We start from the raw sequence: 112,305 nt of genomic DNA on the forward strand, positions 1-112,305 counted from the left end.
CGCTGTTTATCAACGTGCTGTCGCTTTCCGGGATCGTCTTTTCCATGCAGGTCTATGACCGGGTGATCCCCGCCCAGTCCTACCCGACGCTGTACGTCCTGACCATCGGGGTGCTGATCGCCACCCTGTTTGGCTTCGTGCTGCGCGTGGCGCGCGGCCACATTATGGATCTGCTGGGCAAGCGCTCGGATATGCGCGTCTCGGATCGCGTCTTCGGCCACGCGCTGCGGCTGCGCAACAGCGCGATTCCCCGATCCACCGGGAGCTTTATCTCACAGCTGCGCGAGCTGGAGCAGATCCGCGAGATGGTCACCTCGTCCACCATCTCGACGATTGTCGACCTGCCCTTCTTTTTACTGTTCGTGGTGGTGCTGGCGATCATCGCCCCGCAGCTGGCGTGGATCGCTCCGGTCGCGGCGGTGATCATGGTCCTGCCCGGCCTGCTGCTGCAGAAGAAGCTGGCGGAGCTGGCAAAGCAGTCGGCCCATGAATCGACCCTGCGCAACGCGGTGCTGGTGGAGAGCGTGCAGGGGCTGGAGGACATCAAGCTGATGCAGGCGGAAAACCGCTTTTTGCAGCAGTGGAACAGCTATATCCAGATCACCGCCGAATCCGGCCTGCGCACCCGCGAGTTGACGCAGAACCTGATCAGCTGGGGGATGACCATCCAGAGCCTGGTTTACGCCGCCGTGATTGTGGTCGGCGCGCCGATGGTGATCGACGGTACCCTGACCACCGGCTCGGTGGTCGCTGCGTCGATGCTGGCCTCCCGCATGATCGCCCCGATGGCGACGCTGTGCGGCGTGCTGGCCCGCTGGCAGCAGGTTAAAGCGGCAAAAGAGGGGCTGGACAGCATCATGCAGCTTCCCACCGAAAACCAGCGCGAGGAGACGCCGATCCGCCAGGACGTGCTGCGCGGCCACTACCTCTTCGAGCAGGCCCAGTTCCGCTATCAGCCGGACGATCCGCGCATGGCGCTGCGCATTAACCGCCTCGAGATCGGGCCGGGTGAGAAAGTGGCGATCCTCGGGCGCAACGGCGCGGGCAAATCGACCCTGCTGCAGGCGATGGCGGGCGGGATGGATCTGGCGGCGGGCGAGCTGCGGCTCGACGGCTTCAGCCTGCCGCATCTCGACGTGGCGGACGTGCGGCGCAACGTCGGCTTTATGACCCAGAACGCGCGGCTGTTTTACGGCACCCTGCGCGAGAACATTACTCTCGGCATGCCGCGCGCCACCGACGAAGAGATCTTCGAGGCGCTGGAGCTGACCGGCGCGGCGGGCTTCGTGCAGAAGCTGCCCAAGGGGCTGGACTACCCGATCATGGAAAACGGCGTGGGGCTCTCCGGCGGGCAGCGCCAGTCGATTCTGCTGGCGCGGATGCTGCTGCGCGATCCGAATGTCGTGCTGATGGATGAACCCACCGCCTCGCTGGACGAGCACACCGAGCGGGAATTCATCCAGCGGCTGGGCGACTGGCTCGGGCACCGCACCCTGATCGTCGCCACCCATCGCGTACCGGTGCTGGAGCTGGTGGAGCGCGTCGTGGTGTTGAAAGAGGGCATGCTGGTGATGGATGCGCCAAAAGCCCAGGCGCTGAGCAACAGCCGTATGCAGCAGCAACAGCAACAGCAGCAACAGGCAGCAACCGGACGGGAGTGGAAAAATGAAAATCAGTCAGCGTGACGTGGCGGCAATGGACGACCTGGATAACGCCCTCGACTCCGAAAGCGGCTACACCGGCGCGCGTCGGATCGTGATCTTCTCGCTGCTGATGTTTGTGGTGCTGGGCGTCTGGGCGTGGTTTGGCGTGCTGGATGAGGTGTCAACCGGGTCGGGGAAAGTGATCCCCAGCTCGCGCGAGCAGGTCTTACAGTCGCTGGACGGGGGGATCCTCACCGAGCTGAACGTCCACGAGGGCGATCAGGTGCAGGCCGGACAGGTGCTGGCGCGGCTTGATCCGACCCGTTCCGAGTCAAACGTCGGCGAAAGCGCGGCGCGCTACCGCGCCTCGCTGGCCTCCAGCGCCCGCCTCTACGCCGAGGTAAACGATCTGCCGCTGAAATTCCCGCCGTCCCTGGCGAAATGGCCGGATCTGATTGCCGACGAAACCCGGCTGTACAACTCGCGCCGCGCGCAGCTGGAGGATACCCAGCGGGAGCTTCGCGCCGCGTTAGATCTGGCTAACAAAGAGCTGGCCATTACCCAGCGGCTGGTAAAGACAGGGGCCGCCAGCCACGTGGAGGTGCTGCGCCTGCAGCGGCAGAAAAGCGATCTGGAGCTGAAGCTCACCGACGTGCGTTCGCAGTATTACGTCCAGGCGCGCGAGGCGCTCTCCAAGGCCAACGCGGAGGTGGATATGGTGTCGGCGATCCTCAAGGGCCGCCAGGATTCCGTCATCCGCCTGACGGTTAAATCTCCGGTGCGCGGGATCGTCAAAAACATCAAGGTCACCACCATCGGCGGGGTAATCCCGCCCAACGGCGAGCTGATGGAGATTGTGCCAGTGGACGATCACCTGCTGATCGAAACCCGCCTCTCGCCGCGTGATATCGCTTTTATCCACCCGAACCAGGAGGCGCTGGTCAAAATCACCGCCTACGACTACGCCATTTACGGCGGGCTGCACGGGGTCGTGGAGACGATTTCGCCGGACACTATTCAGGACGAGGCCAAGCCGGAGGTGTTTTACTACCGGGTATTTATCCGCACCAGCCAGGATTACCTGGTCAATAAGGCGGGCAGGCATTTCTCGATTGTGCCGGGGATGATTGCGACGGTGGATATTAAAACCGGGGAGAAAACGGTGCTGGATTACATGATTAAACCGTTCAACCGGGCGAAAGAGGCGCTGAGGGAGCGGTAGTCAATCGCCGGGTGGCGGCTGCGCCTTACCCGGCCTACATGGTTTTCTCCCTCTCCCTGCGGGAGAGGGTTGGGGTGAGGGCATCAGACCGGAACCCGGGCGACATAGACTCCAACATAGCGCGCAAATTTCCCGATAAAGACGCCGGCAAACATGCCGCCGGAGACGATCGCCAGCGCGCTCATGGCGGGCTGCTGCATCGTCTGGGGAGAGACCGCGCTCATCACGCCCAGCACATACTTCACCCCGAACGCCAGCATCATAAACGGCAGCGCGGTGTAGTCGGCCTGGCGGTAAAGGCTGCGCGGCGCCTCTGCGCGGGTAATCACAGCCTGCTTAATCAGGACATACCCCAGCGCGGCACCGGCAAGGATCCCCGCCGTCCACAATGCAACAGTCCCGGGAGTCAGCGTGCGATAGACTATCAGATCGTAAATATCCCAGATAAGAAAGATGCCCGGAATAATGGCAAGCCGCTCCAGCGTCACGGTGGCGGGCCGTCGGGCTTTAAGGCCGCGGGAGATAAGGAAGATAAACAGCACCCACACCCAGACGGGCGTGCGCGTCACAACACCGATCAGAAATTCAAACATGGAGATCTCCATGGACGATTGCGGCCCGTGCCGCCCTGAACGCGTATTGCGCATAACGGCAAAACCACCGTTATGCGCAGGTCTTTTACAGCGATTTTTTCAGGCGTCGAACCGCTTCTATCAGCTGCTCATCCGTTGGGGTGACGAATGACATGCGCAGCGTTGTCTGGTCCGGCTCGTTACAGTAGAAAAATTCGCCCGGCACAAAGACCACGCCGTTACTTAAGGTTTTTTCCAGCCAGCGGGTAGTGTTCATGCCGTTGTTCATTTTCGCCCACAGGAACATGCCGCCCTTCGGCTTGTGGAACGACATCACGTCGCCCAGCTCGGCTTCCAGCTCCGTGGCGAACGTCCGGTATTTCTGGCGATAGGCCTCGCGGATCGTTTTAATCTGATCGGCCAGACGGCCGGTCTTCAGGTACTCGTATGTCATCAGCTGCGACAGCGTGCTGGTGTGCAGATCGGTGGTTTGCTTAAGGTTCACCACCGCGCGCTTCAGCCACTCCGGTACCACCACCCAGCCCACGCGGGTACCCGGCGCGAGGATTTTAGAGAAGGTGGAGGTATACACCACGTTCTCTTCGTTGCCGATATCTTTGGCATGGGCAATTAACGGGCGGAAGACGTCATCGGTATAGTTAATTTCGCTGTACGGATCGTCTTCGATAATCACGAAGTCATAGCGCTTCGAGAGTGCCACCAGCTGTTTACGGCGCGCCTCAGACAGCGTAACGCCACCTGGGTTACCAAAGGTTGGAACGATATAGACCGCTTTGATGGTTTTCTTTGCCACCAACGCCTCAAGTTCATCGACCTTCATGCCGTCACCGTCGGTGCCGACGGATTCAAAGTTGGCCTGCGCCAGGCCAAAGACCTGCAGTGCAGCAAGATAGGTTGGACGCTCAACGACAACCGTATCGCCCGGATTCATTAACGCGCGCGCCAGCACGTCCAGAGATTGTTGAGAGCCGGAGGTAATGACGACATCATCGGCCTTACAGGTGATGCCGCGCCCCTCGCAGATGCGTTTAATTTCCTCGCGCAGCCCCGGCACGCCTTCCGTCAGGCCATACTGGAATGCTTCCCCAAAATGCTGCGATAAGACGGCATCAGAGGCAATTTTCAGCCCTTCGCGATCGAACAGGTCCGGGTTTGGGATACCCCCACCCAGCGAAATCACGCCCGCCATTTTGCTATGTTTTAATAATTCACGGATGGCAGAGGATTGCAGGCCCTGCGCGCTGCGGGCGAGTTTGTTTGCAGACATTCTTTGATTACCTTCTTTTTTTATATTGTGCCCAATCTTAGCAGAATATGGGCAATAAATTCCGTCAGCTTAGGCAGCGGCCGCAAATCCTGACGCCACAGTAAATGCACCGGCCTCGGCGCGGGCGTGAACGGTTCCATTACCCGAACCAGCCTGCCGCTTGCCAGCTCTTCCGCCACCAGCACCTCCGGCTGCAGCAACAGCCCCGCCCCCGCGCGCGCCGCCATGCGTAAGCCATAGCCGTCATTGCATCGTAAAACGGCATCGCGCTTCCAGCGCACCTCCCCTTCCACGCCCGGCAGCCGCCACTCGTTGCGCGCGGTCCACACCGTGTGCGAAAGACAGAGGTGATCCACCAGATCGTCTGGCGTTTGCGGCGTGCCGTGTTGCGCTAAATAGTCCGGCGCGGCACAGATCACCATGTTGTAGGGGCACAGGTATTTCGCCACCAGATCGTCGTTGTGAATGTCGCCAATGCGAATGGCCAGATCGACGCCCTCTTCCACCAGATCGACCATCCGGTTAGTCAGATCCAGCTCGATGCGTACCTCCGGGTAGCGCTGCAAAAAGGTTGCCGTCAGCGGGGCGATCGCGCAGCCGCCAAACGACGTAGGCGCCGTGACGCGCAGGGTTCCTGCGGGGGTGGCACGCAGCCGTTCAACCGCGCTTTCGGCAATCGACACCTGCTCCAGAACCCGTCGGGCTTCTTCAAAATAGACGCGTCCGGCATCCGTCAGGCTCTGGCGGCGCGTGTTACGCTCCAGCAGTCGGGTGCCCAGCTGTGCTTCCAGCAGCGCAACGTATTTGCCCACCATCACCGCCGACATCTCCAGCCGTGCCGCCGCGCCGGTGAAGCTGCCGCTTTCCACCACGGCAATAAACGTCTCCATGCTGCGAAGCTTATCCATATTCCAAACCTCTGGTTAGCAATCTTCTAACTTTAGCCCAGTTTATCCGACTTTTAATTTATTAAAGAATGAAGGCTCACAACATAAGGAGTCGGCTATGAAAATCGTCATTATTGGTGCCAGCGGTACGGTCGGTCGTGCGGTAACGGATGAGCTGAGTCGTCGCCACGAGGTCATCCGCGTGGGCCGCACGCAGGGCGACGAGCAGGTGGATATCACCTCGCAGGCGAGCGTTCAGGCGCTGTTTGAGAAAATCGGCCCGGTGGATGCCATTGTGTCCGCCAGCGGCGGCCTCTACTTCGGCCCGCTCGCGACCATGAAGGACAGTGACTTCAACCAGGGCCTGCAGGATAAGCTGCTCGGGCAGGTGCGTCTGGCGCTGACCGGCCAGCACTACCTGAACGAAGGCGGCTCGATTACGTTGATAAGCGGGATCGTGGCGCACGAGCCGATTGCGCAGGGGGTAAATGCCACCACGGTGAATGCCGCGCTGGAAGGGTTTGTTCGCGCCGCAGCCTGCGAACTGACGCGCGGGATCCGCATCAACCTGATTAGCCCAACGGTGCTCACCGAATCGGTCGACACGTACGATGGCTTCTTCCCGGGCTTCGAAAGCGTGCCTGCCGCCACGGTGGCGCAAGCCTATCGTCGCAGCGTGGAAGGCGTGCAGACCGGGCGGGTGTACAAGGTCGGCTACTGAGCCTTGCGGGCGGCGATCAGCACCAGCATCGGGCGCTCCGCCTCTTCGGCCAGCGCGGGCCAGGCGTCAATCTGCGCCTGCGTTGGCCCCCATTCGTTGACGTTGCTTATCGTTAATCCGGCTTTAATCAGCGCGTTAAGCGTGGTGCCCAGCGTGCGGTGGTATTTGATCACCCCGTCCGCCAGCCAGTTGCTGACGCGCTGGCCTTCGTCCTGATAATGGTTCACGCCCCAGAACCGCTCGCCGTTATCGTCGGTCAGCCAGCCCTGACGCGAGGCGCAGGTGTAAATCGGGTGCTCCATGGAAAACACCAGCCTGCCGCCGGGCTTGAGCGCGCGCTGAACCCTGGCGAATAACGTGTCCAGTTCCGGAAGGTAGTGCAGCGCCAGCGAGCTGTAGACGAGGTCGAGGCTGCTTTCGTCGAGCTTGAGAGCGTCCAGATCGCTCCGCTGATAGTGAATCTGTGGATCCGCCGTAAGCTCCGCTGCGCGGGCGAGCATCTTTTCGGAGATATCAACGCCCGTGACCTCAGAGGCGCCCAGTTCGCGCGCGGCGCGGCAGAACCAGCCGTAGCCGCAGCCGAGATCGATAACCGCTTTGCCGGTTAAATCCGGCAGCATGGCCTTAAGCGCGGGCCACTCCGGCGCACCGTCCAGCCCCTGCACCGAGCGCGGAAGCTGGGCGTAGCCTTCGAAAAACGCCGGGTTGTCGTAGATGTTTTGTGCCATGGCAGATCCCTCTTTAATAATGTGACTGGCAGTATAAAACATTGCCGGGTGGCGCTGCGCTTACCCGGCCTACGATTTGAGGGTTTCAGTAGGCCGGGTAAGGCGAAGCCGCCACCCGGCTCGCTTTTAGCCCACCGTACCCCAGACCAGATTGCCCTTATGGAACGTCGCGGTGCGCGGGGAGATGCGCGCCACGGCCTCGGCGGAACAGGAGGCGTCCACCAGCACAAAGCTGGCGTCGTCCTGCGCTTTCGGCCACACGCGTTCGCCTTTGTCGTTCAGCGGCAGCACGTCGCCGGTCGCGATACCTAATGCGCGGGAGAGCGTCTGCTCGTTCGGGCGGATATAGAGCTGGGCGTAGAGATTCGCTTTTTCCAGCATGTCCCCCAGACCGTACGGCGACCAGTGGTCGATTACGCTGTCGGTGCCGGTCATCACAAACACGCCCTTGTCCCGCAGCTGCTTCAGCGGCATATGCAGGGTGCCAATCGGCACGGTGGAGGCGATAGTCACCTGCTGCGCCGCCATGCGGGTAGCAATCTCATCCACCTGCTGCTCGTTGAGTGTGGCCAGCGCGAAGGCGTGGCTGATGGTCAGCTTGCCCTTCAGTTGCGGGGTTTTCTCCACGGTTTCGACCATGTAGTTCACCGCCGCCACGCCCGCCGGGCTGGTTTCGTGCAGGTGAATGTCCACCCCTTTGTCGTAGTCCAGCGCAATCTGGAACATCAGATCGAGAGATTTCTCCATCGCCCCGTCGACGTTGGTCGGGTCCAGCCCGCCCACGTAGTGCGCCCCGGCCTGCATCGCTTCGCGCATCAGCTTTTCGGAATTCGACAGCAGCAGGCCGTGCTGCGGAAACGCCACGATCTCGCAGTCAAATCCGGGCTTGCGGCGCGCCAGCACCGCCTGCAGGTTTTCGAGATTCTTCAGGCCGGAGGTCGGCTCAATATTGCAGTGGCTGCGGGCGAGGGTGGAGCCTTTGGACTGGATCAGGTCGATCAGCTTTTCCGCACGCTCCTGGGTGTAGGGTTGGAGCTCAGGCAGCAGCTTCTGCTCAAGACGGATCATGTCCTGAATGGTGGTGCCCGCCGGGCGGTTGAGGGAACGCCACGGGCCGCCGTAGAAGGTTTTATCCAGGTGGATGTGCATGTCGCGCATTGCCGGGAGCATCAGCGTGTTGCCCGCGTCGTAGTGCGGCAGCGTGGCGTCGTCGTGGCGCTTGTTATCGCGCAGGGCGACGATCTTCCCGTCTTGAATCTCCAGCGTTTTCAGCTCGGTGCGGGTGCTCGTCGCCACGTTGCCGTCAAAATTAAACCCGGCTTCGAGCAGCACGTTGTCCAGATAGTAATGTTTCGCGGTGATGGTCATCGGTTTACCCGTCTCGCAGGTTGGTTTTGCGGAGTCGGCAGCATACGCGACGGAACCGGTCGCGCCAAACAGCGCGCAGGCGGTGACCATTTTGCCGCTCTGGCTGATAAATTCACGGCGGCTTTTATTTTCACTCATCTTATCTTCCTTCATTCACAATATGGGTACCGGTTTCTCCGCGCAGCGCGGCGGGCAGGCAGTCCGGCGAGGTGATGATCACGCGCTTGCCGCCGTGGTGTAAAAACGCCAGCGAGGCGACGATTTTGGGCAGCATGCTGCCCGCCGGGAAATGGCCCTCGTCTTTGTAACGCGTCATCTGCGCCACGCTCACCGTGTCCAGCGCCTGCTGGTTTGGCTTGCCGAAGTTGATGCACACCTTCTCCACGCCGGTGGTGATCACCAGCACGTCGGCGCGGATCTCGCGCGCCAGCAGCGCGGTGGAGAGATCTTTATCGATCACCGCGTCGACGCTCTGGTAATCGCCCTGCTCAGTGCGCACCACCGGAATCCCGCCGCCGCCCGCGCCAATCACCACAAAGCCTTTTTGCGTCAATGTCTTGATCGCATCGGCCTCGACAATGCGCAGCGGCTGCGGGGAGGCCACCACGCGACGATAGCCCCGGCCAGAATCCTCAACAAAGTGCCAGTCCGGGTGCGCGCGCTGCAGCTCGTCGCGCTGCGCCTCGCTGAAGAACGCGCCGATCGGCTTCGTCGGGTGCGTAAAGCCGGGATCGTTTTTATCCACCTCCACCTGCGTGACGACCGTGACCGCTTTTTGCTCCCCGCGTGCGGCCAGACGGTTGTTCAGCGCCTGCTGGATGAGGTAGCCGATGCCGCCCTGGGTGTCCGCCACGCAGTTTGCCAGCAGGGTCAGCGGGAGCCCTTCCCGCTCGTGGGCGATTTCGGCGCGGCGCAGATCCAGCCCCACCTGCGGACCGTTGCCGTGGGTGAGCACGATGTCATAGTCGGAGGCCAGCATTTCGAGCACCGACTCTGCCACCGCTTTAACCGCCTGCGCCTGATGTTCAATCGACTGGCTGGCGTTGTCTTTGATAATGCTGTTGCCGCCGATGGCAACGACCATAAGCTCTTTCATACGTGTTCCTTCGCAACAGTACCCGACGCAGCGCTCGTCACTTCCCGGCTGTCGAGAAAATGCTTCACCACAAACATGCCGCCCATCATCAGATACGCGGTGACGAACATCAGCGAACTGCCTTCGGCAAAGCCCACCACCGGCGCGTGGATCACCCCGAACAGCGCCAGCAGTGCCCCGCCCGCGGCAGCCACGGAGCCGCGCAGCGGTTTATTGATGATGGCGAAAATGGCGATACAGCCCCAGAGCATACTGGCGAGCGGTGCCCCGTTCCCCAGATGGACGAGTCCTTCGTAGTAGATCCCTTTGCTGTGCAGCACGTCGGTACCGATTTTGGCGGCATTGGTGCCCGCCGCCCCCATCACGCTGTTCATCATGGTCAGCGCCCAGTTGGCGATCCACGGGAACAGGCAGATGAAGATCACCGGCACTTCCACCTTCGGCGTTTCCCTCACCACCTGGTTGGCGGTGACCACGCCGATAAACACCAGAATCGGTACGATGGCGGTCATCGGGATGATGGCGAGCATAAAGGCTCCCAGCCCGAACAGCGGCACGATGAACATGGTCACGCCGGATGCCAGCGTGTAGCCAATGCTTGCCCCCATCGCTTTCCAGCCCGGGTGGCCGACGTAGACCGTCACCGGGAACGGGTTTCCCATCAGGCAGCCGAGCATCGACGCCAGACCGTTCGCCAGCATCACCTTGCGCGTCGGGTATTCATCCCCCGCCGCGTGGGCGCTTTCGATGTTCTCCAGGTCAAAGATGTAGTTCGCCAGACCCAGCGGCACGGCAGAGGCCAGATACGGCAGCGCGTGCGGCAAGCCCTGCAGGAAGCCCTCCACATGCACCTGCGGCGGGTTAAAGCCGAACGATGACATGGACGCTTTGATCGCTTCCGGGCTCTGCAGGCCGGAGATCCACGCCAGGACCGTACCGGCAATCAGCAACAGCAAACCGGTCGGGATTTTGGCGAAAATCGGCTTTTTACCGAACCAGTTGATGAAGATCAGCAGCAGGACGATGAACGACACGGTGGGCGCTTCGAACGCCTGCAGCATCGGGTTCATCGCCAGCAGCAGCAGGCCCAGGCCGGAGAGGCACGACAGCAGCACGGTGCGCGGGATCATCTTGCGGATGGTTTCACCGAGGAACGAACCGCCCGCCAGGATCATCGCCTCCACGAAGCACCACACCAGGCCAATCTGAATCGCGAACTCCGCATCGCCCGTTTGCTGATAGACCGGCATCAGCACCAGGAAGGTCACGGTAAAAATGGACGGCGCGCTGGGGCCGGACGGCAGCGCGGTGACGTCCGTGCGCCCGGTCTGGCGCGCCATCTGCATGCCGAACCACGCATAGCAAATACTCGCGGCCAATACCGCCAGCCCGAAGGCTGGCGCAATGCGTCCATAAACAATCTCCTTCGGGATGCCGACGACAAAAATGAGCAACCCCATCATGGTCAGCAGATTGGTCAGGTTGTTGGTCATCAACCCGAAATACGCCGCCCAGTCACCTCTTTTCCACTCCAGTTTCATGTTTTTCATGGATGCATGCCTTATAAAAAGTAGCGATCGCGGAAGGTCAACAGCGCCTTTTCAAAACAGCTAAACGGCGGGTGAACGATGCCCGCCCCTATCATGCCGATGCCCGCGTCTTTGTGGGCAATGGCGGTATTAATGACCGGCAGAATGCCGCTGCCCGCGACCTTCGTGATGTCGATGGCGGTCGGGATCCCCATAAAGGAGAGCAGCGGAATGGTGACGTTCGGGTTTTCGCCAAGAGTGATTTCGCGCATCTGACGGGAGAAATCGATGGCTTCCTCCACCGTGCCGCCCACCAGGGCGACAATCGCCGGTGCCGTCGCCATCGCAAAGCCGCCGATGCCGTAGGTTTCGGTGATCGCGCTGTCGCCGATGTCCAGCCCGGAATCCTCCGGCTTATAGCCCGCGAACATCGGGCCAATCACCTGCTGCGCCGGGCCGGTGAACCACTGCCCCGGCAGGCCGGAGACGCGCAGGCCGAACTCGTAGCCGTTGCGCGCCATGGTGGTAACGACGGTGCTGTATTCAATGCCGTGGGCAGCGTCCAGCGCGGCTTTACACATCGCCATCCACGTCGGGCCGGAGAAGTAGTCGCTGCTGGCGACAAACTCGAACACCTCGCGCTGCTGCTCAACCGGATAGCCCGCCTGGATCAGCCCCGGGTTCAGCGCCTGGATCAGCAGCGTGGTGCCCGCATTGTTGCGGTTGTGGCACTCGTCGCCCATGTGCAGCGCCTGGGCCAGCATCAGGCGCAGGTCGATTTCGCCGATAATGTTCATGGCGTCGCGCAGCATCGGGCCGAGCACGTCGCGCATCCAGTTCAGACGATCGATCACGCTCTGGTCGTTGGCCCCCATGCGCAGGATCTTCGCCATCTGCTCGCTGAGGTTGGTGAAGGCGCGGTTGCCGTAGGTTTTGTTCTCAACGATGTGCATAAACATCGACGCGGAGGTGACGCCCGCCATAGAGCCCACACAGTCGTGCTCGTGGCACGGCGAGAAGGTGATGTCGCCTGACGCCGCCAGCCTTGCGGCGTCCTCCAGATCCGTCGCCAGCCCTTCAAACACCAGCGCGCCGGTAACCGCGCCTTTCATCGCCCCGCACATGTTTTCCCATGTAACTGGCGGACCGGCGTGCAGAATGGTCGTGCGGGTCATGCCCGGCACCACGTTGATGGCCTGGTCATAGCCCACCAGCACCGGATGGGACTGAATAATGCGCTCAAGGGCGATTTGGTTGGCGGCGGCAATCTTCTCCGCCAGCGGTTTTTTCGCCAGCTGGTCGAGCGCTTCCACCACCTGCATATTGCCCTGCCCCGGCGGCGTCCAGTCGAGCGGGGTCACGGGTACGTGCTGCTTTTTAAGATCGTCGCTGAACATCGCGAGACCCACGTTAATGACGTTCAGCGGCTGGTTGAATAAGGTGGTCATTATGCGTTCTCCCCTTTGCAGACAAATTCGCGTGCCAGTAATCCGGTATTGGTGCTGCTGCTGGCCCAGATGACGCCTGCATCGGTCAGCATCTGGCACTGCTGCGCCAGCGACTGCGGATCCTGGTCGGTGCCGAGCACGTAGCCGAGGATCTCAAGCGGACGGTTATCGGCCTTCGCGATGACCTGCGCCTCTTTGATCGCCTCGATCATCACCCCTACCGGATCTTCGTGCGCGCCGAAGCCCAGCACGAAGTCCATCACGATGACGCCCACTTCCGGATCGCGCGCCTCCTGCAGCAGGCGGCTGATGCGGTTGGTCGGGTCGATCATCGGGTGCGGCTTGCCGTTGGTGAACTCATCGTCGCCAAAGTCGAGGAAGGTGTGGGCTTTACTGACGCTGACGTCCGGCAGGCGTTTAGCGGGATCCGGCTGGATATTGCTGTACACGTCGTCGAACTTCTCCAGCGCCGCAAACATCGCTTCGTCGCACAGGGTGCCGCCGCAGAACAGGCCGCGAATGTACTTCTGCTGCGGGGTCAGGCGGGCGCGCACCTCTTCGATCAATGGCCAGTTGAGCGGGTGCAGATCGAGGGACTCTTTTTTGATGCCGGTAAGCAGAACGGCCTTCAGCGCCGCCTCTTTGGTGCCGCGCGCAAACTGCAGGCCGTCCTCATCGGCGGGCGGCTCATTGCGCCCAAGGAAACAGACAATGACGGGCTTGCGGCAGGCGCGCGCGCGGGCCAGCACTTTTTCGGCAACTGCGTGCGCAGGCGGCTTGGAGATCAGCGCAATCACCTCTGTGCCCTCGTCGGCTTCCAGCATGTCGATGGCGTCGAGCATCATCAGGCCGCCGATCTTCTCGCTAAGATCGCGCCCGCCGGTGCCAATCAGCTGCGACACGCCACCGCCGAATTCATGGATGCGCACGCTTAGCTCCTGGCTGCCGGTGCCGGACGCGCCGACGATGCCAATCGGCCCGCGACGCACCGCGTTGGCGAAGCACAATCCCGCGCCGTTGATGATGGCGGTGCCGCAGTCCGGCCCCATCATCAGCAGCCCTTTCTGGTGCGCCAGCTGCTTCAGCGCCAGCTCGTCGTCGAGCGACACGTTATCGGAGAAGAGCATCACGCTGAGATCGTGTTCCAGCGCCTGGCGCGCTTCACGGGCAGCGAAAGTGCCGTTGACGGAAATCACCGCGAGGTTGCTCTCCGGGCGATGTTTTTTGGCGCTGGCAATCGTCGCGTAGCGCGCTTCATGGGTGCTGCTGCTCGCTTTATGGGTAAATAAAGCTTCTATTTCCGCCAGCGTTTCATCGTTCGCCGCGTCGCCTTTAATCACGATCATCAGGTCGCCATTTTTGGCTTCCGCTAATTCCGGCGTGAGCAGCCCGAGATTTTTCAGAACGCCTTTATTCATTTCCGTCGCCATTGCCACAAACGCCTGTTCGACGCCCGGCAATTTATTGGCTTTGGTGGAAACCGACATTAAGGAAACCGAATCGAAATACGTGTTCTTTTTTATGACGATTTTGGTTGGCATTGTTTTCTCCTGAATACGGATAAAAGGGGGCCGCCGTCGTGCAAAATGCACGTCGGTAAAAATGCTTTTTTAAATTAGCGGCCAGCCGGAACGGGCTGACCGGTCGTTTTACGCGCCCGCGGCCAGCAGCAGGTCGGCAATCTCAGTGAAGCCTTTCTCCCGCGCCAGTTCGAGCGGGGTTTTGCCGTATTTGTCGGTCATGTGCGGGTTCGCGCCGTGATCCAGCAGCAGCTTCACAATCTCTTGCTGTTTCGCACCGCCGTCGTTTAACACAATGGCTTCCAGCAGCGGCGTCCAGCCGACAAAGTTGGTGTGGTTAACGTTAATGTCGGTTTTTTCCAGCAGCTCGCGCACGATCTCCACGTGCCCTTTTTCACTGGCAGGGGTAATGCCCACGCCGCCGAAGCGGGTAAGGCGGTCGAGATCCGGATTCGCGGGTAATACCAGCCGCAGGAGGGTTAAATCGTTCGTCAGGCAGCTGATCAGGAAGGGGTTAAAACAGGTCTGGTCCTGTTTATCAATATCTGCCCCGGCGGCAATTAATAACGCCACGCAGGAATAGTGTTTTTTCAGGCTGGCAATCGTAACGGCGGTTCTTTTCTGGCGGTTAGTGGCGTTAATATCCACGCCTTTTTCCAGACAGGCTTTTAGCGCATCGCTATTTCCCTCTTCTGCCGCCAGCAGAAATTCCGTAACCAGTTCAGTTGCAGACATATTCAGACTCCCGATGTTTTATTGCTCTTGACCCGAGAATAGCAACAGCCTGGTCATAAAAGAATCCGCTTAAAAATGATTCATCGACAGTGAATTCATTGTTGAGATAAATTCAACGGTCGGGATAAAACGTGCGTCCGTGCAACCTTTTTCTTATGTTTAACCGCTTTTTAGCGCCTCAGGCTGCATTATTCTTATGGTTGAAAAAGCCTTGCATGACGGGGCCCTGCGTAAAGAGTCAGAACTGTGATCGGCTTCAAATGTGTTGTAAAGGCGTTGTTAAAATATGTTCAAAACTGATGACTGAGGAAGCTGTGATATGAATTCCATCTTTACCGAAGAGAACCTGCTGGCCTTCACCACCGCCGCCCGCTTTGGCAGCTTCAGCAAAGCCGCCGCCGAACTGGGCGTCACCACCTCCGCCATCAGCTACACCATTAAGCGCATGGAGACCGGGCTGGACGTGGTGCTGTTCGTGCGTAACACGCGCAGCATTGAGCTGACCGAGTCCGGCTTTTACTTTTACCGCAAAGCCACCGACCTGCTTAACGACTTTCACGCCATCAAGCGCGGGATTGATACCATCTCACAGGGCATCGAGGCGCGGGTGCGCATCTGTATCAACCAGCTGTTATATACGCCGCGCCATACCGCGCGGCTGCTGCAGGTGCTGAAAAAGCAGTTTCCTACCTGCCAGATCACCGTCACCACGGAGGTCTATAACGGCGTGTGGGATTCGATCATCAATAACCAGGCCAATATCGCCATTGGCGCGCCGGACACGCTGCTCGACGGCGGTGGGATTGACTACACCGAGATCGGCGCCATCCGCTGGGTGTTTGCCATTGCGCCGGCGCATCCGCTGGCGTTCGTTCCGGAACCGATAGCGGAGAGCCAGCTGCGCCTGTATCCCAACATCATGGTGGAAGATACCGCACACACCATTAACAAGAAGGTGGGCTGGCTGCTGCACGGTCAGGAAGCGATTCTGGTGCCGGACTTTAATACCAAATGCCAGTGTCAGATCCTGGGCGAAGGGATAGGTTTTTTACCGGAGTATATGGCGCGGGACGCGGTGGAAGACGGGCTGCTGGTGACGCGACGTATCAATAACCCGCGTCAGGATTCGCGCATGCTGCTCGCCACGCAGCATGCCGCGACAGGCCAGGTCACGCGCTGGATCAAACAGCAGTTTGGTCCAGCGGGGGTGCTGACCGATATCTATAGCGATTTACTGTGGCGCGCTTAGCTTTTGCTCTGTACCCAAAATGCGTGAATGAGGCCGGGGAAGTAGCCCAGCAGCGTCAGAAGAATGTTGATGATAAACGCCCAGCCAAGCCCTTTGCCCAACAGCACGCCCAGCGGCGGCAGCAGGATGGTAAAAACAATACGCCAAAAACCCATATTAACACTCCGTGCAAGCTAATCCATTGAAAATAATAGAGAGAACCCTTTCTAAGCATAGCCAGTTTACCTGTCTGCGCCAGTTCCCTGCTCCGCGTTTACCCTCTTTTACGCTTTTGACGCTGGCGTAATGCGCACAATTACTTTAGCATTGCCTTAATTAAGTAAATGCTAAATTACTATGACTGAACTCGAACAGCTTCAGGCCAGCGCAGAGCAGGCCGCAACGCTTTTAAAAGCGATGAGCAACCCGCGTCGGCTGCTGATCCTCTGCACGCTGTGCGGCGCCCCCGGCACCAGCGCGGGGGAGCTGGCCCGCGCGACGGGCCTGAGTCCTTCCGCCACGTCGCAGCATCTGGCGCGCATGCGTGAGGAAGGCCTGATCGCCAGCACCCGCGAGGCGCAGCGCATTCTCTATTTCATTAAAAACGACGCGGTGCATCAGCTTATCAGCACCCTGAAAACCCTTTATTGCCCGTAAGGAGCCGCCATGTCACTTCCCCTTCTTTCGCCGCGCGAGGCCAATGCCCGCATCGCCGATGGCGCAAAACTGATTGATATTCGTGATGCCGACGAGTACGCCCGCGAGCATATTCCCGCCGCGCGGTCCGTGCCGCTGGATACCTTACCCGGCGGACTTAAAACGCAGGCGGGTGAAACGGTGATTTTTCACTGCCAGTCTGGCGCCCGCACCTCAGGCAATGCCGATCGCCTTGCGCAGGCTGCCGCCCCCGCTCAGGCATTTGTGGTCGAAGGAGGCATTCAGGGCTGGAAGCAGGCGGGTCTGCAGACTGTCGAAGACAAAACCCAGCCGCTGCCGCTGATGCGTCAGGTGCAAATCGCTGCCGGGCTGCTCATTCTCTGCGGCGTAGTGCTGGGCTATAGCGTCTCAGATGGCTTTTTCCTGCTCAGCGGCTTCGTGGGGGCCGGGCTGCTGTTCGCCGGTGTGACCGGTTTTTGCGGCATGGCGCGGCTGCTGAAGGTGATGCCCTGGAACCGGCGTACCTCATAAGCAGTAATCGGTGAAATACGCTGTACCCGGTGTCATACGTGGGCTAAGGTGAAGATCGCTAAAACGATGAGGAGGTAATATGTTTTCTGTCGGTGATTATGTACAACCGCGTAAAGGCGGCCCGAAGCTGAAAGTGCTCGAAGTGAACGGTGAAAGCGTGGTGGCGGTACAGGCCAGCAATGAACAAGGCGAGAAATATACCCTGAAAGCCGCCGAGCTGGCGCCGTATACCGAAGACGGTGATTTCGGCGTCTGCTGAAAAGAGTGCCGGGCGGTATGTTCCGCCCGGTTCACGCATTAGATCAGAAAATCATCCAGTGATTTCCCCTCTGCCAGCGCGCTGGCAATAGGCTTCGGCGTACGGCCCTGGCCGGTCCACGTTTTCTCTTCACCGTTCTGGTCAATAAAGCGGTATTTCGCTTCACGCGGCTTACGCTTTTTCGTGGATTTACCCGTCTGCGCCAGTTCAGAGCCCAGCAGATCGGTCGGTGAAATACCATCGGCTTTCATCTGCTCCAGCAGGGCATTAATTTTCTCCTGCTGCTCGGCTCTCTGCTGCTCTAATTCCGCCAGCTCACTACGTTTCTCTTCAGCAACGACCCTGACTTTTTCCAGCATTTCCTCAAGAACGTCCAGGGATAATTCGCGTGCCATGGCGCGCAGAGTTCGGATATTATTAAGATTCTGTAACGTCAAAGACATATTATTTGAAAACCTTTTGTTTAGGGTAAATAGATAAATCACCGACAGAATAATTCATTTCCGCTGAAATATCTACCCGCAGGCTGGCCAGTCAATAGCGTAAATATGTTTACTGTCGCCGTTAATATTATCTTATAACGTCTGAGCGATACGCAGGGATTCAATCATCACTGCAATATAAAGGGTCAACCTTAATCAAAATTTCAGCATTCTTCGCTCCCCACAAAAGCACTGACTCACCTTTCAACATCAAGATAGTTAAGCCAATGATTTAAAACCAAAAATCATCGCACGAGACAGATTATAACGAAGCGAACAAAAAACCATCAATTTTAGAGAATTTTGTGGACAAAACGCGATTAAATAAAAATTAATCACTAGTTGTTAGTTCAAACGTAGAGATATACGCTATACACGTCAAACAAACCAACCTAAAGCACTAACCGCTTCGGGAAAATCGTTTCTTTTGTGTTCTTCTCAAGGAGTTCAGACATGTTCTCACCGCAATCACGCCTTCGCCATGCTGTGGCGGATACTTTCGCGATGGTTGTTTACTGTTCCGTTGTGAACATGTTGATCGAAATATTCCTCTCCGGAATGTCCTTCGAGCAGTCACTTTCTTCTCGTCTGGTGGCGATTCCGGTCAATATTATTATTGCCTGGCCTTACGGTTTATACCGCGATGCCGTCATGCGCTTCGCGCGGCGTGTCAGCCCCGCAGGCTGGGTGAAAAACCTGGCAGACGTTCTGGCCTATGTGACGTTCCAGTCGCCGGTTTACGTGGCCATTCTGTTGACGGTGGGCGCGGACTGGCACCAGATCGCGGCGGCGGTCAGTTCGAATATTGTGATTTCAATGCTGATGGGGGCGGTGTATGGCTATTTCCTCGACTACTGTCGCCGCCTGTTTAAGGTCAGCCAGTACAGCCAGGCTAAAGCGTGATGTGAAGCGACTGGCGCAGGCCAGTCGCAAATTTACTGTACGTCGCCAAACAGTCCCTTCAAAAACCGTTCCAGCGCCATACGCGAGCTGAAGCCATGCGGAATACCATAATGCTCATGCGTCTCTCCGCCTAAATAGAGCGGAAATTGCTGATAATGATCGCAGGTTTTAATATCCGAGGCAGGCTCAGCAAATGACAGACTTCTGTCTTTCAGCGTCGGGTGAATAATGAGAGCGGTACGTCCCATCCTGGCTTCACGATTAACATAAACATAATTCTCGCCACGGCGATATCCATACGCTTTTGGCGTCACCTCATCCATGGTGAATCCCTCTTTTTCAAGAACGCGTGCCACCTCGTCAGGTCGTAAATACATATCTTTTCCTCGTTATCTTTTCCTGCCCGGCAACCTTACAGTATTCAGCATTAGCAGGGCTTTCAGAATAGTCCATAAACTGGCGGATATCGCGTGATGCGCTTCAGATATTAAATTTCTGAACTAAACTGAACGGGAACACAAAATTACGGAGGATCGTATGTTTAACAGACCGAACCGAAACGATATTAACGACGACGCTCAGGATATTCGTAATGATGTCAGCCAATTAGCAGACACGCTGGAAGAGGTGCTGAAATCCTGGGGAAGTGACGCGAAGGACGAAGCGGATGCCGCAAAACGTAAGGCTCAGTCTCTGCTCCGTGAAACCCGCGCACGCCTAAATGGCCGCACGCGTACCACACAGGCTGCCTGCGATGCGGTCAGCTGCGCAACGACCTTCGTGCGCGAAAAACCGCTCTGCACGCTCGGCACGGTAGCGGCAGTCGGGATCTTCGTCGGCGCTCTGCTTAGCCTGCGTAAGTAAGCGCGAGCCATCAGCCCCGGTCGCCGCTGGCGCCGGGGCTTTTTAATGCCCGCAAGCCTGATAACCCGTACAACCCCCCCCTGCCCCGCTGTGCTCATCATCAGGGCATCATTAATCTAAATTTCCCATATCTTGTATGGTTGAAACTTAAGACAACTACATCTAGTATTCCTTTTAGCAAGATACACACAACCTGACGCGATGATTCGCGCCGCTCTCTCATTTTAAATGGAAATACGAATCATGAGCATTATTATTTACACTCGTAACGATTGTGTTCAGTGCCACGCGACCAAACGGGCGATGGAAAGCCGCGGCGTGGCGTTTGAGATGGTGAATATTGACCAGCAGCCCGAGGCCGCCGATACCCTTCGCGCGCAGGGTTTCCGTCAGCTTCCGGTGGTGGTGGCCGGGGAGACCAGCTGGTCTGGCTTCCGCCCGGACATGATCAACCGCATCGCCGCGCAGGCCGCACGGGCATGAGTGGGCTGGTCTTCTTCTCCAGCAGCTCGGAAAACACGCTCCGTTTTATTGAGCGCGTCGGGCTGCCTGCGGTGCGCATTCCCCTTAACGAGCGGGAGCGCATCCGGGTAGAAGAACCGTACATTCTGGTGGTGCCCAGCTACGGCGGCGGCGGTACGGCGGGCGCAGTGCCTCGCCAGGTGATCCGCTTTCTGAACGATCCGCATAACCGCGGGCTAATCCGAGGCGTGATCGCGGCGGGCAATCGCAATTTCGGCGATGCCTTTGGCCGCGCCGGAGATGTCATCTCTCAAAAATGCGGCGTGCCGTATCTCTATCGCTTTGAGCTGATGGGGACGCAGCAGGACGTCGAAAACGTGCGTAAAGGAGTGAACGAATTTTGGCAACGACAACCGCAGAACGGGTAATACAGGCGACGCCGGATTACCACGCATTAAACGCGATGCTTAACCTCTATGACCGGGAGGGACGCATTCAGTTTGATAAAGACCGTGAGGCGGTGGACGCCTTTTTTGCCGCCCACGTGCGGCCCAACAGCGTGACCTTCGCGAGCCAGGATGAACGTCTCGACCACCTGGTTAACGAAGGTTACTACGACGCCCGCATCCTCACCCGCTACGCACGCGCCTTCGTCGTGAAGCTGTTTGAACGCGCCCACGCCAGCGGCTTTCGTTTCCAGACGTTCCTTGGCGCGTGGAAGTTCTACACCAGCTACACCCTGAAGACCTTCGACGGTAAGCGCTACTTAGAAAGCTTTGAAGATCGCGTGGTGATGGTCGCGCTGACCCTGGCGCAGGGCGATGAAGCGCTGGCGCAACAGCTCACCGACGAGATCCTCTCCGGCCGCTTCCAGCCTGCCACGCCGACCTTTCTCAACTGCGGCAAAGCCCAGCGCGGCGAGCTGGTCTCCTGCTTCCTGCTGCGCATTGAAGATAATATGGAGTCGATAGGCCGCGCGGTGAACTCGGCGCTGCAGCTCTCCAAACGCGGCGGCGGCGTGGCGTTTCTGCTCTCGAACCTGCGTGAAGCGGGCGCGCCGATTAAGCGTATCGAAAACCAGTCCTCCGGCGTGCTCCCGGTCATGAAGATGCTGGAAGATGCCTTCTCCTACGCCAACCAGCTTGGCGCGCGTCAGGGCGCGGGCGCGGTTTATCTGCACGCGCACCACCCCGACATTCTGCGTTTCCTCGATACCAAGCGCGAAAACGCCGACGAAAAAATCCGCATCAAAACCCTGTCGCTGGGCGTGGTGATCCCGGATATCACCTTTAAGCTGGCTAAAGAGAATGCCGACATGGCGCTTTTCTCGCCGTATGACGTTGAGCGAATTTACGGCAAAGCCTTTGGCGACGTGGCGATAAGCGAGCTGTACGACGAGCTGCTGGCCGACGATCGCATCCGCAAAAAAACCATCAACGCCCGCGATTTCTTCCAGACGCTTGCCGAAATTCAGTTTGAGTCCGGCTATCCGTACATCATGTACGAGGACACGGTGAACCGCGCAAACCCGATTGCCGGGCGCATCAACATGAGCAACCTGTGCTCGGAGATTTTACAGGTCAACAGTGCCTCCCGCTATGACGAGAATCTGGACTACGCGGAGATCGGCAAAGACATCTCCTGCAACCTCGGGTCGCTGAATATCGCCCACACCATGGATTCCCCCGACTTTGGCCGCACGGTGGAGACCGCCATTCGCGGGCTGACGGCGGTGTCGGACATGAGCCACATCCGCAGCGTGCCGTCCATCGAGGCGGGCAACGCCGCGTCGCACGCCATTGGCCTTGGGCAGATGAACCTGCACGGCTACCTGGCGCGGGAAGGCATCGCCTACGGCAGCCCGGAAGGGCTGGACTTCACCAACCTCTATTTTTACACCGTCACCTGGCACGCGCTGCATACCTCGATGATGCTGGCGCGCGAGCGCAACCAGCGTTTCGCGGGCTTTGAACAGTCGCGCTACGCCAGCGGAGAGTATTTCAGCCAGTATCTGGAAGGCGACTGGCAGCCGAAAACGGCGCGAGTAAGGGAGCTGTTTGCCCGCGCCGGGATCGTTCTGCCGACGCGCGAGATGTGGCAGCAGCTGCGTGATGACGTGATGCGCTACGGCATCTACAACCAGAACCTGCAGGCGGTGCCGCCAACCGGCTCTATCTCCTACATCAACCACGCCACGTCGAGCATTCACCCGATCGTGTCGAAGATTGAAATTCGCAAAGAAGGCAAAACCGGACGCGTTTACTACCCTGCCCCGTTTATGACCAACGAGAACCTGGCGCTGTATCAGGACGCATACGAGATTGGCCCGGAAAAAATCATCGATACCTACGCCGAGGCGACGAAACACGTGGATCAGGGGCTGTCGCTGACGCTGTTCTTCCCGGATACCGCCACCACGCGGGACATCAACAAAGCGCAGATCTACGCGTGGAAGAAAGGTATCAAGACGCTCTACTACATTCGCCTGCGCCAGCTTGCGCTGGAAGGCACCGAAATCGAAGGCTGCGTGTCCTGCGCGCTGTAAGGAGAAAGGATGAAACTGTCACGCGTGAGCGCCGTTAACTGGAACAAGATCCAGGACGAGAAAGATCTGGAAGTGTGGAACCGCCTGACCAGCAACTTCTGGCTGCCGGAAAAGGTCCCGCTCTCCAACGATATTCCGGCCTGGCAAACCCTGAGCCACACCGAGCAGCAGCTAACGATCCGCGTCTTTACCGGCCTGACGCTGCTGGACACCATTCAGAATACCGTTGGCGCACCGGCTCTGATGGGTGACGCGCTGACGCCGCACGAAGAGGCGGTGATGTCGAACATCAGCTTTATGGAGGCGGTGCACGCCCGCTCCTACAGCTCGATTTTCTCCACGCTGTGCCAGACCAAAGACGTGGACGCGGCCTACGCCTGGAGCGAAGCGAGCGAGTCGTTACAAAGAAAGGCGGAGCTGGTGCTGACGTATTATCGGGCCGACGAGCCGCTGAAGAAGAAGATCGCCAGCGTGTTTCTGGAATCATTCCTCTTCTATTCTGGCTTCTGGCTGCCCATGTACTGGTCAAGCCGCGGCAAGCTCACCAACACCGCCGATTTGATTCGCCTCATCATCCGGGATGAAGCGGTGCACGGGTATTACATCGGCTATAAATATCAGAAAGGGCTGGAAAAGGTCAGCGACGCGGAGCGCGAGGAGCTTAAAGGGTTTGCGCTCGATTTGCTGATGGATCTGTACGACAACGAGCTGAGCTATACCGAGGAACTGTACGCCGGCACCGGCTGGGAGGAGGACGTGAAAGCCTTCCTCTGCTACAACGCCAACAAGGCGCTGATGAATCTCGGCTACGACGCGCTGTTCCCGCCGGAACTGGCGGAGGTTAACCCGGCGATTCTCTCCGCGCTGTCGCCCAACGCCGACGAAAACCACGATTTCTTCTCCGGGTCGGGTTCGTCGTACGTGATGGGCAAAGCGGTGGAAACCGAGGATGAGGACTGGGATTTTTAATGAACGTTAACGTTCGTTAATTTAATATAAACCCAACAATTTCCTCTCCAATATTTACAAAGCAACTACACTGTCATTTCCGTGCCCTATTCGCCTGAATCACCCGATTCAGGCGAAATTCCCCGATGCCGCAGCAAAAAATTGAGAAAAATTCAAATCCCGCTCAGCCCTTTACTCATGGGAAATTCAGCCGTTTCGCCTCCCTGAAAATTTACGCCATAAGCAAACCCAGGGTTGTCTCAGATTCTCAGTATGTTAGGGTTATGCCCGTTAACAATTTACCATGGTAATCATATCGACATAAACAAATAACAGGACACTCTCTATTGCATGGCAATTAAATTAGAAGTGAAAAATCTTTATAAAGTATTTGGCGAGCATCCTCAGCGCGCATTCAAATATATTGAGAAAGGCCTTTCGAAAGAGCAAATTCTGGAAAAAACCGGGCTATCGCTTGGCGTTAAAGACGCCAGTCTGGCCATTGAAGAAGGCGAGATTTTTGTCATCATGGGATTATCCGGTTCGGGTAAATCCACTATGGTTCGCCTTCTCAATCGCCTGATTGAACCCACCCGCGGACAGGTGCTGATTGACGGCGTGGATATCGCCAGAATATCAGACGCCGAGCTTCGCGAGGTGCGCAGAAAGAAGATTGCGATGGTATTCCAGTCATTCGCGCTGATGCCACATATGACGGTGCTGGATAATACCGCTTTCGGCATGGAATTAGCCGGCACACCCGCGCAGGAACGTCAGGAAAAAGCCCTTGACGCCCTGCGTCAGGTTGGGCTGGAAAATTATGCGCATGCGTACCCGGATGAACTTTCCGGCGGCATGCGTCAGCGCGTGGGATTAGCCCGCGCATTAGCCATTAATCCAGACATTTTATTAATGGACGAAGCCTTCTCTGCCCTCGATCCGTTAATTCGCACCGAGATGCAGGATGAGCTGGTAAAATTACAGGCGAAACATCAGCGGACCATTGTCTTTATTTCCCACGATTTGGATGAAGCCATGCGTATTGGCGACCGTATTGCCATTATGCAAAATGGTGAAGTGGTGCAGGTCGGCACGCCGGATGAAATTCTCAATAATCCGGCAAATGATTATGTGCGCACCTTCTTCCGCGGCGTGGATATTAGCCAGGTCTTTAGCGCCAAAGATATTGCCCGTCGAACGCCAAACGGCATTATCCGTAAAACGCCTGGCTTCGGCCCGCGCTCCGCGCTGAAGCTGCTGCAGGACGAAGACCGTGAATATGGTTATCTGGTTGAACGCGGCAATAAATTTGTCGGTGTTGTCTCCATCGATTCTCTGAAAACCGCGCTCAGCGAAAACCAGGGCATCGATGCGGCGTTAATTGACGCTCCGCTTGCCGTGGACGCCGAAACGCCGCTCAGCGAGTTGCTCTCTCACGTGGGGCAGGCGCCTTGCGCCGTACCGGTCGTGGGTGAGGAACAACAGTACGTCGGCATCATCTCCAAACGGATGCTGCTGCAGGCTTTAGATCGCGAGGGGGCAAATAATGGCTGATCAAACTAACCCGTGGGGCACCACTGAAGCGGCGGACAACGCTGCGCAATCCGCCGACGCGTGGGGTTCCACGCCAGCACCCGCCGACGGTGGCGGTGCGGCGGACTGGCTGAACAGCGCACCCGCGCCTGCGCCAGAGCACTTCAATATTATGGATCCGTTCCACAAGACGCTGATCCCGCTGGACAGCTGGGTCACGGAGGGGATCGACTGGGTGGTCACGCACTTCCGCCCGGTTTTCCAGGGGATCCGCATCCCGGTGGATTACATCCTGAACGGCTTCCAGCAGCTGATGCTGGGCATGCCGGCACCGGTGGCGATTATCCTGTTCTCCCTGATCGCCTGGCAGTTTGGCAGCGCCGGGATGGGTGTCGCCACGCTGATTTCGCTGATTGCCATCGGCGCGATTGGGGCCTGGTCGCAGGCGATGATCACCCTGGCGCTGGTGCTGACCGCCCTGCTCTTCTGCATCGTCATCGGCCTGCCGATGGGGATCTGGCTGGCGCGCAGCCCGCGGGCCGCGAAGATAATTCGCCCGCTGCTGGATGCGATGCAGACCACTCCGGCGTTCGTCTATCTGGTGCCGATTGTGATGCTGTTCGGCATCGGCAACGTGCCGGGCGTGGTGGTCACCATTATCTTTGCCCTGCCGCCGATTATTCGTCTGACCATTCTCGGGATCAATCAGGTGCCTGCGGACCTGATCGAAGCGTCACGCTCGTTCGGTGCCAGCCCGCGCCAGATGCTGTTTAAGGTTCAGCTCCCGCTGGCGATGCCGACCATCATGGCGGGCGTGAACCAGACGCTGATGCTGGCCCTTTCGATGGTGGTGATTGCCTCGATGATCGCCGTTGGCGGTCTCGGTCAGATGGTGCTGCGCGGCATTGGCCGTCTCGACATGGGGCTGGCTACCGTCGGCGGCGTCGGGATTGTGATCCTCGCCATTATTCTTGACCGCCTGACCCAGGCCGTCGGTCGCGATTCACGCAGTCGCGGCAACCGTCACTGGTATTCCACCGGCCCTGTTGGGTTACTCACCCGCCCCTTTAGAAAATAAGGAACAACGATGCGACATAACGTACTTTTTGCCACAGCGTTTGCCACCCTTGTCTCCACCAGCACGTTCGCAGCTGACCTGCCGGGCAAAGGCATTACCGTGCAGCCGGTGCAGAGCACTATTTCGGAAGAGAGCTTCCAGACCCTGCTGGTCAGCCGCGCGCTGGAAAAACTGGGCTATACGGTTAACACGCCGAGCGAAGTGGATTACAACGTGGGCTACACCTCGATTGCCTCCGGTGACGCCACCTTTACCGCCGTAAACTGGCAGCCGCTGCATGACGACATGTATGCCGCCGCCGGTGGCGATAAGAAATTCTACCGTGAAGGCACCTTTGTCACCGGCGCGGCGCAGGGGTACCTGATCGACAAGAAAACCGCCGACCAGTACCACATCACCAACATCGAACAGCTGAAGGATCCGAAGATCGCCAGACTGTTTGACACCAACGGTGACGGCAAGGCCGACATGATGGGCTGCTCGCCGGGCTGGGGCTGCGAAGCGGTGATTAACCACCAGAACAAGGCGTTCGATCTGGCGAAAACGGTCGACGTGAGCCACGGCAACTATTCAGCGATGATGGCCGACACCATTGCCCGCTTCAAAGAGGGTAAACCGGTGATCTACTACACCTGGACGCCGTACTGGGTGAGCGACGTGCTGAAGCCGGGTAAAGACGTGGTGTGGCTGCAGGTGCCGTTCTCCTCCCTGCCGGGCGAGCAGAAAGATATCGACACCAAACTGCCGAACGGCATGAACTACGGCTTCCCGGTGAACACCATGCATATCGTGGCGAACAAAGCCTGGGCGGAGAAAAACCCGGCGGCGGCGAAGCTGTTCTCGGTGATGAAGCTGCCGCTGGCGGACATCAACGCCCAGAACGCGATGATGCACGCGGGCAAATCGTCTGAGGCGGATGTTAAAGGCCACGTCGACGGCTGGATCAAGGCCCACCAGCAGCAGTTTGACGGCTGGGTGAAAGCGGCGCTGGCGGCGCAGAAGTAAAACCTTTTCCCTCACCCTAACCCTCTCCCCGGAACGTACACTGGGAGAGGACCGGGGTGAGGGGATCAGACCGCACCCAACCTAAACCGCACAATCCAGCACGTAACAATCCCCCCACATTCACAATCATTGGCTATTATGGTTTCCGGAAAAATAATCACTTCACTAACGATTCCTGAAACTAATGACAAAAACCACTCAAGGGCTTAGCCCCGCACTCATCCTTTTAATGTCCGTGGCAACGGGTCTGGCTGTCGCCAGCAACTATTACGCGCAACCGCTTCTCGACACCATCGCCCGCGCGTTCAATCTCTCCGCCAGTTCCGCAGGCTTTATCGTCACCGCCGCCCAGCTCGGCTATGCCGCCGGGCTGCTGTTCCTGGTGCCGCTCGGCGATATGTTCGAACGCCGGATGCTGATCGTCTCCATGACGCTTCTGGCCGCCGGCGGGATGCTGATCACCGCCAGCAGCCAGTCGCTGACGATGATGATTATCGGTACCGCGCTGACGGGGCTGTTCTCCGTGGTGGCGCAAATCCTGGTGCCGCTCGCCGCGACCCTCGCCTCACCGGAAAAACGTGGCAAGGTGGTGGGCACCATCATGAGCGGCCTGCTGCTGGGGATTTTGCTGGCGCGTACCGTCGCCGGGCTGCTGGCAAGCCTCGGCGGCTGGCGCACCGTTTACTGGGTGGCGAGCGTCCTGATGGTCGTTATGGCGCTGGCGCTGTGGCGCGGGCTGCCGAAGGTGAAACAGGAGAACCACCTGAACTATCCGCAGCTGCTGGCCTCCGTTTTCAGCCTGTTCACCCAGGATAAACTTCTGCGCACCCGCGCCCTGCTGGGCTGCTTCACCTTCGCCAACTTCAGCATTCTCTGGACGTCGATGGCGTTTCTGCTGGCCGCGCCGCCGTTTAATTATTCCGAAGGGGTGATTGGCCTGTTCGGCCTGGCCGGTGCCGCAGGCGCACTGGGCGCGCGTCCCGCAGGCGGGCTGGCCGACAAGGGCAAATCCCACCTGACCACCTCCGCGGGGCTGGTGTTACTTCTGCTCTCCTGGGCGGCAATCTGGTATGGGCACGTCTCGGTGCTGGCGCTGATCGTCGGTATCCTGGTACTCGATCTCACCGTGCAGGGCGTTCACATTACCAATCAGACCGTCATCTATCGCGTGAAGCCAGAGGCGCGTAACCGCCTGACGGCCGGGTACATGACCAGCTACTTTATTGGCGGCGCGGCGGGCTCGCTCATTTCCGCCTCGGCGTGGCAGCATGCTGGCTGGTCAGGGGTATGTGCAATTGGCGCCATCGTCGCCACGATTAACCTGCTTGTATGGTGGCGCGGCTACCATCGCCAGGAGGCAATTCACTAAGTTTTACATTGCTTTGGGCCTCTTAGGGTGTAAAGGGGCCCCTCACTCTGTTAATGTAAACGTAATCATTTATCCCAGAAATTTTAATGTGGGTGACATATTTACAATCGGCATGAATAGTTCAGACCCCCGTCCTCACATCCTCTCTTCAGCGGGTTCATCCCCTACGCTTTCTGTGCTCACCGGGTCACGGACTTACCCGGCGCTTTCTGATGGTGACATTAATTTGGCGGATATAACCGCACAAATAATTCATTTACATTATTTGTCACTATCGTTACTATATCGGCTGTAATTAATGAGGTTATGCCCAAATGGATAGTTCGTTTACGCCCATTGAACAAATGCTTAAATTCCGCGCCAGTCGCCATGAGGACTTCCCGTATCAGGAAATCCTGCTGACTCGCCTGTGCATGCACATGCAGGGTAAGCTACTGGAAAACCGCAATAAAATGCTGAAAGCTCAAGGGATTAACGAGACATTGTTTATGGCGTTGATCACGCTGGAGTCTCAGGAAAACCACAGCATTCAGCCTTCTGAGCTGAGCTGCGCGCTGGGCTCCTCCCGCACCAACGCCACCCGAATTGCCGATGAGCTGGAAAAGCGCGGCTGGATTGAGCGCCGTGAAAGCGATAACGATCGCCGCTGCCTGCATCTGCAACTGACCGATAAAGGTCACGAATTCCTGCGCGAGGTGCTGCCACCTCAGCACAACTGCCTGCACAAACTCTGGTCCGCTCTCAGCACCGCCGAGCGCGACCAGCTTGAGCACATCACTCGCAAGCTGCTCACCCGTCTGGACCAGATGGATGAAGAAGGCGCCGTTCTTGAGGCGCTGCGCTAACGCGACGACACGCTCAACAATCCAGATTTATAAGAAAACCGACAGGCCAGCACGTCACACTGCTGGCCTTTCTGACAACAGGTCGGCTCAGCCGATGTGAAAATAAGAAGATCGTGGAGAACAACAATGAGCGCAAATGCGGAGAGCACTACCCCGCAGCAACCGGCCAACAAGAAAGGCAAACGTAAGAGCGCCCTTCTTCTGTTGACCTTGCTCTTTATCATTATTGCCGTGGCATATGGGATCTATTGGTTTTTAGTACTGCGTCATGCTGAAGAGACTGACGACGCGTACGTGGCAGGGAACCAGGTACAAATTATGGCGCAGGTGTCGGGCAGCGTGACGAAAGTCTGGGCTGACAATACCGACTTTGTGCAAAAAGGCGATGTGCTGGTGACGCTCGATCCAACCGACGCCCAGCAGGCGTTTGAAAAAGCGCAGACCGCGCTGGCCTCCAGCGTTCGTCAGACCCGCCAGCTGATGATCAACAGCAAGCAGCTGCAGGCCAACATCGACGTGCAGAAAACCGCACTCGCGCAGGCGCAGAGCGATCTGAACCGCCGCGTGCCGCTCGGCACCGCCAACCTGATTGGCCGTGAAGAGCTGCAGCACGCCCGCGACGCCGTCGCCAGCGCTCAGGCACAGCTGGACGTGGCCATTCAACAGTACAACGCCAACCAGGCGATGGTGCTGGGCACCAGCCTGGAAAACCAGCCTGCCGTTCAGCAGGCGGCGACCGAAGTGCGCAACGCGTGGCTTGCCCTGCAGCGTACTAAAATCGTCAGCCCAATGACCGGCTATGTCTCCCGTCGTTCCGTCCAGCCAGGGGCGCAGATCAGCCCAACCACGCCGCTGATGGCGGTTGTGCCGGCGGACAATCTGTGGGTCGACGCCAACTTTAAAGAGACGCAGCTTGCGCATATGCGTATCGGCCAGACCGCAACGGTTGTCAGCGACATCTATGGCGATGACGTGAAGTACACCGGCAAAGTGGTGGGTCTGGATATGGGGACCGGCAGCGCCTTCTCCCTGCTGCCTGCGCAGAACGCCACCGGTAACTGGATCAAAGTCGTACAGCGTCTGCCCGTGCGTATCGAACTGGATGCCAAACAGCTGGCGGATCACCCGCTGCGTATCGGCCTCTCCACGCTGGTGACGGTTGACACCGCCAACCGCGACGGTCAGATCCTGGCAAGCCAGGTGCGTAGCAGCCCGGTTTATGAAAGTAACGCCCGTGAAATTAGCCTCGATCCGGTCAACAAGCTGATCGATGACATCGTGAAGGCAAACGCCGGTTAATCCGAAGGTGAGCGTTATGCAACAGCAAAAGCCGCAAAAACCGCTGGAAGGCGCGCAGCTGGTCATTATGACCATCGCGCTGTCGCTGGCGACATTCATGCAGGTGCTGGACTCCACCATCGCAAACGTGGCGATCCCGACCATCGCCGGTAACCTTGGCTCGTCGCTGAGCCAGGGGACCTGGGTCATTACCTCGTTTGGGGTGGCAAACGCCATCTCCATTCCGATCACCGGCTGGCTGGCAAAGCGCGTCGGTGAGGTGAAGCTGTTCCTCTGGTCCACGGTGGCGTTTGTTCTGGCCTCGTGGGCGTGCGGCATGTCCAGCAGCCTGACGATGCTGATTTTCTTCCGCGTCATTCAGGGGATTGTCGCGGGGCCGCTGATCCCGCTCTCCCAGAGTTTGCTGCTGAGCAACTACCCTCCCGCAAAACGTTCCGTCGCGCTGGCGCTCTGGTCGATGACCGTTATCGTCGCGCCTATCTGCGGACCGATTCTGGGCGGGTACATCAGCGATAACTACCACTGGGGCTGGATCTTCTTCATCAACGTACCGATTGGCGCCGTCGTGGTATTGATGACGCTGCAGTCGCTGCGGGGACGAGAGACGCGCACCGAACAGCGCCGTATCGACAGCATCGGGCTGGCGCTGCTGATCCTGGGTATCGGCAGTCTGCAGATCATGCTCGACCGCGGTAAAGAGCTCGACTGGTTCAACTCGCAGGAGATCATCATCCTGACCATTGTCGCGGTGGTGTCGATAAGCTTCCTGATTGTCTGGGAGCTGACGGACGACAACCCGATCGTCGATCTCTCGCTCTTTAAGTCGCGAAACTTCACCATCGGCTGCCTGTGTATCAGCCTCGCCTATATGCTCTACTTCGGCGCGATTGTTCTGCTGCCGCAGCTGTTGCAGGAGGTGTATGGCTATACCGCCACCTGGGCGGGTCTGGCGTCGGCACCTGTCGGGGTGATCCCGGTCCTGCTGTCGCCGATTATTGGCCGCTTCGCCCATAAGCTCGACATGCGTCGGCTGGTGACGTTCAGCTTCATCATGTACGCGGTGTGCTTCTACTGGCGTGCGTATACCTTTGAGCCGGGAATGGACTTTGGCGCCTCGGCGTGGCCGCAGTTCATTCAGGGCTTTGCGGTGGCGTGCTTCTTTATGCCGCTGACCACCATCACGCTCTCTGGCCTGCCGCCCGAGCGTCTGGCGGCCGCGTCGAGCCTGTCGAACTTCACCCGTACGCTGGCGGGCTCCATCGGGACGTCGATCACCACCACCCTGTGGACAAACCGCGAATCAATGCACCACGCGCAGCTGACCGAAGCGGTGAACCCGTTCAACCCTAACGCACAGCAGATGTACAGTCAGCTGCAGGGAATGGGGATGACGGAGCAGCAGGCGTCCGGCTGGATTGCCCAGCAGATCACCAACCAGGGGCTGATTATCTCGGCCAACGAGATTTTCTGGATATCGGCAGGGATCTTTATCATCCTGCTGGGGCTGGTGTGGTTTGCCAGACCGCCGTTTGGTGCCGGTGGCGGCGGTGGCGGCGCGCACTAGTCTTATGCGCGGGTTGCCGGGTGGCGGCTACGCCTTACCCGGCCTACGATAACTGACACATCCGTAGGCCCGGTAAGCGCAGCGCCACCGGGCAACCATTGCCACCGTGTCCAAAACGCGACAGCCATTGTCAGTGCCGATAAAGCAGCGCGCCTGAAATCGATTCACGATAGTGAAAAGACAACAGGAGCGCATCATGCTGAACACACCCGCCGACAAGTACCAACCCTTTCCCTCCCTTTCCCTGCCCGACCGTCGCTGGCCGGAACAACGCATCACCCGCGCGCCGCGCTGGCTCTCGACCGACCTGCGCGACGGAAACCAGGCTCTGGCCGAACCGATGGACAGCACGCGCAAGCTGCAGTTCTGGGACCTGCTGTTAAGCTGCGGGTTTAAAGAGATTGAAGTTGCCTTTCCTTCCGCCTCGCAGACGGATTTCAACTTTGTTCGCCAGCTGATTGAAGAGAACCGCATCCCGGATGACGTGACGATTCAGGTGCTCACTCAGGCACGGGAAGATCTCATCCATCGCACTTTTGAATCCCTGCGCGGCGCGAAGCAGGCGACCGTGCATCTGTATAACGCCACCGCTCCGCTGTTCCGCCGCCTGGTATTCGGCATGGAGAAAGCGCAGATCGTTGAGCTGGCGACGCGTGCCACGCGGCTTATTCGTCAGCTGTGTGAAGAAAATCCCGACACCCGCTGGCAGTACGAATACTCTCCGGAAACCTTCTGCTTTACCGAGCCGGAATTTGCGCTGGAGATTTGTGAAGCCGTAGCGGAGATCTGGCAGCCTTGCGACGAACGCCCGATGGTGATCAACTTACCCGCCACCGTCGAAGTGAGCACGCCGAACGTCTATGCCGACCAGATCGAGTACTTCTGTCGCCACTTCAGCCGCCGCCGCGATGTCTGCATCAGCGTGCATCCGCATAACGACCGCGGTACCGGCGTCGCCTGCGCGGAGCTGGCCGTAATGGCGGGGGCTGACCGCGTGGAGGGCTGTCTGTTCGGTAACGGCGAGCGCACGGGCAACGTCTGCCTGGTGACGCTGGCGATGAACCTCTACAGCCAGGGTATCAGCCCGACTCTGGACTTTAGCGATATGAACCGGGTGGTGGAAGTGGTGGAAACCTGCAATCAGCTGCCGGTGCACCCGCGCCATCCGTGGGCAGGACGGCTGGCCTATACCGCCTTCTCCGGCTCGCACCAGGACGCAATCAAAAAAGGCTTTGATGCCCGCAGGCCTGGCGATCGCTGGGAGATGCCTTACCTGCCCGTCGATCCCCAGGATATCGGCTGCACCTACGAAGCGGTGATCCGCGTAAACAGCCAGTCAGGGAAAAGCGGCAGCGCGTGGCTGATCGAACAGAATCATGGTCTGAAACTGCCCCGCGCCCTGCAGCAGGATTTCAGCCAGCACGTGCAGCAGGAAACCGACCGTCACGGAAAAGAGATGACGCAAAATGCGCTGTGGCAGCTGTTTCGCACCCGCTACGGTCTGGTGGCCACGCCGCAGTATGCGCTGCAATCCTACCGCAGCGACAGCCAGCAGGACGGCCAGCTGCGTTTGACGGCCAGCGTCGCCACACAGGGAGGAACGCGCCAGCTGGAAGGTCACGGCAACGGTCTGCTCTCCGCCGCCGCTCATGGCCTGAGCCGCTGGGTCAACGCCCCGTTCGTGATTAAGGATTATCACGAGCATACGTTAGGCGAACGCAGCGACAGCCGCTCGGTGGCCTACATCCGCTGCCTGTTCCAGGACGGCAGCAGCCGCTGGGGCGTGGGCATTGATAGCGACGTGGCGCGCGCGTCGCTTCAGGCGCTCTTTAACGCCGTCAGTCGTTCTTAAAGTAATCGCTGGGGGAGACGCCCATCACCCGGCGGAACATCGCCGTAAAGGCGCTGTGGCTGCCGTACCCCAGATCCAGCGCCACGCGCAATACCGGCTGGCCCTGCGCCAGCCGCACTAAGGCTTCCAGCAGACGCGCCCTTCTCAACCACTCGCCGTAGCTTAAACCCGTCTGCTGTTGAAAATGGCGGTTCAGCGTGCGCTCGCTCATGTTCATCAGGCTCGCAGCCTGCGCGCTGCTCCAGCTTTCCCCCGGGTTTTGCCGGATTTGCAGGCACAGGCGACGTAACGCCTCGCTTTCCGGCTCCGGCAGGTGAAACGGCAGCACCGGCATAGTGCGGATTTCATCGAGAATCAGTTCATAGACGCGTTCATCCCGGCTTCCGGGTGAGTACGATTCAGGCAACGCAAGGGAGACGAGGATCAGCTCGCGCAGCAGCGGCGCGATCTGCACGATCTGGCAGGTGGCGGGAAGATCGGCCCGCGCCAGCGGATCGATAAACAGCGTTCGCGCCGCCACGTTGCCGGTAATGCGCAGGGAATGCTGCGTGCCCGCAGGCAGCCAGACGCCGCGACCGGGAGGCACAACCCAACAGCCCGATGCGGTATCCACTCGTACCACGCCGCTCAGGGTATGCAGCAGCTGCGCGCAATCGTGCTTGTGCCACGGCTCGTTATCACCGTGAGCGTAATCATGGGCAAACGGAACGAGGGGACGGTGGGTAAAAGAGAAGGTTAAGGTTGTGGTCAAAGGAGGCACCAGCACAATGTAGGCCCGGCAAGCGAAGCGCCACCGGGCATCCACAGGCACAATACTAGATGTGCAGTTCCTGCAGTTTTTCTTTCGGCAGGGCCAGCTCTTCGTTGCTGTTCACGCGAACGTCGCGTTCGATGATGTGGCGCGCGATCTCCTGCGCTTCTTCCAGAGAGTGCATCTGATAGGTGCCGCACTGGTAAACGTTCAGCTCAGGGATCTGGTTCTGCTCTTTCACCTTCAGCACGTCTTCCATGGCCGCTTTCCAGGCATCTGCAACACGTTTCTCTTCAGGCTGACCAATCAGGCTCATGTAGAAACCGGTACGGCAGCCCATTGGAGAGATATCGATGATCTCAACGCCGTTGCCGTTCAGGTGGTCACGCATGAAGCCAGCGAACAGGTGCTCCAGCGTATGAATGCCTTTCTCCGGCATCACTTCTTTGTTTGGCACGCAGAAGCGCAGATCGAAGACGGTGATCGTGTCGCCGTGCGGGGTGTGCATGGTCTTCGCCACGCGGACTGCAGGTGCTTCCATACGGGTATGGTCGACAGTAAAGCTATCTAATAACGGCATACGTCACCTCCGATAGTGATTTTTTTTAAAATAAACTGAACTCTTCTACAGAATGCGCGTCTGAGTATATGAAAGACGCGCATTTGTTATCATCATCCCTGAATTCAGAGATGTATATTTTGGCCACAGCGATGTGGCCTTTTTCTTTTCTGCTTAAGCCTGCTTCGCCAGAAACGCCTCAAACGACTCGGTATCCGCCGCTTCAACCTCTTTCTGACGCACAACGGACGCTTCGCGTTCCGCGACAAAATCTGCTTCGCTCAGGATTTCTAACGGCTCCTGGATCAGCATTTCACGGTACTCCGCCGAGAGTGAGCGCCCCGTACCACCAATGCCCTGATCAATCATAGAACGCAGAATGCGCGCTGAGAACGTCAGTTCCGGGTTATCAAAGCACGCCACCAGCTGGTCGCAAATCTGTTGATACGCGTCGCCGCCGTCGATGCTGTCCATCGTCCGGGCAACACGCTTCAGGTCACGGAACAGATCTTTGCCGACTTTCGTCAGCGGGAACTGTGCCGTTTCGCAGCCGATACCCAGCGTCAGGCCCGGTTTACGCCCTTCCAGAATCACGCGGTTCCAGTTTGTACGGGTGCAGAGCAATTCGTCTGAACTCATTTCCGGCGCATCCGCCAGCACGCACCAGACCATAAACAGATCCAGGAAGCGAATCTGCTGTTCATCAACGCCAATCGGTGAGAACGGGTTGATATCCAGCGAGCGCACTTCAATGTATTCGATCCCGCCGCGCTGCAGCGCATCCGACGGGGTTTCGCCGCTGCGGGTTACGCGCTTAGGACGAATTGGCGCATACAGCTCGTTTTCAATCTGCAGGACATTGCTGTTGATCTGCAGGCGCTTACCGTCTTTTTCGAGGCCGATTTTTTCGTACTCTTCCGACGGGGTTTTGATCGCCCGCTTCAATCCTGCCACATATTCGTGCAATTCGTTAAACGTAATACCGAGATTGCTTTGCGATTTATTGGTATAGCCGAGATCGCTCAGACGCAGAGAGGTGGCGTACGGAAGATAGTACATTCCGCAGTCGGTCTTCTCGAACGGCAGCGTCGTCGGTTTCCCCTGCAGGAACGAAGAACAGATCGCCGGGGAGGCACCAAACAGATACGGGATCACCCAGCCGAAACGGTAGTAGTTTCGGATCAGGCGGAAGTAGCCTGCTGAGATGGCGTCTTTATCCGTTTCACCGCATTTCGCCTGCCAGAACGCCATTGGCAGCGAGAAGTTGTAGTGCACGCCAGAGATGGTCTGCATCAACGCGCCGTAGCGATTTTTAAGACCTTCGCGATAGAGCGTTTTCAGCCGACCAATGTTTGACGTGCCGTACTGCGCCAGCTCAATCTCCTGGCCCTGCTCGATATAGCACGGCATGCTGAGGGGCCACATACGCTCATCGCCGAGATTGCGCGCGGTGTAGCGATGGATATCGCGCATAATCGTCAGCATATGATCAATATCACCCTCTACTGGGGTGATGAACTCCAGCAGCGCTTCAGCGAAATCGGTTGTGATCCATTTATGTGTCAGCGCCGAGCCTAACGCCTTCGGGTGACCCGTCGTCGCTAAACTGCCGTCCGCGTTAACGCGCAGCGTTTCACGCTCAAGACCACGCTGAATACCCTTCAATGCCTGAGGGTGGTTTTCCAGCCAGGCCAGCGCCTGAGATACGTCCGGGATCAAATTGACCTCCCGCCTGTCAAAGTAATGTTACTCAGCATAATTGTAATGGTTGACGATTGAAGGTCGCGTATTCATTCCACCAATTAGTGCCACCACGTCATACCCTGTAGTGTTGCCCACGCCACGAGAACATAGCGCAACGCCTTGCCAAGGCACAAAAAAAAGAGCACCGGTCCCCAGGAGATGCGCATCCATCCCGCCAGCAGACACAGTAAATCGCCTATTACAGGCATCCAGCTTAATAACAGCGTGGCAGCGCCATAGCGTTTTAGCCAGCCGACTGCCTTTTCCTGCCAGCGCGATTTTTCACGCAGCGGAAAGAAACGCCCAAGAATAACGTTAGTCAGCCCTCCAAGGCTATTACCCATTGTTGCTATTACTACAAGCAGCCAGGGCTGACTCACGCCGGACAACAGCATCGCCACCAGCACCACTTCCGAATTGCCCGGTAACAGCGTGGCGCTGAGAAAACTGCTGGCGAATAATGAGGCAAGTGACAGCGCGTCACTCACAGTAAGCGTACATCCACCGCATCCATTCCGGCATCACGCGCGGCCTGGATCCCGAAATCGGCATCTTCAAACACGACGCACTTTGCCGCCGGGACGCCCATTAATTCTGCGCAAAGCAGGAAGGTGTCCGGTGCGGGCTTGTGACGTTTAACATGATCGGCGGCGACCACGGCAGAAAAATAGTGGCGCAGGCCAAGATGATTGAGCAAGGCTTCTGCAATCGCGCTTTCGCTGCCCGTCCCCACCGACATCGGGCGACGCCCGTGCCACTCTTTTACCACATCAATCAGCGGCAGAGGACGTACGGTATCTAAAAGCATGGCTTTTACCGCATCGTTTTTTTCGCGCGCGAGCAGGTGCGGGTCGAGATCGGCCTGATTCAGTTCAATCACGGCCTGCGCAATACGCCAGGTGGGGGAGCCGTTGAGGGCGATCATCGCCTGAAGGTCGAAACGCATGCCGTAGCGGCCCAGGACGTCGGTCCAGGCTTGACGATGCGTGGGTTCGGTGTCCAGGAGGGTACCATCCATATCGAAGATCAAACCGTCATACTGTGCGTACATCGTGCTCTCGCTAACCGATTAACAAAGCATTACTTTATCGTAAATGGTGGTTTTTGTCGCTGATTGCGAAATGATAACAACGAGAGTGATTAAGAACTAAACATCGAAGGGAAAGGCAGATGAGATGGTGCATCCGGGAGGATTCGAACCTCCGACCGCTCGGTTCGTAGCCGAGTACTCTATCCAGCTGAGCTACGGATGCATCGGGAAATGCTTTTAGAAACAGTAATGGTGCATCCGGGAGGATTCGAACCTCCGACCGCTCGGTTCGTAGCCGAGTACTCTATCCAGCTGAGCTACGGATGCATCAGGGTACTGCTTTCAGAAATAGTAAATGGTGCATCCGGGAGGATTCGAACCTCCGACCGCTCGGTTCGTAGCCGAGTACTCTATCCAGCTGAGCTACGGATGCATCGGGATTTACTACTGTACTGCTCGATATTCATATCACTTCTAAAGCAATATGAAGTAATAGATGGTGCATCCGGGAGGATTCGAACCTCCGACCGCTCGGTTCGTAGCCGAGTACTCTATCCAGCTGAGCTACGGATGCAAAATGGCGGTGAGGCGGGGATTCGAACCCCGGATGCAGCTTTTGACCGCATACTCCCTTAGCAGGGGAGCGCCTTCAGCCTCTCGGCCACCTCACCACACAACGCCTCTTTCGAGTGCTTCGAGTAACTCGTTAAGAGCTTCTCGTCGCTGCGTGGCGCATATATTACTTTCTGGGACTTATAAGTCAAACAATTTTCCAAAAGCTTTTATCGTTTGCACAAATCACACGCAATTCGCATGTAAAAGCCGCAAAGAGGGTGTTTTATAAGCGGATTTTGCAGGCATCTTCGCAGAAAACTGATGCGGAAAGAACAGTGTTGGGACGAGATAAGGGTAGCGGAGTGGTCAAAAAGAGAGCGATTGAAATTAAACGGTAACTTTGAGCAGGAAAAATAGCGGGAGGGTTGCGTCTCGCCCGACAGCGAGACGCGACAATATCAGTAACTGGACTGCTGGGATTTTTCAGCCTGGATACGCTGGTAGATCTCTTCACGGTGGACAGATACTTCTTTAGGAGCGTTAACACCAATACGTACCTGGTTACCCTTTACCCCTAAAACTGTCACGGTGACCTCATCCCCAATCATGAGGGTCTCACCAACTCGACGAGTCAGAATCAGCATTCTTTGCTCCTTGAAAGATTAAAAGAGTCGGGTCTCTTGTATCCCGGCATTATCCATCATATAACGCCAAAAAGTAAGCGATGACAAACACGTAAAGTGTAAGCAGTCACGGCATCACATTCTGTTAAACGTAAGTTTAGCCGATATACACAAACTCAACCTGACTTTATCGTTATCGATAGCACAGTGAACAAGACGCCATAACGTTACCGCTATGGCGTCTGCTTGTGCTTTGTAGTTATTACAGTTTCGCGCTTACCCAGCTTTCAACGCTGGCTAATGCCGCAGGAAGTGCCGCCGCATCCGTACCACCGGCTTGCGCCATGTCCGGACGACCGCCACCCTTGCCGCCCACCTGCTGAGCGACCATACCAATCAGTTCCCCTGCTTTTACGCGGTCAGTCACATCCTTAGAGACGCCCGCAATCAGAGAAACCTTACCATCTGCCACTGTCGCCAGCACGATAACGGTAGAACCAAGCTGGTTCTTGAGATCGTCGACCATAGTACGCAGCATCTTAGGCTCAACGCCCGCCAGATCGCTGACCAGCAGTTTGACGCCCTTAATGTCTACAGCCTTGCTGGAGAGGTTTGCACTCTCCTGCGCCGCAGCCTGCTCTTTCAGCTGCTGCAGCTCTTTTTCCAGCTGACGCGTGCGATCCAGCGCAACGCGCACTTTCTCGCCCAGGTTTTGGCTATCGCCTTTCAGCAGCTGCGCGATATCGTGCAGCTGATCGCTCTGCGCATGCAGGCTGGCAATCGCGCCTTCACCGGTCACCGCTTCAATACGACGCACGCCTGCCGCCGTTCCCGACTCGGAAACGATGCGGAACAGGCCGATGTCACCGGTGCGCGAGGCGTGTGTACCGCCGCACAGCTCGGTAGAGAAGTCGCCCATGCTCAGCACGCGAACACGTTCGTCGTATTTCTCGCCAAACAGCGCCATCGCACCTTTTTTCTTCGCGTCCTCGAGATCCATGATGTGGGTCTCGATTGGCAGGTTACGACGGATCTGCGCGTTCACCAGATCTTCCACCGCGCGGATTTCAGACGGCTTCATCGCTTCAAAATGCGAGAAGTCGAAGCGCAGCACTTTGTCGTTAACCAGAGAACCTTTCTGTGCAACGTGGTTACCGAGCACGTCGCGCAGGGCAGCGTGCATCAGGTGGGTTGCAGAGTGGTTCAGACGAATGCGCGCGCGGCGAGCTTCATCAACGTTAGCCTGGACGCCCTCGCCCACTTTCAGAGAACCTGAAACCAGTTTGCCCTGGTGACCAATTGCCTGACCGTATTTCTGGGTATCGGTCACGCTGAAGCTAAAGCCATTGCCCTTCAGTTCGCCTTTATCGCCAACCTGGCCGCCGGATTCGGCGTAGAACGGCGTTTTGTCCAGAATGACTACGGCTTCCTGGCCCGCGCTGATGCTGTCTACGGCTTTACCGTCAACAAACAGAGCGGTCACTTTGCCGGTCAGTTCCAGCGCCTCATAGCCTTTGAATTCAGACGCGCTGTCAACGCGGATCATCGCGTTGTAGTCTGCACCGAAGCCGCTGGACTCGCGCGCACGACGGCGCTGCTCTTCCATCGCGGCTTCGAAGCCCGCTTCGTCAACTTTGATGTTACGCTCGCGGCAAACGTCCGCCGTCAGGTCAACCGGGAAGCCGTAGGTGTCGTACAGGCGGAAAGCAGTTTCGCCATCCAGCGTGTCGCCCTTGAGTTTCGCCAGTTCTTCGTCCAGCAGCGCCAGACCACGCTCCAGCGTACGGGCAAACTGCTCTTCTTCGGTTTTCAGAACCTGCTCTACCTGCGCCTGCTGGCGTTTCAGCTCATCACCGGCAGAACCCATCACGCCAATCAGTGGCCCAACGAGTTTATAGAAGAAGGTGTCCTTCGCGCCCAGCATGTTGCCGTGACGGATAGCACGACGAATGATACGACGCAGCACGTAGCCACGGTTTTCATTCGACGGGATAACGCCGTCGGCAATCAGGAACGCGCAGGAACGAATGTGGTCTGCGATAACGCGCAGCGATTTGTTGTTCAGATCGGTCGCGCCGGTCACTTCCGCAACGGCTTTGATCAGGGTGCTGAACAGGTCAATCTCATAGTTGGAGTTAACGTGCTGCAGTACCGCGGCAATACGCTCCAGACCCATACCGGTATCAACGGACGGCTTCGGCAGCGGCTCCATGGTACCGTCGGCCTGACGGTTGAACTGCATGAAGACGATGTTCCAGATCTCAATGTAGCGATCGCCGTCTTCTTCCGGGCTGCCTGGAGGGCCACCCCAGATGTGGTCGCCGTGATCGTAGAAGATCTCGGTGCACGGACCGCAAGGACCGGTGTCACCCATCTGCCAGAAGTTGTCAGACGCGTATGGCGCGCCTTTGTTATCACCGATGCGAATAATACGCTCGCGCGGGATACCGACCTCTTTTTCCCAGATTTCGTAGGCTTCGTCATCGGTTTCATAGACGGTAACCCACAGACGCTCTTTCGGCAGGTTGAACCAGTTCTCACCGGTCAGCAGTTCCCACGCATATTGAATAGCATCGTGTTTAAAGTAGTCGCCGAAGCTGAAGTTACCCAGCATTTCGAAGAAGGTGTGGTGACGCGCGGTGTAACCGACGTTTTCCAGGTCGTTGTGTTTACCGCCCGCACGCACGCAACGCTGTGAGGTTGTGGCGCGGGAATAATTACGCTTGTCGAGACCAAGGAACACATCCTTGAACTGGTTCATCCCGGCGTTGGTAAACAGCAGAGTCGGATCGTTGTTCGGTACCAGGGAGCTGCTGGCAACAACCTGGTGTCCCTTACTATGGAAAAAATCGAGAAACGCCTGACGGATCTCAGCGGTGCTCTTGCTCATAATTATCCTGAAATCAAGCTAACGAAATGTCGTAGCCAGCCTGTTTCGATAAACCGTTGGACAGACCAGCTACTGGAAAAAGTGGGAATAAGATAAGTTTTCTTTAGTGGGAAGTAAAATCCCGCATGCGTTCAATCGGCAAAATTACGCCAGATATCCTGAATATCTTCCATCAGAAAGCCGCGGTAGAGCAAAAAGCGCTGGATTTTGACTTTTTCTGAAAAATCACGCGGCAGCGGTTCGCCGTACTTACGAATCGCCTGCTCTTTTGCCAGCTCGCACCAGTCCGTATCGCATTCGCGCATCGCTTTTTCGATGGACTCCCGGGCCACCCCTTTCTGGTTCAGCTCCTGCCGGATGCGCGCAGGGCCGTAGCCCTTGCGGCCGCGGCTGGCGAGAAAGCGGGAAGCAAAGCGATCGTCGTCCAGGTAATGATGCTCATAGCACCAGGCCACCACGCGGTCGTAGTCTTCCGCCGTGGCATCAATCTCTTCCGGCCCGTTTTTACTCATCACCGGAGCCGACAGCTTCCGCCGCAGCTCCTGCTCACTGTGGTCACGCACGGCCAGGATGCGCACCGCACGATCCAGCAAGCGCGCGTAGGCGGGTCGGCGTGATGTCGGTTCACTCATAAAAAACCTGTAGAATCAGAAATGCAAAAAGGGCCGCATCAGCAGCCCTTCATCTTTACACGAGAGACTTAAAAGTCTTCGTTGGTTTCTTCAGCATCCGCAGCATCGACTACGAAATCAGGTTTGGAGTCCTGGTTGTTCAGCAGAAGCTCGCGCACCTTCTTCTCAATCTCTTTCGCCGCAGCCGGGTTCTCTTTCAGCCAGGAGATAGCATTCGCTTTACCCTGACCAATCTTGTCACCGTTGTAGCTGTACCAGGCGCCCGCTTTTTCAATCAGCTTCTCTTTCACGCCCAGGTCAACCAGTTCACCGTAGAAGTTGATCCCTTCACCGTAGAGGATCTGGAACTCAGCCTGTTTGAACGGTGCAGCGATTTTGTTCTTCACCACCTTCACGCGGGTTTCGCTACCGACGACGTTTTCACCCTCTTTCACCGCACCGATACGGCGGATATCCAGACGGACAGACGCGTAGAATTTCAGGGCGTTACCACCGGTTGTGGTTTCCGGGTTACCGAACATCACACCAATTTTCATACGGATCTGGTTGATGAAGATCAGCAGCGTGTTGGACTGCTTCAGGTTACCGGCTAGCTTACGCATCGCCTGGCTCATCATACGTGCCGCGAGGCCCATGTGAGAGTCGCCGATTTCACCTTCGATTTCGGCTTTTGGCGTCAGTGCGGCAACGGAGTCAACAACGATAACGTCAACCGCACCGGAGCGCGCCAGCGCGTCACAAATTTCCAGCGCCTGCTCACCGGTGTCCGGCTGAGAACACAGCAGGTTGTCGATGTCCACGCCCAGCTTACGCGCATAAACAGGATCCAGCGCGTGCTCGGCATCGATGAACGCACAGGTTTTACCTTCGCGCTGTGCCGCAGCAATCACCTGCAGCGTCAGGGTAGTTTTACCGGAGGATTCTGGCCCGTAGATCTCTACGATACGGCCCATTGGCAGGCCGCCCGCGCCCAGCGCGATATCCAGAGAAAGCGAACCGGTGGAGATCGTTTCCACATCCATGGTACGGTCTTCACCCAGGCGCATGATGGAGCCTTTACCGAATTGCTTTTCGATCTGGCCCAGTGCTGCCGCCAACGCTTTCTGTTTGTTTTCGTCGATAGCCATTATTACTCCTGTCATGCCGGGAGAAGCGACTGTGCTTCACCGTGGATTTCTGTTCTGTTGGTGCAATTATACTGTATGGTCATACAGTATCAAGTGTTTTGTAGAAATTGTTGCCAGAGCGTTTTTAACGCATATTCCGTTGCCTGACGGCGCACGCTTTCGCGATCGCCGCTGAAGCACTCCCGGCGGGTAATCCCTTCCCCCTTCGACGTGGCAAACCCAAACCAGACGGTGCCAACAGGCTTCACGTCGCTGCCGCCGTCCGGCCCCGCGATGCCGCTAATGGAAATCGCGTAATCTGCCCGCGCCGCCTTGAGCGCGCCAATGGCCATTTCAATGACCACCGGTTCACTGACCGCGCCATGCTGTTCCAGCGTGGCTTCACGCACGCCAATCATTTGTGCCTTAGCTTCGTTACTGTAGGTCACAAAACCGCGTTCAAACCAGGCGGAACTGCCGGCAATATCGGTAATCACTTTCGCCACCCAGCCGCCGGTGCAGGATTCCGCGGTGGTCATTGTCGCCCCACGCTGCTTAAGCGCCAGGCCAACGATCTCGCTAAGCTGCATCAATTCATGGTCAGTCATTCTCGCTCCAGGCATCAGAAAAACGTGCTGCACAAGATAGCACTTTCTCGTCAGATGTGGGGATGCGCTTCAGGTTTTACGAGGGGGCTTCAGAAAAAAGCCGGTGCAAACGCACCGGCCGTGGAAGAGGTTATTTCATGCTGTCGGCGAGGGTATTCACGTTGTGGCGGAACGCCTTGACGTAGGTGTCTGCCACGCCGCCTTTTGCCGACAAGGCCTCCGGATAAAGTTCTCCCCCTGGCTGCGCGCCCGTCGCTGAGGCAATCTGCTTCACCAGACGCGGATCGAGCTGGTTTTCCATAAACCAGGTTTTTACGCCGTCGGCTTTGATCTGATTGATGATCTCAGCAACCTGCGCCGCGCTGGCCTCGCTCTCTGAAGAGAGTCCTTGAGGTGCCATGAAGGTTACGCCATAAGCGCGGTTGAAATAGCCGAAGGCGTCATGGCTGGTCAGCACCTTGCGCTTCGCCTGCGGGATCTGGCTAAACCGCGTTTTGGCCCAGCTATCCAGCTGGTTGAGCTGCGTGATATAGGGTTTACCGGAGGCTTCCAGCGCGGCTTTGTCCTGCGGATCGGCTTTCACCAGCCCGTTCAGAATATTTTGTGCATATAACGCCCCGTTCGCCGCGCTGTTCCACGCGTGCGGATCGGTCACGGTCTTTCCATCTTCCTCAAGCGTGTGCGTTTTCACGCCTGTTGAAGCGACGACCAGTTGCCCTTTGAACCCGGAGGCTTTCACCAGGCGGTCAAGCCAGCCCTCCAGCCCCAGACCGTTCACCACCACCACATCGGCCTTGCTCAGCGCCGCGCTGTCCTTCGGCGACGGTTCGAAGGTATGCGGATCGCCGTCCGGCCCCACCAGCGTCGTCACCTTCACATGATCGCCGCCCACCTCCTGGGTGATATCCCCCAGTATCGAGAAGCTGGTGACCACATTCAGCGTTTTCGCCATCACGCCCTGCGACATCATCCCCAGCGCGAGCGCCACTGCCCCTACTAGTCCTGTACGTTTCATCGTTTCCCCTTGCGTTAAAAATACGCCCGCAGACTGCCAGCGAGCCTGCTTCGCGTACCCAATAAAATGGAAATAAAGAACAGCGCGCTGGCGGTGAGCACAATGGATGGCCCGGCCGGGAGACTCATCGCCCAGGAGAGGCTCAACCCCAGCCACGCGCAGACAATACCGCTGATGCCCGCCATCAGGAGTAACGCCGGTAGCGTGCGTACCCAGCAGCGTGCCGCCACGGCCGGCAGCATCATCAGACCGACGGCCATCAGCGTGCCGAGCACCTGAAAACCGGCCACCAGATTAAGAACCAGCAGCGCCAGAAACAGTCCGTGCAGCAGGCCGGGCAGCCAGCGGGCGTTCACCTGTAGCCAGGCGGTGTCAAACGCTTCGGTAACCAGGCCGCGATAAAACATCGCCAGCACGATGAGAGTGAACATGCACACGCCTGTGACAAACAGCGCGGCGTCGTTGTCCACGGCGAGGATGGAGCCAAACAGCAGATGCAGCAGATCGACATTCGACCCACGAAGCGATACCAGCGTGACCCCCAGCGCCAGTGAGCCAAGATAAAATCCGGCAAAGCTGGCATCTTCCTTAAGCGGCGTGCGTCGGCTGACCAGACCGGCCAGCAGCGCCACGGTAATGCCCGCGACAAAACCGCCGATACTCATTGCCAGCAGCGACAGGCCGCTGAGCAGGTATCCCACGGCGACGCCCGGCAAAATAGCGTGAGAAAGGGCATCGCCCATCAGGCTCATCCGGCGCAGCTGGAGGAATACGCCGAGCGCGGTGGTGCTGATAGAAAGCGCCAGGCAAACCACCAGCGCGCGGCGCATAAAGCCGTACTCGATGAACGGCTGGAAGAATGTGTGCCAGATCACACCACCCTCACCCGCTCGGTTTTCCACTGAGGCACGTCAGCATCCAGCCGCAACGTCTGCGGGAAGTGGCGCGACACGCGCTCGCTGTCGTGCAGTACCGCGAGCAGCGTTTGCCCCTGCATATACATCTCCAGCATCACATCCATCAGCACGTTACAGGTGGCTTCATCGATGCCGGTAAAGGGCTCGTCCAGCATCACCAGCGGCGCCTGCTGTACCAGGACGCGGGCAAACAGCATGCGCTGGAACTGACCGCCGGAGAGCTCATCAATGGTGGATAACGCCATGGATGCCAGCCCGACCCGCTCAAGCGCGCTGGCAATGCGCAACCGCGTTTCGCGACGAAACCCGGAAAGCAGCGAAATGCCCGGCCAGCAGCCCATACTGACGACATCGCGCACGGTCAGCGGAAACTGCGCCTCCAGCGCGTGACGCTGTGCCAGCCAGCCGATTACCGGACGCTTACCCTGCCAGCGAAAACCGCCGCTTACGGGTGGGATAAAACCGGCGAGCGTTTTCAGCAGCGTGGATTTGCCGCAGCCGTTGGCCCCAACAATGGCGGTCATGCTGCCGCGTTCAATGACGCCCGAAAGCGCGCGCGTGACGGGCTGGTGGTCGTAACCCGCAACCAGTTCATTCATCACGATCATGGCAATGCCACCGCCCAGCGCACGGCCAGGCCGAGAAAGAAGATAAGCACCAGCGCCAGCAAAAGCCGAACCGGCGCAGAAAGAGAGAAAAGGGACATTGACATCTCGGCATCAATTTAAATGTTATAACATAACAATAATGAAAGGTGATTAGGATGTAAATGGCAGGTTTGAAAAGGGAGTGTGGCGAAATGTTTCTGCAAAACGCCCTCTCCCATGGGAGAGGGCAACAGGCCGCACCGTGCGCGCAGCCAGGCCGGGTGGCGGCGTTGCCTTACCCGGCCTACCCGTCGGGGTAACTTACTGACTAAACGGTGACGCCGCCGGCACGCGGGCCTGCGATACCGCCAGCCCCAGCTGCCACACGGCCATCGCATAGTGGGTGCTGTGGTTATAGCGGGTGATGGTGTAGAAGTTCGGCAGCCCGTACCAGTACTGATAGCCCGTTCCGACATCGAGACGCAGCAGACTCGCCTGCTGTGCATTGCCCAGCGGCTGCGTTGGCGTTAGGCCTGCCGCGGACAGCTGCGAAATGCTGTAGTTGGTTTTGAAGCCGTTTTCCAGCCCCGGCGCCTGACCGTTCGCCTGTACCGCCACCTGGCCGCCCGGCACCCAGCCGTGCGCTTTGAAGTAGTTCGCCACGCTGCCGATGGCATCCACCGGATCCCACAGGTTGATATGGCCATCTCCGTTAAAGTCGACGGCATACTGTTTATAGGACGACGGCATAAACTGGCCGTAGCCCATCGCGCCGGCAAACGACCCTTTCAGATCGAGCGGATCGTCCTGTTCGTTGCGCGCCATCAGCAGGAAGGTTTCCAGCTCGGAAGAGAAATACTCCGCGCGGCGCGGGTAGTTAAAGGAGAGCGTCGCCAGCGCATCCAGAATGCGGGTTTTGCCCATCACGCGGCCCCAGCGGGTTTCCACGCCGATAATTCCGACGATAATTTCAGGCGGCACGCCGTACACCTGCCACGCACGGTTAAGCGCATCTTCATACTGATTCCAGAACGCCACGCCGTTTTGCACGTTGTCCGGGGTAATGAACTGTTTGCGATAGCGCAGCCACGCCCCGTTTGGCCCGCTCGGCACCTGGGCCGTCGGCGCCTGTCTGTCCATCAGGCGCAGCACGTAGTCCAGACGCTTGGCCTGAGACAAAATTTCGTGCAGCTGCTGTCTGTCAAAGCCGTGCTTAGTCACCATTTTATCGATGAACTGCTCGGCCGCCGGGTTATTCGCGAAGTCGCCGCCCATCTGCATCATATTGTGCTGCGGTTCCAGCAGGAATCCTCCGGAAGGCGCGCCCGCCGTTTGCTGAACGGCTTCGGTCTTAGGTTTGCTACTACAGGCAGACAGCAGAATAAGCGCAGGCAACAGCGCTGCATAACGACGCTTGAACATGAGACATCCATTTAACGGGTTCGATAAGAACCCAGTATGGTAAAGCATCCGCAACACCTCAAGGAAGCGGTACGCACCTCCCCAACGCAAATCCATGCTTTTTTCCCCCGAAAATCATTCACCACGTCAATTATCTTTCAAAATAATCCATTTTTCTTTCATTGTGAGATCTAACTAACACTTTAAAACCTTTCAAAGTGATTATTATTAGCCACAGATAGACAAAAACAAACGCCCTACAGGAGAGAAGAATGATAGAAACCATCACCCACGGCGCCGAGTGGTTCATCGGGCTGTTTCAGAAAGGCGGGGAAGTGTTCACCGGCATGGTGACCGGGATCCTGCCCCTGCTGATCAGCCTGCTGGTGATCATGAACGCGCTGATTAACTTTATCGGCCAGCAGCGCATTGAGCGCTTCGCCCAGCGCTGCGCCGGAAACCCGCTGTCCCGCTACCTGGTTTTACCCTTCATCGGCACCTTCGTGTTCTGCAACCCGATGACCTTAAGCCTCGGCCGCTTTATGCCAGAGAAGTACAAGCCGAGCTATTATGCCGCCGCCTCCTACAGCTGCCATTCCATGAACGGCCTGTTCCCGCACATCAACCCCGGCGAACTGTTTGTCTATCTCGGGATCGCCAGCGGCCTGACCACGCTTGGCCTGCCGCTCGGCCCGCTGGCGGTGAGCTACCTGCTGGTCGGTCTGGTGACCAACTTCTTCCGCGGCTGGGTGACTGACCTCACCACCGCCATTTTCGAGAAAAAAATGGGCATCCAGCTTGAACAGAAAGTCCATCTTTCAGGAGCCACAGCATGAACCGGATCCGCATTGAGAAAGGCACGGGCGGCTGGGGCGGCCCGCTGGAGTTCGACGCCACCGAAGGCAAAAAGATTGTGTACATCACCGCGGGCACGCGCCCGGCGATCGTCGACACGTTGCGCGATCTGACCGGCTGGGAAGCGGTCGACGGCTTCAAGGAAGGCGAACCGCCGGAAGCGGAAATCGGCGTGGCGGTGATCGACTGCGGCGGCACGCTGCGCTGCGGCATCTATCCGAAGCGCCGCATTCCGACGGTAAATATTCACTCCACCGGGAAATCCGGCCCGCTGGCGCAGTACATCGTTGAAGATATTTATGTGTCAGGCGTGAAGGAAGACAACATCACCCTGGTGAAGGGCACATCCGCGCCGCAAAAAGCGGCCCCGCGCGAGTACGACACCAGTAAGAAAATCACCGAGCAGAGCGATGGCCTGCTGGCGAAGGTCGGGATGGGGATGGGGTCCGCCGTGGCGGTGCTGTTCCAGTCCGGGCGCGACACCATCGACACGGTGCTGAAGACCATCCTGCCGTTTATGGCATTCGTCTCGGCGCTGATCGGCATCATCATGGCCTCCGGCCTGGGCGACTGGATTGCCCACGGCCTCGCCCCGCTCGCCAGCCACCCGCTTGGGCTGGTGACGCTGGCGCTGATCTGCTCCTTCCCGCTGCTGTCGCCGTTCCTCGGCCCGGGCGCGGTGATTGCTCAGGTCATCGGCGTGCTGATTGGCGTGCAGATTGGTCTGGGGAATATTCCTCCGCACCTCGCCCTGCCCGCCCTGTTTGCCATTAACGCCCAGGCAGCGTGCGACTTTATCCCCGTGGGGCTGTCGCTGGCGGAAGCACGCCAGGACACCGTGCGCGTGGGCGTGCCGTCCGTGCTGGTCAGCCGCTTCCTGACGGGCGCGCCGACGGTGCTGATTGCCTGGTTTGTCTCCGGCTTTATTTATCAATAAGAGGTTCCTGCCATGACCGTGATTTACCAGACCACCATTACCCGCATCGGCCAGAGCGCGGCGGATGCGCTGAGCGACCAGATGCTGATCACCTTTCGCGAAGGGGCGCCTGCGGATATCGAAGAGTTTTGCTTCATCCACTGCCACGGCGAGCTGAACGGTGAGCTGAAGGCCGGGAGCCAGCTGGAGCTGGGCGAGGCGCGCTATGCCGTGACCGCCGTCGGCGACGTCGCTGAACAAAACCTGCGCGAGCTGGGCCACATCACCCTGCGTTTCGACGGCCAGCCGCAGGCGGAATATCCCGGCACGGTTCACGTAGCGGGCCCGGTTCCGCAGGCCGTTACCCCAGGCTGCACGTTAAAATTTGTTGCGTAATTAAGGAGATAGACATGAGTCAGGTTGCCGTTGTCATTGGTGGGGGACAAACCTTAGGCGAGTTCCTCTGCCGTGGGCTTGCCGCTGAGGGTTACCGCGTGGCGGTAGTGGATATTCAGAGTGAAAAGGCCGCCCGCGTGGCGGACACCATCAACACCGAGTTTGGTGAAGGAATGGCGTACGGGTTTGGCGCCGACGCCACCAGCGAGCAGAGCGTGATGGCGCTCGCGCGCGGCGTGGACGACATTTTTGGGCGTACCGACCTGCTGGTTTACAGCGCCGGCATTGCGAAAGCGGCCTTTATCAGCGACTTCGAGCTGGGGGATTTTGACCGCTCGCTGCAGGTCAATCTGGTGGGCTATTTCCTCTGCGCCCGCGAGTTTTCCCGTCTGATGATCCGCGACGGCATTCAGGGGCGCATCATTCAGATCAACTCAAAATCGGGGAAAGTGGGCAGCAAGCACAACTCCGGCTACAGCGCGGCGAAGTTTGGCGGCGTGGGGCTGACGCAGTCTCTGGCGCTGGATCTGGCCGAATACGGCATTACCGTCCACTCGCTGATGCTGGGCAATCTGCTGAAATCGCCGATGTTCCAGTCCCTGCTGCCGCAGTACGCCACCAAGCTCGGTATTAAAGCGGAAGAAGTGGAGCAGTACTACATCGATAAAGTGCCGCTCAAGCGCGGGTGCGACTATCAGGACGTGCTGAACATGCTGCTGTTTTACGCTAGCCCGAAAGCCTCGTACTGCACCGGACAGTCGATTAACGTCACCGGTGGGCAGGTGATGTTCTGAGTTCATTCCCCGGTGGCGCTGCGCTTACCGGGGCAACAATCCTCGTAGGCCGGGTAAGGCGCAGCCGCCACCCGGCAATTAAGGAGCCGATATGGTCACCGCACTCATTACCGTCGCCGCCCTCGCCTGGATCTGCCAGATGGCGTTTGGCGGCTGGCAAATCCATCGGTTTAACCGCGCGTTTGACGCCCTGTGCCAGAAAGGCCGCGTGGGCGTCGGGCGTTCCGGTGGACGTTTCAAGCCGCGGGTCGTCGTGGCTGTTGCGCTGGATGAAAACAACAAGGTCTGCGATTCCCTCATCATGCGCGGCATGACCGTCTTTGCCCGTCCGGTGAAAATCCAGGCAATCAACGGCATTTCGCTGCAGGAATTGCAGCCCGATGTGATCTTTCCCCATGATCCACTTTGTCAGAATGCACTATCATTAGCGCTTAATCTGAAACATGGATAATTTCGTTGTGAAAGATATAGACTTGCGAAATTATCATTTCGCAACCTAAGGAACGAAGCGCCTATGAAACCTCGTCAGCGGCAGGCGGCCATTCTTGAGCATCTGCAAAAACAGGGAAAATGCTCGGTGGAGGATCTGGCCCACTACTTTGACACCACCGGCACGACGATACGCAAGGACCTAGTGTTGCTCGAAAACTCTGGCGCCGTCATTCGAACCTACGGCGGCGTGGTGCTCAATAAAGACGAAGCGGACCCGCCTATCGACCACAAAACGCTGATCAACACCCACCAGAAAGCGCTGATTGCCGAAGCCGCCGTAAAATTTATCCACGATGGAGACTCCATCATTCTGGATGCCGGCAGTACTGTCCTGCAGATGATCCCCCTGCTCAGCCGCTTTAACAACATCACGGTGATGACCAACAGCCTGCACATCGTCAACGCCCTGTCGGAGAACGACAGCGAGCAGACCATCCTGATGCCCGGCGGCACCTTCCGTAAAAAATCCGCGTCGTTCCACGGGCAGCTGGCGGAGAACGCCTTCGACCACTTCAGCTTCGATAAACTGTTTATGGGTACCGACGGCATCGACCTGAACGCGGGCGTCACGACGTTTAACGAGGTGTTCAGCGTCAGTAAAGCCATGTGCAACGCCGCGCGGGAAGTGATTCTGATGGCGGACTCGTCGAAGTTTGGCCGTAAAAGCCCCAACATTGTCTGTAGCCTGGAGAGCGTCGACAAGCTGATTACCGACGCGGGTATCGATCCGGCGTTCAAAAAAGCGCTGGAAGAGAAAGGCATCGACGTGATCGTAACCGGAGAGAGAGATGAGTGATTTTCTGTTAGAAACGGGCCGCCAGACGCTAATGCTGGAGCTGCAGGAAGCCAGCCGCCTGCCGGAACGTCTGGGCGAGGATTTTGTCCGCGCGGCCAACACCATTATCCACTGCGAAGGCAAAGTGATCGTGGCGGGCATCGGTAAATCCGGCCACATCGGCAAAAAGATTGCCGCGACGCTGGCCAGCACCGGCACCCCGGCGTTCTTCGTGCACCCTGCCGAAGCGCTGCACGGCGATCTGGGAATGATTGAAAGCCGCGACGTGATGCTGTTTATCTCCTACTCCGGTTCGGCGAAAGAGCTGGACCTGATTATTCCACGTCTGCAGGAAAAATCGGTCGCCCTGCTGGCGATGACCGGGAAATCCCGCTCGCCCCTGGCGCTGGCCGCCAAAGCGACGCTGGATATTTCCGTTGAGCGTGAAGCCTGTCCGATGCACCTCGCCCCCACCTCCAGCACCGTGAATACCCTGATGATGGGCGACGCGCTGGCGATGGCGGTAATGCAGGCGCGCGGGTTTAACGAAGAAGATTTCGCCCGCTCGCATCCGGCGGGGGCGCTCGGGGCGCGCCTGCTCAACAAGGTCCACCACCTGATGCGCACAGAAGATGCGATTCCACAGGTCAAGCTCAATACCAGCGTCATGGACGCGATGCTGGAGCTGAGCCGTACCGGTCTGGGGCTGGTGGCGGTGTGCGATGACGACGGATACGTCAAAGGCGTGTTCACCGACGGCGACCTGCGCCGCTGGCTGGTGGGCGGCGGTAAGCTGGAAACAGACGTGTCGGACGCCATGACCCAGGGCGGGCTGACGCTGAACGCCGAGAGCCGCGCCATTGAAGCCAAAGAGGTGCTGATGAAGCGCAAAATCACCGCCGCACCGGTGGTGGATGACGCCGGCAGGCTGTGCGGCGCCATCAACCTGCAGGATTTCTATCAGGCCGGGATTATCTAACCCTTCAGCCCGAGACGCTTCGCCAGCCGGTGCAGGTTGGCGACGTCCATCTCCAGCGCCCGGGCGCACGCCGCCCAGTTGCGGTTGTTCTGCTCCAGCGCGCGGGTAATCATCTGACGCTGAAACGCCTCTGTCGCGTCACGCAGATTTTCATTCGCTCTCTCTGGTACAGCCTGCGCAATAGACGCAATTTCATCATGCTGCGCAAAATGCCGGGCATGTATAACCACTTCATCACCCGAACGCGTCGCTCGCGCCAGCACCACCGCGCGGTGAATCGCGTGTTCCAGCTCGCGCACGTTGCCCGGCCAGCCGTAGCTCAGCAGATGCGATCTCGCCCCCGGGCTTAACACCACGCGGGAAAGCCCCATCCTGAGACGGCACTGCTCGCAGAAATAACCCGCCAGCAGCACCACGTCGTCCCCGCGCTCGCGCAGCGGCGGCACGGTAAGCGGAAACACGCTCAGGCGGTGGAACAGGTCGGCGCGGAACTGCCCGGCCAGCACCGCTTCACGCAGGTCGCGGTTCGTCGCCGCCAGCACGCGAACGTCCACTCTGTGACTGCGGTCATCCCCCACGCGCTGGATATCGCCGTACTGTAATACGCGCAGAAGTTTGGCCTGGAGCGACAGAGAGAGCTCACCTATTTCATCCAGAAACAGCGTGCCGTTATCGGCCATTTCGAACTTGCCGCTGCGGTTGCTGATGGCGCCGGTAAACGCCCCTTTGACGTGGCCAAACAATTCGCTTTCCGCCACGCTTTCCGGCAGCGCGGCGCAGTTGAGGTACACCAGCGGACTGACCGCGCGCGGCGACGCTTCGTGAATCGACTTCGCCACCAGCTCCTTGCCGGTGCCGGTCTCCCCGAAGATCAGCACGTTCAAATCGGACGCGGCAACAATCTCAATCTCTTTTTTGAGCTGCGCCATGCCCGGCGAGAGGCCAATCATCTCCGTGTGCGTCACCTGCTCAAACGCCGCCGGGCTGCCGGGAGAAATATTCTGACTCTCCAGCTGTTCAATCAGCAGCGCATTGTTCAGCGCCCCGGCGGCCAGGGCGGCAATCAGGCGAAGCTCCTCATCGCTGAAGGTATCGAACTGGTCCGGCGACAGGCCGTCGAGGGTCAGCGCCCCAATCAGATTCTGCCCTGCAAACAGCGGCAAGCCAATACAGGCGTGCACCTTCAGGCTCTCCTGGCCTGGAATCAGCCCGTCGTACGGGTCGGGCAGATCGCTGTCCGCCGGGAAACGCACCACGTCACCCGCGCGGGCGATAGTTTCCAGACGCGGATGGCCTTCAAGGGTAAAGCGCCGCCCGAGCACGTCCTTCGCCAGGCCGTCGATGGCCAGGGGAATAAACTGCCGCCCCTCGTAACGCAGCAGCGCCGAGGCGTCGCACGCCAGCACGTGGCGCAGCGTGGAGATCAGCCGCTGGAAGCGGTCCTGATGACCAATACCGGTTTGCAGTTCAATGGCGATTTTCGCCAGCACGTCTACGGAAAAGCTCATCTCTGCCTCGCTGTCATTTTGACAATGCATGTTGTCATAGTGACACTATTTTTAATAGTCATAATGACTACCCATTTCGGATCGTCAAAGCATTAACCTATAAAAATCAATAGATTAAAAGTTGGCACGCGGCTTGATATAAGCAAACCATCCTATTTGAAAACGCGATATTACGCTGAGGTTTGCTATGTCTATTCTGGTTAAAAATAACATTCATTGGGTTGGTCAACGTGACTGGGAAGTGCGCGATTTCCACGGGACGGAATATAAAACGCTGCGCGGCAGCAGCTACAACAGCTATCTCATTCGTGAAGGTAAAAATGTGCTGATCGATACCGTCGATCACAAGTTCAGCCGCGAGTTCGTGCAGAACCTGCGCAGCGAAATCGATCTGAACGCCATCGACTATATCATCATCAACCACGCGGAGGAGGATCACGCCGGGGCCCTGACCGAGCTGATGTCGTATATTCCGGACACTCCGATCTACTGCACCACCAACGCCATCGACTCGATCAACGGCCACCACCACCATCCGGAGTGGAACTTCCACACCGTGAAAACGGGCGACGCGCTGGATATCGGCAACGGCAAGCAGCTGATCTTCGTGGAAACGCCGATGCTGCACTGGCCGGACAGCATGATGACCTACATGACCGGCGACGCGGTGCTGTTCAGCAACGACGCCTTTGGCCAGCACTACTGCGATGAACGTCTGTTCAACGACGAGGTGGATCAGACCGAGCTGTTCGAACAGTGCCAGCGCTACTACGCCAACATCCTCACCCCGTTCAGCCGTCTGGTCACGCCTAAAATCACCGAGATCCTCGGCTTTAACCTGCCGGTGGAGATGATTGCCACCTCCCACGGCGTGGTGTGGCGTGAAAACCCCACCCAGATCGTGGAGCTGTACCTGAAGTGGGCGGCGGATTATCAGGAAGATCGCATCACGATCTTCTACGACACCATGTCCAACAACACCCGCATGATGGCGGACGCCATTGCCCAGGGCATCAACGAAGTGGATCCGAACGTGGCGGTGAAAATCTTCAACGTGGCGCGCAGCGATAAAAACGAGATCCTCACCAACGTCTTCCGCTCCAAGGGCGTGCTGGTAGGCACCTCCACCATGAACAACGTGATGATGCCGAAGATTGCCGGCCTGGTCGAAGAGATGACCGGCCTGCGTTTTCGCAACAAGCGCGCCAGCGCCTTTGGCTCCCACGGCTGGAGCGGCGGCGCGGTCGACCGCCTTTCCACCCGTTTACAGGATGCAGGGTTTGAGATGTCGATGAGCCTGAAGGCGAAATGGCGTCCTGATCTTGACGCGCTGGAAATCTGCCGCCAGCACGGTCGCGACATTGCCCGTCAGTGGGCGCTCGCACCGCTGCCGGAAACCGCCCCCGCCGCGGCGGTTGCGCCGGAAGCCGTAGCTGAAGCCGCCGCTGCCGACCTCGGTCCTTGCATGCAGTGCAGCGTGTGCCAGTGGATTTACGATCCGGAACGGGGCGAGCCGCTGCAGGATGTCGCTCCGGGCACGCCGTGGAGCGAGGTGCCGGACACCTTCCTCTGCCCGGAATGTTCCCTCGGGAAAGACGTCTTTGATGAACTGGCAACGGAGGCAAAATGAGCCACGGTATCGTCATTATCGGCTCGGGCTTTGCCGCCCGCCAGCTGGTGAAAAATATCCGCAAGCAGGACGCTAACGTGCCGCTGACGCTGATCGCCGCCGACAGCATGGACGAGTACAACAAGCCTGATTTAAGCCACGTCATTAGCCAGAACCAGCGCGCCGACGATCTCACCCGCCAGACGGCGGGGGCGTTCGCAGAACAGTTTAACCTGCGTCTGTTTCCGTACACCTGGGTCACCGATATCGACGCCAACGCCCGTCTGGTGAAAGCGAAAGATAAAACCTGGCAGTACGACAAGCTGGTGCTGGCCACGGGTGCCTCTACGTTTGTGCCGCCGGTTGAGGGCCGCGAGCTGATGGTCACGCTCAACAGCCAGCAGGCGTATCAGGCCAGCGAAACGGAGCTTCGCGACGCCACGCGGGTGATGATTGTCGGCGGCGGGCTGATCGGTACCGAGCTGGCGATGGACTTCTGCCGGGCGGGAAAATCCGTGACCCTGGTCGACCACGCGGCGAGCATTCTGTCAGCGCTGATGCCCGCGGAAGTGAGCAGTCGCTTACAGCATCGTCTGACCGACATGGGCGTCCATCTGCTGCTGAAATCGCAGCTGCAGAGCCTGAGCAAAACCGGCAGCGGCCTACGTGCAACGCTCGACCGCAGCCGCAGCGTGGAGGTGGATGTGGTGATTGCGGCGACAGGGCTGCGCCCGGAAACGGCGCTGGCGCATCGCGCAGGGGCCGAAATCAACCGCGGCGTGAAGGTTAACAGCTACCTGCAAACCACGCAGCCGGACATGTATGCCCTGGGCGACTGCGCGGAAATTAACGGCCAGGTGCTGCCGTTCCTGCAGCCGATTCAGTTAAGCGCCATGTGCCTGGCGAAAAACCTGCTCGGGGGCAACGCTCCGGTGAAATTACCCGCCATGCTGGTCAAAGTGAAAACGCCGGAATTACCGCTGCATCTCGCAGGCGAAACGCAGCGTCAGGATCTGGACTGGCAGATTGCCCTTTCGCCGCAGGGCATGGTGGCGCGCGGCACCGATACCGACGGTCAGATGCGCGCCTTTGTCGTCAGTGAGGACAGGATGAAGGAGGCCTTCGCCCTGCTGAAATCGCTCCCTGCTTAACCCTCCTGTTGCCGGGTGGCGCTCCGCTTACCCGGCCTACATGCAGACCCGTAAAAGCGTAGCGCCACCGGACTGGGTCGTTCAGGAACGTACCACCAGCGCGTCGTAGCCGCGCCAGCGGTAATTCGCCATGGAGATCAGCCAGCAGGCGACAAACAGACCCACGACGACAAACCCGGCGTTACCCAGATTGTCGTTTACCGCGCCAATCAGATCCCAGAGGCCGCCGCTGAGGGCAAATTTATCCATCAGCAGACCCAGCGCTTCCAGCCCGCCGATAAACAGCGCCACCACCACGGAGGTGCCGGTGATGGTCATGTTGTAGTAAAGCTTGCGCTGCGGTTTGTTAAACGCCCAGCCGTAGGCACCCACCATCAGCAGGTTGTCGAGGGTATCCACCAGCGCCATGCCGCTGGCGAAGAGTGCCGGGAAGATCATGATTGACCACACCGACATTCCGCTGGACGCGCTGGCGGCAGAGATCCCCAGCACGCCGATCTCGGTGGCCGTATCAAAGCCGAGACCAAACAGGAAACCGACCAGGTACATCTGCCAGCTTTTATTGACGAGGCGGAAGGTCTTGCCAAACAGCCAGTTCATCACCCCGCCCTGAGCAGGTAGCGTGATGTCGTCCTGCACCGGCCTGCCGCGTTTTAGCGCCTGAAAATTGCGCCAGACGCCGCGCAGGATCACCATATTCACCAGCGCCATCGCCAGCAGGAAGGTCGCGGAAACGGCGGTGCCAATCAGGCTGCCGGTTTCGTGGAACCACGCCATGTTCTTCTGAAACGCCGTGGCGGTAGCGGCGATGGCAATGGAGGCCAGCACCACGATGGTGGAGTGGCCCAGCGAGAACCACGCCCCCACGCCGGACGGGCGTTTGCCCTGCTGCATCATCTTACGCGTCACGGTATCAATGGCGGCAATGTGGTCAGCGTCCACCGCATGACGCAGTCCGTAGCACCACGCCAGCAGGCTTGCCGCCATCAGCGCCGTGCTGCCGCTAAAGGTGTGCCATGCCCATCCCCAGGCCAGCAGGTTTGCCATTACCAGAGCCAGCAGCAGAAGCGCGGCGCGAGGTTCATTGCGTAACAGTCGTAACATTTTAAGTCCTTTGTAAACATGACCGGGCTGCGGCGACCACCGCCTGCCCGAAGGAGATCGCTCCGTCACCTGCGGGCAGGCGCGAAGGAAAAAGAAGCGTAAAATCAGAAAGATAATGACGCAGACGCGCGCGCAGCAGACGGTTGTGCAATACCCCGCCGCTGAGGCAGATTGTCGACAGCGACAGGCGCCGGGCGTGAAACGCGGCGAGCTCCGCCAGCCCTTTTGCCAGCGCGTCGTGAAACGCCCAGGCGCGCGCGCAGGGCTCCGCCTGCCAGCTCAGCCACTGCTGCCAGAAAAGCGCGAGGTTATCCACTATCAGCGTCACCGGATGGTCGACACCCGCGCACTGCGATGCCAGGGCTTCCAGCCGGCAGGCGGCCTCTCCTTCCCAGGATTGGGTTTCGATACCCAGCGCGCAGGCGACTGCATCAAACAGGCGACCGCAGGACGAGGCCCGCGGCGCGTTGAGGCCACGCTGGATCGCCGTCGCCAGCAGCGGCCAGTTCTGGCGCTGTACCGCGTGGGTTTCCGGGTACTGCTGCCAGTCAGGCACAAACGCCAGCGAGTGGGCGAGCAGATTGCGCCACGGCTGCCGCGCCGCCAGATCGCCGCCCGGCAGCGCAACGGCAGGCAGGCCACCCAGATGCGCGTATTCGAGATAGCTGACCCGCAGACACTCTCCGCCCCACAGCGCGCCGTTTTCCCCCATGCCGATCCCGTCCAGCGTCAGGGCGATAACGTCTCCGCCCTCGCGCGGCCAGCCGTTTTCGGCCAGGCACGCCGCCGCGTGAGCGTGATGGTGGTGTACCTCTTCAAGGGGCAACGCCTGCGCCTGCGCCCACTGGCGAGCGCGGTATCCCGGATGGGCATCGCACACCACGCGCGTCGGCTGAAAGGCGTAAATGTCCTGCATCACCGACAGCGCGGAACGCCACTGCGCTTCCACACCCTCGTCACCGAGATCGCCAAAATGCTGGCTCAGCACCGCCTGGTTCCCACGCACCAGGCAGAAGGTGTTTTTCATCTCCGCCCCGGTGCACAGCATGGCGGGGATATTGTCGAACCCGGCAGGCAGCGTGACGGCATCGGGCACAAAGCCGCGCGCGCGACGCACCATCGCACCGTCCCGATCCATTACCGAATCGTCCATCCGCTGCAGGATATCGCGGTTATGCAGCAGGAAGCCGTCCGCGATGCCGCTGAGCTCATCCAGCGCCTGGCGGTTGGTGACGGCAGGCGGTCTGCCGCTGAGGTTGCCGGAGGTCATCACCAGCGGGCGCTGACAGTCCCTCATCAGAAGATGCTGCAGCGGGTTCGCAGGAAGCATGATGCCCACGGTATCCAGACCGGGCGCGATACCTTCCGGGAAGGCGGGCAGCCGGGCTTTTGGCGTGAGCACAATGGGTGCGGCGGGTGAGCGTAGCAGCGCCTGAACCGTATCCGGCAGGTCATCCGCATGCGGGATCATTACCGCCAGCGGCTTCGACGGGCGCTGCTTGCGTGACCGAAGCGTCGCGACCGCCTGCGGGTTACGCGCATCGCAGACGAGGTGAAAGCCGCCCAGCCCTTTAACCGCGACAATACCGCCGCTTTTCAGCATCGCTACCGCCGCGCGCAGCGCAGCCTCGCTGTCAGCGGTCATGTCGCCCGCACGCCACGCCAGCGCGGGTCCGCAGTCCGGGCAGGCGACCGGCTGGGCGTGAAAACGGCGGTCGGCAGGATTGCGGTACTCGGCTTCACACGGCTCGCAGAGCGGGTACGGCGCCATTGCCGTGGCCGGACGGTCATAGGGCATCGCGCGGATAATGGTAAACCGCGGCCCGCAGTGGGTGCAGTTGATAAACGGATAGCGATAGCGGCGTTCGCGTGGGTCGCCCATCTCAGCCAGACACGCCGGACAGGTCGCGGCATCGGGGACAATCTGGGTGTCCATCGTCCCGGCCCCGCTGTGGCGGATGGTAAAGTCCTCCGGCACGTGCGCCCAGGTAAACGGCTGCGTTTCCACGCGATCAATGCGTGCCAGCGGCGGGCAGTCCTGATGCAGCCTCGCGGTAAAGGCCCCCCCATTACCCGCGAGGCGCACCAGCACGCCCTCTCCGTCATTGCAGACGTCACCGGTCAGCTGAAGCGCCTGCGCCAGCTGCCAGACGAAGGGACGAAACCCCACGCCCTGCACCTTGCCGCGCACCCGCAGCTGAACGCCGTTGCTGCTCATACGGTTCAGAACAGCAGTGATGACGAGGTGTCGAACGCCGCGCGACGGCGCTTTTCGGCGCTCATCTGCTCAAGCTTGTCGCGATCCACGCATACCAGCGCGTGCGTCGGGCAGGCTTCCATACAGGCCGGGCCGGCCTCACGGTGGTAACACAGGTCGCACTTGTTGGCTTCGGCTTTCTCCGCCCGCACGCTCAGCCCCATGCCGCTGTTGCGCACCACCGGACGGACCACCACCTCCATCGCGCCATACGGGCAGGCAACCACGCAGGTTTTGCAGCCAATGCAGCGCTCCTGCATCACGTGCACAAAGCCTTTCTCGCGTTTAATCGCCCCGTTCGGGCAGACGTTCGCGCACGGAGCGTCTTCGCACTGGCGACAGATGGCGGCGGTGGAGATATTCACGCCTTTGATGACGTGGATGCGCGGCAGGAAGGTGTCAGGGGTGAGGGACGCACAGTTCTGCTCCGCCTGATGGGAAACCACGCACGCCACTTCACAGGTACGGCAACCAATACACTTACTGGCATCGGCCATAATAAAACGGTTCATCTGCTTCTCCAGCATTACAGTTATGCGCGGAGATATTCATAAACCGTGCCAATAATTAACACATTGATTTTATGGGAATTTTAAAATCACAGCGGCGCTGTCATCGTCACTTATGACGATGACAGCTGTCGACATCAGCGGTGTGGGCCGTCAATAACCGAGTCGCGCAGGACAAGCTCGCCGGAGAAGGTTTGCTGATATTTAAACTCGCCGCCGTCGAGCATGAAGATCAGGCGGCTGATGGTCTCCTGAATCATCTCCGTTACCGGAATGCGTACGCTGGAGAGCGACGGCACGATGTAGGGCGCGATGGCCACATCGTCGAAACCGATCACCGACACCGCGTCCGGCGTGGCCACGCCGCTGTCGTGCAGCTGCTTCAGGGCACCGATGGCCATATCGTCATTGCTCGCCACCAGCGCCGTAAAGCGCTCACCGCGCGCAAGCAGGTCGGACACCGCCGCCGCGCCGCTGGCGGGGTTCCACTTCCCCTGCGCGATCAGACCCTCGCGCAGCGGAATACCGTGCTGCGCCAGCGCATCCTTGTAGCCGGAGAGACGCTCGACCCCGGTGGGGGAATCCATCGAGCCGGTGATAAAGGCGATCTCCCGATGCCCTTTCGCAATTAGCTGTGACACCGCGTCCTGGCTGGAGGCTTTATGATCGGACCAGACGCTGTGGCTGCTGTTTTTCCGCAGGCGGCGGTTGAGCACCATAATGGGCTGCTCGCACTTCTCGACGATCGCATCCATCTCATCCACGCTCAGAAAACGCGGATAGATGATCACCGCGTCGCAGCGCATATCCAGCAGATACTGGATCGCCTCGCGCTCCTCATCGGCGCTGTGCTTGCCGTCCGCGAGGATCAGCTGCCGCCCTTTTTCTTCCGTCATCCGCGCGGCGTGAAACAGCAGTTCGCTAAAGTAGACGCCGTGATAAAGGGTGTTCGTCACCACCAGGCCCAGCGTCTGGGTGCGTTTGGTCGCCAGGTTGCGCGCCAGCAAATTTGGGCGATAGCCGCTCTCTTCAATGGCCTGAAACACCCGGTCTTTGGTCTCCTGGCTGACGTAGCCATTACCCGACAGCACCCGGGACACCGTCGCTTTCGAAACGCCTGCCCGCTTCGCCACTTCCAGCATCGTGGTCATGTTTTTTTTCCATCCGAAACTCATGCGGGCAGTGTACTGCACTGCAGAAAAATTGTCGCAGCGGCGACATCACGCTTTCGGCACCTCATTGCGACATTCATCACGAAACGAAAAAATGGTCAAAAAGCGATCTTGTTTCATTCATAAAAACTCATGATGATTATGTGGAACCGGTTTCCTACATTTCACACAACGATAACAGGATCACATCCGATGGCCAAAAATTACGCTGCGCTGGCGAACGACGTTATCAGCGCGCTGGGCGGCAAAGAGAACATCGTCGCCGTCACCCACTGCATGACGCGACTGCGTTTCGTTCTGAAAGACGAAACCCTCACCGACGCCGCGCGCCTGAAAAGCATCAGCGGCGTGCTCGGCGTGGTGCGTAACGACAACCAGTGCCAGGTGATTATTGGCAATACCGTCTCTCAGGCGTACCGCGAGGTGGTAAGCCTGCTGCCCGCTGACCTGCAGCCCGCGGTGCCGGAAGGCCCGCAAAAGCTGACGTTACGCCGCATTGGCGCCGGGATCCTCGACGCGCTGATCGGCACCATGTCCCCGCTGATCCCGGCGATCATCGGCGGCTCGATGGTCAAGCTGCTGGCGATGATCCTCGAGATGACCGGCGTGCTGCCCAAAGGCGCACCGACGCTCACCATTTTGACCGTCATCGGCGACGGCGCGTTCTTCTTCCTGCCGCTGATGGTGGCGGCCTCGGCGGCGGTGAAATTCAAAACCAACATGTCGCTGGCGATAGCCATTGCGGGCGTGCTGGTGCACCCGAGCTTTATCGAGCTGATGGCGAAAGCCGCGCAGGGCGAGCACGTTGAGTTCGCCTTTATCCCGGTGACGGCGGTGAAATACACCTACACCGTCATCCCCGCGCTGGTGATGACCTGGTGCCTGTCGTACATCGAACGCTGGGTGGATCGCATCACCCCGGCGGTGACGAAAAACTTCCTCAAGCCGATGCTGATCGTGCTGATTGCCGCCCCGCTCGCCATCGTGCTGATTGGCCCGCTGGGGATCTGGATCGGTAGCGCCATCTCCGCGCTGGTCTACACCATTCACGGCTACCTGGGCTGGCTCTCCGTGGCGATCATGGGCGCATTGTGGCCGCTGCTGGTGATGACCGGGATGCACCGCGTCTTTACGCCGACCATCATTCAGACCATTGCCGAAACGGGCAAGGAAGGGATGGTGATGCCGTCGGAAATTGGCGCCAACCTGTCGCTCGGCGGTTCGTCGCTGGCGGTGGCGTGGAAAACGAAAAACCCGGAGCTGCGCCAGACGGCGCTGGCGGCGGCGGCCTCCGCCATCATGGCGGGGATCTCTGAACCGGCCCTGTACGGCGTCGCGATCCGTCTGAAACGCCCGCTGATTGCCAGCCTGATCAGCGGCTTTATCTGCGGCGCGGTGGCGGGCATAGCCGGTCTTGCCAGCCATTCGATGGCGGCACCGGGGCTGTTCACCAGCGTGCAGTTCTTCGACCCGGCCAACCCGATGACCATCGTCTGGGTGTTTGGCGTGATGGGTCTGGCAGTGGTGCTGTCGTTTATTCTGACCCTGATACTGGGCTTTGAGGATATTCCGGTCGAAGACGAGGCTGAAAAAGCGCGCGCCCTGCAGACCGCACCGGTACAGAACAACGCAGCAAAAGCATAAATTGAAAGCGAGGTAAGAATGTCTGTTTTTCCACAAGGATTTTTATGGGGCGGCGCGCTTGCCGCCAACCAGAGCGAAGGGGCTTACCGTGAAGGCGGCAAAGGGCTGACGACGGTCGATATGATCCCCCACGGCGCGAATCGCCTGGCAGTGAAGCTCGGTAAGGAAAAGCGTTTCTCGCTGCGTGACGACGAGTTCTACCCGAGCCACGAGGCGATTGATTTTTACCATCGCTATAAAGAGGACATCGCCCTGATGGCGGAGATGGGCTTTACGGTGTTCCGCACCTCGATCGCCTGGAGCCGCCTCTATCCGAACGGCGACGAGCCGCTGCCGAACAAAGAAGGCATTGCCTTTTACCGCGCGGTGTTCGAGGAGTGCAAAAAGTACAACATCGAGCCGCTGGTGACCCTCTGCCACTTTGACGTGCCGATGCACCTGGTGACGGAGTACGGCTCCTGGCGCAACCGCAAGATGGTCGATTTCTTCGCCCGCTACGCCCGCACCTGCTTCGAAGAATTTAACGGGCTGGTGAAATACTGGCTGACCTTCAACGAAATCAACATCATGCTGCACAGCCCGTTCTCCGGGGCGGGACTGGTGTTTGAGGAAGGCGAAAACGAAGACCAGGTGAAATACCAGGCCGCGCACCACGAGCTGGTGGCGAGCGCGCTGGCGACCAAAATTGCCCACGAGGTAAACCCGGAAAACCAGGTGGGCTGCATGCTGGCGGGCGGTAACTTCTACCCCTACTCCTGCAAGCCGGAAGACGTATGGATGGCGCTGGAGAAAGACCGCGAGAACCTGTTCTTTATCGACGTGCAGGCACGCGGAAGCTACCCGGCCTACTCTGCCCGCGTGTTCCGCGAGAAAGGCGTCGTGATTGTGAAAGATCCGGGCGATGACGAACTGCTGAAAAATACCGTCGACTTTGTGTCGTTTAGCTACTACGCCTCGCGCTGCGCCTCGGCGGACATGAACGCGGGCAACACCAGCGCGGCGAACATCGTGAAGTCCCTGCGCAACCCGCACATCCAGGTGAGCGAATGGGGCTGGGGTATCGACCCGCTCGGGCTGCGCATCACCATGAACATGATGTACGACCGCTACCAGAAGCCGCTGTTCCTGGTGGAAAACGGCCTGGGAGCGAAAGATGTCGTTGATGAAAACGGCGAGATCAACGACGACTACCGCATTAGCTACCTGCGCGAGCACATCCGCGCAATGGGCGATGCGATTGAGGACGGCGTGCCGCTGATGGGCTACACCACCTGGGGCTGCATTGACCTGGTCTCGGCCTCGACGGGGGAGATGAGCAAGCGTTACGGGTTTGTATACGTCGACCGCGACGACGCCGGGAACGGCACGCTGGAACGGAAACGCAAGAAATCGTTCGGATGGTATAAGAAGGTGATTGCGAGTAACGGGGCGGATCTCGAGTAGCCTTTTTTGCCGGGTGGCGGCTTCGCCTTACCGGGCCTACAAAACCGTAGGCCCGGTAAGCGTAGCGCCACCGGGCGCTGCTCAGAGCTGAGAAAACCCTCCGTTCCCAACCCATCCCGCTAGCCGTGAATACACCACGTCCACCGCCTCTTTCACCGGCGGCGTCATCGGGTAATAAAACCCGACAATGTCCGGCTGAATGCCCAAAAACAGCACCTCGCCCACGTCACCTTTGATCTGATCCACGAGGTAGTTCAGCGGCATATTGTGGGTGGTCATCATAAACATCTCGGCGATGTCGTCCGGGTCAATCAGACGGATCTCGCCGGGGTTGAGCCCCATATCGGTGGCATCGACGATTAACAGCCTGTCCGGGCGCAGCTCGCGAATGGCCACCACGTCGTTTTCCGGCGCGCTGCCGCCGTCAATCACCACCCAACTGCCCTGCGGGTTGGCGGCACACATCTCTGCGAGCAGCGGACCCGCGCCGTCGTCGCCCATCATGCTGTTGCCGACACACAGTAAAACGTCAGTCACGTAATCTCCTCACCATCAGGTAGATGGCGCTCTCCTGATGAATATCATGCAGCATGCCGAGCAGCGTTTTGCTCCACGCCTGCTGCTCCGGGGTTTGTCTGCCCAGCGCCGCGTCAAAGGCGTTGGCGAGCATGGCAATGTGGTTCGCATCGATCACGATCTCGCCGTACTTCGGCACGCCTTCCATTTTGCGCCGCGCCGTACTGCCCTCCTCCAGCGTGGCAATCCACGCCAGGTATTCCGGCCAGGGGCAGCTCAGCGCGGCCTCCAGGCAGTCAATCACCCCGAGGTGATGCCCAATCGCCAGGCTGTAATAGACCACCTGCTGCGCCGCATCCGGCGTGGCATCGTTCTCATCAATAAACTTACGGCTCAGCTGGCTGAACACCACCGTTTCACTCATCGGATACGCGCCTCATCGACGATGCTGTTCAGGTTCGCCACAATCTCATTGAGGCGCGGATCGTTTTCCGCCTCCAGCCAGCGTGCGACCTGGTGGTCACCCTGGCTCAGCAGGCGCAGATAGTCGTCGGCAATCTGGCGCCCGTAGCGGTACCCCGCCAGCCTGCGCGCCGTGCGGTCAACCTTCACCCGCAGCGGCTGCACCATGTCCGGGTGCAGAATGGCGGCCGGCTGGTTGTCGAGTTCGCCCGGCTCGCGGGCGTGGATTTTCTGCTCCAGCAGGCCGAGCGCCATCGCGAAGCCGTACAGCGTGGCGGCGGGCGTCGGCGGGCAGCCCGGGATGTAGACGTCCACCGGCACGATTTTGTCGGTGCCGCCCCAGACGCAGTAGAGGTCATGGAAGATGCCGCCGCTGTTGCCGCAGGCGCCGTACGAAATGCAAATTTTCGGGTCCGGCGCGGACTGCCAGGCGCGCAGCGCGGGCGAGCGCATGGCGCGGGTGACTGCCCCGGTGAACAGCAGGATGTCCGCATGACGCGGGGACGGCACCACCTTGATGCCGAAGCGCTCGGCGTCAAACAGCGGCGACAGCGTAGCAAAGATCTCAATCTCGCAGCCGTTGCAGCCGCCGCAGTCCACGCGGTAGACGTAGGCCGAGCGTTTGATTTTTTTCAGCAGCGACGCCTTCATGCTGGCGATGGATTCATCCACCGTCATCGGCACCGGAATGCCGTTTGCGTCGCGCGGGCCCAGTAGGTTTTCCATCAGCTGGCCTCTCTCATGTGGCGGGTGATATCAATGCGGTCGGACGGCAGCAGGCACTTCTGTCGCTTGCACGCCGGACAGGTTTCGAAGCTTTCGCGGTGGTATTCCGCGCGCGCGTCGCCGTTGTGCTGCAGCAGCGCGATGGCGTAATCGATCTCTTTTTGCACGGCGAACGGGCGCTGGCAGACCCGGCAGTGGCACAGGTCAAAGCGCGACTGCTGCAGGAAATCCTCTTTCTTCCACACCGCCAGCTCGTACTCCTGCGACAGGCGAATGGCGACCGTCGGGCAGACCTCCTCGCAGCGGCCGCAGAAGATGCAGCGTCCAAGGTTAAACTGCCAGGCCAGCTCGCCGGTTTTGAGATCCGTTTCCACCGTTAAGGCGTTCGACGGGCAGGCGTTGACGCAGGCCGCGCAGCCGATGCACTGCTGCGGGTTGTGCTCCGGCTTGCCGCGAAAGTTTTTGTCGACCGGCATCGGCTCCAGCGGATAGCGGCTGGTCTGCGTGCCGGTTTTGATCACTTTTTTGATAAAGGTAAACATGACGAATCCTTATTTCAGCGGCGAGTTCTTACGCTCGATGCTGTAGCGCTCAAGCTCTTTGTACGGCACCACCTGGCTTTTCTTCTTGCGCACGTCCACAACGGTCATGCGGTCGGTGCAGGAGTAGCACGGGTCGAGGCTGCCGATGATCAGCGGCGCGTCGGAGACCGTGTTGCCGCGCAGCATATAGCGCAGGGTTGGCCAGTTGGCGTAGGTCGCCGCACGGCAGCGCCAGCGGTAGAGCTTCTGGTTGTCGCCGGTCATGCTCCAGTGGATGTCGTCCCCGCGCGGCGCTTCGGCAAAGCCGAGGGCAAAGCGGTTTGGAATGTAGGTGAAGCCCTCCACCATCAGCGGGCCGCCCGGCAGGTTGTCCAGACCAAAGTCGATCATGTTCAGCGCGGTGAACACCTCGTTGATGCGCACCTTCAGGCGGGAAATGACGTCGCAGCCCTGCTCGCTGTGCACGGTCATCGGCAGCAGGCCGTAGCCGACGAACGGGTGATCGGCGCGGGTGTCGCGGGCGTGGCCGCTGGCGCGCACCATCGGGCCGACGTTGCTGAAGTCGCGGGCGATTTCCGGGTCAAGACGGCCGATGCCCACGGTGCGCTGCTCGATGTTGGGCGTGCTGAGCAGCATATCCACCAGCTCCTGCACGTCGCGGCGCATCTGCTGCGCCAGCTGGCGGGTCTGGATCATGTCGTTTTTCAGCAGGTCGCGGCGGATCCCGCCGATCAGGTTCAGGCCGTAGGTTTTGCGCGCCCCGGTGAGGATCTCCGCCATCTTCATCGACGCTTCGCGCACGCGGAAGAACTGCATAAACCCGGAGTCAAAGCCGACGAAGTGGCAGGCCAGGCCGAGGTTCAGCAGGTGCGAGTGCAGGCGCTCCACCTCCAGCAGGATGGCGCGGATCATCTGCGCGCGTTCCGGCACCACGATCCCCATGCCGTTCTCTACCGAGGTGGTGTAGGCGGTGCTGTGGGCGAAGCCGCAGATGCCGCACACGCGGTCAGAAAGAAACGTCACTTCGTTGTAGCCCATGCGGGTCTCCGCCAGCTTCTCCATGCCGCGGTGGACGTAGAACAGGCGGTAGTCGGCGTCGATAATGTTTTCGCCGTCAACGAACAGGCGGAAGTGGCCCGGTTCGTCAGAGGTGACGTGCAGCGGGCCGATCGGCACCACGTTATTCTTCTTGCTGCCCAGCTCGTTGATGAACTCGTAGGTTTCGCTGTCGGTAGTCGGCGCCGGGCGCTGGCGGTAGTCCATGCTGTCCTTACGCAGCGGATAGAGCTCGTCAGGCCAGTCGTCCGGCAGCACCAGACGGCGCTCGTCCGGCAGGCCAACCGGCACCAGGCCATACATATCGCGCACTTCGCGCTCACCCCAGACGGCGGCGGGCACGCGCGGCGTGACGGACGGGTATTCCGGTTTATTCGGGTCGACCTCGACGCGCACGGTGATCCAGCACTTCTCGCCCTGCTCCATCGACATCACGTAGTACACCGCGTAACTGCCGCACAGCTGGCGCTCGTCGTTACCGAACAGCACCGACAGCCAGCCGCCCTGCTGGTAGTAGAGAAACTCCACCACTTCCGGCAGATAGTTCACCTTAATGGTGACGGTGATCTGGTCTTTGGTTTGCCAGGACTCCTCCAGCACCACGCCCGGGAAAGCCTGATGCAACGCGGCGAGATACTGCTGACCTTTCTTTTCTTCAGACATAAATACTCTCTTTAATCACGCCACCAGCAAGGAGACGAACGCTAAAAATGCAAAACCAAACCCGGCCCAGGTGATGCGGGACGTTTCCACAAAACGCAGGCGCGCCATGCTGTTTTCGAACAGGCCAATCACCAGCACGCCGACCAGCAGCTTGAGGGCGGCAACCACGACGGCCAGCAGCAGACCGCCCGCGGAGAAGTGCGTCATCTGCCCCCACGGGAAGAAGACGCCGACAAACATCTGCAGCACCACCAGCTGTTTGAGGCTGATGCCCCACTTCAGCACCGCAAAGCCGTAGCCGCTATATTCGGTGAGCGGCCCTTCCTGCAGCTCCTGCTCGGCTTCGGCCAGATCGAACGGCAGCTTGCCCATCTCGATAAACGTGGCGAACGCGCAGGCGCACAGCGCCAGCACCAGCGGAAGGGAGCGGGCAACCGGCCAGTGGTAAACGGTGTCGGTGATAAAGCTGATGTGCGTGGAACCCGCAACCTGCGCGGCGACCCACAGCCCCAGCAGCAGGATCGGCTCAACCAGCACGCCGAGCATTGCCTCGCGGCTGGCACCGATGCCGGTAAACGGGCTACCGGTGTCCAGGCCCGCAATCGCAAAGAAGAAGCGGGCGATGGCGAAGAGGTAGATAAGGGTAATCAGATCGCCAAGCACGGGCAGGGGCGAAGCCACCGTCACCACCGGCAGCGCGGTGGCGACGGTGAGCATCACGCCCACCATCACAAACGGCGTCAGGCGGAAGACCCAGCCTGCGGCATCCGGGGCCACGCTCTGGCGAGAAAGCAGCTTGAAGAGATCGCGGTACTCCTGCAGTATGCCAGGCCCGCGACGGTTGTGCATCCGGGCACGCGCCACGCGCGTGATGCCCGACAGCAGCGGCGCGGCGGCGAACAGCACCAGCGCCTGAAGAATTGCCAGTAACAGACTCATGTCAGGCTCCTCGTGAAATCACAATCACTACCAGCACCGCCAGCTCGATCAACGCCAGACGGCGGAACAGCGCGGGCGCGGCAGCGTTCTGCCAGCCGGGTACCCAGCCCACCGGGTTCAGCCAGTGGCGCAGCTTCAGCACGGCGGCGAAGTTCTCTTTCACCGGCATAGCAAAACCGTGGGCGGTGATGACCATCGACTGTTCGTGTTCGTAGCCGCAGGCCCACGCGGCACCGCGCGAGCGGGAGGTGAGCCGGTCGCGTTTGAAGAACAGCATCAGCACGAACGGCAGCAGCGGCGCTGCAATCAGCAGCAGTGCAATCATCGGCTGGGAAACGACGGTGTGCGCCGTCTCAAGCGGCAGCGGAATGGCGTGGCCCAGCAGCGGCAGCAGCCACGGCGCGGCAACCCCGCCCGCGATGCAGCACAGCGCCAGCGCGACCACGCTTACGCCCATCAGTACCGGTGCGCAGCAGGCGTTCTCAGCCTCACGCGTACGCGGTGCGCCAAGGAAGGTCACGCCATAGACTTTCGCCATGCACATCACGGCCAGCGCCCCGGTAATCGCCAGCCCGACCGCCAGCAGCGGCCCCAGCAGGCGGGCGATAAACGCCTCGCTCTGACCGAGGGCGAAGAAGGACTGATAGATCACCCACTCCCCGGCAAAGCCGTTCAGCGGCGGCAGCGCGGCCATCGCCATCAGCCCGACCAGCATCGCCAGCGAAATCACCGGCATTTTTTTGCCAATCCCACCGAGCTTTTCGATATCCCGATGGCCAGTGCGGAACCAGACGCTGCCCGCCCCGAGGAACAGGGTGCTTTTAAACAGGCTGTGGTTGATCAGGTGATACAGACCGCCGATAAAGCCAGCGGCAATCAGCGCCGGTTGATTAAGCGCCAGCCCGGTCACGCCCGCGCCCATGCCGAGCAGGATGATGCCGATATTCTCCAGCGTGTGGTACGCCAGAAGACGCTGGATATTGTGCTCCATCAGCGCGTACAGGCCGCCGATGAAGGCGGTGATCATGCCCGCAATCAGCAGCACCACGCCCCACCACAGCGGCGGCTGGCCGCCGGTCAGCGTCATCGCCAGAATCCCGAACAGACCGACCTTCATCACCACCACAGAAAACAGCGCGGCAGCGGGCGCGGAGGCATTCGCATGCGCCTGCGGCACCCAGCCGTGCAGCGGGATAATCCCGGCCAGCAGGCCAAAGCCGATCACGCCCAGCAGCCAGACGTCATTGCCCAGCGGATGCCCGTTAAGCGCAGCGAACTCCAGCGTGCCGAAACGCTGCCACACCCGCCAGCAGGCCAGCGCCAGCAGCAGCGTCCCGAGGCGTCCCAGCGCAAACCACACTTTCCCGGAGGCGCTGCAGCCGGTCAGGAACACGCCGCACAGCGCCATAATCTCCGCCATCACCACCAGCGCGCCGAGGTTGCTGGCGATCACGGTGCAGACCGCCGTCGCCATCAGCAGGTTCACCAGCAGGCCGTTGGCTTTGGCGTGCGGATGGCGGTGCCAGTCGATATTGAACAGGCTGATAAACAGCCCGCACAGGCCAAAGGTCACCAGCCAGATGGCGTTCAGCGGCGTAATCGCAACGGTGTGGCGAATCAGCGGCATCACGGCCTCTGCGGACTGCCCGCCGAGCAGGACAACTCCACCCGCCGCCAGCGTCATCAGGCTGCCAACCGCCCCGCCGATCCCGGCGATCCAGCCGCTCAGGGTTTTATGGAATGACAGAAGCCACGCCAGCACGGCGGCGGCGGCAAAGTACGCCACGGCGCTGGTAATCATCGTAATCGCGTTCATTTCACCCCCTCGTTGAGCGCCTGCAGAAGCGAAAGATCGCCGACGTCGGTATTAATGGTCAGCTCGCGCTTGCGCTTGCTGGTGCGGGCGATGTCGCGAATGTTCACCAGAATCAGCGCTTTGGTTGGACAGGTGCGCACGCAGGCCGGGCCCTGTTCATCGAAGCTGCACAGGTCGCACTTCACCGCCACGGCACGGATGCCGGGCACCCAGTCCAGCAGCGTGCTGACGCGTGCTGGAGCCGGAGGCGCGGGCGGGGCTTTAGGCGAGTTGGCATTGGCCGGAATATGCAGCGGGCGGCTGCCGGAGAATTCAATCGCACCGAACGGGCAGGCAATGCCGCACAGCTTGCAGCTTACGCACAGACTTTCGTTCAGCTGGACTGCGCCATCCACGCGGGTGATGGCGTTCACGGGACAGACACCCGCGCAGGGGGCATCTTCACAGTGATGGCAGAGCTGCGGGGCAGACTCTTTTTCATTACGCATGACGTGCAGGCGCGGCATGGACTGTAGCCCATGCAGGCGATGCGTTTCCGAACACGCCGCCTCACAGGTTCGACAGCCAATACAGACCGTCGAGTCAGCAATTACAAAACGGTTCACCGGGTTATCCTCTGGTGATAGTCATTTTTGACGAAAAACTGTCTTGTCGACACTTCTCGACACACTGGGGGTCAGGCCACGTTCGCTGAGGTATTTCCGTCCATCAGCTGCTTCAGGTTGACCGGAAGATCGTGTTCAACGGCGGTGTACAGGCCGTTATAAACCGGGGCGATTTTTTCCAGATAGTGCTCCAGTACCTGCTGGCGATCGCGGTTGCTGACGTGGCCGTCCACCATGCCGTCAGCCATCAGCTGCGCCTTTGCAATACACTGTTTTTCACCGTCTTTTGTCTCGAGGTAGTACTCGATGGTGTGGCTGTTGAAGTTATCCGCCAGGGTGACGTTGATGATGAAATGGCCGAAGAGGACAAAGCGCATATCGCCCTGCGCCGCACAGCTCATCGCGTGGTGAAGACGCGCTTTCGACAAGGTAATGCCCTGAACCAGAGAGTTGCAGTAAAGGTGCCACTGGTCCTGTAACTGCTGATGACGCTGCGCGATGTATTCCGCTTTTTCGCTGATTTCCCAAATAGTCATAAAAGGTATCCGTTTAATGGAGATAGCGGCTGTTAAGCAGATTCCATGCCAGTTTTTATGCTTATGATTTTCAATGGATTTAATTAAAAATTCGCTGTCAACATCGCGGTGTCGACGTGTCATTTCGACAGCGGTGACATCGACACGCCTTAACAAAAATCAAGCTGGCACTGTTATTGCATTACCGGGGCAATTCATTGAGGAGGCGTCATGCACGAAATCACCCTCTGCCAGCGGGCTCTGGAACTTATCGAACAGCAGGCTGTGCAAAACCACGCGAAACGCGTCACCGGCGTCTGGCTGAAGGTCGGGGCGTTTTCCTGCGTCGAGACCAGCGCCCTGACCTTCTGTTTTGAGCTGGTGTGCCGCGGCACGCTGGCGGAAGGCTGCGAACTGCATATTGAGGAGCAGCAGGCGGAGTGCTGGTGCGAACAGTGTCAGCAGTACGTCACCCTGCTCTCATCAAAGGTACAGCGCTGTCCGCAGTGTCAGAGCACCGGGCTGCGCATCGTGGCGGATGACGGCATGCAGATCCAACGCCTCGAAATCGAGAAGGAGTAAAGTATGTGTAGTACCTGCGGTTGCGCCGAAGGCAACCTGTATATAGAAGGGGATGAGCACCGTCCCCACTCCGCGTTTCGCTCCGCGCCCTTTTCCCCTGCCCCGCGCCCTGCGGCAGCCCTGACCGGCATTACCTTTGCGCCGCAGCGTTCCGACGCGGGCGACCTGCATTACGGCCACGGCGAAGCGGGTACCCACGCGCCGGGCATGAGCCAGCGCCAGATGCTGGACGTGGAAATCAACGTGCTGGACAAAAATAACCAGATCGCCGCCCGCAACCGCGCCCGCTTCGCCGCCCGCAAACAGCTGGTGCTGAACCTGGTCTCCAGCCCCGGTTCCGGCAAAACCACGCTGCTGACCGAAACGCTCAAACGCCTCAACGGGCGCGTCTCCTGCGCGGTGATCGAGGGCGACCAGCAAACGGTAAACGACGCGGCGCGCATCCGCGAGACCGGCACCCCGGCAATACAGGTCAACACCGGCAAAGGGTGCCATCTGGATGCGCAGATGGTTGCCGACGCCGCCCCGCGCCTGCCGCTGGCGGATAACGGCATCCTGTTTATTGAAAACGTCGGCAACCTCGTCTGCCCGGCGAGCTTCGATCTGGGTGAACGACACAAGGTGGCGGTGCTTTCGGTGACCGAAGGCGAAGACAAGCCGCTGAAATACCCGCATATGTTCGCCGCGGCATCCCTGATGCTGCTGAACAAAGTCGACCTACTGCCGTACCTGAATTTCGACGTGGATAAGTGCCTGGCGTATGCCCGCGAAGTGAACCCGGAGATTGAGATCCTGCTGGTCTCCGCCACGCGCGGCGACGGCATGGACGGCTGGTTACGCTGGCTGGAGAACGAACGATGTGCATAGGCGTACCGGGACAAATCCATTCCCTCAACGGTAATCAGGCCAAAGTCGAGGTTTGCGGCATCCTGCGTGATGTAGACCTGACGCTGGTGGGCAGCACCGATGAAACGGGCGCGTCGCGTCTCGGCCAGTGGGTGCTGGTCCACGTGGGGTTTGCCATGAGCGTGATTAACGAAGCGGAAGCCCGCGACACGCTGGATGCGTTGCAAAACATGTTCGACGTGGAGCCGGACGTCGGCGCACTGCTGTACGGCGAGGAGCGATAATCATGCGTTACGTTGATGAATACCGCGCGCCGGAGCAGGTGCTGCAGCTTATCGGACACCTCAAAACGCGCGCGGCGCGGCTGGACTACCCCAAAGAAAGGCCGCTGCGGATCATGGAGGTGTGCGGCGGGCACACGCACGCGATCTTCAAATTTGGCCTCGACCAGCTGCTGCCGGAGAACATTGAGTTTATCCACGGCCCCGGCTGCCCGGTCTGCGTGCTGCCAATGGGACGCATCGACAGCTGTATCGAGATTGCCAGCCAGCCCGACGTCATATTCTGCACCTTTGGCGACGCGATGCGCGTGCCGGGGAAAAACGGCTCGCTGCTGCAGGCGAAAGCGCGCGGGGCCGACATCCGGATCGTCTATTCGCCGATGGATGCCCTGACGCTGGCAGCGGATAACCCCGCGCGCAAGGTGGTATTTTTTGGCCTGGGGTTTGAAACCACCATGCCCGCGACGGCCATCACGCTGCAGCAGGCGAAAGCGCGCGGCGTCGATAACTTTTTCTTCTTCTGCCAGCACATTACGCTTATCCCTACCCTGCGCAGCCTGCTGGAAGCGCCAGGCAACGGCATTGATGCCTTTCTGGCACCGGGCCACGTCAGCATGGTGATTGGCACAGACGCCTACGGTTTTATCGCTGAACAGTACAATCGTCCGTTAGTGGTTGCTGGTTTCGAACCACTTGATCTACTGCAAGGTGTCACCATGCTGGTTGAGCAGAAAATAGCGGCCCTGAGCGCGGTCGAAAACCAGTACCGCCGCGTGGTGCCGGATGCCGGCAATGAACGGGCTCAGCGTGCCATTGCGGAGGTGTTCAGCGTCGAAGGCGACAGCGAGTGGCGAGGACTGGGGCTGATTGCCGAATCCGGCGTGCGCCTGACGCCAGCCTATCGCGCGTTCGACGCTGAAGCGCATTTCCGCCCGCAGCCGCAGCAGGTTTGCGACGATCCCCGGGCCCGCTGTGGCGAGGTGCTCACAGGCAAATGCAAACCGCATCAGTGCCCGTTATTTGGCAATACCTGTAACCCGCAAACGGCGTTTGGCGCGCTGATGGTCTCCTCCGAAGGGGCATGCGCCGCGTGGTATCAATATCGCAACCAGGAGTGTGAAGCATGAACACGGTGGAAATGGCGCACGGAAGCGGTGGACAGGCGATGCAGCAGCTGATTAACCGGCTGTTCATGGAGGCCTTTAACAACCCCTGGCTCGCCGAGCAGGAAGACCAGGCGCGCATTGACCTCGCCACCCTCACCGCCCAGGGCGATCGACTGGCCTTCTCCACCGACAGCTATGTCATCGATCCGCTGTTCTTTCCCGGCGGCGATATCGGCAAGCTCGCCGTCTGCGGCACGGCCAACGACGTGGCCGTCAGCGGCGCCATTCCCCGCTACCTCTCCTGCGGATTCATCCTCGAAGAGGGTCTGCCGATGGAGACGCTCACGGCGGTGGTGAACAGCATGGCACACACCGCGCGCGAGGCGGGTATCGCTATCGTCACCGGGGACACCAAAGTGGTCCAGCGCGGTGCGGCCGATAAGCTGTTTATCAACACCGCCGGAATGGGGGCTATCCCCGCCAACATTCACTGGGGCGCACAGCGGCTTAGCGCGGGCGACGTGCTGCTGGTAACCGGCACGCTGGGCTGCCACGGAGCGACTATCCTTAACCTGCGTGAAGGCTTAGGGCTGGACGGTGAACTGCGCAGCGACTGCGCGGTGCTCACCCCGCTGATTCAGACGCTGTGTGCTATTCCCGGCGTGAAGGCCTTGCGCGATGCCACCCGCGGCGGGGTGAATGCGGTGGTTCACGAATTCGCCGCAAGCAGCGGGTGCGGGATTGAACTGACCGAGCGTGGCCTGCCTGTAAAAGCTGCCGTGCGGGGGCTGTGCGAACTATTGGGACTTGACCCACTGAACTTTGCTAACGAAGGCAAGCTGGTGATCGGCGTGGAACGCGCGGCGGCGGAAGCCGTTCTTGCAGAGCTACGCGCGCATCCATTAGGGAAAGAGGCCGCCATCATCGGCGAAGTGGTTGAGCGCAAGGGGGTGCGCCTGACCGGACTTTACGGCGTGAAGCGCACGCTGGACCTGCCGCACGCGGAACCCTTACCCCGAATTTGCTAGAGCCGCGCCATAAGCGGTCAGCACTGAATGTCTCTTTTTTGCCAGTTTCTATTGGAAAGCAATAATGCCGTATACACCGATGAGCGATCTTGGACAGCAGGGCCTGTTTGATATCACGCGCACACTTTTACAGCAGCCCGATCTCGGCGCGCTGAGCGATGCCCTGACGCGGCTGGTCAGGCAATCAGCGCTGGCCGACAGCGCGGCGATTGTACTGTGGCATAGCGGAACGCACCGCGCGAGCTACTATTCAACGCGCGATAATGGCAAAACGTTTGAGTACGAAGACGAAACGTATCTCGCGCATGGCCCGGTGCGCCGTATTCTCTCCCGTCCGGAAGCGCTGCACTGCAACTTTGAGGAGTTCCGCACGGCGTGGCCGCGGCTCGCGGAGAGCAACCTCTACCAGCCGTTCGGCCACTACAGCATGCTGCCGCTCGCGGCGGAGGGACATATTTTTGGTGGCTGCGAGTTTATTCGCACGACTGACCAGCCCTGGAGCGAGGCGGAATACGAGCGTCTGCACACCTTTACCCAGATTGTGGCCGTCGTCGCGGAGCAGATCCAAAGCCGCGTGACCAATAACGTGGATTACGACCTGCTGAGCCGCGAGCGCGACAACTTCCGCATTCTGGTCGCCATCACCAACGCCGTGCTGTCGCGCCTTGATATGGACGAGCTGGTCAGCGAAGTGTCGAAAGAGATCCACCACTATTTCAAAATCGATGCCATCAGCATCGCGCTGCGCGGCCATCGCAAGGGCAAGCTGAACATCTACTCCACGCATTATCTGGATGAAGCCAACCCGGCGCACGAGCAGAGCGAAGTGGACGAAGCGGGCACCCTGTCTGAGCGGGTATTTAAAAGCAAAGAGATCCTGCTGCTCAACCTGAGCGAGCAGGACCCGGTGGCACCGTACGAGCGGATGCTGTTTAACACCTGGGGCAACAAGATACAGACCCTGTGCCTGCTTCCCCTGATGTCCGGCAACACCATGCTGGGGGTGCTGAAGCTGGCGCAGTGTGATGAAGCCGTGTTTACCACCGCCAACCTGAAGCTACTGCGCCAGATCGCCGAGCGTATCTCCATCGCGCTGGATAACGCCCTCGCCTATCAGGAAATTCATCGTCTGAAAGAGCGTCTGGTGGATGAGAACCTGGCCCTGACCGAACAGCTCAACAACGTGGACAGCGAGTTTGGTGAAATCATCGGGCGCAGCGACGCCATGTACAGCGTGCTCAAGCAGGTTGAGATGGTGGCGCAAAGCGACAGCACGGTGCTGATCCTGGGCGAAACCGGTACGGGTAAAGAGCTGATTGCCCGCGCCATCCACAACCTGAGCAACCGCAACAGCCGTCGGATGGTGAAGATGAACTGCGCGGCGATGCCTGCAGGCCTGCTGGAAAGCGACCTGTTCGGACACGAGCGCGGCGCATTCACCGGGGCCAGCAGCCAGCGGCTGGGCCGTTTTGAGCTGGCGGACAAGAGCTCGCTATTCCTCGACGAAGTGGGCGATATGCCGCTGGAGCTACAGCCGAAACTGCTGCGCGTCCTGCAGGAGCAGGAGTTTGAACGTCTTGGCAGCAACAAGCTTATCCAGACTGACGTGCGGCTGATTGCCGCCACCAACCGCGACCTGAAAAAAATGGTCGCCGACCGCGAGTTTCGCAGCGATCTCTACTATCGCCTGAACGTCTTCCCGATCTTCCTGCCGCCGCTGCGCGAGCGCCCGGAAGATATTCCCCTGCTGGTCAAAGCGTTTACCGCCAAGATCGCGCGTCGGATGGGGCGAAACATCGACAGCATTCCTGCCGAGACGTTACGTACCCTTTCCTCGATGGAGTGGCCCGGCAACGTGCGCGAGCTGGAAAACGTCATCGAGCGTGCGGTGCTGCTGACGCGCGGCAATGTGCTGCAGCTCTCCCTGCCTGAAGTGACGCTGCCTGACGTGACCGTACCCGCCGCCGAGACGGCGAAAGAGGGAGAAGATGAATATCAGCTCATTATGCGCGTACTCAAAGAGACCAACGGCGTGGTCGCCGGGCCAAAAGGTGCCGCCCAGCGTTTAGGGTTAAAACGCACTACCCTGCTGTCGCGCATGAAGCGTCTCGGGATCGATAAAGAGAGCCTGGTTTAAGCCCCCAATCCGGCGGTGTTTTTCTGGCACCGCCTTTCGTTACCCTGCGCAATTGTCCCTCATTGACACAAAATCGTTTCCTCTGTATAAAATTCCGCCTTAATAATGAGTTTCATTTGCATCAATAATAATATTAATCAAGGGTAGCGTTTCATGAAGAAGGTCATCTGCGCGTTAGGCCTGGCGGTTGCGTCGGTCAGTTCTGCTCTGGCAACCACATATCCTCTGACGATTGAAAACTGTGGCTATAAAGAGACATTCACCAAAGCGCCGGAACGCGTCGTGGCTCTGGGTCAGAATACCGTCGAAATTCTGCTCCTGCTGGGGCTGGAAGATAAGGTGAAGGCCAGCGCCTTCTGGCCGACGAAAGTGCTGCCGCAGCTGGCGGAACAGAACGCAAAAATCAAAACCCTGACGGTCGAAATCCCTACCCTTGAATCCGTGCTTGCGCAAAATCCCGACTTTGTCCCCGCGCAGTCACCGCTGCTGCTGGGGCCAGAAAGCAAGGTCGCAAAACGCGACGATCTGATGACCCTGGGCGTGAACAGCTACGTGTCCCCGGGCATGTGTGCGACCAAAAAAGCCACCGGCGATATGTACGGCAGCCGCCAGAAACTGTGGGATATGACGTATCTCTATCAGGAGATTGAGGATTTCGCCAAAATCTTTAACGTTGAAGACCGCGGTCAGGCCGTGATTGCCGATTTCAAAAAACGTGAGGCTGACCTGCGCCAGGAATTCAGAAAAAACAAAAAAGATCTCTCCTTTGTTTTCTGGTTCTCAAGCTCCTCCCCTTCTGCGGACGCCTACGTAGGCGGTAAAAATAGCCCCTCCGGGTTTATCGCCAGCCTGATGGGCGGGCATAACGCCATTACCTCCGAGACCGAATGGCCAACCGTGGGCTGGGAAAGCATTATTGCCGCCAATCCGGATGTGATTGTGGTCTCCAGCCTGGATCGCAACCGCTGGGCGCTGGATAACGCGGAAGAGAAAATCAAATTCCTGAAAAGCGACCCGGCCGTCAGCCAGCTGGACGCGGTGAAAAAAGGCCATATCGTGGTGATGGACGGTCAGGCCATGAACCCGACGATTCGCACGATTTACGGGGCTGAGCAGGTTGGCGAACAGCTCAGAAAACTGGGGCTGAACTGATGACCACCGCTGTCCTTCAGGCCAGGCAGAGCCTGGTTCTGACGACCTCGTGTTTGCTCGCCTTTGTCCTGCTATTTCTGGTTATCGCGCTGAGCGTCAGCGTCGGCGAGCTGTCGATCCCGCTGGATAACGTGTTTTACGCCATCAGCAATAAAATGGGGCTCACCAATGTTCCGCTCACTCGCATCTATGAGAGCGTGATCTGGGACTTTCGCCTGAGCCGCGCGCTGGTGGCGGCCTGCTGCGGCGCAGGTCTGGCCATCTGCGGGGCCGTATTGCAGAGCCTGCTGAAGAACGCGCTGGCGGAACCCTACGTGCTCGGCGTATCCGCGGGCGCATCGACCGGGGCGGTTTCTGTCGTCGTGTTGGGGATCGGCACCGGTGCGGTGTCGCTCTCTGCCGGGGCCTTTGCCGGGGCGTTCGCCGCGTTTGCGTTTGTCGCGTTTCTGACGAACGGCGCGCGCGGCGGGAATGAACGTACGATTCTGGCAGGCGTCGCCGCCTCGCAGCTTTTTAACGCCATTACCGCCTACACCATTAGCACCTCCGCCAGTGCCCAGCAGGCGCGCGACGTGATGTTCTGGCTGCTGGGCAGCTTCAGCGGCGTACGCTGGCCTGAATTCCAGCTGGCGCTGGTCGTGGTGCTGATTGGGTTAGCCGTGTGCCTCTACTATTCCCGGGCGCTGGATGCCTTTACGTTCGGTGATGACGCCGCGGCGTCGCTGGGCATTGCAGTCCCCTGGGTGCGTCTGGCGCTCTTTACCACCACCGCGCTGATTACCGCAACCATCGTCAGCATGGCGGGCTCAATCGGCTTTGTCGGGCTGGTGGTGCCGCACGTCATGCGTTTCCTGTTCGGGCCGCTGCACCGCACGCTGCTGATTGCCAGCGCGCTGGCAGGCGCGATCCTGATGGTGCTGGCAGACATTGCCTCGCGCATGCTGATTGCGCCGCAAAGCCTGCCCGTCGGCGTGGTCACCGCGCTGGTTGGCGTTCCGTTCTTTGCCGTGATTATCTACCGCTCAAGGAATAAGTGATGAGCATCTGCGCTGAAAATATTACCTGGAAGGTCGGCAAAAAAGTCATCGTTAATGACGTCTCGCTGAAGGTTTCCCGGGGCGAAACGGTAGGACTGCTTGGCCCTAACGGCTGCGGTAAATCGTCTCTTTTACGTATCCTCGCGGGGCTGCGTCGCCCGGATGCGGGCTGTGTGACGCTGGACGGCCAGGACATCTCTCGTATTGCCAAAAAGCAGCTGGCCCGCCGGGTCGCCTTCGTGGAGCAGCACGGCATGACTGACGCCAACATGCGCGTGCGCGACGTGGTCAAACTCGGGCGGATTCCGCACCACTCCGCCTTTTCCAACTGGAGCACGCACGATGACGAAACCGTCACCGCCGCTCTGCAGCGCGTGGATATGCTGGATAAAAGCGACCAGGGGTGGCTGAGCCTCTCCGGCGGCGAGCGCCAGCGCGTCCACATTGCCCGCGCGCTGGCCCAGACCCCGACGGAAATCCTGCTGGATGAACCGACCAACCACCTGGACATTCATCATCAGATGCAGCTGATGCAGTTGATCAGCGAATTACCGGTCACCAGCATTGTCGCTATACACGATCTCAACCACGCCTCGATGTTCTGCGACTCGCTGATTGTGATGCAGAAAGGGCAAATTGTGGCGACGGGGACACCGCAGGACATCCTGTCCGAGTCGTTGCTCTGGGACGTCTTCCGGGTCAAAACCAAAATCGAGATCTCGCCGTTCCATGGCAAAAAACACATTCACTTTATCGTTTAGGGGCGAGTGACCAACGATGCCCCTACGCCCTGCCACCACGCTCTGGCCGCCCGTTTTACTGGGTAGCCAGTTTGTTTTTAACATCGGCTTTTACGCCGTTGTCCCCTTCCTGGCGATATTCCTGCGCGACGATATGCTGCTCTCCGGCGGGCTGATCGGGCTGATCCTCGGCCTGCGCACGTTCTCTCAGCAGGGGATGTTTATCGTCGGCGGCGCGCTCTCGGACCGGTTTGGCGCGAAAATCGTTATCCTGAGCGGGTGCATTATTCGCGTCGCGGGGTATCTGCTGCTGGCGCTTGGAGAATCGCTGTGGCCGATTATTCTGGGCGCGTGCCTGACGGGGGTGGGCGGCGCGCTGTTTTCTCCCTCTATTGAGGCATTGCTGGCGAAAGCGGGCACGCACAGCGAGGCGAAAGGTAAACGAAGCCGGGCGGAGTGGTTCGCGCTCTTTGCGGTCTGCGGGGAACTCGGTGCGGTACTGGGCCCGGTTACCGGCGCACTGCTCACCGGCCTGGGCTTTCGCCAGGTGGCGCTGGCGGGCGCTGGCGTCTTTCTCGTTGCGCTGGTGGTTCTCTACTTTTGCCTACCCGCGTCACGCCATGCCGCGCGGACGCTGAAGCTCGTTCCCTGGTGGACGACCTTTCGCCAGCCCCGCTTTGTCGCCTTTATCATTGCCTATAGCTCGTGGCTTTTGAGCTATAACCAGCTCTATCTGGCGCTGCCGGTAGAGATCCAGCGCGCCGGCGGTAACGAGAAAGATCTCGGCCCGCTTTTTATGCTGGCCTCTGTACTGATTGTTGCTTTACAGCTGCCGCTGGCGCGATTCGCCCGGCGCGTGGGCGCGGTGAGGATCCTGCCGGTGGGCTTTTTATTCCTCTCCGCCGCCTTTGCAAGCGTGGCAATGTTTGCGCCGACGGCACCGCCTGAGGGCTGGCTGCGCCTGCTGCCGTCGGTCTGTTTCGTGACGCTGTTGACGCTGGGACAGATGCTGCTGGTACCCTCAGCTAAGGACCTGGTCCCCCGGTTTGCCGAGGAGTCCACGCTGGGGGCGCACTACGGCGCACTCGCCACCGCCGGAGGCATTGCGGTACTGGCCGGAAATTTGCTGTTTGGCAGCCTGCTGGATCGCGCGCTGGTGCCCTCAACGCAGGCGATGCTCCCCTGGCTGCTGCTGGCCCTCTTCCCGCTCTGCAGCGCGCTGGCCCTTAACGTGATTTGCCGCCCGCTCAGAAGCTGAACCGGTCACTTTTTCGGACGATACTTTTCCGGCAGTTCCGGTACGGGACGACGGTCATCCATCAGATGGCGGACGGTCAGAATGGGGTGACGCCAGAGCATTCGCGGGCCTGCCCAGCGCATAATCTGCTTCATCTCTTCGCGTTTTGCAGGCTGGTAGCAGTGGACCGGACACTGTTTACAGGCGGGCTTTTCCTCCCCGAAAACGCATTTATCCAGACGCTTATCGGCATAGGCATTTAGCGCCTGATAGTGCCCCTCTTCCACAGAGGCTTGAGGACACTGCTTCTGATACAGCGCGATCATTTTCGCGATGGTCTCTTTTTCGCGTGAAATTCGTTTACCGGACATAGCGACTTACCGAACAATAAAGTGCAAAAATAATACACCTTTCAATGCGGGATTTCAGTTATTGCATGTTGTTTTCTGAAGCCTGATTCCAGTTTTAGCCCTGCCAGGCCCAACCATTACTGGTATTTTATACAGGCATCAGTAATGACTTTTATCCGTGTTGTCGGGAGACCCTATGCAAGAACTCGCTATCAACAAACCCTATCGCCATTTAACAGTGGGATATTTCAGAAAGCGCCATGAAGACCGCAATACCAAGATACCGAAGCGCTACAGCGTGCATGCGGCGCTGAGCTTAAAAGGTGACTGGCTTGAAAAGGCAGGGTTTACCACCCACTCCCGGGTGCGAGTGGGCGCAGAGCATGGAAAAATCGTCATTGAGCTCATGTCGGAAGATGCCTCGTAAAGCGGCGACATTTTTCTGCGCCGTACCTTTTTTTCATGCGACAATAGAAGGAACAAACGGCCACTGAGCCGCTCAAAACGGTTTATATTCAAAGAAATGGACATCATAACTCCATGAGCACACTCGACAATTTCGACGCACATACGCCGATGATGCATTGGTGTGTTAGTGCTGATAATAAAAGATTATTTTCCACCAGAAAATAAAAACCACATTTCAACCTACACTTTTGTAACTATCTGATTTAAAGAATATTGTTTGCTGTACTCATCCAGCGTTATACTCCCTCTGTTTTCCCATCCCTCTAATAACACAGGGCATCTCCATGAGCCGATACCATGTATCCAGCAGTGAAGGCCAGTATGAGAAAGACTCTGGCGAGCAGGTTTTGGCTAATAAGCTGGGGATCGCTACTTCTGATGAGATGGATGAGGCTGAACTTGTCCTGTTAGAACAACTCTACCAGTCTGTTTTTGAAGAACAGTTCCCAGAAGGACAGCTTAGCGTAGCCATGCTAAAAAGCTGGCACCGCCGTTGGTTAGGTAACATCTACGAGTGGGCTGGACAAGAAAGAGCGGTCAATATCAGCAAAGGCGGCTTTATGTTTGCCCCTTCAGCACAATTGCCAAAACTGCTGAGCGAATTCGACAACAAGTATCTGGCTCAATACACGCCGTGTAGCGGCATGGACGAAGAACAACTCATCACCGCCATCGCCATCACCCATATCGAGCTGATACTTATCCATCCATTCAGAGAAGGAAACGGACGCCTGTCGCGACTGCTAGCCGACGTGATGGCCGTTCAGGGAGGATACAAACCGCTGGATTATCAAAGCTGGGAGCAAAACAAAACCCAGTATATCTCGGCTATCCATGCAGGTGTATCAATGGACTACGAGCCGATGAAAAACTGGGTCAGTAAGGCATTAAGAAGGGGTTAAACCGCAAGACGCAAATGAGCAAATTTTTTGCGTGTAGCTTCAAGTGAAGCTTCGATCTTCGCGGAGGACTGCCCTGTTTCAACAGCCGTAGATGTTGCTACTGAGCGAACGATATCAGCACGAGATGGCTTAGCGTAGCTTGCCTGAGTTTTTTTGTTATTGCTCATTATTACTCCTGAAAAGCAGAATCTGGGCTGAAAGACATCGTTCAAACAGTATACCAAAACTTCTACGCAAATTCACATCAAGCCCCCGTCAAAGACTCACTCATCGGCCAAGCCCTTTAAGCAGTACATCAAGTATGAAACGGTTAGCTAAACGAGCAACATCCTCATCAGACAGGTAAGCAACTGAATGTTTCTCAAACGCCCCCATGCTTTCAATGACAGCATCAACCGTTTCTTCGCCCAAAGATGCTTTAACCCAAACTGGCCAACTGAGATTGAATGTTAAACAGCTAGTCCTTCCCATTTCTTGGGTTTTGTTAACCTATCTTTGGTACTTAGGGTGTAAGAAACGCTCAACGAATTGCGCTGAAATGATCGCTTGATTCAATAAATGCTTGCGCTAATCCAAGTTCAATATGTCTTTCACCTCAGGAAGCTCTCTATGCGCCCGCAAGTACACTACCGCTGCGCGCGATAACTTTTCAGTATCTCTTACCATTCGACGCAGCTTAGCTTTGGCTTCTTGCACATTATCATTAGTCTTTATTTTCCTAACCTGCCTCTCCACTTCTAAGCGTACTATGTTCCTGGCTCTGACTATTCTGCTTTCGTGGAGGTGAAATATTTCAATAGAATTTTGTACTTTTGTTTGCTGCTCTACTGTTGCTGATGGCTTAGCGAGTGGCAGCCCATCGTTATCAAACCAAAGCAACTTCTCATCATCCGGATTGAAAGGATCAAGAAAGTACGGTCGTTCATTGTTCAGTTTGTCTTGGTCCGCAGGTACAAAGGCCCTCTCGTCTGGGTTTTCAAGTGGGAAACGGCATGCTTTCCCCCCCTCAGTGTCATCGAAAACTCTACGACTATTACAGAACGTGCAAGCGCAACGATAATTTTGCCAATCGAATGCTAACCACCAATAACCATCATGTTGCTTATCATCTTCAACCTTATTCTTTGGCCTGAAATGATCAACCGGCATATCTGACCGGATCTCCTCGGCTTCGCAATACCAACATTTTCGCTTTAAAGGCTCTGGTAGCAATTTATAGAATTCACGCCAAATATTTGAGGAAGCGACTCTTCTTAATATCGCTTTCCTTGCTTCTTCGTCCGGGGCGGCAATTAATTCAGCATTTGCTTGCTCAGCCATATCTTTCCACGCCTGAGTCAAGCATTCCTCAATCTCATCCTTACAAATCCAACGCATTAATGACTTTCCTCATGTTTGGCGTGGTACTTATTACGAAGAAACTCAAGGTAATCTGGGTCATCCGTTGCCAGGTTGAAACCCAAATGCTCGAGTTGAGCATTAAGCCTAGCCAGGTACTGCTCTTCATCCTCAGGCGGAAATCCTTGCTCCCGAACAAGTTTTTCTTTAGATAAAGTTTCCTTTGCAGCGAGCGCATTTCTGCTTGTAAGCCTTTGGTTAGTATCATCATCAAGCGTAGTCTGCAGACCGAACATATCGCTACGCAAAATTAAGTTAATTCCCATTCCTCGCGGATTTTCATCAGGCATCTTGGCCGATATTTGCTTTTCATCATCGCGTTTCATTACCTGAACTTGCTCTTTCTTCAGCTCGGCAATAGCTAGAGGGTGATGAGTTACCATCAGCAAGTGACTGGTTTCATGATTAGGTACAAATTCATGCAAGAAGTTAAGATATTTAACGGCCCAAGAGGGGTTAAGATGGGTGTCAGGTTCGTCGAGTAAAAACAAAGAATCTTTTCCGCCAGTGAACCTGAGTAGGCCCAACACGGTCAATAGCTGCTGCTCACCTTCGCTGAGTTCACGAAAAGTAAGGGGTTCTTTGCTGCTGGATACTTTAACTCGAATGCTAACTTCAGAGATAATCTCCGACAGAAGAGTGCTTTCAAGCATTTTAAACAGTTCGTCGGCACTAAGCTCTTTAGCGAACTCACGTAAGGCATTTGCATCCGGTAAAAATAAGTGGAAGAACTCATTACGAATGTCTTTGCCAGTCAAAGATAAATCTTCTTTACGCGTCACTTTCACTGGAGATAAGCTGTATCTTATGAGTTCATCAAGAAAACGGCGCACGACACCATAAGCCCCCCAAAAAAGCTCTTCTTTCTTCTTAGCCCATCTCGGTTTCCGCATCACAAAATGAATGCTGTCTAATTCTTCAATGCCTAAGTGTTCACGCAAAAATGCCTTATCTTTGCTGTCTCGCTCAGATAGGAAAAAAGCAAGCAGTACAAATTGGCTATGGTGAGGTTTAGCGTAGAATAACGGGCGAATATCGCCTTTCAGATCCAGTTTATCTTCAAGTAACCTACGGTAGAAATCTGTACGGTGTTTTTTAAAGTAGTTTTCAAGGCGATCACTGGGGCCGGAATAGTATGCAAAGACATAGTTAGGTAGGTATGGTGCTTTACCGCCTTTATCTCGACTAACTTTTGAAAACGGAATGGGAATACCTAAAGAATGTTCACCGAACATATCCTTTGATATATCGTCACTCAAAAGATCGCGCACATGCACTTCATATTGCTTTGCTAGTGTGCCGCGATTTGGATCGGCATCAATGGCAATTTCCAGCCATCGCTCACTCGGGTGATTAGGTTTGTGGCACTCACCTAATCGATAAACTAGCTCATAAGAAAAAGGGGGCGCTTCACCAAGATCAAGATTGCGAAATATTGCCACCAATGCTTCGAGAACGTTGGACTTACCGGAACCATTTCGACCCACGACGACCGTCATGAGGTGATCTTCGTCAAAATCCACTTCCACGTTCTCAAGATTTTTAAAGCGTGAGCGAATATGTAGTTTATCGACTTTCATGGACTATCCTTAGTTCTTTGCCTTATTCACCGGTGGATGTCTTAGCCAAGGCAAACCAATCCTGGCTATCTCCATCGCGTTCAAGCTTCATAATAGATTTTTCCACTAAAAGAGCGTCGCGAATATCAAGAAAGAACTGTTCCAGTTGTTCAGTACTGCTATTATTGGGGTAACCAGCCGCCGTTAATAGTTGTTGGCCACTAAGTGGTTCTCCGGCCTGTTTTAATGCTTCAACCACTTTGATGATTTGTTTGTTCATTCGACTACCTGTATTTTTTTTTACCGCAGAACGTTTAGGCTTAGGTTGTCTTTTGATAGCTTCACGTACTGTGTTAATCCTTTTTAGCAGGGTTTCAGCACTGTTTTCACCACTGATTAGCTCAGGGTTAGAGGTGCGCCAGTCAGCAGTTAGCTCACCCCGTAGCGCTTTGGCTAAAATGGATTGAGTGAGGTTATTTACTCGTTCTAATGCAACATTGGCTCTTAATTCGATATTATCCGCAAACGCGAAAAGTTCTTCGATTTGATGAACGATTTGGTTCTGTTCCTCAAGTGGAGGGAGGGGTATTGGAAATAGCTTAAACAGCGCTATATCGATTCTTAGACGAGTTGCACCAAAAGCAGCCTCTGCTAACATTTTTTTACTAATAGGCGAGTTAAAAAAATGCTTCAAATATTTTTTATTTGCTAAATTAGCATCTACGTTCATTTTTAGAACATCCGGTGTTACCATTGCCACTCCCATTTCTTCAGGGAAAATGCAGCATTCACCTGGAGGATCGCCTAATTTTGTAACAAGCAGTTCACCACCAAACACTGAATAATCTTGATGTATTTCTTTCCATACTTCCTTGTCCATGAAAGTTGGTTTGGTTTGGTTAAATCCTGATTCTTTAACATGTCTTAGAAAGATTATAGGAATACCTTCATCCCTAAAATCTTTAGCCTTAAAAATTGTACCAAAAGGACCTGCGCATATGGCATTACTTTTATCTATTGCTAGTTCATGATTCTCAATCCAATCCCAGTTGGTTGGTAATTCAAAAAGATTAACTTCTGATTTCCAATCATTTTTCCCTCGAACTTTTAGCAACCCTTTTTTATTCGCGTTATGCTTTTCAATATGAAATCTAGCTTGCTCAGTTGGGTTCTTGAGTCGCCACTCTTCCGTCAACTTGCCACTCACTGCAGCGGCAAGAACGGATTGGCGGAAAAATCTAATGATTTCAGGAACATGTTCGAGGCAGGTTTTGGTAGTCTCAACTTTTTCCAATAGAATATCTAGCTTGTCAGCTATGATTTTTTGTTCAGCTAAAGGAGGTAAAGGGAATGTATAAGCCTGCACATCTGAAGATTTAGCTGCTGGATATAAAGCACCTTGTACAGTACCGCTAATTGACTCGATAAAGTCTTTTGAACGAGTCAATGCAAAAATATAGCGACTGTCAACCAACAATGATTTGATAACTTCCAAGCCTGTCGAAGCAATCTGGTTGTCTAATTCATGGGGTACCAGTGCGACAGCATTGAGATTGGGTCTTGTCAGAGATACAAGAATATCTCCAGTGTTGATAACCTTTCTGGCTCGGCTCGGAGCATCTTTACCAATTAGTTTTTGGGGAGATTCTATACATTTCGAATCTCTGTTAATACTCCCGATATCAATATAAAGAAATACTTCTTCTGCTGAAGGTTTACGCTGTTCGCCTTTAATGGAAATGTCAGAGATTCTGGAGATGCACCATCCCCGAGGTAATTGGAAATCAATCATCAATTAGCTCCTTCCAATTCCGCCAGTAGCCTATCAAGCTCACTCAGCGCGGCTTCTAGCTCTTCTTTCACTTCCCGTGCCAAAACCATAGGCTCCGGCAAATTAGCCGCATCGACGCTGTTTATGTCTTTCAGCCAAGAGATATCTAGTGAGTCTCCTTTAGTGGTGGCAATCCACTCGCGGCTAAAGCAGCGCCAACGAGAATGAGCTAGCTGTGCATCAACATTCTGGTTTTCTACTACAACATCTTTGTCTACTTGAATGTCTTTTGCACCAAAACTATATTCACCTTCAGTACGTTTGCTGGTTCCGTCAGGGTTGTTACCAAAAACTTTCTCGAATGCTCCAAGGTGCGGATCTGTCCCAAAATCTTCTTGCGAAAATCCAATATCGGAATTACCAAAAGGTGTACGTTTACCAAAATTGAACATATTTGTACGCAGATCGTACACCCAGACATTCTTGGTGCAGTTATTTTTCTGATATTTATCTTTGACCGTTCCCTTGGTAAAAAATAGAACATTGGTTTTAACTCCATGAGCATAAAAAATACCTGTTGGCAGGCGTAAAATAGTATGGAGATTACATTTATCCATTAAATCACGGCGTATATCCGTGCCGACACCAGATTCAAACAATACATTATCTGGTAACACTACGGCAGCCCTGCCGCCTGCTTTAAGTCTCAAATAAATATGCTGTAAAAAAGCAAACTGTTTATTGGTATTGGGATATGGAATATCATTGCGCAAGGGGCGTTGCCCCCCGGCCTTATTACCAAATGGAGGGTTGGCTATGATTACATCAGCCTCGTCCAAGCCTGACGAATCATCGGTCAAAGCATCGCCATAAATAATGTCCGCATCTAAATCATGTAAAAAAACATTCATTAAGCAAATTCGACGAGTGTTTTTCTCTATTTCCACCCCTTGATACTTAGGTGGGTTAAATTGATACTCTTCTCGTGAATATTTTCTTCGGATATAACTATCAGCAGAAACTAAGAAACCACCACTACCTGTCGCAGGGTCTTGAATTAACTCGCCAAGATCTGGCTGTATTAATCTCACAATAGTATTAACTAAAGGCCGCGGAGTGAAATACTGCCCTGCTCCAGAACGAGTGTCCTGAGCACTTTTATCAATTAAACCGCTGTAGAGGTCGCCAAATCCATCTTTTCCTACTTGATGCCACTCTATTTTTGAAACACCATCGACAACAGCTTTTAAATTTTCAGAATGGGAGAAAACTGTTGTAGGGAATGCGTAAATCGCCTTTATGACTTCATTTTCAACATTTGCACCCAAATGGGTGAGCATTTCTTGATAGAATCCTAGCAATCCTTCCTCTGGATGAGACTCAAGATCAGCCCAGCGATAACCTTCAGGTATCAATTTTTCTGAACCATTTTCCTGAGCAATCTTTAGAAACAGCAGATAACTGAGTTCAGATACATACTGATAATAGGTGATTCCGTCACCTCGAAGGATATTACATAGATTCCAAATTTTTTGAACGATTGTTTCTTGCTTCATATCATCAGTTAACTCAGGATGTAGCTGTGGTCATTGTAATCAACAATACACCATAACATCATGAAAAGATACGAGTTGTTTATACTAATTTCAGCTCAACTTGTGCAGTTGTAGATAATTCACAACTACCTTTAATGCTTTTTCTCAATCAACAGGTATGGATGGGACCAGTTAGTGACCTCTACAAATGAAACAAACCCATCGTGTTCCAGTGCGCATACCCCCTTATTGCTGGCTACGTAATCGTATACGGCCTTACTTTCCAGACCCTGTAGCATGTGCGACAACAGCTTTCGGCGCATCACATCTGACTTCCTGCGTTTACGCGCCGCCACATCTTTGTAGGTAATGTTAAATGGCTGCCCTACTGCATTCGTAACGCATTTGCCGTAACGATTGGTCAATGCTTTGCCCTCATAATGATCCAGCAGTAAAGCCAGATCTCGCCTCAGGGGTTTCAGAAGACGTTTCCAACGTTTCAGTACCCGCTCAGCCTCGACCTTGCCTAACTCACGATTCAGCAAGCGTCTGGTACTGGATTTTAGCGATAGCGTAACGAACCCGGCGTTGAATACGCTGGAAAACCTGAATTGCTTCACCAATTCCTCAGCAATACGCAATACCCGGCAGATATATTGAGTTTCCAGCACCTCCAGCGACTTGGCCGAAATGCCAATACTCAACAGCTCATGTCGCAGTATCTCAAGCTGGCATACCTTGATGTCATAGTTCACACCACGTGCCAGACACGCCCACTTCATTTTAGACGGTAGAGTCTGGAAGCCTGTACCAACCTCAAAGGATCTCCCGCCGATGTACGCTGTTTTATACGACTGCCTGTAAGAAACCGTTAACGGTGATTCCTTCACCAAATCCACGCCTGTTTCAGCAAGTCGCGACAGGAAGTTGAAAATGAATATTTTGTTCTTCTTTGTGGGATACTCGTTATAGTAATCCAGCAATGCATCCAGATTGATTACAAGCGGCTCAAGGTTGTCCCAAACTCTCACAACCAGTTCCCTGAAGGCTACGTTAGGGATATCGCGTTTAGACTGCTGATGTTTAGCATTCTGCCCACGGTCGATCGCAACGCCGATCAATTCATCAAATGAGTAGCTTTTACGCTTGGTGAAAATATCCGTCAGATAATGGTAGCGATCCTTACGGCTAAGGTATGCCTCTCTGTCGTTGCCAAACAACTTACGCAGGAAACGTTGAGAAACAGCATATTCCCGGCAAGAACTTTGAGCATTGGAATACCCGGTTAGTTTTATGATCCCGGCATTTTTCAGCGCTTCCATTGCACGCTCATTGGTCGCCCCACTTTTCTTAAATACTCCAGGAAGCTTCGCCCTGCCTAATTCAAATGGAACAGGCACAGAATAAGACCATTTTTTACTCGCCTTAATCTTTGCTTTTTTCTTGTTTTTACGACTACAGGTCGACACACAAATAACATGCTGAAGAAATACTGCTATATTACGATAAAATGGACGCCGAAGACTTGGCACACCATTATAAGGAATACTGAAAACGACCGACTTGAAATAGTCCAGCGTTGAATCTGTCACTAGGATATTGTTATGCGTAATGTATGGTTTCATAATTCACCTGTATATTGAGATCAAAGCACCATGCCCTGACCCCATTTATTTACAACTGAATTACGCAAATCTTGTGTGAACCCAACAAGATTCAGATGCTGGATAATGATCATAATATTGGAGGCTGGAGCCTCATGATAGCTGATACTGGATAATGGCTATAGTATGTAATGACATATATACAATAATATAGAGATAGAGTATATACAGAGCATAATAGATACGTCTATATACCTTGTAGAAGCAAATAGCGAATAAATATCAGCTTAGCCAGAATGGGATTAGCGGATACGTAAAACGTTACCGGTTATTAAGCGGTGCAACTTCCTCCCAGTGATATTCAATAGCGGTTGTAGACACATGTTATTCTCTGGTTTTATTCTTTTGAAACCTCGAATTTGCTCAAAACCGCCGCTCCTTGCAACTGTCAGAGTCAAGGAAAGCCATCGGCGGTTTTCCCCTACCATTGTACGAGATGCGAATCTGACACTAAACAGCAGCGGTAGCTAGCTGGTCTACTAGGTCAAAATCCGGCAACGTTGGGCGGTCTGGAAGAGTGTTTTTTTGCAGGTAACTCATTTCAGTTCTGCCTGTTAACCGATTAATCAGTGAAGTAACTGGCCTCTGAATCTGCCGGGCTGGTCTCCGTACAACAGGCTGATGACGAAGCGGACAGCATCCTTGCTTAGGGATGAATTGCTGGTGAAGGACAGCAACCCGACTCTGCGTTGAATGCAGAATTGCATAGTCAGAGACCAGGCTCGCCTACAAAGCCGCAATCACTAAATCACTAAATCACTTTTTTCAAAGCGCCAAATGTTTTCACCATGGTTAGCCTACCAGTGCTGAGTAGTGTTGATCACCCATTTTCAGCAACTGGGCGAGTTAACGCATCTACATACCCTCCCGATATCCACTTTGAACGATTTCAGCGAAAAGCTCATCAACAAACCTTGTTGCGATCATGGGTATTCAACGCCAGAATGGTCATCACGATTCCCCGAATATCAACCTAACATTCTCAATCACAACCAAAAGTTAAGAGGCTTATGAATACCGATTTGATGCCCAATTTCTGGAAGCTGTCACATGGCTGGAAGGAGTTCTCATTCCTGGATATGGTCGAATGTATTGATGAAAAGCTCGTCTACATTCACCGAACGACCGCTGGTAAAGGGCAGTCTTCCGTCAGCCAGGCAGAGGAGTTTGTAAACGCTCCGATTGGTGATTACTTCTACCTGACCCACGGTAATCAGGGTGTATACCTGCTTGGTCAGTTCACTGGCCCGGTTAACTATTTCACAAAACACAGTGATGGTTGGATGGACAGACCATTCCGACTGATCCACAAAGCTAATGCCAGAGAGGCGTATTATGGCGTCGAGAAATGGTGGACACCTAATCACAACTCTACCTTTGTTAAGGTTCCGCACCACGAATATGACTTATTTGAAGAGCTGATATTGACGCCCTATTTCAATATTAACCTGAAAGATTTTTAAGTTAAAAATGGAGTGCCTGCAGTCGCTCCATTCATGACTTATGAACCGGGAAGCTTTACTTCATAATCTTATTCAGCTTGTTGCATACAAAGCAATACCGGCGGCCCACCTGATGGCGTTTGTAAACAATCTGGACAGTACTGTAATCCTTGTGGACATCGGATAATAAAACCCCTTGTTTTGTCAGCAATGTTAATACGCCCTTGCGATGGTTTTTTGGTAAGTAATGATGCACAAGATCTTTATCAACCGCATAAACCATACGCCCTTTAACTTTGTGAATAATAACCCGTGCTTTTTTAATGTATTTCTGCGCTATACGTTTATTCCCGGTCAGGTTCAAAATGTCGTCGCTTTGACAGAGCTTTATGATGGCATCAAGCGAGCTGTCCAGTGGTGTATGCGCTGATTCAGGTTTTGCTTCCGGGACATTTCCCTTGAGTGCATCCAGGTAGCAGGTTGATATCCCTTTCATGATATCCAGTTTGTTGAAAGGTAAAACACCATATTTCACAGCAATGCAACCTGCAACATAAGCGATGGCAAAACGTTTGGCTATACGCACCTGAATACCCGAATTGCGATCCACCTTGTGCTTGTCCAGGAAGAACTCAATCCCCTTTTCGAGCTTCCGTTTCACACTCTCACGGTCATCCTGAATATCAGCCACGAGACGCTTGAGAAAAGCAGGTTTTGCGCTGCCGTAATAGCGGTGAGTGGCATCCTTGATCGCATGTACAAGTTCATTGCTGGAATTAACACCTTCCGGTAGTGATTCGAAGATCCCCATTTCAGCACCAGCATCTGCATGAACGTCAATGACACGGACATTTTCGCCTTCGAGCCGCTCAACGTTCCCGGAAGTAGCCAGTTGCTGAAGGCTGCACTCGCCCGTACTGAACAGACTTACCTGCCATTCAGCCACTTTGTTCTCATACATTGCCGAGCGTGTTTTCCCTTTACCACCCGATAACGTATACACGCGGTTCTGCATGATTTTAGCGGCTGCCAGTACGTCTTTATCTAACAGCTTCGACTCATCGAGAACCAGGTAGCTGTCGTTATGGGCCACGGCAATCTCCTCCAGCCCTTTGTCCGTATTGTTCCACAGTACGACAATGTCTTTAGGTGTCCCGGCTAATGACGCCAGCATGTAGGCACTGGAGGTTTTTCCTATACTGCTCATTCCCCACAGATGAAACCCGCCCCCTTCCATATCTGCGAGCTTAAGGAGAAAGCCAGAAAATCCGCAGCACAGAGCCAGCAAAATGCGCGAACTGTGCAGTGCATATGGAGCAACATTCATTTTCCATAATTTTAATGTTTCCTGTTTGTTTTCGACAGGTAAATGATTTTTTGCGCTGGGGTGTAATATTGGTTTATCTTCTTTTATCTCACCAACTACTTTATCATTAACACGCAAATAAGCATCACCATAAAAACCAGGCTTATAGCACAGTGTGATTACCTTATCCGTTTCCTTAACGACCTCCTGATACGCCCGACTCCAGTATTCTTTAGTTACATTGGGATTATGCCCACATTTTAATAACGTTTTCTTCAACTCTAATACACTGACAAGTGCCAAAGCAGGGACAAGTACACATGTCGACTCCAGCCCCTGCGAATCAGTGATTTTAATAAACCGGTATGCAACTGGACATAATTCGGAAATTTTTGTACGAGCCAACAATGTAACAAGTAATTTTTCTTCTTTGTCACTTAAATTTTCTTTATATACCTTCATTAACGGAGCCTTATTTTATTTAAAGATTCCCTCACAGCTATTACAATTAACGCCATAATTAGGTCGTAAGGGTTCCTTGCATGATTTCTCATACAACATTATTACTTGATCGAAAATTGCAGAAACAGTTTACAACTGGTACATATAGCTAATAGATCATAAAATTATTTTAATATCAAATGGTCACCATACTTCCTTACCTTATACATAAAAGTCAATCCGGCTATACCAATAGAATCTAGCTTAATCAGAGAATCAACATATTGCTTACGAAATAGACGGTATTTTTTAGTCCAGCGCTTCCTTTTCCTTTCCTTGCTCCCTTGTATATGATAATCATCATACTGGATTGATTCGACTCGCCACCAGATAGCTTTAAAACGGTAGCTCACCTGTCGTATTGGATTTTTTAACTTGCTCACGAGCATAGGGCGGTTTACTACATTTTCCCGCGTATTCATGTTCTTCTTGTTCTTCATCCTGATACGTAGCCTTTTAATAGCCTGTTTGTCATTGGGAATGATAAGGTGAAAATGGGGCATCCACTTTTTAATATCTGTGTGATAATCCATTTCGAACCCACCAATCACCATTCCAGAGAAGCCACATTCATTTAACCAGCGACGAAGCCGTGCTATTAATGTATCGGGCTGCCATTGAAGCAATTGACTGTCACTAAGTGTATCCTGATAGAATATTAAGGTTAAGCCTCGCCAATTCTTCCGTTTCTTACATAAGCGAAGTACCTCCCCAATCATTTCCAGCCGGTGTAGTCTGAAGCATTCCGGACATGCCGCGCTCCCACAAGGCCCACCGAGCCAACAGTTTTCAAGCTTTATTGCTAATTTTAGATACTCCCTTTTATCCAGACGCCTCCCTATAGTTCGTAATGACGTTATACGCTTTAATCTTTCTTCGTAGACATCTTCGATAGTTTCGAATTTAGGCACCTGTCTTTTAATTTCTTTTGCGAACGCCTCGAGCTGAGGATTAACAGGGGGCTGCATCACCGCTTCGTTTATCTTCACTGACGGAATTTTCATTTAAGCGTTCCATCGTTGATAGGCTTACGACTAGAAATCCATCCCTCTATGTCTTCTTCAAGCCAGCCGACACTACGACCTTCCGGTGACAAGCGGAGCTGCGAGGGAAAGTGCCCCTTGGAAATTAAGCGATAAAGAGACGATCTTGAAATGCTACAACGGTGCAAAACATCATTAATTTTTAATACTCGTTTTATTGCCATGATTCCTCCTGAAATGTGATGGGAGTATCCTAAACCATGGTTTTTACGGGGTTCCGTAGGTAAAAAGTGAAAATTGAGTTCCCGTGCCAAAGCAATCGATTGCATTTTTAGCTTCAACATTTAGATCTAAAACGGGGTCTAAGAACCTAAAAAATTAACTAATTGATTTTTATAAACAACTATTTATAATTTTTTCCTAAAGCCGCTTGGTGCCTGATGCAGAGTATTCAGATAACCAGAATAAAGCATAAATCACCTTAAAAATTCACAAATCATCTTTAAAATGGATATTTTAATGACAAAGAAGCATTTAATACCAGTTTACCCTGAGCTGGGTGCGGATTCACTCAGAAAGCTGACAATGATTGCTTCACAGCATTATCCGGGCTGGGCAAAAGAAGAAAAAAGGAGTGGTGAACCGCTGAATATGACCATGAGTTACTGTATTGAGGTAGCCTATAACCTGCTGGAAAAGTCCCGCACAACCCTTCCACTTTATGATGCTTTACCCCCACCCAAAACGGTCAAAGCCCAGATCCTCTACGACATTTATCAACGCGTCACGACTCTAAAAGGCAACGGCAGCTCCACAGCACAGATGGTGTTGTACCTCAACCAGGCGCAATTTCCGACCCCAGATGACCTGTTCGCAGACAAACCACTGACAGCAGCAGCCCGAAAGCCATCACGCTGGGATAACCGCGATATTGATACAATTATCACCCGAGATGGGCAGCCCACCGATCTGCTGAGAGAACACCTGCAGGCACTGAATAAACGCGGGCAGCGCAAAAGAGCACCTGGTGCAAAAAGTGTACGTTAGATATACCCCTAAGCTTGCCTACATTTCTGGGTCATTAGGGTCAAAATTATTATTTATTAAACCTGACGCCGGTCCACTGTATTTCGTCATAAAACTATTGCTTTTCATCCCTGTTTTGCTTAAAAATTTATATTTAACAATTGAGAAGGAATTGAGCTTGAAACTGTTCGATAATTACTCACCCAAGCTAGTAGTAGTGACATTTGTATCATCCTTCATTTATCTGTTTGTTTTTTTCCTTTCACGATATTTTGAGCACCCATGGATTGTGGTATTAATTAATATCGCATATGCTTTTTTTGTATTAGGCACTGTTATTATGGAGAGAATGAGAAAAATATCCGGTGAGCACAATACCAAGCTACTAACCCTTGGCACTACAGTATCAGCGATAGCCGTTTCAATGCTGGATGCCATATTCACACTCGCAGATCACCCTATAGGGGGTAACAACACACTAATAATTTACTTTGTTATTGTTACTCTGCTCATCTTTTCGTTTATATTATTATTTGCACAACTAATACCCGTTAAATAGCTCTTAATATTTTAATAAACATTGGGGCTGAGCGACAATTCTTCGAAAACCACCGTACTAGGATAAACGTGATGTGGATGTACGCGTTATCCGCACCTGTTACACGTTTCTACTTGCGTCGTTCGGCTCCGGGTTCATTACAAACTGTGCTGGTTATTACCAGCATTTAAGCTGCTGACTGGCGCGTATTTTCATCCCCTCACCACGACAGTCATAGCCCGTTGTCGTGGAAATATCGCTGTGGCCTGCCAGCTGGCGGACGGTGTTGATATCCACGCCTTGCTCCAGCAAACGGGTGATGAAGGTACGCCGCATGTCATGTGGAGTAAAACGTGCTATGCCTGTCGTTTGCTGTAACTCAGCCAGGATACCCGTTAACCCGGTCGTAGTCAGCGGCTGGCTTGCGACCTTACCACTGCGATGAATTCGCCTGAACAACGCACTGTCAGCCTCATCTGCACTGACCTTTAGCCACGCGCGGATGGCTTTATCCACTGCATCCGCCACATGAATTTCGCGGTACTTTCGCCCTTTCCCTTGCCTCACTGTCAGGATGCCGTTGTCATAGTCCCGGCGCTCAAGTTTAGCCAGTTCCCCGGCTCGCAGGCCCGTTCCGCAAAGCGTCAGCACAATGGCGGTATCACGGCAGCGCCGCACCGGTTGCGGATGCTGTTTTGCAGCCTGAATCAGTGCCCGGATTTCCGGCCTGTCTAATGCCCTTCCCTTACGCTGGATATCGCCGTTCACGCGCTTCACTGACCGGATACGGGCCAGCGTTTCGGCGTTCATACTATTGAGGTTAAAGGCCGTCTGCGCCACGCCCCGGAGCGCTGACAGCGCCATGTTGACCGATGACACGGCGTAACCGTCATCCAGCAGTGCCGCACGTACTTTAGCGACGGCGGCGTAGTTAAGTTGTTCCCACGGGTAGTCTGCTGCATCCGTACCGCGTTTAAGTATGCTGGCGCTGCGGTTTAACAGGCTGGTGATACCTCTGCGCCCAGAAGGAGCCAGACCGCCAGTATACGCATCGAACACGGTGGTTTGCACCACCGGCACGACCTGACGCAACGCAGCCTTTCTCATGCGCCTAACCCGCAATAACGTACATTAAACCAGGTAACTTTGGGCATCACACCAGCCCCCGTTCAGCCATCGACACCGTTTCAGTTCCCGCCACGATAAAGTGGTCAAGCAACCGCACATCCAGCATTTCGAGCAGTTCCTGAAGCTTTTTGGTCAACTGGATGTCACAACGGCTGGGTTCAGGCTCGCCGCTGGGGTGGTTGTGGACAAGGATGACTGCGGCGGCATTATGTTTCAGTACACGCTTAATAACTTCACGGGGGTGAACGCTGACCGAGTTTAACGTACCCCTGAACAGGATTTCTCGGTGCAGCAGCTGATTCTGATTATCGAGCAGGATGATGCCAAACTCTTCATGTTCGAGCGGTGCCAGCTCAACCATTACGCACCGTCGCACATCATCAGGGGAGCAGAGTTGAACCCCACGCTGATAGTACCGGCTGATGATGTCACGCGCCTGGTCAAGGATACGGGTTTCACGCTGGGTAAACATGGTCATTTCAGAACTCCCGTTTAATGAAGTAAATGGCGTCTGGAAACAGCTGGCGGCGGGTTACGCCAGTACGCAGGGAGAAAGCTTTACGGGGCATGGTGGTTCGCCCGTTGCTGTCGAAGAAGCAGAGCATTTCTTCGTCCATTTTGACCAGAAGGGACCAGTGAAACTGGTCGCTGAGCATAATCAGGCGAGAGTGGTCAGTGACGTCAAGAAACCGCTGCATTTCCCTGAACAGCCGCCCGTCTGTTAACCCCCGAGTCCCTGCAAAGGGTCTGGTGATTTCAACCGGGAACTGGCGGCGGTAATGCCCTTTCTGCAACACCTGAGCTATTAACCAGTCTAAGCGGTCTTCTTCAATTCCTTCAGTCAGCCATTCATGCAAAGGCCAGCGCTGCTGATAAGTCTGAATAAGCCAGTTCATTAACGGGCGTCGTTTCACCCTGCCGTCATACAGCCAGCTCAGCATGTTAACCACGCAATAAGCACCGCAAAGACAATCCAGTTCGCCCTGTTGAGACGCACGTATCCCTCTGTCAGTCGTCACAGATAATTCCCCATAATGTAGTGATAGTTAGTGCGGCGGGATTAGCTTTCCCACAGGACGGTAATGGTGTAAACGTTCATGGCGTGATACTGAATAAAGTTGGATTGCCAGAGTTCAAACAACTCCCTTCCGGCGTTAACAGGCAGATCACCAATATGAGCAAGAAAAACATATTGCTGACTCCAGCTGATATCAATTTCCTTTTCCAGTTCGGGGTATACCGTCCCCATATAACTGAAGTCGGTGATGTAATCAAAATACCATTCGTCATTGCGAGAAATAAGCCGTATTTCGACAGGATGGTAACCGCCCTTTTCCGCGCTGTAACTCAGGTCTTTAAATAACAGACTAACGGCTGTAATTTTGGCTTTATGCGGCGGTGGATTTCCCGCTTCATTTAATATGATATTTATTAATTTCTGATCGACGGGCATAGCTAGCCCTTCCTGATGGACAATATTCATCAGTGACTTTCCTGCTCAACATATTCTGATAAGACGTTATGTCTGCACCAGCACAGGTGGGATTTAATCACCTAATAAATGGTAAGTGCATGACAACGTACTGACTGGGAAAAATATAGTTCATCAGCAATATCATTATATCAAAAATATACTTTCAATGCAAATAATAACAACAAGAAACCAATATGCAGTTCAGAAGTGAAATAACTGACAACAGATTTTTATTCATTATTAAGTGATGGCATACTTTCCATTCTGCCATGTCAGACGGGTCAGGATTCCGGGGTGGTTCCTTCTGTCTGGCATGGCGGAAAACTGACGCTATCACACCTTCCCGTTCAGCTTTTCAAACAGGCGATTACGCTCATCTTCAGGCAGTTTCATGATTTGTACCGCCAGTTCAGAAACATCAGGCCCCTGAGATATCAAATCGTCCTTTACCCGTTTCAGAGCCAGTTCCATCAGTTGCGACCGTGAAGAGGGTGACATATTGCGATATAGCTGTATCCAGAGACTAAGCTGGCGATCGCTGTCGGTGAGAGTAAACGCTTCACCCTTAGCCCTGCTTCTCTCATCGTCAAGCGACATTGAAGCTGCGCTGATATGGTAAACAACGCCTTTCCCGGCAGTCCTTTTACGACGTATTTCCGGGTGCAGGGATGCCAGCTTTTCCAGGCGCATTCTTGCACCGCGAGGTGTGCCCGGCATTCCCTCAATATGAGTGAATTCCTCTGCTGTCAGCCAGTCTTTAGCCTCTTCAACAGAAGCTTCAGGATGGGTCGGTATAGCCGATACTGATCTCTTACTGCTCATATAAATTTCACCAGATATCAATGCGTTAATATGAAAAACCACAAATAGATACCAAAAGAACTTGAAAGGTATCTTTTATTCGCATTTAATATCCATGTACTGATTCCATGGAGTTAATACTGTGCGTAACTCAACAGCATCGCAGAAAAAGCAGAGCAAAGGAAGTTCAGGGAACTGGCATCGTGCCGATATTGTGGCAGCACTTCACAAGCGAGGGTTAACGCTGGCGTCACTGTCACGCAGTCACGGCCTCGCGCCACGTACATTAAATAATGCCTTAGAGCGTCATTATCCCAGAGCTGAGCGCATTATTGCCGGGGCTCTGGATACCACACCAGAAACATTATGGCCGGAAAGGTATGCCCTTAAAAATGGACCTAATAGCAGGTAAAGGATGCAACCATGGCAACCACCATCACTGAAATAACGGAATGCTTTGAGTATTTTTTCAGTTCTCTTTATCGCAGGGAGTTCGTCAAAACACTGCGTCTGAACGAATGTAGCGAGCGGGAATTACTGCCTCTGGTACGTTGCTATTTGCTGGGTTGGTTTGCAGATAACGTCTCACCGGAAGTAAAAAGCAAACTGCCAGGAACTGTATCCGGGCACGGTTACATTGATTTTGTCATTGACGATGTGGCCGTTGAGTTTGCAGTACGTAAACCAACTGCGTCACGTTCCAATGTCTCCGCGACCGTCAACAGTACAGAAGTAAAGAAATTGATGAAGCACGACGGCAAAGCCTTGCTTGTGCTGTTTGACTTCTCAGACACGCCCTACTCAGAAGAACAGATCGAATCTTTCCGCAACTGGCCCTCTCTTGGTCGAGGGAATCATCGCAAGTCCGCATTCAACGTCGTTTATTTCTTTGTGGAAAAACGCAGACCGCTGGCACTGGGGAAAATCACTAAAAACATCCGTATCACTTAACAGGGAATTATTTAATGAACAGAAAACTGCTGGCCTTATTGATGGCAACCATAACGCTACCTGTCGCAGCAGCGCAGTACGTAAAGTCCGGAGCGGTTCTAACCCTGAATCCGGGAAAGGACAATGCTGAATTCAACATTAATGCCTCAACGGGGGATGGTTCGGGCGTATGCAATATGGAGGGGACAGCACAGCAAATAGCTGCTGGAGAAAACCAGATGCGTCGCTGGGTCTGGAATGACAAAACCAGCCAGTGTGTTGCAGTAATTAGTGAACTGAAAAACGGTAAGGCCAGCGTTATGACTCGTGGTTGCGAGGGATACTGCGGGGCTTCTGCGGCAGGTGCAATGGATGGCCTATTTAATAAGAAATAAAAGTATCATTAATTAACGAAGGAATCTTAGATGAAAAGAACAATGCTTCTGGTATTAATGGCGGCTGGTTTGTTGGCTGGCTGTGGTGAGAAAACGCCGAAATGCAGTAGTGATGATGCTAAAAATCTGGTCGTGGATATTGCCAGAAAGACAATCGAGAAAGGAATGACACTGGATAAGGATGTGCGGATTTCAGTTGAAAATGTCAGAACAATTAGCCATGAGTCAGGCCTTGATGTTTACCAGTGTGCGGCTGATTTAACGTTCACAAAACCTGATCTGAAAGACTCACTGCCAATCACCTACCGGATACAAAAAACAGATGAGGGCAGAGGCCAGTTTTATATAAATGTATCTGGGTTATAAAAGCATTCAACTCCAAAACACCAATATTCGTTTTGGAGGTAGATTTCACTGCTGCCGAGACTTAGTTAAAGTTTCGGCATCATGCTTCCCAAACCGCTTTTAAAGAAGAAGAGATATACGCAGAATATTTTTCATTAAATAGTTTTTCGTTTTCTCTTATTCTATTTAAATATGTTTTCATAGACATTGAATTTTGATGCGTTCTGTAGCCAAGTAAAATCTCGTAAAATGTAAATTTAGACTCACTCGAAAGCACTTCCATAAAAATCTCAAACTCTTCTATACTCATTGTAAAAAAGTACTTGTCAATACGTCTTCCTTGTTGCTCAATTTTCATTTCAACAGGATAAAACGGAATATTGTTCATTGTTACACACAAAAAAACATACATGGTTTTTTCGGAAAAAGCGGGGTCATATTCAGCTTTAATAATATTTGATATTGAAGCATGCATCTGTTTCCAAGGCTTTATTCGCAGCTTTTCGACATTTCTATCAAATGAAACATTTCCATCATCTTTATCAAGCATTGCGTTGAGAACCCGAGATGACTTACACTCAATAACGAGCATCGTATTATTTTCATGATGATAAATCATTGCATCTGGAGATTTTTTAGTACCTTTTTGATATGTGAACTCTGGAATAAAATTATATTCATTTCTGTAAGAACATGCTTTCTCGACTAAATTAGAAACATACGATTCGAAAGCGATGCCAAATTCTGTAATAAATTTCTCGCGAGAAGGAAGCGATTCAATTTTATAATACAGATTATTAAATAATAAATCCTCGGCAAATTTTCCGTCCAGAGGTATAATCATCTTATCATTAACCCTCAGAAACGGGTGATTTTTGAAAACATTAAAATTCTTATAAACGTTTTTATCATTCAGCATTTCCTTATAAAATGAGCTTTGCCTTTTTGATATTAAATCTAACACAATCTTTATTTTCTCATAATCCAAACCTTGAAAGATAGGATCATCACTCCCTAGCATCCACTTAGGAAGATAATATGGTTTAAAATAATCTATATCATCAAACCTTTGGTATCTATTAACAATAATAAAGACATGATATATATAGTCTCTTAATGATATTCCGTTTACTCGTTGAAATTCATCCTTGCATGTATTTAATGAGTTACTACTAATGAATATCATACTAGATCGGTAGAACTGCATAAAAAAATTATCGCGATACTGCGTAAATGAAATACCAGAAAACTCACTTTCAAATTTAAATCTTCGAGGATAATGATCATTAGAAGCAATCAAAGCCTTACAAACATTATTTAAAGCATTTTTATATTCCTTCACACCTCCTATTTGCAGTCTTTTAGAGAGAATATGCTTCCACAATACCAATCGTTCACTTCTAGCGGTAACTGAGACATAACCACCATGTTTAAGTTTATGCCTTTGCTTTTTATTTTCACATATATTATTAAAGACCCAATTAACTAGCTTCCTCCCCTCATTCTCCCTATATGATATTATTGAAAGCAATAAAATTTCATCTGGTGAGATTTTATTTCCAATCAAGTCATCAACACCCTCTACATTGCCTCCAAATACCCCCCCTGAAATCAAATACCCAGAATTAACTAAATCATCTAAAATATTCATTTTATTACCTTCATCCATACATAAAACCCGACATTATGTTCCATCTAAAACCATCAACAAACATCACCCCATAATATATTAACGCCCCCTATAAAATAACTTACATCCTTAATATTAATACAAATCAAATAATCATTATTTTAGACCTCAGTAATCGCATTTTTCATCCAAATAATCAGCCCACACCTGCAACCACTTCCGACACTCAGCGTCATACTTATACAAGTTATAAATCCCCTCAACACCACCGCGCGTATGCCCCAATATGGCCTCGGCTACCTCATTTGGACATTGCAAGCGGGATAATCCTGTCCGCACTGTACGACGCAGATCGTGTGGCGTCCAATGAGGTATATCAAGCATTTGACCGCTTTCACGTAAACGCCATGAGTTTTCAGTTAGATACTTCTGCTGGATTGGCTTCTTTGTGGCTTGCGAAGGGAATAGATATTTGTCAGAGGTAAGCCGTAGTACTTTGAGAAAGTCGATTGCCTGATCAGATAACTGTACGTAGCGCTCTATCCCTGTTTTAGTTTCTCGCAGATGAATAGTGCCTTTTTCAAGATCAACATCCTTCCATGCCATATTGCAGACTTCACCTGTACGACACCCGGTCCAGAGAGTCAGACGTAACACGTTTTTGATCGTTGGCGTATAAGCAGAACTCGGAAGCCACTTAAGGAATTTAGCAAGCTCGTCCTCACTCAGTACCCGTGTTCCACGTCCATTTGTGAGCTTGATTCTGGTCTGTCGTAAGCTGGATTTTGCTAACAACGCTGGATTCGCAAAACTGTCATCAAAGCGCCCAAGGCCAATTGCAAATTCATATGCGAGTGAAAGCTCCCTCAGTACATTCCCTGCCTGTACAGTTGCACCTCGAGCTACAATGCCATTGATTAAATTAATGACATCCTGGCGCGTAATCTCAGCAGCATTCCGGGTTCCTAAGCTTTTAACAGCGTCACCATAGAGAGTACGACGAACCTCAGCCTGCCCTTTCGGCTTTCTGGCACCGGGTATGATCTTTCCGTCCTTCGTTTTACGATCCTCAATACGTTCGGTAAGATACAGTTCAACTAATCCCTGTACGGTCAATTCAGGGATCTTAGCTTGTTCAGCTTCAATCGCACGCTGGAGCTTATCTTTTTTGAGTTCAGTCGCAGGGCACCGACCTTCCTGTCGGAGGAGCTTTAATTCGTGGAGTTTAAGACGTGCAGCGGCGAGAGAAGTCTGCGGGAAGTTACCAATTTTAACCTGAGCAAGCTTGCCAGTCAGAGGACTTGTGTAACGGTAGAAAAAAGACTTAACCCCAGTTGCACCACAGGAGATACGTAAGCCTCGATTTTCGCCTACATCAGCCTTATCTTTGTCGCCAGGCTTCATCATTTCTACCGCTTTAAACGAAAGTGGCTTTCCCTCTTGTTTTCCTGCCATAAAGACTCCGTTATCATGCACCTTATGCAGTCATGAACATAAATGTAGGTTGCGCTGTATGTGCCCATATTTTACCAAGCTATAGGTTGGCAAGCTACACTTTAACCTACATTTAAATGTAGGATTTCATGATATTCGATGAGACAACGTGAAACCTAATGATAACCATAAAAACCACTAACTCATTAAAAATTAAGAAAATGGACATCATAAGCCGATGAGTACAATAGAAAATTTAGACTCGCACACCCCAATGATGCAGCAGTATCTGAAGCAGAAGGCACAGCATCCGGAAATCCTGCTGTTCTATCGTATGGGCGATTTTTACGAGCTGTTTTATGACGATGCCAAACGCGCATCGCAGCTGCTCGACATCTCGCTGACCAAACGTGGCGCATCGGCTGGTGAACCCATTCCAATGGCCGGTATTCCGCACCACGCGGTAGAAAACTACCTGGCGAAACTGGTGAATCAGGGTGAGTCTGTCGCCATCTGCGAACAGATCGGCGACCCCGCGACCTCAAAAGGTCCGGTGGAACGCAAGGTCGTGCGCATCGTCACGCCGGGCACCATCAGTGATGAAGCCCTGCTTCAGGAGCGCCAGGATAACCTGCTGGCCGCGCTCTGGCAGGACGGCAAAGGGTTTGGCTACGCGACGCTGGACATCAGTTCCGGGCGTTTTCGTCTGAGTGAACCGGCCGATCGTGAAACGATGGCTGCCGAACTGCAGCGCACCAACCCGGCAGAACTGCTCTATGCCGAAGATTTCGCCGAAATGGCGCTGATTGAAGGTCGTCGCGGGCTGCGCCGCCGTCCGCTGTGGGAATTCGAAATTGATACCGCGCGCCAGCAGCTGAATCTGCAGTTTGGCACCCGCGATCTGATTGGCTTTGGCGTTGAAAATGCCCCGCGCGGGCTGTGTGCGGCAGGTTGCCTCCTGCAGTACGTAAAAGATACCCAGCGCACCGCCCTGCCGCATATCCGCTCTATCACCATGGAGCGCCAGCAGGACAGCATCATCATGGATGCCGCCACGCGCCGTAACCTGGAGATCACCCAGAACCTGGCGGGCGGCGTAGAAAATACGCTCGCGTCGGTCCTCGACAGTACGGTCACGCCAATGGGCAGCCGTATGCTGAAACGCTGGCTGCATATGCCGATTCGCGATACCGCTACGCTGGTTTGCCGTCAGCAGACGATTGCCGCCCTGCAGGATCGCTATACCGAGCTGCAGCCGGTCCTGCGTCAGGTGGGCGATCTGGAACGTATCCTGGCCCGTCTGGCGCTGCGCACGGCGCGACCGCGCGATCTGGCGCGGATGCGTCATGCTTTCCAGCAGCTGCCGGAACTGCGTGCGCAGCTGAGCGACGTTGACAGCGCGCCGGTACAGAAACTCCGCGAAACCATGGGCGAATTTACCGAACTCCGCGAGCTGCTTGAACGCGCCATTATTGATGCGCCTCCGGTTCTCGTGCGTGATGGCGGCGTGATTGCCCCGGGCTACAACGAGGAGCTGGACGAATGGCGCGCGCTGGCCGACGGCGCGACGGACTACCTTGATAAGCTGGAAATCCGCGAGCGCGAGCGTCTTGGGCTCGACACCCTGAAGGTAGGGTATAACGCGGTTCACGGTTACTACATTCAAATCAGCCGCGGGCAGAGCCACCTGGCGCCGATTCACTACGTGCGCCGCCAGACGTTGAAAAACGCTGAACGCTACATCATTCCCGAGCTGAAAGAGTACGAGGACAAAGTTCTCACCTCGAAAGGCAAAGCGTTGGCGCTGGAAAAACAGCTCTATGAAGAGCTGTTTGACATGCTGATGCCGCACCTGGCCGACCTGCAGCTGAGCGCCAGCGCGCTGGCGGAACTGGACGTGCTGGTGAATCTGGCAGAGCGCGCGGAAACGCTGAACTACACCTGCCCGACCTTTACCGACAAGCCCGGCATTCGCATCACTGAAGGCCGTCACCCGGTGGTCGAGCGGGTGCTGAACGAACCGTTCATCGCCAACCCGCTGAGCCTGTCGCCCCAGCGAAGAATGCTGATCATTACCGGTCCGAACATGGGCGGTAAGAGTACCTATATGCGTCAGACGGCGCTGATTGCCCTGCTTGCCTATATCGGCAGCTACGTTCCGGCGCAAAACGTGGAGATTGGCCCCATCGACCGTATCTTTACCCGCGTCGGGGCTGCGGACGATCTGGCGAGCGGCCGCTCAACCTTCATGGTCGAAATGACTGAAACGGCTAACATTCTGCATAACGCGACGGAGCACAGCCTGGTGCTGATGGACGAAGTCGGACGCGGAACGTCAACCTACGATGGTCTGTCGCTGGCCTGGGCCTGTGCGGAAAGCCTCGCGAATAAAATCAAGGCCATGACGCTGTTCGCCACCCACTACTTCGAGCTGACGCAGTTGCCGGAGAAAATGGAAGGCGTGGCTAACGTCCACCTTGATGCACTGGAGCATGGCGACACCATCGCCTTTATGCACACGGTGCAGGATGGCGCGGCAAGCAAGAGCTATGGTCTGGCCGTTGCGGCGCTGGCCGGTGTACCGAAAGAGGTGATCAAGCGCGCGCGTCAGAAACTGCGTGAGCTGGAAAGCCTGTCACCGAATGCGGCGGCGACGCAGATCGATGGTACGCAGATGTCGCTTCTGGTGCCAGCGGAAGAGACATCGCCTGCCGTGGAAGCGCTGGAGAATCTCGATCCGGATTCCCTGACGCCGCGTCAGGCGCTGGAGTGGATTTATCGGTTGAAGAGTCTGGTTTAGTTTTCTGCGGTCTTTGCCCGGTGGCGCTGCGCTTACCGGGCCTACGAGTTTTGTAGGCCGGGTAAGGCGAAGCCGCACCCGGCAAAACAGACCGCACGACGTTATCGCCCGGTAAGCGCAGCGCCACCGGGCTTTTTTTTAGAGCAGCGGCGGGATTGTCGGCACCTGTGGCGCCTCGTCAATATCCTTCTGCGTCATGCGGAACGCTTCCGGGTAGTGCTCGCGGCTGGTACGACGCAGCGGTTCGGTATCGCGCCAGGTATACAGGCAATGCTGGCACTGGTAAACGGTCCAGACCCCTTTCACCGGTGACGTCGCCATCACTTCAATATGCTCATCGGCACAACGTGGACAAATCATCTTTTCCTCCTTATTGGCGTGCAGCCAGCATCGCGGTCAGTTTTTCAGCCCAGGCTTTGGTTTCGGGAAGATCCTGAACCGGCTGGCTATAGTGGCCCCGGGTGTCCGGTGCGACAGGCGTGGTCGCATCAATAATCAGTTTGTCGGTAATGCCCGCCGGACTGGATCCCGGATCGAGTTCAAGCACCGACATGTTCGGCAGCTGCACCAGATCGCCTGCCGGGTTGACCTTCGATGACAGCGCCCACATCACCTGCGGAAGGTTGAACGGGTCGACATCCTCATCCACCATGATCACCATCTTCACGTATCCCAGGCCGTGCGGCGTGGTCATGGCGCGCAAGCCAACCGCGCGGGCGAAGCCGCCGTAACGCTTTTTGGTGGAGATGATCGCCAGCAGACCGTGGGTGTACATCGCGTTTACCGCCTGCACTTCCGGGAACTCCGCTTTCAGCTGCTGGTAGAGCGGCACGCAGGTGGCCGGCCCCATCAGATAATCAATCTCGGTCCACGGCATGCCGAGGTAAAGGGATTCGAAAATCGGTTTGGTGCGGTAAGAAACTTTGTCGATACGCACAACCGTCATGTTACGGCCACCGGAGTAGTGGCCGGTAAACTCGCCGAACGGCCCTTCAATTTCGCGCTTACGGCCTTCAATCACCCCTTCCAGGATCACTTCAGAACCCCACGGCACGTCGAAGCCGGTCAGCGGCGCGGTGGCAATCGGGTACGGGCTTTCACGGAGCGCACCGGCCATTTCATATTCCGACTGATCGTATTTCAGCGGCGTCGCGCCCATCAGGGTGATGATCGGGTCGTTGCCCAGCGTAATCGCAATCGGCAGGTCTTCGCCGCGCTCTTCCGCTTTGTGCAGATGCAGGGCGATATCGTGCATCGGCACCGGCTGCAGGCCGAGCTTGCGCTTGCCCTTCACTTCCATGCGGTAGATGCCAACGTTCTGCTTGCCGAAGTTATCCGGGTCGAGCGGATCGCGCGAGACAACGCACGCTTTGTCGAGATAAAAACCACCGTCCCCGTCGTTCAGGCGGAACAGCGGCAGGATGTCGAACAGGTTAATGTCTTCACCGTCCACCGTATTCTGCGCCCAGGCCGGGTTGGCGCGGCGCTCTGGCGCAATCGGGAATTTATCCCAGCGGCGAATAAACTCGTCGATCTGCTTTTTCACCGGCGTGTTCGCAGGCAGCCCCATCGAAATAGCGTGATTTTGCCAGGAGCCGATGGTGTTCATCACCACGCGGGCATCGGTAAAGCCGCGAATGTTGTCGAACCACAGCGCGGGTGCGCCGTCACCGATGCGGCCGGTCGCGTTGGCTGCCGCCGCCAGATCCGGCTCGGCGTTTACCTCTTCCTCAATTT

Annotated in this window: 111 protein-coding genes and 5 tRNA genes (2 of these 116 running past the window's edge); 51 read left to right on the top strand and 65 right to left on the bottom strand. The window is 55.9% G+C overall.

Features of this window, described 5'->3' with window-relative positions:
* On the top strand, positions 1 to 1,685 hold the 3' portion of the coding sequence (locus tag ACEPLT_RS17400) for a type I secretion system permease/ATPase (RefSeq protein WP_232927388.1). 523 nt of this gene lie to the left of the window's left edge; 1,685 of the gene's 2,208 nt are visible here — the last part of the coding sequence; its start codon lies off the left edge, out of view; the stop codon is at positions 1,683 to 1,685.
* A 10-nt stretch (positions 1,686 to 1,695) separates the two neighbouring features.
* Positions 1,696 to 2,865, top strand: a complete 1,170-nt coding sequence (locus tag ACEPLT_RS17405; RefSeq protein WP_232927492.1) for an HlyD family efflux transporter periplasmic adaptor subunit — start codon at positions 1,696 to 1,698, stop codon at positions 2,863 to 2,865.
* 83 nt (positions 2,866 to 2,948) lie between these two features.
* On the opposite strand, the gene ACEPLT_RS17410 is transcribed toward ACEPLT_RS17405, so the two are convergent.
* The 3 genes from ACEPLT_RS17410 to ACEPLT_RS17420 form a co-directional block, all read right to left on the bottom strand.
* Positions 2,949 to 3,458 (bottom strand): DUF6622 family protein, encoded by a 510-nt coding sequence (locus ACEPLT_RS17410; protein WP_232927389.1) that lies wholly within the window; start codon positions 3,456 to 3,458, stop codon positions 2,949 to 2,951.
* Positions 3,459 to 3,543: 85 nt separating this feature from the next.
* Positions 3,544 to 4,725: an aminotransferase-like domain-containing protein gene (locus ACEPLT_RS17415; protein WP_008502551.1), complete on the bottom strand. Its 1,182-nt coding sequence runs from the start codon at positions 4,723 to 4,725 to the stop codon at positions 3,544 to 3,546.
* Between the two features lie 20 nt (positions 4,726 to 4,745).
* Positions 4,746 to 5,633, bottom strand: a complete 888-nt coding sequence (locus ACEPLT_RS17420; RefSeq protein ID WP_023294388.1) for a LysR family transcriptional regulator — start codon at positions 5,631 to 5,633, stop codon at positions 4,746 to 4,748.
* Positions 5,634 to 5,730: 97 nt separating this feature from the next.
* Here ACEPLT_RS17420 and ACEPLT_RS17425 point away from each other — a divergent pair, with 97 nt between their 5' ends.
* The gene (locus ACEPLT_RS17425) at positions 5,731 to 6,333 is read left to right on the top strand and encodes a short chain dehydrogenase (protein WP_139964080.1); all 603 of its coding nucleotides are present in this window, start codon (positions 5,731 to 5,733) and stop codon (positions 6,331 to 6,333) included.
* On the opposite strand, the gene ACEPLT_RS17430 is transcribed toward ACEPLT_RS17425, so the two are convergent.
* The 7 genes from ACEPLT_RS17430 to ACEPLT_RS17460 all read right to left on the bottom strand — a co-directional run bounded on the left by ACEPLT_RS17430 (position 6,327) and on the right by ACEPLT_RS17460 (position 14,757).
* Positions 6,327 to 7,061, bottom strand: coding sequence for a class I SAM-dependent methyltransferase (locus ACEPLT_RS17430; protein ID WP_063436603.1), 735 nt, complete (start codon positions 7,059 to 7,061; stop codon positions 6,327 to 6,329). The genes ACEPLT_RS17425 and ACEPLT_RS17430 overlap by 7 nt on opposite strands.
* Before the next feature lie 126 nt (positions 7,062 to 7,187).
* Positions 7,188 to 8,567, bottom strand: coding sequence for an amidohydrolase family protein (locus ACEPLT_RS17435; protein WP_165556442.1), 1,380 nt, complete (start codon positions 8,565 to 8,567; stop codon positions 7,188 to 7,190).
* Between the two features lies 1 nt (position 8,568).
* Complete coding sequence (locus ACEPLT_RS17440; protein WP_447088291.1) at positions 8,569 to 9,525, bottom strand: carbamate kinase family protein; 957 nt, start codon at positions 9,523 to 9,525, stop codon at positions 8,569 to 8,571.
* A complete protein-coding gene (locus ACEPLT_RS17445; RefSeq protein ID WP_232927391.1) occupies positions 9,522 to 11,075 on the bottom strand; it encodes a xanthine permease in 1,554 nt (517 codons plus the stop codon). The genes ACEPLT_RS17440 and ACEPLT_RS17445 overlap by 4 nt, the downstream gene beginning before the upstream one ends.
* Before the next feature lie 11 nt (positions 11,076 to 11,086).
* On the bottom strand, positions 11,087 to 12,502 hold the full coding sequence (locus ACEPLT_RS17450) for a YlbE family protein (RefSeq protein ID WP_232927392.1): 1,416 nt from the start codon (positions 12,500 to 12,502) through the stop codon (positions 11,087 to 11,089).
* Positions 12,502 to 14,043, bottom strand: coding sequence for an acyl-CoA synthetase FdrA (gene fdrA / locus ACEPLT_RS17455; protein WP_232927393.1), 1,542 nt, complete (start codon positions 14,041 to 14,043; stop codon positions 12,502 to 12,504). The genes ACEPLT_RS17450 and fdrA overlap by 1 nt, the downstream gene beginning before the upstream one ends.
* A gap of 108 nt (positions 14,044 to 14,151) precedes the next feature.
* Complete coding sequence (locus ACEPLT_RS17460) at positions 14,152 to 14,757, bottom strand: ankyrin repeat domain-containing protein (protein ID WP_008502560.1); 606 nt, start codon at positions 14,755 to 14,757, stop codon at positions 14,152 to 14,154.
* Positions 14,758 to 15,076: 319 nt separating this feature from the next.
* Between ACEPLT_RS17460 and ACEPLT_RS17465 the strand changes: the two genes are divergently transcribed.
* The gene (locus tag ACEPLT_RS17465; RefSeq protein WP_008502561.1) at positions 15,077 to 16,006 is read left to right on the top strand and encodes a LysR substrate-binding domain-containing protein; all 930 of its coding nucleotides are present in this window, start codon (positions 15,077 to 15,079) and stop codon (positions 16,004 to 16,006) included.
* On the opposite strand, the gene ACEPLT_RS17470 is transcribed toward ACEPLT_RS17465, so the two are convergent.
* On the bottom strand, positions 16,003 to 16,161 hold the full coding sequence (locus ACEPLT_RS17470) for a YqaE/Pmp3 family membrane protein (RefSeq protein ID WP_008502562.1): 159 nt from the start codon (positions 16,159 to 16,161) through the stop codon (positions 16,003 to 16,005). The two genes, ACEPLT_RS17465 and ACEPLT_RS17470, sit on opposite strands and share 4 nt — an antisense overlap.
* Positions 16,162 to 16,342: 181 nt before the next feature.
* Here ACEPLT_RS17470 and ACEPLT_RS17475 point away from each other — a divergent pair, with 181 nt between their 5' ends.
* From ACEPLT_RS17475 to ACEPLT_RS17485, 3 genes are all read left to right on the top strand, one after another.
* The gene (locus tag ACEPLT_RS17475; protein ID WP_008502563.1) at positions 16,343 to 16,642 is read left to right on the top strand and encodes an ArsR/SmtB family transcription factor; all 300 of its coding nucleotides are present in this window, start codon (positions 16,343 to 16,345) and stop codon (positions 16,640 to 16,642) included.
* A 9-nt stretch (positions 16,643 to 16,651) separates the two neighbouring features.
* Complete coding sequence (locus ACEPLT_RS17480; RefSeq protein WP_023325942.1) at positions 16,652 to 17,173, top strand: rhodanese family protein; 522 nt, start codon at positions 16,652 to 16,654, stop codon at positions 17,171 to 17,173.
* Between the two features lie 79 nt (positions 17,174 to 17,252).
* Entirely contained in the window at positions 17,253 to 17,432 is a 180-nt protein-coding gene (locus ACEPLT_RS17485) for a hypothetical protein (protein ID WP_008502565.1), read from the top strand.
* A 38-nt stretch (positions 17,433 to 17,470) separates the two neighbouring features.
* Here ACEPLT_RS17485 and stpA read toward each other — a convergent pair whose 3' ends face one another.
* Positions 17,471 to 17,875 carry a DNA-binding protein StpA gene (gene stpA, locus ACEPLT_RS17490; protein WP_232927394.1) on the bottom strand — a complete coding sequence of 135 codons (405 nt, stop codon included), beginning with the start codon at positions 17,873 to 17,875 and terminating at the stop codon, positions 17,471 to 17,473.
* Between the two features lie 492 nt (positions 17,876 to 18,367).
* Here stpA and alaE point away from each other — a divergent pair, with 492 nt between their 5' ends.
* Positions 18,368 to 18,817 (top strand): L-alanine exporter AlaE, encoded by a 450-nt coding sequence (gene alaE, locus ACEPLT_RS17495; RefSeq protein WP_023294397.1) that lies wholly within the window; start codon positions 18,368 to 18,370, stop codon positions 18,815 to 18,817.
* Between the two features lie 32 nt (positions 18,818 to 18,849).
* Here alaE and ACEPLT_RS17500 read toward each other — a convergent pair whose 3' ends face one another.
* The gene (locus ACEPLT_RS17500) at positions 18,850 to 19,194 is read right to left on the bottom strand and encodes a DUF2002 family protein (protein ID WP_008502568.1); all 345 of its coding nucleotides are present in this window, start codon (positions 19,192 to 19,194) and stop codon (positions 18,850 to 18,852) included.
* Positions 19,195 to 19,354: 160 nt separating this feature from the next.
* Here ACEPLT_RS17500 and ACEPLT_RS17505 point away from each other — a divergent pair, with 160 nt between their 5' ends.
* The 13 genes from ACEPLT_RS17505 to leuA all read left to right on the top strand — a co-directional run bounded on the left by ACEPLT_RS17505 (position 19,355) and on the right by leuA (position 34,181).
* Positions 19,355 to 19,681, top strand: a complete 327-nt coding sequence (locus ACEPLT_RS17505; RefSeq protein WP_008502569.1) for a DUF883 domain-containing protein — start codon at positions 19,355 to 19,357, stop codon at positions 19,679 to 19,681.
* A 243-nt stretch (positions 19,682 to 19,924) separates the two neighbouring features.
* Entirely contained in the window at positions 19,925 to 20,164 is a 240-nt protein-coding gene (gene nrdH / locus ACEPLT_RS17510; RefSeq protein ID WP_008502570.1) for a glutaredoxin-like protein NrdH, read from the top strand.
* A complete protein-coding gene (gene nrdI / locus ACEPLT_RS17515; protein ID WP_021241965.1) occupies positions 20,161 to 20,571 on the top strand; it encodes a class Ib ribonucleoside-diphosphate reductase assembly flavoprotein NrdI in 411 nt (136 codons plus the stop codon). Before nrdH ends, nrdI begins: the two co-directional genes overlap by 4 nt.
* Complete coding sequence (gene nrdE, locus ACEPLT_RS17520; RefSeq protein WP_447088292.1) at positions 20,544 to 22,688, top strand: class 1b ribonucleoside-diphosphate reductase subunit alpha; 2,145 nt, start codon at positions 20,544 to 20,546, stop codon at positions 22,686 to 22,688. Before nrdI ends, nrdE begins: the two co-directional genes overlap by 28 nt.
* A gap of 9 nt (positions 22,689 to 22,697) precedes the next feature.
* Positions 22,698 to 23,657: a class 1b ribonucleoside-diphosphate reductase subunit beta gene (nrdF, locus tag ACEPLT_RS17525; protein WP_023344780.1), complete on the top strand. Its 960-nt coding sequence runs from the start codon at positions 22,698 to 22,700 to the stop codon at positions 23,655 to 23,657.
* A 330-nt stretch (positions 23,658 to 23,987) separates the two neighbouring features.
* The gene (gene proV / locus ACEPLT_RS17530; RefSeq protein ID WP_008502574.1) at positions 23,988 to 25,190 is read left to right on the top strand and encodes a glycine betaine/L-proline ABC transporter ATP-binding protein ProV; all 1,203 of its coding nucleotides are present in this window, start codon (positions 23,988 to 23,990) and stop codon (positions 25,188 to 25,190) included.
* The gene (gene proW / locus ACEPLT_RS17535; protein ID WP_447088293.1) at positions 25,183 to 26,247 is read left to right on the top strand and encodes a glycine betaine/L-proline ABC transporter permease ProW; all 1,065 of its coding nucleotides are present in this window, start codon (positions 25,183 to 25,185) and stop codon (positions 26,245 to 26,247) included. The genes proV and proW overlap by 8 nt, the downstream gene beginning before the upstream one ends.
* Positions 26,248 to 26,256: 9 nt before the next feature.
* Positions 26,257 to 27,252 (top strand): glycine betaine/L-proline ABC transporter substrate-binding protein ProX, encoded by a 996-nt coding sequence (gene proX, locus ACEPLT_RS17540; RefSeq protein ID WP_021241961.1) that lies wholly within the window; start codon positions 26,257 to 26,259, stop codon positions 27,250 to 27,252.
* Positions 27,253 to 27,436: 184 nt separating this feature from the next.
* Positions 27,437 to 28,621, top strand: a complete 1,185-nt coding sequence (locus ACEPLT_RS17545) for an MFS transporter (protein WP_008502577.1) — start codon at positions 27,437 to 27,439, stop codon at positions 28,619 to 28,621.
* A 314-nt stretch (positions 28,622 to 28,935) separates the two neighbouring features.
* Positions 28,936 to 29,466, top strand: a complete 531-nt coding sequence (gene mprA / locus ACEPLT_RS17550; RefSeq protein ID WP_008502578.1) for a transcriptional repressor MprA — start codon at positions 28,936 to 28,938, stop codon at positions 29,464 to 29,466.
* A gap of 126 nt (positions 29,467 to 29,592) precedes the next feature.
* Entirely contained in the window at positions 29,593 to 30,765 is a 1,173-nt protein-coding gene (gene emrA / locus ACEPLT_RS17555) for a multidrug efflux MFS transporter periplasmic adaptor subunit EmrA (protein WP_021241959.1), read from the top strand.
* 16 nt (positions 30,766 to 30,781) lie between these two features.
* The gene (emrB, locus tag ACEPLT_RS17560) at positions 30,782 to 32,329 is read left to right on the top strand and encodes a multidrug efflux MFS transporter permease subunit EmrB (RefSeq protein WP_232927396.1); all 1,548 of its coding nucleotides are present in this window, start codon (positions 30,782 to 30,784) and stop codon (positions 32,327 to 32,329) included.
* A gap of 196 nt (positions 32,330 to 32,525) precedes the next feature.
* The gene (leuA, locus tag ACEPLT_RS17565) at positions 32,526 to 34,181 is read left to right on the top strand and encodes a 2-isopropylmalate synthase (protein ID WP_232927397.1); all 1,656 of its coding nucleotides are present in this window, start codon (positions 32,526 to 32,528) and stop codon (positions 34,179 to 34,181) included.
* On the opposite strand, the gene ACEPLT_RS17570 is transcribed toward leuA, so the two are convergent.
* The 19 genes from ACEPLT_RS17570 to mltB all read right to left on the bottom strand — a co-directional run bounded on the left by ACEPLT_RS17570 (position 34,168) and on the right by mltB (position 48,619).
* Positions 34,168 to 34,932 carry an AraC family transcriptional regulator gene (locus ACEPLT_RS17570; RefSeq protein WP_065101558.1) on the bottom strand — a complete coding sequence of 255 codons (765 nt, stop codon included), beginning with the start codon at positions 34,930 to 34,932 and terminating at the stop codon, positions 34,168 to 34,170. The genes leuA and ACEPLT_RS17570 overlap by 14 nt on opposite strands.
* 64 nt (positions 34,933 to 34,996) lie before the next feature.
* Positions 34,997 to 35,512 carry an S-ribosylhomocysteine lyase gene (gene luxS, locus ACEPLT_RS17575; RefSeq protein WP_008499539.1) on the bottom strand — a complete coding sequence of 172 codons (516 nt, stop codon included), beginning with the start codon at positions 35,510 to 35,512 and terminating at the stop codon, positions 34,997 to 34,999.
* A gap of 153 nt (positions 35,513 to 35,665) precedes the next feature.
* Positions 35,666 to 37,210 carry a glutamate--cysteine ligase gene (gshA, locus tag ACEPLT_RS17580; protein WP_045336643.1) on the bottom strand — a complete coding sequence of 515 codons (1,545 nt, stop codon included), beginning with the start codon at positions 37,208 to 37,210 and terminating at the stop codon, positions 35,666 to 35,668.
* Between the two features lie 83 nt (positions 37,211 to 37,293).
* Positions 37,294 to 37,722 (bottom strand): YqaA family protein, encoded by a 429-nt coding sequence (locus tag ACEPLT_RS17585; protein ID WP_021241956.1) that lies wholly within the window; start codon positions 37,720 to 37,722, stop codon positions 37,294 to 37,296.
* On the bottom strand, positions 37,719 to 38,285 hold the full coding sequence (gene yqaB, locus ACEPLT_RS17590) for a fructose-1-phosphate/6-phosphogluconate phosphatase (RefSeq protein ID WP_032675388.1): 567 nt from the start codon (positions 38,283 to 38,285) through the stop codon (positions 37,719 to 37,721). The genes ACEPLT_RS17585 and yqaB overlap by 4 nt, the downstream gene beginning before the upstream one ends.
* 125 nt (positions 38,286 to 38,410) lie before the next feature.
* Positions 38,411 to 38,487: transfer RNA gene (locus ACEPLT_RS17595), tRNA-Arg, on the bottom strand.
* 27 nt (positions 38,488 to 38,514) lie between these two features.
* A tRNA-Arg gene (locus tag ACEPLT_RS17600) sits at positions 38,515 to 38,591 on the bottom strand.
* Positions 38,592 to 38,620: 29 nt separating this feature from the next.
* Positions 38,621 to 38,697: transfer RNA gene (locus ACEPLT_RS17605), tRNA-Arg, on the bottom strand.
* Between the two features lie 64 nt (positions 38,698 to 38,761).
* Positions 38,762 to 38,838 (bottom strand) — tRNA-Arg (locus tag ACEPLT_RS17610).
* A 4-nt stretch (positions 38,839 to 38,842) separates the two neighbouring features.
* Positions 38,843 to 38,935 (bottom strand) — tRNA-Ser (locus tag ACEPLT_RS17615).
* A gap of 342 nt (positions 38,936 to 39,277) precedes the next feature.
* Positions 39,278 to 39,463, bottom strand: coding sequence for a carbon storage regulator CsrA (gene csrA / locus ACEPLT_RS17620; RefSeq protein WP_000906486.1), 186 nt, complete (start codon positions 39,461 to 39,463; stop codon positions 39,278 to 39,280).
* 241 nt (positions 39,464 to 39,704) lie between these two features.
* A complete protein-coding gene (gene alaS / locus ACEPLT_RS17625; protein WP_046091875.1) occupies positions 39,705 to 42,332 on the bottom strand; it encodes an alanine--tRNA ligase in 2,628 nt (875 codons plus the stop codon).
* A 131-nt stretch (positions 42,333 to 42,463) separates the two neighbouring features.
* Positions 42,464 to 42,964, bottom strand: coding sequence for a recombination regulator RecX (gene recX / locus ACEPLT_RS17630; RefSeq protein ID WP_032675391.1), 501 nt, complete (start codon positions 42,962 to 42,964; stop codon positions 42,464 to 42,466).
* A 68-nt stretch (positions 42,965 to 43,032) separates the two neighbouring features.
* Positions 43,033 to 44,091, bottom strand: a complete 1,059-nt coding sequence (gene recA, locus ACEPLT_RS17635; RefSeq protein WP_008499546.1) for a recombinase RecA — start codon at positions 44,089 to 44,091, stop codon at positions 43,033 to 43,035.
* Between the two features lie 89 nt (positions 44,092 to 44,180).
* Complete coding sequence (pncC, locus tag ACEPLT_RS17640) at positions 44,181 to 44,678, bottom strand: nicotinamide-nucleotide amidase (protein WP_008499547.1); 498 nt, start codon at positions 44,676 to 44,678, stop codon at positions 44,181 to 44,183.
* Positions 44,679 to 44,808: 130 nt separating this feature from the next.
* Positions 44,809 to 45,693, bottom strand: a complete 885-nt coding sequence (locus ACEPLT_RS17645) for a metal ABC transporter substrate-binding protein (RefSeq protein WP_232927398.1) — start codon at positions 45,691 to 45,693, stop codon at positions 44,809 to 44,811.
* A 14-nt stretch (positions 45,694 to 45,707) separates the two neighbouring features.
* Positions 45,708 to 46,568, bottom strand: coding sequence for a metal ABC transporter permease (locus ACEPLT_RS17650; RefSeq protein WP_021241951.1), 861 nt, complete (start codon positions 46,566 to 46,568; stop codon positions 45,708 to 45,710).
* The gene (locus ACEPLT_RS17655; RefSeq protein ID WP_232927399.1) at positions 46,565 to 47,218 is read right to left on the bottom strand and encodes a metal ABC transporter ATP-binding protein; all 654 of its coding nucleotides are present in this window, start codon (positions 47,216 to 47,218) and stop codon (positions 46,565 to 46,567) included. Before ACEPLT_RS17655 ends, ACEPLT_RS17650 begins: the two co-directional genes overlap by 4 nt.
* Before the next feature lie 300 nt (positions 47,219 to 47,518).
* Positions 47,519 to 48,619 (bottom strand): lytic murein transglycosylase B, encoded by a 1,101-nt coding sequence (mltB, locus tag ACEPLT_RS17660; protein WP_032635345.1) that lies wholly within the window; start codon positions 48,617 to 48,619, stop codon positions 47,519 to 47,521.
* Positions 48,620 to 48,870: 251 nt separating this feature from the next.
* Here mltB and srlA point away from each other — a divergent pair, with 251 nt between their 5' ends.
* The 7 genes from srlA to gutQ all read left to right on the top strand — a co-directional run bounded on the left by srlA (position 48,871) and on the right by gutQ (position 53,805).
* The gene (gene srlA, locus ACEPLT_RS17665; RefSeq protein WP_023333189.1) at positions 48,871 to 49,434 is read left to right on the top strand and encodes a PTS glucitol/sorbitol transporter subunit IIC; all 564 of its coding nucleotides are present in this window, start codon (positions 48,871 to 48,873) and stop codon (positions 49,432 to 49,434) included.
* The gene (srlE, locus tag ACEPLT_RS17670) at positions 49,431 to 50,390 is read left to right on the top strand and encodes a PTS glucitol/sorbitol transporter subunit IIB (RefSeq protein WP_045336558.1); all 960 of its coding nucleotides are present in this window, start codon (positions 49,431 to 49,433) and stop codon (positions 50,388 to 50,390) included. The genes srlA and srlE overlap by 4 nt, the downstream gene beginning before the upstream one ends.
* Positions 50,391 to 50,402: 12 nt before the next feature.
* Positions 50,403 to 50,765, top strand: a complete 363-nt coding sequence (gene srlB, locus ACEPLT_RS17675; RefSeq protein WP_008499554.1) for a PTS glucitol/sorbitol transporter subunit IIA — start codon at positions 50,403 to 50,405, stop codon at positions 50,763 to 50,765.
* A gap of 14 nt (positions 50,766 to 50,779) precedes the next feature.
* A complete protein-coding gene (srlD, locus tag ACEPLT_RS17680) occupies positions 50,780 to 51,559 on the top strand; it encodes a sorbitol-6-phosphate dehydrogenase (RefSeq protein WP_008499555.1) in 780 nt (259 codons plus the stop codon).
* A 91-nt stretch (positions 51,560 to 51,650) separates the two neighbouring features.
* Entirely contained in the window at positions 51,651 to 52,010 is a 360-nt protein-coding gene (gene gutM / locus ACEPLT_RS17685) for a transcriptional regulator GutM (protein WP_032653148.1), read from the top strand.
* A gap of 63 nt (positions 52,011 to 52,073) precedes the next feature.
* On the top strand, positions 52,074 to 52,847 hold the full coding sequence (gene srlR / locus ACEPLT_RS17690) for a glucitol operon DNA-binding transcriptional repressor SrlR (RefSeq protein WP_023615561.1): 774 nt from the start codon (positions 52,074 to 52,076) through the stop codon (positions 52,845 to 52,847).
* Positions 52,840 to 53,805 (top strand): arabinose-5-phosphate isomerase GutQ, encoded by a 966-nt coding sequence (gene gutQ, locus ACEPLT_RS17695; RefSeq protein ID WP_032675395.1) that lies wholly within the window; start codon positions 52,840 to 52,842, stop codon positions 53,803 to 53,805. The genes srlR and gutQ overlap by 8 nt, the downstream gene beginning before the upstream one ends.
* Here gutQ and norR read toward each other — a convergent pair.
* Positions 53,802 to 55,313, bottom strand: coding sequence for a nitric oxide reductase transcriptional regulator NorR (gene norR / locus ACEPLT_RS17700; RefSeq protein ID WP_032675396.1), 1,512 nt, complete (start codon positions 55,311 to 55,313; stop codon positions 53,802 to 53,804). The two genes, gutQ and norR, sit on opposite strands and share 4 nt — an antisense overlap.
* 187 nt (positions 55,314 to 55,500) lie before the next feature.
* Between norR and norV the strand changes: the two genes are divergently transcribed.
* Together norV and norW are read left to right on the top strand one after the other, a co-directional pair.
* Positions 55,501 to 56,943: an anaerobic nitric oxide reductase flavorubredoxin gene (norV, locus tag ACEPLT_RS17705; RefSeq protein ID WP_232927400.1), complete on the top strand. Its 1,443-nt coding sequence runs from the start codon at positions 55,501 to 55,503 to the stop codon at positions 56,941 to 56,943.
* Positions 56,940 to 58,073: an NADH:flavorubredoxin reductase NorW gene (gene norW / locus ACEPLT_RS17710; RefSeq protein WP_032675400.1), complete on the top strand. Its 1,134-nt coding sequence runs from the start codon at positions 56,940 to 56,942 to the stop codon at positions 58,071 to 58,073. Before norV ends, norW begins: the two co-directional genes overlap by 4 nt.
* 81 nt (positions 58,074 to 58,154) lie before the next feature.
* Here norW and ACEPLT_RS17715 read toward each other — a convergent pair whose 3' ends face one another.
* The 4 genes from ACEPLT_RS17715 to ACEPLT_RS17730 all read right to left on the bottom strand — a co-directional run bounded on the left by ACEPLT_RS17715 (position 58,155) and on the right by ACEPLT_RS17730 (position 63,094).
* Positions 58,155 to 59,177 carry a HoxN/HupN/NixA family nickel/cobalt transporter gene (locus ACEPLT_RS17715; RefSeq protein ID WP_023325958.1) on the bottom strand — a complete coding sequence of 341 codons (1,023 nt, stop codon included), beginning with the start codon at positions 59,175 to 59,177 and terminating at the stop codon, positions 58,155 to 58,157.
* A gap of 1 nt (position 59,178) precedes the next feature.
* Positions 59,179 to 61,395 (bottom strand): carbamoyltransferase HypF, encoded by a 2,217-nt coding sequence (hypF, locus tag ACEPLT_RS17720; RefSeq protein ID WP_447088294.1) that lies wholly within the window; start codon positions 61,393 to 61,395, stop codon positions 59,179 to 59,181.
* Between the two features lie 5 nt (positions 61,396 to 61,400).
* A complete protein-coding gene (hydN, locus tag ACEPLT_RS17725) occupies positions 61,401 to 61,946 on the bottom strand; it encodes an electron transport protein HydN (RefSeq protein ID WP_032675402.1) in 546 nt (181 codons plus the stop codon).
* Between the two features lie 134 nt (positions 61,947 to 62,080).
* A complete protein-coding gene (locus tag ACEPLT_RS17730; protein ID WP_023325960.1) occupies positions 62,081 to 63,094 on the bottom strand; it encodes a LacI family DNA-binding transcriptional regulator in 1,014 nt (337 codons plus the stop codon).
* Between the two features lie 213 nt (positions 63,095 to 63,307).
* Here ACEPLT_RS17730 and ascF point away from each other — a divergent pair, with 213 nt between their 5' ends.
* Entirely contained in the window at positions 63,308 to 64,759 is a 1,452-nt protein-coding gene (ascF, locus tag ACEPLT_RS17735) for a PTS cellobiose/arbutin/salicin transporter subunit IIBC (protein ID WP_008499568.1), read from the top strand.
* An 18-nt stretch (positions 64,760 to 64,777) separates the two neighbouring features.
* Entirely contained in the window at positions 64,778 to 66,202 is a 1,425-nt protein-coding gene (locus ACEPLT_RS17740; RefSeq protein WP_021241941.1) for a 6-phospho-beta-glucosidase, read from the top strand.
* Positions 66,203 to 66,283: 81 nt separating this feature from the next.
* Here ACEPLT_RS17740 and hycI read toward each other — a convergent pair whose 3' ends face one another.
* The 9 genes from hycI to hycA all read right to left on the bottom strand — a co-directional run bounded on the left by hycI (position 66,284) and on the right by hycA (position 74,063).
* Positions 66,284 to 66,739 carry a hydrogenase maturation peptidase HycI gene (gene hycI, locus ACEPLT_RS17745; protein ID WP_048224568.1) on the bottom strand — a complete coding sequence of 152 codons (456 nt, stop codon included), beginning with the start codon at positions 66,737 to 66,739 and terminating at the stop codon, positions 66,284 to 66,286.
* On the bottom strand, positions 66,732 to 67,142 hold the full coding sequence (locus ACEPLT_RS17750) for a formate hydrogenlyase maturation HycH family protein (protein WP_023294422.1): 411 nt from the start codon (positions 67,140 to 67,142) through the stop codon (positions 66,732 to 66,734). The genes hycI and ACEPLT_RS17750 overlap by 8 nt, the downstream gene beginning before the upstream one ends.
* On the bottom strand, positions 67,139 to 67,906 hold the full coding sequence (locus ACEPLT_RS17755; RefSeq protein WP_021241938.1) for an NADH-quinone oxidoreductase subunit B family protein: 768 nt from the start codon (positions 67,904 to 67,906) through the stop codon (positions 67,139 to 67,141). Before ACEPLT_RS17755 ends, ACEPLT_RS17750 begins: the two co-directional genes overlap by 4 nt.
* On the bottom strand, positions 67,906 to 68,448 hold the full coding sequence (locus tag ACEPLT_RS17760) for a formate hydrogenlyase complex iron-sulfur subunit (RefSeq protein WP_139963024.1): 543 nt from the start codon (positions 68,446 to 68,448) through the stop codon (positions 67,906 to 67,908). The genes ACEPLT_RS17755 and ACEPLT_RS17760 overlap by 1 nt, the downstream gene beginning before the upstream one ends.
* Before the next feature lie 9 nt (positions 68,449 to 68,457).
* Complete coding sequence (gene hycE, locus ACEPLT_RS17765) at positions 68,458 to 70,167, bottom strand: formate hydrogenlyase subunit HycE (RefSeq protein ID WP_025912384.1); 1,710 nt, start codon at positions 70,165 to 70,167, stop codon at positions 68,458 to 68,460.
* A gap of 15 nt (positions 70,168 to 70,182) precedes the next feature.
* Positions 70,183 to 71,106 (bottom strand): respiratory chain complex I subunit 1 family protein, encoded by a 924-nt coding sequence (locus ACEPLT_RS17770; protein ID WP_447088295.1) that lies wholly within the window; start codon positions 71,104 to 71,106, stop codon positions 70,183 to 70,185.
* A gap of 1 nt (position 71,107) precedes the next feature.
* Positions 71,108 to 72,922 carry a formate hydrogenlyase subunit 3 gene (hycC, locus tag ACEPLT_RS17775; protein WP_032664254.1) on the bottom strand — a complete coding sequence of 605 codons (1,815 nt, stop codon included), beginning with the start codon at positions 72,920 to 72,922 and terminating at the stop codon, positions 71,108 to 71,110.
* Positions 72,919 to 73,527 carry a 4Fe-4S dicluster domain-containing protein gene (locus tag ACEPLT_RS17780; RefSeq protein WP_023294427.1) on the bottom strand — a complete coding sequence of 203 codons (609 nt, stop codon included), beginning with the start codon at positions 73,525 to 73,527 and terminating at the stop codon, positions 72,919 to 72,921. The genes hycC and ACEPLT_RS17780 overlap by 4 nt, the downstream gene beginning before the upstream one ends.
* 71 nt (positions 73,528 to 73,598) lie before the next feature.
* The gene (gene hycA / locus ACEPLT_RS17785; RefSeq protein WP_008499579.1) at positions 73,599 to 74,063 is read right to left on the bottom strand and encodes a formate hydrogenlyase regulator HycA; all 465 of its coding nucleotides are present in this window, start codon (positions 74,061 to 74,063) and stop codon (positions 73,599 to 73,601) included.
* A 210-nt stretch (positions 74,064 to 74,273) separates the two neighbouring features.
* On the opposite strand from hycA, the gene hypA reads away from it, so the two are divergent.
* The 10 genes from hypA (at position 74,274) to ACEPLT_RS17835 (ending at position 84,209) form a co-directional block, all read left to right on the top strand.
* Positions 74,274 to 74,624, top strand: coding sequence for a hydrogenase maturation nickel metallochaperone HypA (gene hypA, locus ACEPLT_RS17790; RefSeq protein WP_008499580.1), 351 nt, complete (start codon positions 74,274 to 74,276; stop codon positions 74,622 to 74,624).
* A 3-nt stretch (positions 74,625 to 74,627) separates the two neighbouring features.
* Complete coding sequence (hypB, locus tag ACEPLT_RS17795; protein WP_232927402.1) at positions 74,628 to 75,491, top strand: hydrogenase nickel incorporation protein HypB; 864 nt, start codon at positions 74,628 to 74,630, stop codon at positions 75,489 to 75,491.
* Positions 75,482 to 75,754: a HypC/HybG/HupF family hydrogenase formation chaperone gene (locus tag ACEPLT_RS17800; RefSeq protein WP_008499582.1), complete on the top strand. Its 273-nt coding sequence runs from the start codon at positions 75,482 to 75,484 to the stop codon at positions 75,752 to 75,754. Before hypB ends, ACEPLT_RS17800 begins: the two co-directional genes overlap by 10 nt.
* A gap of 2 nt (positions 75,755 to 75,756) precedes the next feature.
* Positions 75,757 to 76,878, top strand: a complete 1,122-nt coding sequence (hypD, locus tag ACEPLT_RS17805) for a hydrogenase formation protein HypD (protein WP_232927403.1) — start codon at positions 75,757 to 75,759, stop codon at positions 76,876 to 76,878.
* Positions 76,875 to 77,885: a hydrogenase expression/formation protein HypE gene (gene hypE, locus ACEPLT_RS17810; RefSeq protein WP_032653169.1), complete on the top strand. Its 1,011-nt coding sequence runs from the start codon at positions 76,875 to 76,877 to the stop codon at positions 77,883 to 77,885. The genes hypD and hypE overlap by 4 nt, the downstream gene beginning before the upstream one ends.
* A gap of 64 nt (positions 77,886 to 77,949) precedes the next feature.
* A complete protein-coding gene (gene flhA, locus ACEPLT_RS17815; protein ID WP_021241929.1) occupies positions 77,950 to 80,022 on the top strand; it encodes a formate hydrogenlyase transcriptional activator FlhA in 2,073 nt (690 codons plus the stop codon).
* Between the two features lie 153 nt (positions 80,023 to 80,175).
* A complete protein-coding gene (locus tag ACEPLT_RS17820) occupies positions 80,176 to 81,174 on the top strand; it encodes an ABC transporter substrate-binding protein (protein WP_232927404.1) in 999 nt (332 codons plus the stop codon).
* Positions 81,174 to 82,211 (top strand): FecCD family ABC transporter permease, encoded by a 1,038-nt coding sequence (locus tag ACEPLT_RS17825; protein ID WP_025912391.1) that lies wholly within the window; start codon positions 81,174 to 81,176, stop codon positions 82,209 to 82,211. Before ACEPLT_RS17820 ends, ACEPLT_RS17825 begins: the two co-directional genes overlap by 1 nt.
* The gene (locus tag ACEPLT_RS17830) at positions 82,211 to 82,972 is read left to right on the top strand and encodes an ABC transporter ATP-binding protein (protein ID WP_008499588.1); all 762 of its coding nucleotides are present in this window, start codon (positions 82,211 to 82,213) and stop codon (positions 82,970 to 82,972) included. Before ACEPLT_RS17825 ends, ACEPLT_RS17830 begins: the two co-directional genes overlap by 1 nt.
* Before the next feature lie 16 nt (positions 82,973 to 82,988).
* Positions 82,989 to 84,209 carry an MDR family MFS transporter gene (locus tag ACEPLT_RS17835; protein ID WP_126289125.1) on the top strand — a complete coding sequence of 407 codons (1,221 nt, stop codon included), beginning with the start codon at positions 82,989 to 82,991 and terminating at the stop codon, positions 84,207 to 84,209.
* A 5-nt stretch (positions 84,210 to 84,214) separates the two neighbouring features.
* Here ACEPLT_RS17835 and ACEPLT_RS17840 read toward each other — a convergent pair whose 3' ends face one another.
* Positions 84,215 to 84,559, bottom strand: a complete 345-nt coding sequence (locus tag ACEPLT_RS17840) for a nitrous oxide-stimulated promoter family protein (RefSeq protein ID WP_008499590.1) — start codon at positions 84,557 to 84,559, stop codon at positions 84,215 to 84,217.
* 175 nt (positions 84,560 to 84,734) lie between these two features.
* On the opposite strand from ACEPLT_RS17840, the gene ACEPLT_RS17845 reads away from it, so the two are divergent.
* Positions 84,735 to 84,965 (top strand): SymE family type I addiction module toxin, encoded by a 231-nt coding sequence (locus ACEPLT_RS17845; protein WP_447088296.1) that lies wholly within the window; start codon positions 84,735 to 84,737, stop codon positions 84,963 to 84,965.
* 325 nt (positions 84,966 to 85,290) lie between these two features.
* Complete coding sequence (locus ACEPLT_RS17850; RefSeq protein WP_000092527.1) at positions 85,291 to 85,908, top strand: Fic/DOC family protein; 618 nt, start codon at positions 85,291 to 85,293, stop codon at positions 85,906 to 85,908.
* Here ACEPLT_RS17850 and ACEPLT_RS17855 read toward each other — a convergent pair.
* From ACEPLT_RS17855 to ACEPLT_RS17880, 6 genes are all read right to left on the bottom strand, one after another.
* Positions 85,905 to 86,075, bottom strand: coding sequence for a hypothetical protein (locus ACEPLT_RS17855; RefSeq protein WP_000069461.1), 171 nt, complete (start codon positions 86,073 to 86,075; stop codon positions 85,905 to 85,907). The two genes, ACEPLT_RS17850 and ACEPLT_RS17855, sit on opposite strands and share 4 nt — an antisense overlap.
* A gap of 400 nt (positions 86,076 to 86,475) precedes the next feature.
* A complete protein-coding gene (locus ACEPLT_RS17860; RefSeq protein WP_447088297.1) occupies positions 86,476 to 87,228 on the bottom strand; it encodes a hypothetical protein in 753 nt (250 codons plus the stop codon).
* A 56-nt stretch (positions 87,229 to 87,284) separates the two neighbouring features.
* Positions 87,285 to 88,886, bottom strand: a complete 1,602-nt coding sequence (locus ACEPLT_RS17865; protein WP_000861764.1) for an AAA family ATPase — start codon at positions 88,884 to 88,886, stop codon at positions 87,285 to 87,287.
* A 22-nt stretch (positions 88,887 to 88,908) separates the two neighbouring features.
* Complete coding sequence (locus tag ACEPLT_RS17870) at positions 88,909 to 90,657, bottom strand: restriction endonuclease subunit S (protein WP_447088298.1); 1,749 nt, start codon at positions 90,655 to 90,657, stop codon at positions 88,909 to 88,911.
* Positions 90,657 to 92,192: a class I SAM-dependent DNA methyltransferase gene (locus ACEPLT_RS17875; protein WP_000808307.1), complete on the bottom strand. Its 1,536-nt coding sequence runs from the start codon at positions 92,190 to 92,192 to the stop codon at positions 90,657 to 90,659. The genes ACEPLT_RS17870 and ACEPLT_RS17875 overlap by 1 nt, the downstream gene beginning before the upstream one ends.
* A gap of 131 nt (positions 92,193 to 92,323) precedes the next feature.
* Positions 92,324 to 93,796 carry a hypothetical protein gene (locus tag ACEPLT_RS17880; protein ID WP_447088299.1) on the bottom strand — a complete coding sequence of 491 codons (1,473 nt, stop codon included), beginning with the start codon at positions 93,794 to 93,796 and terminating at the stop codon, positions 92,324 to 92,326.
* Between the two features lie 1,049 nt (positions 93,797 to 94,845).
* Between ACEPLT_RS17880 and ACEPLT_RS17885 the strand changes: the two genes are divergently transcribed.
* Entirely contained in the window at positions 94,846 to 95,298 is a 453-nt protein-coding gene (locus tag ACEPLT_RS17885) for a hypothetical protein (RefSeq protein WP_001090726.1), read from the top strand.
* 55 nt (positions 95,299 to 95,353) lie between these two features.
* Here ACEPLT_RS17885 and ACEPLT_RS17890 read toward each other — a convergent pair whose 3' ends face one another.
* From ACEPLT_RS17890 to ACEPLT_RS17900, 3 genes are all read right to left on the bottom strand, one after another.
* Complete coding sequence (locus ACEPLT_RS17890; protein ID WP_447088300.1) at positions 95,354 to 97,045, bottom strand: DUF927 domain-containing protein; 1,692 nt, start codon at positions 97,043 to 97,045, stop codon at positions 95,354 to 95,356.
* Between the two features lie 164 nt (positions 97,046 to 97,209).
* Positions 97,210 to 98,088, bottom strand: a complete 879-nt coding sequence (locus ACEPLT_RS17895; RefSeq protein WP_000701351.1) for a hypothetical protein — start codon at positions 98,086 to 98,088, stop codon at positions 97,210 to 97,212.
* Complete coding sequence (locus tag ACEPLT_RS17900; RefSeq protein WP_024135708.1) at positions 98,085 to 98,291, bottom strand: helix-turn-helix transcriptional regulator; 207 nt, start codon at positions 98,289 to 98,291, stop codon at positions 98,085 to 98,087. The genes ACEPLT_RS17895 and ACEPLT_RS17900 overlap by 4 nt, the downstream gene beginning before the upstream one ends.
* Before the next feature lie 295 nt (positions 98,292 to 98,586).
* Here ACEPLT_RS17900 and ACEPLT_RS17905 point away from each other — a divergent pair, with 295 nt between their 5' ends.
* Positions 98,587 to 99,114 (top strand): hypothetical protein, encoded by a 528-nt coding sequence (locus ACEPLT_RS17905; protein ID WP_000162159.1) that lies wholly within the window; start codon positions 98,587 to 98,589, stop codon positions 99,112 to 99,114.
* Between the two features lie 694 nt (positions 99,115 to 99,808).
* Here ACEPLT_RS17905 and ACEPLT_RS17910 read toward each other — a convergent pair.
* From ACEPLT_RS17910 to ACEPLT_RS17930, 5 genes are all read right to left on the bottom strand, one after another.
* Positions 99,809 to 100,738, bottom strand: coding sequence for a tyrosine-type recombinase/integrase (locus ACEPLT_RS17910; RefSeq protein WP_001223957.1), 930 nt, complete (start codon positions 100,736 to 100,738; stop codon positions 99,809 to 99,811).
* A gap of 46 nt (positions 100,739 to 100,784) precedes the next feature.
* The gene (radC, locus tag ACEPLT_RS17915) at positions 100,785 to 101,237 is read right to left on the bottom strand and encodes a RadC family protein (protein ID WP_000177772.1); all 453 of its coding nucleotides are present in this window, start codon (positions 101,235 to 101,237) and stop codon (positions 100,785 to 100,787) included.
* Position 101,238: 1 nt separating this feature from the next.
* Complete coding sequence (locus tag ACEPLT_RS17920) at positions 101,239 to 101,700, bottom strand: hypothetical protein (protein ID WP_447088381.1); 462 nt, start codon at positions 101,698 to 101,700, stop codon at positions 101,239 to 101,241.
* A 119-nt stretch (positions 101,701 to 101,819) separates the two neighbouring features.
* Positions 101,820 to 102,212 carry a DUF2787 family protein gene (locus ACEPLT_RS17925; protein WP_077906665.1) on the bottom strand — a complete coding sequence of 131 codons (393 nt, stop codon included), beginning with the start codon at positions 102,210 to 102,212 and terminating at the stop codon, positions 101,820 to 101,822.
* A 354-nt stretch (positions 102,213 to 102,566) separates the two neighbouring features.
* The gene (locus ACEPLT_RS17930) at positions 102,567 to 103,055 is read right to left on the bottom strand and encodes a hypothetical protein (protein WP_000095785.1); all 489 of its coding nucleotides are present in this window, start codon (positions 103,053 to 103,055) and stop codon (positions 102,567 to 102,569) included.
* A gap of 121 nt (positions 103,056 to 103,176) precedes the next feature.
* On the opposite strand from ACEPLT_RS17930, the gene ACEPLT_RS17935 reads away from it, so the two are divergent.
* From ACEPLT_RS17935 to ACEPLT_RS17950, 4 genes are read left to right on the top strand one after another with little or no spacing between them, the layout of a single operon-like run.
* The gene (locus tag ACEPLT_RS17935; RefSeq protein WP_001669504.1) at positions 103,177 to 103,446 is read left to right on the top strand and encodes a helix-turn-helix domain-containing protein; all 270 of its coding nucleotides are present in this window, start codon (positions 103,177 to 103,179) and stop codon (positions 103,444 to 103,446) included.
* Between the two features lie 11 nt (positions 103,447 to 103,457).
* On the top strand, positions 103,458 to 103,985 hold the full coding sequence (locus tag ACEPLT_RS17940; protein ID WP_000246194.1) for a hypothetical protein: 528 nt from the start codon (positions 103,458 to 103,460) through the stop codon (positions 103,983 to 103,985).
* Positions 103,986 to 103,999: 14 nt separating this feature from the next.
* Positions 104,000 to 104,359, top strand: coding sequence for a hypothetical protein (locus ACEPLT_RS17945; RefSeq protein WP_001080420.1), 360 nt, complete (start codon positions 104,000 to 104,002; stop codon positions 104,357 to 104,359).
* Between the two features lie 30 nt (positions 104,360 to 104,389).
* Entirely contained in the window at positions 104,390 to 104,725 is a 336-nt protein-coding gene (locus ACEPLT_RS17950) for a hypothetical protein (protein ID WP_000831713.1), read from the top strand.
* Between the two features lie 79 nt (positions 104,726 to 104,804).
* Here ACEPLT_RS17950 and ACEPLT_RS17955 read toward each other — a convergent pair whose 3' ends face one another.
* Entirely contained in the window at positions 104,805 to 106,355 is a 1,551-nt protein-coding gene (locus ACEPLT_RS17955; protein WP_447088301.1) for a hypothetical protein, read from the bottom strand.
* Between the two features lie 147 nt (positions 106,356 to 106,502).
* On the bottom strand, positions 106,503 to 107,789 hold the full coding sequence (locus ACEPLT_RS17960) for a tyrosine-type recombinase/integrase (RefSeq protein ID WP_106926094.1): 1,287 nt from the start codon (positions 107,787 to 107,789) through the stop codon (positions 106,503 to 106,505).
* A 217-nt stretch (positions 107,790 to 108,006) separates the two neighbouring features.
* Between ACEPLT_RS17960 and mutS the strand changes: the two genes are divergently transcribed.
* Positions 108,007 to 110,568 carry a DNA mismatch repair protein MutS gene (mutS, locus tag ACEPLT_RS17965; RefSeq protein ID WP_447088302.1) on the top strand — a complete coding sequence of 854 codons (2,562 nt, stop codon included), beginning with the start codon at positions 108,007 to 108,009 and terminating at the stop codon, positions 110,566 to 110,568.
* 138 nt (positions 110,569 to 110,706) lie between these two features.
* Here the strand turns inward: mutS and ACEPLT_RS17970 are convergent, their stop codons facing one another.
* Positions 110,707 to 110,928, bottom strand: coding sequence for a non-oxidative hydroxyarylic acid decarboxylases subunit D (locus ACEPLT_RS17970; protein WP_003862116.1), 222 nt, complete (start codon positions 110,926 to 110,928; stop codon positions 110,707 to 110,709).
* A 10-nt stretch (positions 110,929 to 110,938) separates the two neighbouring features.
* Positions 110,939 to 112,305: the 3' portion of a non-oxidative hydroxyarylic acid decarboxylases subunit C gene (locus tag ACEPLT_RS17975; RefSeq protein WP_008499594.1), read on the bottom strand. 61 nt of this gene lie beyond the right edge of the window; 1,367 of the gene's 1,428 nt are visible here — the last part of the coding sequence; its start codon lies beyond the right edge, outside the window — the gene reads right to left on this strand; it ends in the stop codon at positions 110,939 to 110,941.

This window comes from Enterobacter sp. fkY84-1, from assembly GCF_052974705.1.

What these genes read in the sequence shown, in the direction of transcription:
- ACEPLT_RS17415 (WP_008502551.1), bottom strand. Translation starts at nt 4,725, where the DNA reads ATGTCTGCAAACAAACTCGCCCGCAGCGCGCAGGGCCTGCAATCCTCT.
- radC (WP_000177772.1), bottom strand. Translation starts at nt 101,237, where the DNA reads ATGACCATGTTTACCCAGCGTGAAACCCGTATCCTTGACCAGGCGCGT.
- ACEPLT_RS17845 (WP_447088296.1), top strand. Translation starts at nt 84,735, where the DNA reads ATGCAAGAACTCGCTATCAACAAACCCTATCGCCATTTAACAGTGGGA.
- ACEPLT_RS17855 (WP_000069461.1), bottom strand. Translation starts at nt 86,075, where the DNA reads ATGAGCAATAACAAAAAAACTCAGGCAAGCTACGCTAAGCCATCTCGT.
- hycE (WP_025912384.1), bottom strand. Translation starts at nt 70,167, where the DNA reads ATGTCTGAAGAAAAGAAAGGTCAGCAGTATCTCGCCGCGTTGCATCAG.
- ACEPLT_RS17860 (WP_447088297.1), bottom strand. Translation starts at nt 87,228, where the DNA reads ATGGCTGAGCAAGCAAATGCTGAATTAATTGCCGCCCCGGACGAAGAA.
- ACEPLT_RS17645 (WP_232927398.1), bottom strand. Translation starts at nt 45,693, where the DNA reads ATGAAACGTACAGGACTAGTAGGGGCAGTGGCGCTCGCGCTGGGGATG.
- hypD (WP_232927403.1), top strand. Translation starts at nt 75,757, where the DNA reads ATGCGTTACGTTGATGAATACCGCGCGCCGGAGCAGGTGCTGCAGCTT.
- nrdF (WP_023344780.1), top strand. Translation starts at nt 22,698, where the DNA reads ATGAAACTGTCACGCGTGAGCGCCGTTAACTGGAACAAGATCCAGGAC.
- ACEPLT_RS17850 (WP_000092527.1), top strand. Translation starts at nt 85,291, where the DNA reads ATGAGCCGATACCATGTATCCAGCAGTGAAGGCCAGTATGAGAAAGAC.
- srlD (WP_008499555.1), top strand. Translation starts at nt 50,780, where the DNA reads ATGAGTCAGGTTGCCGTTGTCATTGGTGGGGGACAAACCTTAGGCGAG.
- ACEPLT_RS17835 (WP_126289125.1), top strand. Translation starts at nt 82,989, where the DNA reads ATGCCCCTACGCCCTGCCACCACGCTCTGGCCGCCCGTTTTACTGGGT.
- leuA (WP_232927397.1), top strand. Translation starts at nt 32,526, where the DNA reads ATGCTGAACACACCCGCCGACAAGTACCAACCCTTTCCCTCCCTTTCC.
- hydN (WP_032675402.1), bottom strand. Translation starts at nt 61,946, where the DNA reads ATGAACCGTTTTATTATGGCCGATGCCAGTAAGTGTATTGGTTGCCGT.
- srlB (WP_008499554.1), top strand. Translation starts at nt 50,403, where the DNA reads ATGACCGTGATTTACCAGACCACCATTACCCGCATCGGCCAGAGCGCG.
- ACEPLT_RS17830 (WP_008499588.1), top strand. Translation starts at nt 82,211, where the DNA reads ATGAGCATCTGCGCTGAAAATATTACCTGGAAGGTCGGCAAAAAAGTC.
- ACEPLT_RS17840 (WP_008499590.1), bottom strand. Translation starts at nt 84,559, where the DNA reads ATGTCCGGTAAACGAATTTCACGCGAAAAAGAGACCATCGCGAAAATG.
- ACEPLT_RS17410 (WP_232927389.1), bottom strand. Translation starts at nt 3,458, where the DNA reads ATGTTTGAATTTCTGATCGGTGTTGTGACGCGCACGCCCGTCTGGGTG.
- gutM (WP_032653148.1), top strand. Translation starts at nt 51,651, where the DNA reads ATGGTCACCGCACTCATTACCGTCGCCGCCCTCGCCTGGATCTGCCAG.
- ACEPLT_RS17825 (WP_025912391.1), top strand. Translation starts at nt 81,174, where the DNA reads ATGACCACCGCTGTCCTTCAGGCCAGGCAGAGCCTGGTTCTGACGACC.
- nrdI (WP_021241965.1), top strand. Translation starts at nt 20,161, where the DNA reads ATGAGTGGGCTGGTCTTCTTCTCCAGCAGCTCGGAAAACACGCTCCGT.
- ACEPLT_RS17910 (WP_001223957.1), bottom strand. Translation starts at nt 100,738, where the DNA reads ATGAGAAAGGCTGCGTTGCGTCAGGTCGTGCCGGTGGTGCAAACCACC.
- ACEPLT_RS17970 (WP_003862116.1), bottom strand. Translation starts at nt 110,928, where the DNA reads ATGATTTGTCCACGTTGTGCCGATGAGCATATTGAAGTGATGGCGACG.
- ACEPLT_RS17760 (WP_139963024.1), bottom strand. Translation starts at nt 68,448, where the DNA reads ATGTTTACCTTTATCAAAAAAGTGATCAAAACCGGCACGCAGACCAGC.
- flhA (WP_021241929.1), top strand. Translation starts at nt 77,950, where the DNA reads ATGCCGTATACACCGATGAGCGATCTTGGACAGCAGGGCCTGTTTGAT.
- ACEPLT_RS17655 (WP_232927399.1), bottom strand. Translation starts at nt 47,218, where the DNA reads ATGATCGTGATGAATGAACTGGTTGCGGGTTACGACCACCAGCCCGTC.
- ACEPLT_RS17465 (WP_008502561.1), top strand. Translation starts at nt 15,077, where the DNA reads ATGAATTCCATCTTTACCGAAGAGAACCTGCTGGCCTTCACCACCGCC.
- ACEPLT_RS17405 (WP_232927492.1), top strand. Translation starts at nt 1,696, where the DNA reads ATGGACGACCTGGATAACGCCCTCGACTCCGAAAGCGGCTACACCGGC.
- ACEPLT_RS17730 (WP_023325960.1), bottom strand. Translation starts at nt 63,094, where the DNA reads ATGACCACGATGCTGGAAGTGGCGAAGCGGGCAGGCGTTTCGAAAGCG.
- emrA (WP_021241959.1), top strand. Translation starts at nt 29,593, where the DNA reads ATGAGCGCAAATGCGGAGAGCACTACCCCGCAGCAACCGGCCAACAAG.
- norW (WP_032675400.1), top strand. Translation starts at nt 56,940, where the DNA reads ATGAGCCACGGTATCGTCATTATCGGCTCGGGCTTTGCCGCCCGCCAG.
- ACEPLT_RS17505 (WP_008502569.1), top strand. Translation starts at nt 19,355, where the DNA reads ATGTTTAACAGACCGAACCGAAACGATATTAACGACGACGCTCAGGAT.
- recA (WP_008499546.1), bottom strand. Translation starts at nt 44,091, where the DNA reads ATGGCTATCGACGAAAACAAACAGAAAGCGTTGGCGGCAGCACTGGGC.
- ACEPLT_RS17870 (WP_447088298.1), bottom strand. Translation starts at nt 90,657, where the DNA reads ATGATTGATTTCCAATTACCTCGGGGATGGTGCATCTCCAGAATCTCT.
- mltB (WP_032635345.1), bottom strand. Translation starts at nt 48,619, where the DNA reads ATGTTCAAGCGTCGTTATGCAGCGCTGTTGCCTGCGCTTATTCTGCTG.
- ACEPLT_RS17425 (WP_139964080.1), top strand. Translation starts at nt 5,731, where the DNA reads ATGAAAATCGTCATTATTGGTGCCAGCGGTACGGTCGGTCGTGCGGTA.
- srlE (WP_045336558.1), top strand. Translation starts at nt 49,431, where the DNA reads ATGAACCGGATCCGCATTGAGAAAGGCACGGGCGGCTGGGGCGGCCCG.
- ACEPLT_RS17440 (WP_447088291.1), bottom strand. Translation starts at nt 9,525, where the DNA reads ATGAAAGAGCTTATGGTCGTTGCCATCGGCGGCAACAGCATTATCAAA.
- ACEPLT_RS17460 (WP_008502560.1), bottom strand. Translation starts at nt 14,757, where the DNA reads ATGTCTGCAACTGAACTGGTTACGGAATTTCTGCTGGCGGCAGAAGAG.
- ACEPLT_RS17715 (WP_023325958.1), bottom strand. Translation starts at nt 59,177, where the DNA reads ATGTTACGACTGTTACGCAATGAACCTCGCGCCGCGCTTCTGCTGCTG.
- ACEPLT_RS17750 (WP_023294422.1), bottom strand. Translation starts at nt 67,142, where the DNA reads ATGAGTGAAACGGTGGTGTTCAGCCAGCTGAGCCGTAAGTTTATTGAT.
- ACEPLT_RS17420 (WP_023294388.1), bottom strand. Translation starts at nt 5,633, where the DNA reads ATGGATAAGCTTCGCAGCATGGAGACGTTTATTGCCGTGGTGGAAAGC.
- ACEPLT_RS17925 (WP_077906665.1), bottom strand. Translation starts at nt 102,212, where the DNA reads ATGCCCGTCGATCAGAAATTAATAAATATCATATTAAATGAAGCGGGA.
- ACEPLT_RS17940 (WP_000246194.1), top strand. Translation starts at nt 103,458, where the DNA reads ATGGCAACCACCATCACTGAAATAACGGAATGCTTTGAGTATTTTTTC.
- ACEPLT_RS17955 (WP_447088301.1), bottom strand. Translation starts at nt 106,355, where the DNA reads ATGAATATTTTAGATGATTTAGTTAATTCTGGGTATTTGATTTCAGGG.
- ACEPLT_RS17865 (WP_000861764.1), bottom strand. Translation starts at nt 88,886, where the DNA reads ATGAAAGTCGATAAACTACATATTCGCTCACGCTTTAAAAATCTTGAG.
- nrdH (WP_008502570.1), top strand. Translation starts at nt 19,925, where the DNA reads ATGAGCATTATTATTTACACTCGTAACGATTGTGTTCAGTGCCACGCG.
- srlR (WP_023615561.1), top strand. Translation starts at nt 52,074, where the DNA reads ATGAAACCTCGTCAGCGGCAGGCGGCCATTCTTGAGCATCTGCAAAAA.
- mprA (WP_008502578.1), top strand. Translation starts at nt 28,936, where the DNA reads ATGGATAGTTCGTTTACGCCCATTGAACAAATGCTTAAATTCCGCGCC.
- ACEPLT_RS17480 (WP_023325942.1), top strand. Translation starts at nt 16,652, where the DNA reads ATGTCACTTCCCCTTCTTTCGCCGCGCGAGGCCAATGCCCGCATCGCC.
- alaS (WP_046091875.1), bottom strand. Translation starts at nt 42,332, where the DNA reads ATGAGCAAGAGCACCGCTGAGATCCGTCAGGCGTTTCTCGATTTTTTC.
- hypB (WP_232927402.1), top strand. Translation starts at nt 74,628, where the DNA reads ATGTGTAGTACCTGCGGTTGCGCCGAAGGCAACCTGTATATAGAAGGG.
- norR (WP_032675396.1), bottom strand. Translation starts at nt 55,313, where the DNA reads ATGAGCTTTTCCGTAGACGTGCTGGCGAAAATCGCCATTGAACTGCAA.
- hycC (WP_032664254.1), bottom strand. Translation starts at nt 72,922, where the DNA reads ATGAACGCGATTACGATGATTACCAGCGCCGTGGCGTACTTTGCCGCC.
- proW (WP_447088293.1), top strand. Translation starts at nt 25,183, where the DNA reads ATGGCTGATCAAACTAACCCGTGGGGCACCACTGAAGCGGCGGACAAC.
- emrB (WP_232927396.1), top strand. Translation starts at nt 30,782, where the DNA reads ATGCAACAGCAAAAGCCGCAAAAACCGCTGGAAGGCGCGCAGCTGGTC.
- ACEPLT_RS17885 (WP_001090726.1), top strand. Translation starts at nt 94,846, where the DNA reads ATGAATACCGATTTGATGCCCAATTTCTGGAAGCTGTCACATGGCTGG.
- hycA (WP_008499579.1), bottom strand. Translation starts at nt 74,063, where the DNA reads ATGACTATTTGGGAAATCAGCGAAAAAGCGGAATACATCGCGCAGCGT.
- alaE (WP_023294397.1), top strand. Translation starts at nt 18,368, where the DNA reads ATGTTCTCACCGCAATCACGCCTTCGCCATGCTGTGGCGGATACTTTC.
- proV (WP_008502574.1), top strand. Translation starts at nt 23,988, where the DNA reads ATGGCAATTAAATTAGAAGTGAAAAATCTTTATAAAGTATTTGGCGAG.
- hypA (WP_008499580.1), top strand. Translation starts at nt 74,274, where the DNA reads ATGCACGAAATCACCCTCTGCCAGCGGGCTCTGGAACTTATCGAACAG.
- proX (WP_021241961.1), top strand. Translation starts at nt 26,257, where the DNA reads ATGCGACATAACGTACTTTTTGCCACAGCGTTTGCCACCCTTGTCTCC.
- ACEPLT_RS17475 (WP_008502563.1), top strand. Translation starts at nt 16,343, where the DNA reads ATGACTGAACTCGAACAGCTTCAGGCCAGCGCAGAGCAGGCCGCAACG.
- ACEPLT_RS17930 (WP_000095785.1), bottom strand. Translation starts at nt 103,055, where the DNA reads ATGAGCAGTAAGAGATCAGTATCGGCTATACCGACCCATCCTGAAGCT.
- ACEPLT_RS17890 (WP_447088300.1), bottom strand. Translation starts at nt 97,045, where the DNA reads ATGAAGGTATATAAAGAAAATTTAAGTGACAAAGAAGAAAAATTACTT.
- srlA (WP_023333189.1), top strand. Translation starts at nt 48,871, where the DNA reads ATGATAGAAACCATCACCCACGGCGCCGAGTGGTTCATCGGGCTGTTT.
- ACEPLT_RS17920 (WP_447088381.1), bottom strand. Translation starts at nt 101,700, where the DNA reads ATGCTGAGCTGGCTGTATGACGGCAGGGTGAAACGACGCCCGTTAATG.
- ACEPLT_RS17445 (WP_232927391.1), bottom strand. Translation starts at nt 11,075, where the DNA reads ATGAAAAACATGAAACTGGAGTGGAAAAGAGGTGACTGGGCGGCGTAT.
- fdrA (WP_232927393.1), bottom strand. Translation starts at nt 14,043, where the DNA reads ATGCCAACCAAAATCGTCATAAAAAAGAACACGTATTTCGATTCGGTT.
- ACEPLT_RS17820 (WP_232927404.1), top strand. Translation starts at nt 80,176, where the DNA reads ATGAAGAAGGTCATCTGCGCGTTAGGCCTGGCGGTTGCGTCGGTCAGT.
- ACEPLT_RS17905 (WP_000162159.1), top strand. Translation starts at nt 98,587, where the DNA reads ATGACAAAGAAGCATTTAATACCAGTTTACCCTGAGCTGGGTGCGGAT.
- ACEPLT_RS17880 (WP_447088299.1), bottom strand. Translation starts at nt 93,796, where the DNA reads ATGAAACCATACATTACGCATAACAATATCCTAGTGACAGATTCAACG.
- pncC (WP_008499547.1), bottom strand. Translation starts at nt 44,678, where the DNA reads ATGACTGACCATGAATTGATGCAGCTTAGCGAGATCGTTGGCCTGGCG.
- ACEPLT_RS17800 (WP_008499582.1), top strand. Translation starts at nt 75,482, where the DNA reads ATGTGCATAGGCGTACCGGGACAAATCCATTCCCTCAACGGTAATCAG.
- ACEPLT_RS17895 (WP_000701351.1), bottom strand. Translation starts at nt 98,088, where the DNA reads ATGAAAATTCCGTCAGTGAAGATAAACGAAGCGGTGATGCAGCCCCCT.
- ACEPLT_RS17500 (WP_008502568.1), bottom strand. Translation starts at nt 19,194, where the DNA reads ATGTATTTACGACCTGACGAGGTGGCACGCGTTCTTGAAAAAGAGGGA.
- ACEPLT_RS17960 (WP_106926094.1), bottom strand. Translation starts at nt 107,789, where the DNA reads ATGGCAGGAAAACAAGAGGGAAAGCCACTTTCGTTTAAAGCGGTAGAA.
- ACEPLT_RS17770 (WP_447088295.1), bottom strand. Translation starts at nt 71,106, where the DNA reads ATGAGTCTGTTACTGGCAATTCTTCAGGCGCTGGTGCTGTTCGCCGCC.
- hypE (WP_032653169.1), top strand. Translation starts at nt 76,875, where the DNA reads ATGAACACGGTGGAAATGGCGCACGGAAGCGGTGGACAGGCGATGCAG.
- gutQ (WP_032675395.1), top strand. Translation starts at nt 52,840, where the DNA reads ATGAGTGATTTTCTGTTAGAAACGGGCCGCCAGACGCTAATGCTGGAG.
- ACEPLT_RS17485 (WP_008502565.1), top strand. Translation starts at nt 17,253, where the DNA reads ATGTTTTCTGTCGGTGATTATGTACAACCGCGTAAAGGCGGCCCGAAG.
- yqaB (WP_032675388.1), bottom strand. Translation starts at nt 38,285, where the DNA reads ATGTACGCACAGTATGACGGTTTGATCTTCGATATGGATGGTACCCTC.
- norV (WP_232927400.1), top strand. Translation starts at nt 55,501, where the DNA reads ATGTCTATTCTGGTTAAAAATAACATTCATTGGGTTGGTCAACGTGAC.
- ACEPLT_RS17950 (WP_000831713.1), top strand. Translation starts at nt 104,390, where the DNA reads ATGAAAAGAACAATGCTTCTGGTATTAATGGCGGCTGGTTTGTTGGCT.
- stpA (WP_232927394.1), bottom strand. Translation starts at nt 17,875, where the DNA reads ATGTCTTTGACGTTACAGAATCTTAATAATATCCGAACTCTGCGCGCC.
- recX (WP_032675391.1), bottom strand. Translation starts at nt 42,964, where the DNA reads ATGAGTGAACCGACATCACGCCGACCCGCCTACGCGCGCTTGCTGGAT.
- ACEPLT_RS17435 (WP_165556442.1), bottom strand. Translation starts at nt 8,567, where the DNA reads ATGAGTGAAAATAAAAGCCGCCGTGAATTTATCAGCCAGAGCGGCAAA.
- ACEPLT_RS17945 (WP_001080420.1), top strand. Translation starts at nt 104,000, where the DNA reads ATGAACAGAAAACTGCTGGCCTTATTGATGGCAACCATAACGCTACCT.
- ACEPLT_RS17740 (WP_021241941.1), top strand. Translation starts at nt 64,778, where the DNA reads ATGTCTGTTTTTCCACAAGGATTTTTATGGGGCGGCGCGCTTGCCGCC.
- csrA (WP_000906486.1), bottom strand. Translation starts at nt 39,463, where the DNA reads ATGCTGATTCTGACTCGTCGAGTTGGTGAGACCCTCATGATTGGGGAT.
- ACEPLT_RS17430 (WP_063436603.1), bottom strand. Translation starts at nt 7,061, where the DNA reads ATGGCACAAAACATCTACGACAACCCGGCGTTTTTCGAAGGCTACGCC.
- ACEPLT_RS17470 (WP_008502562.1), bottom strand. Translation starts at nt 16,161, where the DNA reads ATGGGTTTTTGGCGTATTGTTTTTACCATCCTGCTGCCGCCGCTGGGC.
- hypF (WP_447088294.1), bottom strand. Translation starts at nt 61,395, where the DNA reads ATGAGCAGCAACGGCGTTCAGCTGCGGGTGCGCGGCAAGGTGCAGGGC.
- ACEPLT_RS17545 (WP_008502577.1), top strand. Translation starts at nt 27,437, where the DNA reads ATGACAAAAACCACTCAAGGGCTTAGCCCCGCACTCATCCTTTTAATG.
- mutS (WP_447088302.1), top strand. Translation starts at nt 108,007, where the DNA reads ATGAGTACAATAGAAAATTTAGACTCGCACACCCCAATGATGCAGCAG.
- ascF (WP_008499568.1), top strand. Translation starts at nt 63,308, where the DNA reads ATGGCCAAAAATTACGCTGCGCTGGCGAACGACGTTATCAGCGCGCTG.
- ACEPLT_RS17450 (WP_232927392.1), bottom strand. Translation starts at nt 12,502, where the DNA reads ATGACCACCTTATTCAACCAGCCGCTGAACGTCATTAACGTGGGTCTC.
- ACEPLT_RS17900 (WP_024135708.1), bottom strand. Translation starts at nt 98,291, where the DNA reads ATGGCAATAAAACGAGTATTAAAAATTAATGATGTTTTGCACCGTTGT.
- ACEPLT_RS17755 (WP_021241938.1), bottom strand. Translation starts at nt 67,906, where the DNA reads ATGGAAAACCTACTGGGCCCGCGCGACGCAAACGGCATTCCGGTGCCG.
- luxS (WP_008499539.1), bottom strand. Translation starts at nt 35,512, where the DNA reads ATGCCGTTATTAGATAGCTTTACTGTCGACCATACCCGTATGGAAGCA.
- ACEPLT_RS17875 (WP_000808307.1), bottom strand. Translation starts at nt 92,192, where the DNA reads ATGAAGCAAGAAACAATCGTTCAAAAAATTTGGAATCTATGTAATATC.